The sequence below is a fragment of the Falsirhodobacter sp. 20TX0035 genome (genome assembly GCF_028307215.1).
In the GTDB taxonomy this organism is placed as follows: Bacteria; Pseudomonadota; Alphaproteobacteria; order Rhodobacterales; family Rhodobacteraceae; genus Falsirhodobacter.
This window is the reverse complement of record NZ_JAQMHV010000013.1, coordinates 1-85,127: the sequence shown is the minus strand read 5'-3', so window position 1 is coordinate 85,127 and position 85,127 is coordinate 1. Positions and strand designations below refer to the sequence as shown.

At 65.6% G+C, this 85,127-nt stretch carries 102 protein-coding genes, 2 tRNA genes and 2 pseudogenes; 22 read left to right on the top strand and 84 right to left on the bottom strand.

Features of this window, described 5'->3' with window-relative positions; all coding sequences use genetic code 11:
• The first annotated feature begins 190 nt into the window (after positions 1-190).
• A complete protein-coding gene (locus PIJ50_RS16445; protein ID WP_442900742.1) occupies positions 191-463 on the top strand; it encodes a helix-turn-helix domain-containing protein in 273 nt (90 codons plus the stop codon).
• 487 nt (positions 464-950) lie between these two features.
• Here the strand turns inward: PIJ50_RS16445 and PIJ50_RS13470 are convergent.
• Both PIJ50_RS13470 and PIJ50_RS13465 read right to left on the bottom strand, forming a co-directional pair.
• Positions 951-1,027 (bottom strand) — tRNA-Arg (locus tag PIJ50_RS13470).
• Positions 1,028-1,092: 65 nt separating this feature from the next.
• Complete coding sequence (locus tag PIJ50_RS13465) at positions 1,093-2,451, bottom strand: sensor histidine kinase (RefSeq protein WP_271975952.1); 1,359 nt, start codon at positions 2,449-2,451, stop codon at positions 1,093-1,095.
• 239 nt (positions 2,452-2,690) lie between these two features.
• Between PIJ50_RS13465 and rpmH the strand changes: the two genes are divergently transcribed.
• The 10 genes from rpmH to PIJ50_RS13415 all read left to right on the top strand — a co-directional run bounded on the left by rpmH (position 2,691) and on the right by PIJ50_RS13415 (position 10,831).
• The gene (gene rpmH / locus PIJ50_RS13460) at positions 2,691-2,825 is read left to right on the top strand and encodes a 50S ribosomal protein L34 (protein WP_271975947.1); all 135 of its coding nucleotides are present in this window, start codon (positions 2,691-2,693) and stop codon (positions 2,823-2,825) included.
• Between the two features lie 22 nt (positions 2,826-2,847).
• Positions 2,848-3,225 (top strand): ribonuclease P protein component, encoded by a 378-nt coding sequence (gene rnpA / locus PIJ50_RS13455; protein ID WP_271975946.1) that lies wholly within the window; start codon positions 2,848-2,850, stop codon positions 3,223-3,225.
• Positions 3,222-3,452 carry a membrane protein insertion efficiency factor YidD gene (gene yidD / locus PIJ50_RS13450; protein ID WP_271975945.1) on the top strand — a complete coding sequence of 77 codons (231 nt, stop codon included), beginning with the start codon at positions 3,222-3,224 and terminating at the stop codon, positions 3,450-3,452. The genes rnpA and yidD overlap by 4 nt, the downstream gene beginning before the upstream one ends.
• Entirely contained in the window at positions 3,452-4,318 is an 867-nt protein-coding gene (gene ttcA / locus PIJ50_RS13445) for a tRNA 2-thiocytidine(32) synthetase TtcA (RefSeq protein ID WP_271975944.1), read from the top strand. The genes yidD and ttcA overlap by 1 nt, the downstream gene beginning before the upstream one ends.
• A gap of 94 nt (positions 4,319-4,412) precedes the next feature.
• Complete coding sequence (yidC, locus tag PIJ50_RS13440) at positions 4,413-6,221, top strand: membrane protein insertase YidC (RefSeq protein ID WP_271975943.1); 1,809 nt, start codon at positions 4,413-4,415, stop codon at positions 6,219-6,221.
• A complete protein-coding gene (locus PIJ50_RS13435) occupies positions 6,218-6,952 on the top strand; it encodes an MOSC domain-containing protein (protein ID WP_271975942.1) in 735 nt (244 codons plus the stop codon). Before yidC ends, PIJ50_RS13435 begins: the two co-directional genes overlap by 4 nt.
• On the top strand, positions 6,946-7,593 hold the full coding sequence (yihA, locus tag PIJ50_RS13430; RefSeq protein WP_271975941.1) for a ribosome biogenesis GTP-binding protein YihA/YsxC: 648 nt from the start codon (positions 6,946-6,948) through the stop codon (positions 7,591-7,593). Before PIJ50_RS13435 ends, yihA begins: the two co-directional genes overlap by 7 nt.
• 29 nt (positions 7,594-7,622) lie before the next feature.
• Positions 7,623-9,383: an MFS transporter gene (locus PIJ50_RS13425; protein WP_271975940.1), complete on the top strand. Its 1,761-nt coding sequence runs from the start codon at positions 7,623-7,625 to the stop codon at positions 9,381-9,383.
• 75 nt (positions 9,384-9,458) lie between these two features.
• Entirely contained in the window at positions 9,459-10,337 is an 879-nt protein-coding gene (gene argB / locus PIJ50_RS13420; protein ID WP_271975951.1) for an acetylglutamate kinase, read from the top strand.
• Complete coding sequence (locus PIJ50_RS13415) at positions 10,334-10,831, top strand: SixA phosphatase family protein (RefSeq protein ID WP_271975939.1); 498 nt, start codon at positions 10,334-10,336, stop codon at positions 10,829-10,831. Before argB ends, PIJ50_RS13415 begins: the two co-directional genes overlap by 4 nt.
• A 33-nt stretch (positions 10,832-10,864) precedes the next feature.
• Here PIJ50_RS13415 and PIJ50_RS13410 read toward each other — a convergent pair whose 3' ends face one another.
• The 56 genes from PIJ50_RS13410 to parC all read right to left on the bottom strand — a co-directional run bounded on the left by PIJ50_RS13410 (position 10,865) and on the right by parC (position 57,357).
• Complete coding sequence (locus tag PIJ50_RS13410; protein ID WP_271975938.1) at positions 10,865-11,650, bottom strand: amino acid ABC transporter ATP-binding protein; 786 nt, start codon at positions 11,648-11,650, stop codon at positions 10,865-10,867.
• Between the two features lie 10 nt (positions 11,651-11,660).
• A complete protein-coding gene (locus PIJ50_RS13405; RefSeq protein WP_271975937.1) occupies positions 11,661-12,977 on the bottom strand; it encodes an amino acid ABC transporter permease in 1,317 nt (438 codons plus the stop codon).
• Position 12,978: 1 nt separating this feature from the next.
• The gene (locus PIJ50_RS13400; protein WP_271975936.1) at positions 12,979-14,226 is read right to left on the bottom strand and encodes an amino acid ABC transporter permease; all 1,248 of its coding nucleotides are present in this window, start codon (positions 14,224-14,226) and stop codon (positions 12,979-12,981) included.
• Between the two features lie 111 nt (positions 14,227-14,337).
• Complete coding sequence (locus tag PIJ50_RS13395; RefSeq protein WP_271975935.1) at positions 14,338-15,354, bottom strand: amino acid ABC transporter substrate-binding protein; 1,017 nt, start codon at positions 15,352-15,354, stop codon at positions 14,338-14,340.
• Positions 15,355-15,510: 156 nt separating this feature from the next.
• A complete protein-coding gene (locus PIJ50_RS13390) occupies positions 15,511-16,227 on the bottom strand; it encodes an ATP12 family chaperone protein (protein WP_271975934.1) in 717 nt (238 codons plus the stop codon).
• Positions 16,224-17,252, bottom strand: a complete 1,029-nt coding sequence (locus tag PIJ50_RS13385) for an RluA family pseudouridine synthase (protein WP_271975933.1) — start codon at positions 17,250-17,252, stop codon at positions 16,224-16,226. Before PIJ50_RS13385 ends, PIJ50_RS13390 begins: the two co-directional genes overlap by 4 nt.
• Positions 17,249-17,623 (bottom strand): fluoride efflux transporter CrcB, encoded by a 375-nt coding sequence (gene crcB / locus PIJ50_RS13380; RefSeq protein WP_271975932.1) that lies wholly within the window; start codon positions 17,621-17,623, stop codon positions 17,249-17,251. Before crcB ends, PIJ50_RS13385 begins: the two co-directional genes overlap by 4 nt.
• A gap of 31 nt (positions 17,624-17,654) precedes the next feature.
• The gene (locus tag PIJ50_RS13375; protein WP_271975931.1) at positions 17,655-18,971 is read right to left on the bottom strand and encodes a replication-associated recombination protein A; all 1,317 of its coding nucleotides are present in this window, start codon (positions 18,969-18,971) and stop codon (positions 17,655-17,657) included.
• Positions 18,972-19,007: 36 nt separating this feature from the next.
• Positions 19,008-19,637: an autoinducer binding domain-containing protein gene (locus tag PIJ50_RS13370; RefSeq protein WP_271975930.1), complete on the bottom strand. Its 630-nt coding sequence runs from the start codon at positions 19,635-19,637 to the stop codon at positions 19,008-19,010.
• Between the two features lie 139 nt (positions 19,638-19,776).
• Positions 19,777-20,190: a 50S ribosomal protein L17 gene (gene rplQ, locus PIJ50_RS13365; protein ID WP_271975929.1), complete on the bottom strand. Its 414-nt coding sequence runs from the start codon at positions 20,188-20,190 to the stop codon at positions 19,777-19,779.
• A 128-nt stretch (positions 20,191-20,318) separates the two neighbouring features.
• Positions 20,319-21,335 carry a DNA-directed RNA polymerase subunit alpha gene (locus PIJ50_RS13360; RefSeq protein WP_271975950.1) on the bottom strand — a complete coding sequence of 339 codons (1,017 nt, stop codon included), beginning with the start codon at positions 21,333-21,335 and terminating at the stop codon, positions 20,319-20,321.
• A gap of 118 nt (positions 21,336-21,453) precedes the next feature.
• On the bottom strand, positions 21,454-21,843 hold the full coding sequence (rpsK, locus tag PIJ50_RS13355) for a 30S ribosomal protein S11 (RefSeq protein WP_136683665.1): 390 nt from the start codon (positions 21,841-21,843) through the stop codon (positions 21,454-21,456).
• A 13-nt stretch (positions 21,844-21,856) separates the two neighbouring features.
• Positions 21,857-22,225, bottom strand: coding sequence for a 30S ribosomal protein S13 (gene rpsM / locus PIJ50_RS13350; protein WP_271975928.1), 369 nt, complete (start codon positions 22,223-22,225; stop codon positions 21,857-21,859).
• Between the two features lie 147 nt (positions 22,226-22,372).
• Positions 22,373-23,023: an adenylate kinase gene (locus PIJ50_RS13345; RefSeq protein WP_271975927.1), complete on the bottom strand. Its 651-nt coding sequence runs from the start codon at positions 23,021-23,023 to the stop codon at positions 22,373-22,375.
• Between the two features lie 9 nt (positions 23,024-23,032).
• Positions 23,033-24,391: a preprotein translocase subunit SecY gene (secY, locus tag PIJ50_RS13340; RefSeq protein ID WP_271975926.1), complete on the bottom strand. Its 1,359-nt coding sequence runs from the start codon at positions 24,389-24,391 to the stop codon at positions 23,033-23,035.
• A gap of 88 nt (positions 24,392-24,479) precedes the next feature.
• On the bottom strand, positions 24,480-24,962 hold the full coding sequence (rplO, locus tag PIJ50_RS13335; RefSeq protein WP_271975925.1) for a 50S ribosomal protein L15: 483 nt from the start codon (positions 24,960-24,962) through the stop codon (positions 24,480-24,482).
• Positions 24,963-25,108: 146 nt separating this feature from the next.
• Entirely contained in the window at positions 25,109-25,249 is a 141-nt protein-coding gene (locus PIJ50_RS13330) for a hypothetical protein (protein ID WP_271975924.1), read from the bottom strand.
• Between the two features lie 46 nt (positions 25,250-25,295).
• A complete protein-coding gene (gene rpmD, locus PIJ50_RS13325; protein WP_271975923.1) occupies positions 25,296-25,481 on the bottom strand; it encodes a 50S ribosomal protein L30 in 186 nt (61 codons plus the stop codon).
• 11 nt (positions 25,482-25,492) lie between these two features.
• Positions 25,493-26,047 (bottom strand): 30S ribosomal protein S5, encoded by a 555-nt coding sequence (gene rpsE / locus PIJ50_RS13320; RefSeq protein ID WP_271975922.1) that lies wholly within the window; start codon positions 26,045-26,047, stop codon positions 25,493-25,495.
• Positions 26,048-26,057: 10 nt separating this feature from the next.
• Positions 26,058-26,417 carry a 50S ribosomal protein L18 gene (rplR, locus tag PIJ50_RS13315; RefSeq protein ID WP_271975921.1) on the bottom strand — a complete coding sequence of 120 codons (360 nt, stop codon included), beginning with the start codon at positions 26,415-26,417 and terminating at the stop codon, positions 26,058-26,060.
• A 14-nt stretch (positions 26,418-26,431) separates the two neighbouring features.
• Positions 26,432-26,965, bottom strand: a complete 534-nt coding sequence (rplF, locus tag PIJ50_RS13310) for a 50S ribosomal protein L6 (RefSeq protein WP_271975920.1) — start codon at positions 26,963-26,965, stop codon at positions 26,432-26,434.
• Positions 26,966-26,975: 10 nt separating this feature from the next.
• Entirely contained in the window at positions 26,976-27,374 is a 399-nt protein-coding gene (gene rpsH / locus PIJ50_RS13305; protein WP_128254679.1) for a 30S ribosomal protein S8, read from the bottom strand.
• Positions 27,375-27,385: 11 nt separating this feature from the next.
• The gene (gene rpsN / locus PIJ50_RS13300) at positions 27,386-27,691 is read right to left on the bottom strand and encodes a 30S ribosomal protein S14 (protein ID WP_271975919.1); all 306 of its coding nucleotides are present in this window, start codon (positions 27,689-27,691) and stop codon (positions 27,386-27,388) included.
• 3 nt (positions 27,692-27,694) lie between these two features.
• Positions 27,695-28,270, bottom strand: coding sequence for a 50S ribosomal protein L5 (gene rplE, locus PIJ50_RS13295; protein WP_271975918.1), 576 nt, complete (start codon positions 28,268-28,270; stop codon positions 27,695-27,697).
• The gene (rplX, locus tag PIJ50_RS13290) at positions 28,270-28,575 is read right to left on the bottom strand and encodes a 50S ribosomal protein L24 (protein ID WP_271975917.1); all 306 of its coding nucleotides are present in this window, start codon (positions 28,573-28,575) and stop codon (positions 28,270-28,272) included. The genes rplE and rplX overlap by 1 nt, the downstream gene beginning before the upstream one ends.
• Positions 28,575-28,943 carry a 50S ribosomal protein L14 gene (gene rplN / locus PIJ50_RS13285; protein WP_022705624.1) on the bottom strand — a complete coding sequence of 123 codons (369 nt, stop codon included), beginning with the start codon at positions 28,941-28,943 and terminating at the stop codon, positions 28,575-28,577. Before rplN ends, rplX begins: the two co-directional genes overlap by 1 nt.
• A gap of 63 nt (positions 28,944-29,006) precedes the next feature.
• Positions 29,007-29,243, bottom strand: a complete 237-nt coding sequence (gene rpsQ / locus PIJ50_RS13280) for a 30S ribosomal protein S17 (protein WP_271975916.1) — start codon at positions 29,241-29,243, stop codon at positions 29,007-29,009.
• A 14-nt stretch (positions 29,244-29,257) separates the two neighbouring features.
• Positions 29,258-29,461: a 50S ribosomal protein L29 gene (gene rpmC, locus PIJ50_RS13275; protein ID WP_271975915.1), complete on the bottom strand. Its 204-nt coding sequence runs from the start codon at positions 29,459-29,461 to the stop codon at positions 29,258-29,260.
• A gap of 111 nt (positions 29,462-29,572) precedes the next feature.
• A complete protein-coding gene (gene rplP / locus PIJ50_RS13270) occupies positions 29,573-29,986 on the bottom strand; it encodes a 50S ribosomal protein L16 (RefSeq protein WP_271975914.1) in 414 nt (137 codons plus the stop codon).
• 12 nt (positions 29,987-29,998) lie between these two features.
• Positions 29,999-30,706 carry a 30S ribosomal protein S3 gene (gene rpsC, locus PIJ50_RS13265; RefSeq protein WP_271975913.1) on the bottom strand — a complete coding sequence of 236 codons (708 nt, stop codon included), beginning with the start codon at positions 30,704-30,706 and terminating at the stop codon, positions 29,999-30,001.
• Positions 30,706-31,086, bottom strand: coding sequence for a 50S ribosomal protein L22 (gene rplV / locus PIJ50_RS13260; protein ID WP_271975912.1), 381 nt, complete (start codon positions 31,084-31,086; stop codon positions 30,706-30,708). The genes rpsC and rplV overlap by 1 nt, the downstream gene beginning before the upstream one ends.
• A gap of 3 nt (positions 31,087-31,089) precedes the next feature.
• Positions 31,090-31,368, bottom strand: coding sequence for a 30S ribosomal protein S19 (rpsS, locus tag PIJ50_RS13255; RefSeq protein WP_244736234.1), 279 nt, complete (start codon positions 31,366-31,368; stop codon positions 31,090-31,092).
• Between the two features lie 3 nt (positions 31,369-31,371).
• Positions 31,372-32,208, bottom strand: a complete 837-nt coding sequence (gene rplB, locus PIJ50_RS13250; RefSeq protein ID WP_271975911.1) for a 50S ribosomal protein L2 — start codon at positions 32,206-32,208, stop codon at positions 31,372-31,374.
• 126 nt (positions 32,209-32,334) lie between these two features.
• Positions 32,335-32,631, bottom strand: a complete 297-nt coding sequence (locus tag PIJ50_RS13245; protein ID WP_271975910.1) for a 50S ribosomal protein L23 — start codon at positions 32,629-32,631, stop codon at positions 32,335-32,337.
• On the bottom strand, positions 32,628-33,248 hold the full coding sequence (rplD, locus tag PIJ50_RS13240; RefSeq protein WP_271975909.1) for a 50S ribosomal protein L4: 621 nt from the start codon (positions 33,246-33,248) through the stop codon (positions 32,628-32,630). Before rplD ends, PIJ50_RS13245 begins: the two co-directional genes overlap by 4 nt.
• Complete coding sequence (gene rplC / locus PIJ50_RS13235; RefSeq protein ID WP_271975908.1) at positions 33,245-34,099, bottom strand: 50S ribosomal protein L3; 855 nt, start codon at positions 34,097-34,099, stop codon at positions 33,245-33,247. The genes rplD and rplC overlap by 4 nt, the downstream gene beginning before the upstream one ends.
• 12 nt (positions 34,100-34,111) lie before the next feature.
• Positions 34,112-34,420, bottom strand: coding sequence for a 30S ribosomal protein S10 (rpsJ, locus tag PIJ50_RS13230; protein WP_244736229.1), 309 nt, complete (start codon positions 34,418-34,420; stop codon positions 34,112-34,114).
• Positions 34,421-34,492: 72 nt separating this feature from the next.
• Complete coding sequence (gene tuf / locus PIJ50_RS13225; RefSeq protein ID WP_271975894.1) at positions 34,493-35,668, bottom strand: elongation factor Tu; 1,176 nt, start codon at positions 35,666-35,668, stop codon at positions 34,493-34,495.
• A gap of 117 nt (positions 35,669-35,785) precedes the next feature.
• The gene (fusA, locus tag PIJ50_RS13220) at positions 35,786-37,909 is read right to left on the bottom strand and encodes an elongation factor G (protein WP_271975907.1); all 2,124 of its coding nucleotides are present in this window, start codon (positions 37,907-37,909) and stop codon (positions 35,786-35,788) included.
• Positions 37,910-37,933: 24 nt separating this feature from the next.
• The gene (gene rpsG / locus PIJ50_RS13215; RefSeq protein ID WP_271975906.1) at positions 37,934-38,404 is read right to left on the bottom strand and encodes a 30S ribosomal protein S7; all 471 of its coding nucleotides are present in this window, start codon (positions 38,402-38,404) and stop codon (positions 37,934-37,936) included.
• A gap of 11 nt (positions 38,405-38,415) precedes the next feature.
• Positions 38,416-38,787 carry a 30S ribosomal protein S12 gene (rpsL, locus tag PIJ50_RS13210; RefSeq protein ID WP_128254696.1) on the bottom strand — a complete coding sequence of 124 codons (372 nt, stop codon included), beginning with the start codon at positions 38,785-38,787 and terminating at the stop codon, positions 38,416-38,418.
• Positions 38,788-39,034: 247 nt separating this feature from the next.
• A complete protein-coding gene (locus PIJ50_RS13205; RefSeq protein WP_271975905.1) occupies positions 39,035-39,844 on the bottom strand; it encodes a glycosyltransferase in 810 nt (269 codons plus the stop codon).
• Between the two features lie 47 nt (positions 39,845-39,891).
• The gene (gene rpoC / locus PIJ50_RS13200; protein ID WP_271975904.1) at positions 39,892-44,085 is read right to left on the bottom strand and encodes a DNA-directed RNA polymerase subunit beta'; all 4,194 of its coding nucleotides are present in this window, start codon (positions 44,083-44,085) and stop codon (positions 39,892-39,894) included.
• A 48-nt stretch (positions 44,086-44,133) separates the two neighbouring features.
• Positions 44,134-48,267, bottom strand: coding sequence for a DNA-directed RNA polymerase subunit beta (gene rpoB, locus PIJ50_RS13195; RefSeq protein WP_271975903.1), 4,134 nt, complete (start codon positions 48,265-48,267; stop codon positions 44,134-44,136).
• A 242-nt stretch (positions 48,268-48,509) separates the two neighbouring features.
• Positions 48,510-48,887 carry a 50S ribosomal protein L7/L12 gene (gene rplL / locus PIJ50_RS13190; RefSeq protein ID WP_271975902.1) on the bottom strand — a complete coding sequence of 126 codons (378 nt, stop codon included), beginning with the start codon at positions 48,885-48,887 and terminating at the stop codon, positions 48,510-48,512.
• 66 nt (positions 48,888-48,953) lie between these two features.
• On the bottom strand, positions 48,954-49,469 hold the full coding sequence (rplJ, locus tag PIJ50_RS13185) for a 50S ribosomal protein L10 (RefSeq protein ID WP_271975901.1): 516 nt from the start codon (positions 49,467-49,469) through the stop codon (positions 48,954-48,956).
• A 324-nt stretch (positions 49,470-49,793) separates the two neighbouring features.
• Entirely contained in the window at positions 49,794-50,489 is a 696-nt protein-coding gene (rplA, locus tag PIJ50_RS13180; protein WP_271975900.1) for a 50S ribosomal protein L1, read from the bottom strand.
• Positions 50,490-50,492: 3 nt separating this feature from the next.
• Positions 50,493-50,945, bottom strand: a complete 453-nt coding sequence (rplK, locus tag PIJ50_RS13175; protein ID WP_271975899.1) for a 50S ribosomal protein L11 — start codon at positions 50,943-50,945, stop codon at positions 50,493-50,495.
• Positions 50,946-51,021: 76 nt separating this feature from the next.
• Positions 51,022-51,561, bottom strand: a complete 540-nt coding sequence (gene nusG, locus PIJ50_RS13170; RefSeq protein ID WP_271975898.1) for a transcription termination/antitermination protein NusG — start codon at positions 51,559-51,561, stop codon at positions 51,022-51,024.
• A 134-nt stretch (positions 51,562-51,695) separates the two neighbouring features.
• The gene (secE, locus tag PIJ50_RS13165) at positions 51,696-51,884 is read right to left on the bottom strand and encodes a preprotein translocase subunit SecE (protein WP_271975897.1); all 189 of its coding nucleotides are present in this window, start codon (positions 51,882-51,884) and stop codon (positions 51,696-51,698) included.
• A gap of 67 nt (positions 51,885-51,951) precedes the next feature.
• Positions 51,952-52,027, bottom strand: a tRNA-Trp gene (locus tag PIJ50_RS13160).
• Between the two features lie 93 nt (positions 52,028-52,120).
• Positions 52,121-52,360 (bottom strand): hypothetical protein, encoded by a 240-nt coding sequence (locus PIJ50_RS13155; RefSeq protein ID WP_271975896.1) that lies wholly within the window; start codon positions 52,358-52,360, stop codon positions 52,121-52,123.
• 189 nt (positions 52,361-52,549) lie between these two features.
• The gene (locus tag PIJ50_RS13150; protein ID WP_271975895.1) at positions 52,550-52,774 is read right to left on the bottom strand and encodes a hypothetical protein; all 225 of its coding nucleotides are present in this window, start codon (positions 52,772-52,774) and stop codon (positions 52,550-52,552) included.
• Between the two features lie 323 nt (positions 52,775-53,097).
• Positions 53,098-54,273: an elongation factor Tu gene (tuf, locus tag PIJ50_RS13145; protein ID WP_271975894.1), complete on the bottom strand. Its 1,176-nt coding sequence runs from the start codon at positions 54,271-54,273 to the stop codon at positions 53,098-53,100.
• A gap of 85 nt (positions 54,274-54,358) precedes the next feature.
• Positions 54,359-54,973: a hypothetical protein gene (locus PIJ50_RS13140; RefSeq protein ID WP_271975893.1), complete on the bottom strand. Its 615-nt coding sequence runs from the start codon at positions 54,971-54,973 to the stop codon at positions 54,359-54,361.
• Between the two features lie 98 nt (positions 54,974-55,071).
• The gene (parC, locus tag PIJ50_RS13135) at positions 55,072-57,357 is read right to left on the bottom strand and encodes a DNA topoisomerase IV subunit A (RefSeq protein ID WP_271975892.1); all 2,286 of its coding nucleotides are present in this window, start codon (positions 57,355-57,357) and stop codon (positions 55,072-55,074) included.
• Between the two features lie 117 nt (positions 57,358-57,474).
• Here parC and PIJ50_RS13130 point away from each other — a divergent pair, with 117 nt between their 5' ends.
• From PIJ50_RS13130 to PIJ50_RS13110, 5 genes are all read left to right on the top strand, one after another.
• Positions 57,475-57,858, top strand: coding sequence for an SH3 domain-containing protein (locus tag PIJ50_RS13130; protein ID WP_271975891.1), 384 nt, complete (start codon positions 57,475-57,477; stop codon positions 57,856-57,858).
• 39 nt (positions 57,859-57,897) lie between these two features.
• Complete coding sequence (locus PIJ50_RS13125) at positions 57,898-58,722, top strand: SDR family NAD(P)-dependent oxidoreductase (protein WP_271975890.1); 825 nt, start codon at positions 57,898-57,900, stop codon at positions 58,720-58,722.
• A complete protein-coding gene (locus tag PIJ50_RS13120; RefSeq protein WP_271975889.1) occupies positions 58,719-58,919 on the top strand; it encodes a hypothetical protein in 201 nt (66 codons plus the stop codon). The genes PIJ50_RS13125 and PIJ50_RS13120 overlap by 4 nt, the downstream gene beginning before the upstream one ends.
• Before the next feature lie 106 nt (positions 58,920-59,025).
• Positions 59,026-59,784 (top strand): electron transfer flavoprotein subunit beta/FixA family protein, encoded by a 759-nt coding sequence (locus PIJ50_RS13115; RefSeq protein ID WP_271975888.1) that lies wholly within the window; start codon positions 59,026-59,028, stop codon positions 59,782-59,784.
• Complete coding sequence (locus PIJ50_RS13110; protein WP_271975887.1) at positions 59,784-60,671, top strand: electron transfer flavoprotein subunit alpha/FixB family protein; 888 nt, start codon at positions 59,784-59,786, stop codon at positions 60,669-60,671. Before PIJ50_RS13115 ends, PIJ50_RS13110 begins: the two co-directional genes overlap by 1 nt.
• On the opposite strand, the gene PIJ50_RS13105 is transcribed toward PIJ50_RS13110, so the two are convergent.
• From PIJ50_RS13105 to PIJ50_RS13080, 6 genes are read right to left on the bottom strand one after another with little or no spacing between them, the layout of a single operon-like run.
• The gene (locus tag PIJ50_RS13105; RefSeq protein WP_271975886.1) at positions 60,668-60,937 is read right to left on the bottom strand and encodes an HPr family phosphocarrier protein; all 270 of its coding nucleotides are present in this window, start codon (positions 60,935-60,937) and stop codon (positions 60,668-60,670) included. The two genes, PIJ50_RS13110 and PIJ50_RS13105, sit on opposite strands and share 4 nt — an antisense overlap.
• Complete coding sequence (locus PIJ50_RS13100) at positions 60,934-61,329, bottom strand: PTS sugar transporter subunit IIA (protein ID WP_271975885.1); 396 nt, start codon at positions 61,327-61,329, stop codon at positions 60,934-60,936. Before PIJ50_RS13100 ends, PIJ50_RS13105 begins: the two co-directional genes overlap by 4 nt.
• 4 nt (positions 61,330-61,333) lie before the next feature.
• Positions 61,334-62,233 carry an RNase adapter RapZ gene (rapZ, locus tag PIJ50_RS13095; RefSeq protein WP_271975884.1) on the bottom strand — a complete coding sequence of 300 codons (900 nt, stop codon included), beginning with the start codon at positions 62,231-62,233 and terminating at the stop codon, positions 61,334-61,336.
• Complete coding sequence (locus PIJ50_RS13090; protein WP_271975883.1) at positions 62,230-62,628, bottom strand: HPr kinase/phosphorylase; 399 nt, start codon at positions 62,626-62,628, stop codon at positions 62,230-62,232. The genes rapZ and PIJ50_RS13090 overlap by 4 nt, the downstream gene beginning before the upstream one ends.
• On the bottom strand, positions 62,625-63,953 hold the full coding sequence (locus tag PIJ50_RS13085) for an ATP-binding protein (RefSeq protein ID WP_271975882.1): 1,329 nt from the start codon (positions 63,951-63,953) through the stop codon (positions 62,625-62,627). The genes PIJ50_RS13090 and PIJ50_RS13085 overlap by 4 nt, the downstream gene beginning before the upstream one ends.
• Positions 63,954-63,956: 3 nt before the next feature.
• The gene (locus PIJ50_RS13080) at positions 63,957-64,655 is read right to left on the bottom strand and encodes a response regulator transcription factor (protein ID WP_271975881.1); all 699 of its coding nucleotides are present in this window, start codon (positions 64,653-64,655) and stop codon (positions 63,957-63,959) included.
• Between the two features lie 320 nt (positions 64,656-64,975).
• Between PIJ50_RS13080 and PIJ50_RS13075 the strand changes: the two genes are divergently transcribed.
• The gene (locus PIJ50_RS13075) at positions 64,976-66,574 is read left to right on the top strand and encodes a phosphoenolpyruvate carboxykinase (RefSeq protein ID WP_271975880.1); all 1,599 of its coding nucleotides are present in this window, start codon (positions 64,976-64,978) and stop codon (positions 66,572-66,574) included.
• 16 nt (positions 66,575-66,590) lie between these two features.
• Here the strand turns inward: PIJ50_RS13075 and PIJ50_RS13070 are convergent, their stop codons facing one another.
• From PIJ50_RS13070 to folK, 14 genes are all read right to left on the bottom strand, one after another.
• Positions 66,591-67,160 carry an acyltransferase gene (locus PIJ50_RS13070; RefSeq protein WP_271975879.1) on the bottom strand — a complete coding sequence of 190 codons (570 nt, stop codon included), beginning with the start codon at positions 67,158-67,160 and terminating at the stop codon, positions 66,591-66,593.
• Positions 67,161-67,264: 104 nt separating this feature from the next.
• On the bottom strand, positions 67,265-68,029 hold the full coding sequence (locus PIJ50_RS13065; RefSeq protein ID WP_271975878.1) for a sulfite exporter TauE/SafE family protein: 765 nt from the start codon (positions 68,027-68,029) through the stop codon (positions 67,265-67,267).
• 23 nt (positions 68,030-68,052) lie between these two features.
• Positions 68,053-68,775: a DNA repair protein RecO gene (gene recO / locus PIJ50_RS13060; RefSeq protein WP_271975877.1), complete on the bottom strand. Its 723-nt coding sequence runs from the start codon at positions 68,773-68,775 to the stop codon at positions 68,053-68,055.
• A 6-nt stretch (positions 68,776-68,781) separates the two neighbouring features.
• Entirely contained in the window at positions 68,782-69,117 is a 336-nt protein-coding gene (locus tag PIJ50_RS13055) for a DUF1491 family protein (RefSeq protein ID WP_271975876.1), read from the bottom strand.
• Positions 69,114-70,022: a GTPase Era gene (era, locus tag PIJ50_RS13050; RefSeq protein WP_271975875.1), complete on the bottom strand. Its 909-nt coding sequence runs from the start codon at positions 70,020-70,022 to the stop codon at positions 69,114-69,116. The genes PIJ50_RS13055 and era overlap by 4 nt, the downstream gene beginning before the upstream one ends.
• A gap of 1 nt (position 70,023) precedes the next feature.
• Positions 70,024-70,704, bottom strand: a complete 681-nt coding sequence (gene rnc / locus PIJ50_RS13045) for a ribonuclease III (protein WP_271975874.1) — start codon at positions 70,702-70,704, stop codon at positions 70,024-70,026.
• Positions 70,701-71,498, bottom strand: coding sequence for a signal peptidase I (gene lepB, locus PIJ50_RS13040; protein ID WP_271975873.1), 798 nt, complete (start codon positions 71,496-71,498; stop codon positions 70,701-70,703). Before lepB ends, rnc begins: the two co-directional genes overlap by 4 nt.
• A gap of 49 nt (positions 71,499-71,547) precedes the next feature.
• Positions 71,548-71,973: a holo-ACP synthase gene (acpS, locus tag PIJ50_RS13035; RefSeq protein ID WP_271975872.1), complete on the bottom strand. Its 426-nt coding sequence runs from the start codon at positions 71,971-71,973 to the stop codon at positions 71,548-71,550.
• Between the two features lie 4 nt (positions 71,974-71,977).
• The gene (locus tag PIJ50_RS13030) at positions 71,978-72,727 is read right to left on the bottom strand and encodes a pyridoxine 5'-phosphate synthase (RefSeq protein WP_271975871.1); all 750 of its coding nucleotides are present in this window, start codon (positions 72,725-72,727) and stop codon (positions 71,978-71,980) included.
• Entirely contained in the window at positions 72,724-73,356 is a 633-nt protein-coding gene (locus tag PIJ50_RS13025) for a DUF2062 domain-containing protein (protein WP_271975870.1), read from the bottom strand. Before PIJ50_RS13025 ends, PIJ50_RS13030 begins: the two co-directional genes overlap by 4 nt.
• Positions 73,357-73,392: 36 nt before the next feature.
• Positions 73,393-74,025 carry a DUF2062 domain-containing protein gene (locus PIJ50_RS13020; RefSeq protein ID WP_271975869.1) on the bottom strand — a complete coding sequence of 211 codons (633 nt, stop codon included), beginning with the start codon at positions 74,023-74,025 and terminating at the stop codon, positions 73,393-73,395.
• Positions 74,026-74,035: 10 nt separating this feature from the next.
• A complete protein-coding gene (locus tag PIJ50_RS13015) occupies positions 74,036-76,147 on the bottom strand; it encodes a RelA/SpoT family protein (RefSeq protein ID WP_271975868.1) in 2,112 nt (703 codons plus the stop codon).
• Between the two features lie 15 nt (positions 76,148-76,162).
• A complete protein-coding gene (gene rpoZ, locus PIJ50_RS13010) occupies positions 76,163-76,516 on the bottom strand; it encodes a DNA-directed RNA polymerase subunit omega (RefSeq protein ID WP_271975867.1) in 354 nt (117 codons plus the stop codon).
• Positions 76,517-76,553: 37 nt separating this feature from the next.
• On the bottom strand, positions 76,554-77,111 hold the full coding sequence (folK, locus tag PIJ50_RS13005) for a 2-amino-4-hydroxy-6-hydroxymethyldihydropteridine diphosphokinase (protein WP_271975866.1): 558 nt from the start codon (positions 77,109-77,111) through the stop codon (positions 76,554-76,556).
• 75 nt (positions 77,112-77,186) lie between these two features.
• Here folK and ispH point away from each other — a divergent pair, with 75 nt between their 5' ends.
• Both ispH and rnhA read left to right on the top strand, forming a co-directional pair.
• Positions 77,187-78,149, top strand: a complete 963-nt coding sequence (ispH, locus tag PIJ50_RS13000; RefSeq protein WP_271975865.1) for a 4-hydroxy-3-methylbut-2-enyl diphosphate reductase — start codon at positions 77,187-77,189, stop codon at positions 78,147-78,149.
• A 192-nt stretch (positions 78,150-78,341) separates the two neighbouring features.
• The gene (rnhA, locus tag PIJ50_RS12995) at positions 78,342-78,800 is read left to right on the top strand and encodes a ribonuclease HI (protein ID WP_271975864.1); all 459 of its coding nucleotides are present in this window, start codon (positions 78,342-78,344) and stop codon (positions 78,798-78,800) included.
• Positions 78,801-78,802: 2 nt separating this feature from the next.
• Here rnhA and fmt read toward each other — a convergent pair whose 3' ends face one another.
• The 3 genes from fmt to def (PIJ50_RS12980) are packed head-to-tail and all read right to left on the bottom strand — an operon-like array spanning position 78,803 to position 80,714.
• Positions 78,803-79,693: a methionyl-tRNA formyltransferase gene (gene fmt, locus PIJ50_RS12990; RefSeq protein WP_271975863.1), complete on the bottom strand. Its 891-nt coding sequence runs from the start codon at positions 79,691-79,693 to the stop codon at positions 78,803-78,805.
• Positions 79,694-79,695: 2 nt separating this feature from the next.
• Positions 79,696-80,193 carry a peptide deformylase gene (gene def, locus PIJ50_RS12985; RefSeq protein ID WP_271975862.1) on the bottom strand — a complete coding sequence of 166 codons (498 nt, stop codon included), beginning with the start codon at positions 80,191-80,193 and terminating at the stop codon, positions 79,696-79,698.
• Positions 80,190-80,714, bottom strand: a complete 525-nt coding sequence (gene def, locus PIJ50_RS12980) for a peptide deformylase (RefSeq protein ID WP_271975949.1) — start codon at positions 80,712-80,714, stop codon at positions 80,190-80,192. The genes def (PIJ50_RS12985) and def (PIJ50_RS12980) overlap by 4 nt, the downstream gene beginning before the upstream one ends.
• Before the next feature lie 74 nt (positions 80,715-80,788).
• Here def (PIJ50_RS12980) and PIJ50_RS12975 point away from each other — a divergent pair, with 74 nt between their 5' ends.
• Positions 80,789-81,961 carry a MalY/PatB family protein gene (locus tag PIJ50_RS12975; protein ID WP_271975861.1) on the top strand — a complete coding sequence of 391 codons (1,173 nt, stop codon included), beginning with the start codon at positions 80,789-80,791 and terminating at the stop codon, positions 81,959-81,961.
• Here PIJ50_RS12975 and PIJ50_RS12970 read toward each other — a convergent pair.
• Positions 81,955-82,302: a hypothetical protein gene (locus PIJ50_RS12970; RefSeq protein WP_271975860.1), complete on the bottom strand. Its 348-nt coding sequence runs from the start codon at positions 82,300-82,302 to the stop codon at positions 81,955-81,957. The genes PIJ50_RS12975 and PIJ50_RS12970 overlap by 7 nt on opposite strands.
• Positions 82,303-82,382: 80 nt before the next feature.
• On the opposite strand from PIJ50_RS12970, the gene PIJ50_RS12965 reads away from it, so the two are divergent.
• A complete protein-coding gene (locus PIJ50_RS12965; RefSeq protein WP_271975859.1) occupies positions 82,383-83,246 on the top strand; it encodes a glycosyltransferase family protein in 864 nt (287 codons plus the stop codon).
• Positions 83,243-83,782: an MOSC domain-containing protein gene (locus PIJ50_RS12960; RefSeq protein WP_271975858.1), complete on the top strand. Its 540-nt coding sequence runs from the start codon at positions 83,243-83,245 to the stop codon at positions 83,780-83,782. Before PIJ50_RS12965 ends, PIJ50_RS12960 begins: the two co-directional genes overlap by 4 nt.
• Here the strand turns inward: PIJ50_RS12960 and PIJ50_RS12955 are convergent.
• Positions 83,779-85,056, bottom strand: a pseudogene (locus PIJ50_RS12955) (coiled-coil domain-containing protein); the annotation flags it as partial. The gene PIJ50_RS12960 and the pseudogene PIJ50_RS12955 overlap by 4 nt on opposite strands.
• A pseudogene (locus PIJ50_RS16440) lies at positions 85,052-85,127 on the bottom strand (class I tRNA ligase family protein); the annotation flags it as partial. The pseudogenes PIJ50_RS12955 and PIJ50_RS16440, both read right to left, overlap by 5 nt.

The following is an 85,127-nucleotide window of genomic DNA, read 5'->3' as shown; positions in this document are numbered from 1 at the left end:
CAGGCCCCGCGCAAACCGCATCAGGGGGGTCAATATTGGGCGCCGATAAGGGGTCAGTTTTGCGCGCCGATTGACAGGCGGGCAGGCACAATTCCTGCAACGGCCGGTGCCAGTCCAACGCGGGGGCCAGATCGCGCCGCTCCTCGACCGGCTGCGCGAAAGGCTGGACCAGGATTGGCCCGTCAAGCGCATGGCGCGAGAAAGCGGGATGAGCCTTCGCACCTTTCTCCGCCGCTTCCGCGACGCGACCGGCGTCACACCCGGCGGCTGGTTGATCGAGGAACGTGTAGAGGCAGCCAAAGTTCTGCTGTGCAGAGGGCGTCTGGGCATCGAGGAGGTTGCAGTCGCCGTGGGATTTGCGTCCGCTCATGCATTGCGTCACCACTTCCGCACCAGGACGGGCCTGTCACCCGTCGCATACCGGCAGCAATTCCTTTCGACAGAAAAGGCCTCCCCCGAATGACGGCTTTGGGCTCTTTCTTCATCCTCTACCCCTGCCCCTGCGGCCTCGGAAGCTGATGCGGAGATCGCGGTAGTGGCCGCGATCGCTGATCCGAAGGACAGCCGCGCCTCCGCTCCGCTCTGGCGCTCCTGACACCTTTCCATTTCTTAGGTCCGCCTGCCATCCGGCCGGCGCTCTGAACACGGGCTCTGGTGCCGCTGCGCGTCAGCCTCCACGGAAAAATCCGGTTCCTCCCGCGCCAGGGCGCGGGCCCCTCCTAATTTCACCGCTCCGGCCCCGTGTGTCAGATCACCGTCCGGCCGCAGGCCGGGCTGCGCCCACCCTGCTTTGCCCTTCGGATGACATGAGGTCATCCAAAGTGAAAAGCACGGATGGCTTCGCCACTTGGCGGATCAGAAGGGCGCGAACGGGAAATGTCGGACACACACGCACGAGGTAGTTTCGTGACGCAGAAGGCAGTTTTGCGCGGTGTTCACAAGAAGAGGGATGGCGGACCCGGAGCGATTCGAACGCCCGACCCTCAGATTCGTAGTCTGATGCTCTATCCAGCTGAGCTACGGGTCCGTTGAGAGGCGATTTACCGATCAGCGGGGGGGTCCGCAAGTGGAAAAACGACAAGGATGTAAAAATCACGCAGAGCCCAGCGTTTCGCCCTTCGGCAGGCGGATCAGGAACTCGGTCCCCGTCTCGCCGGAGTTGAGGAGTTCCAGCCGTCCGCCATGGCCGCGCACCAGTTCGGACGCGATGGCAAGGCCGAGGCCTGAGCCCCCCTTGCGCGCCCCGCCCTGAAAGGCGGTGAACAGATGCTCGCGCGCCTTGGGGGGCAGGCCGGGGCCGGTGTCGCCCACACGCACCCACCATTCGGCGTCCGCCTCGCCGCCGGCCACCTCGATGTTACCCGGCTCGCCCGTGGCCTCGATCGCCTGGCGGGCGTTGCGCAGAAGGTTCGACAGCACGCGATAGAGCTGCTCGCGGTCTGCACGGATCATCAGGCCCGCCGGCACGTCCAGAACGGGGGCCACCACGCCTTCCTCCGGCAGTTCGGCCTCCAGCACCTCGTCCACCAGCATGCGGAGGGAGAATCGGGTCATGGAGGGCGGCGGCTCCTCGGCCTTGCCGAAGGCCAGCGTCGTTTCGCACAGGGACACCGCGCGGGTGATCGAATTCACCAGCTTCGGCGCCGAACGCGCCACCACCGGGTCCACGCTGTTGCCGATTCGGTCGGCGAACAGCTGGGCCGAGGTCAGGATGTTGCGCAGGTCGTGGCTGATCTTGGCGACGGCCCCGCCCAGCTGGGCCAGACGCTCCTTCTGGCGAAGGTTGCCGGTCAGCTGGGTCTGCATGGACCGCAGCGCCTCCTCGGCCTCGCGGATCTCGGTGATGCGGGTGTTGGGCTGGATGGTGCGGCGCGCGTCCTCGGGCGCCTCTGCATAGACGGCCATGTAGGCGACCAGCCGGCGGATCGGCAGCACCATCAGCTTCTGCACGGCGACGAACAGGATCGCCGCCGTCACGATCGAAATCGCGGCCGAGATCACGAGGATCCGCAGGCTGTAGTCGATCATTGCGGTGCGAAGGGGGGCGGTGGACATCGCCACCTCGATCAGGTCGCCCCCCTGCTCCACCGGGTTGCCGATCACGCGGATCACCCGATTCGTCGGATCGGCGAAATCCTGAAGCGCGTCGCGGATCAGGGCGGCGTGGCTGATCATGCGCAGGTCGAACGTCTCGTCGATGGGCTGGGGGATGGGCGAGGACAGGACCAGCTGGCGCACCGCGTCGCGCCGCAGCACCACGTTGTACACGCCCGCGTTGTCCAGAAGCTCCTTCTCCAGCTGGGGGGAGATGGTGTCGTCCGTCGTCAGCAGCGCAAGGCTGGCCAGCTGCGCCTTTTCCAGCCGCATCTGCAGATAATCTTGCCGGAACCGCGCGATCGACGGCACAAGGATCAGCACCTCCGCCAGAAGGACGAAGACCACCGTCAGCATGAGGAAACGGCCCGAAAGAGAATTCAGAAAGCCCGATCGTCCGATCTTCACCCTGTCCAACCCCGATTGGCACCCTCGCGATGCCGTCACTACATAAACCGCCGTCGCGCCGTCTCAAAGGGCAGAACGACGCGGCGGTTGACTTGGACCGCCTGTCCGCTTATGAGGCGGGCTTCGAATACATGACGTCCGAATCCCACAAGCGGCACTCGGGCAAGTCCGTCTTATGGAGTTTCGCAATGAAGCGCACGTTTCAACCGTCGAACCTGGTTCGCGCCCGCCGTCACGGCTTCCGCGCCCGCATGGCCACCAAAGGTGGTCGCGCGGTTCTGAACGCCCGCCGTGCCAAGGGCCGCGCCAAGCTGTCGGCCTGATCTTTCGGGACGACGACCTGACATGCCGCCGGTTCGAAAGATGCCGGCGGCCTTGTCATGTCCGGGGGTGATCATGCAGATCCTGGCACAACGGGCGGATTTCCTGCGGGCGGCGCAGGCACGGCGGCAGGGGGCGCAGGGCTTTCTGCTGCAGGCCCGCGCGCGCGACGATGACGGCCCGATGCGGGTCGGCTTCACCTGTTCCAAGAAGCTGGGCAACGCCGTGGCCCGCAACCGCGCCAAGCGCCGCCTGCGCGAGATCGCGCGCCTTGTGCTGACCGAGGCCGGCCGGCCCGGCTGGGACTACGTGCTGGTGGGCCGTCCGGGCACCACCGCCACCCGGGATTTCGCCGCTCTGCGCGAGGATCTGCGGCTGGCCCTGCGCCAGGTCCACAAGTGAGCCCGCTGGCCCATCTGGCCGCCCTGCCGGTCCGGGCCTATCGGTTGCTGCTGTCGCCCTGGGTCGGGCATGCTTGCCGCTTCCAGCCCACCTGTTCCGTTTATGCGCTGGAGGCGCTGGAAAAGCGCGGGGCGCTTGTCGGCACATGGCTGACGCTGCGCCGTCTGGCCCGGTGCCACCCCCTTGGCGGATCCGGCTACGACCCCGTGCCCGAAAGGAAACGCTGATGCTGGACGAGGCCGACGACATCCACCCGCTGTTCCACGAAGCCCCCAAGACGACGGAGTTCCGCAAGCTGCGCAAGCGCCTTGTGCGCGAGGTGCGGGACGCGATGGGCACCTATGGCATGATCACGCCTGGGGACCGCTGGCTGGTCTGCCTGTCGGGCGGCAAGGACAGCTACACCCTTCTGGCGGTTCTGACCGAACTGAAGTGGCGCGGCCTGCTGCCCGTGGACCTGCTGGCCTGCAATCTGGACCAGGGACAGCCGAACTTCCCCGCGACCGTTCTGCCCGACTTCCTGACCCGGATGGGCGTGCCCCACCGGATTGAATACCGCGACACCTATTCGGTGGTGATGGACAAGGTCCCGCAGGGCCGGACCATGTGCGCGCTGTGTTCGCGCCTGCGCCGCGGCAACCTGTATCGCATCGCGCGCGAGGAAGGTTGTTCCGCCGTCGTGCTGGGCCATCACCGCGACGACATCCTCGAGACGTTCTTCATGAACCTGTTCCACAGGGGGCGGCTGGCCACCATGCCGCCGCGCCTTCTGAACGAGGATGGGGATCTGTTCGTGCACCGCCCCCTCGCCTTCGTGGCCGAGGCGGATTGCGAGGCCTTCGCCACCGCCATGAACTATCCCATCATCCCCTGCGACCTGTGCGGATCGCAGGACGGGCTGCAGCGCCAGCAGGTGAAGCAGCTTCTGGACGGGTGGGAGGCGCGCCATCCGGGCCGCCGCCAGATCATGTTCCGCGCCCTGATGAAGGCCCAGCCTTCGCACCTGCTGGACCCGACCCTGTTCGATTTCGCGGGGTTGATGGCCGGCACGGCCGGTTCCGACGTCCCGCCCAGCCTTCGCGCGGCCGAATGACGCCGTGCGCCCCGGGGGAAAAGGCTTGACCTTTGCCCCCCCCTTCTGTTGAACCACCGCTGACCCGCGGACTGAAAAAGGCGCTATCGGCCTCATGGAAAACACCAAGAACCTCATCCTCGCGATCGTCCTCAGCCTTCTGGTGATGCTGGGATGGTTCTGGCTGTTCCCACCGGAACAGCAGGCGAACGACCCTGCCGAACCGGACGCCGTCAGCACGATGGAAGACACGCCCGTGACGCAGCAGGCCGACGCCCCCGCGCCGGCCGATGCGCCCCGCATCTCCATCGACACGCCGGAACTGTCGGGCTCGATCTCCACCCAAGGGGGGCGGATCGACGACCTGCTGCTGAAGGGCTATCACGTCACGCTGGACGACAATTCGGACAACGTGCGCCTTCTGACCCCGGTGGGTGAGGATCACGCCTACTACACCCTGCAGGGCTGGGTGCCGGCCGGCGGTCTCGACTTCCCCGACGTGCCGGGTCCGGACACGGTCTGGTCCGTGCAGGGCCAGGGCACGCTGACGCCCGACACGCCGGTGACGCTGCAATGGCAAAGCCCGGCGGGCCTTGTCTTCACGCGCACCATCGCGGTCGATCAGCAATACATGTTCACGGTCACCGACCGCGTGCAGAACACCGGAACGGCCGAACAGCGTCTGGCCCCCTATGGCATGATCGCGCGCCACGGCACGCCGGTCGACCTGCAGGGCTTCTTCGTGCTGCATGAAGGCGTCGTCGGCCGCGTCGATGGCGAGCTGATGGAGACGAAGTACAAGGCCGTCCGCGACCTTCCGCAAGTGCCGCGCGAAGGCGCGCAGGCCGAGTTGCACGAGGCGACGGCCGATGGCTGGATCGGCTTCACCGACCACTACTGGATGACCACCCTCATCCCGCAGCAGGGCCAGGCCTTCACGGCCGTGGAGAAATACCTCGCCCAGCAGGACGTGTTCACGACCGAAACCCGCATGCCTGTCATGACGGTCGCGCCGGGCGCCACGATCGAATCCTCGCAGCGCGTCTTTGCGGGCGCCAAGGAATGGGCCACGATCCGTCACTACCAGAACGACCAAGGCGTTCCGGGCTTCATCGATTCCATCGACTGGGGCTGGTTCTTCTTCCTGACGAAGCCGATCTTCCACGTCCTGCACTGGCTGAACGCGCATATCGGCAACATGGGCGTGTCCATCATCGCGCTGACCTTCCTTCTGAAGGCGCTGGTTCTGCCGCTGGCCTACAAGTCCTACGTGTCCATGGCGCGGATGAAGGAACTCCAGCCCGAGATGGAGGCCCTGAAGGAACGTGCGGGCGACGACCGCGCGAAGCTCCAGAAGGAGATGATGACTCTCTACAAGGAAAAGAAGGTCAACCCCGCGGCGGGCTGCCTGCCGATCCTGCTGCAGATCCCGATCTTCTTCTCGCTCTACAAGGTGATCCTGGTCACGATCGAACTGCGCCACGCCCCCTTCTTCGGCTGGCTGCAGGATCTGTCGGCGCCCGATCCGTCGTCGCTGTTCAACCTGTTCGGCCTTCTGCCCTGGGCCGCGCCCGAGGCGGGGACCACGCTGGCCATGGTCTTCATCGGCGTGCTGCCCATCCTTCTGGGCATCTCCATGTGGCTGCAGCAGAAGCTGAACCCGGCGCCCCCGGATCCGACGCAGCAGATGATCTTCGCCTGGATGCCCTGGGTCTTCATGTTCATGCTGGGCCACTTCGCCAGCGGTCTCGTCCTCTACTGGATCACGAACAACCTGATCACCTTCGGCCAGCAATACCTGATCATGACCAGCCACGGATCGCGGCCGGACGTGTTCGGGAACATCCGGACCAGCTTCAAGCGGAAGAAGGCGGCCGAAGCCACCGCCGCCGCCATCGAGCAGAAGAGCAAACGCAAGAAATGATCCTGTCCTCCATCTGGCGGCACCCGATCAAGGCACACGGACGCGAGGAGATCGCGTCCGTTCTGCTTTCGGCCGGCGCCTGCCTGCCCTTCGACCGCCACTGGGCCGTCGCGCATGAGGCGGCGAAGATCACGGACGGCTGGATGCACTGCGCCAACTTCTCGCGCGGGGCGAAGGCCCCTGCCCTGATGGCCATCACGGCCCGGCTGGAGGGGGACATCGTCACCCTGTCCCACCCGGACCGCCCGGACCTTGCCTTTTGCCCGGACGAGGGCGCGGACCTGCCCCGCTTTCTGGACTGGGTGCGCCCCCTGATGCCCGCCCACCGCGCGGCGTCCGCCCGGATCATGCAAGCGGATCGCGGCATGACGGACAGCGAGTTTCCGTCGGTGTCGATCCTGTCCCTGTCCTCGCTGGCCGATCTGTCGGCGCGGATGGGCACGGACCTGTCGATCCACCGCTGGCGCGGCAACCTGTGGCTGGACGGCCTGACCCCCTGGGCCGAATTCGACATGATCGGGCAAAACATCGCCATCGGCGACACCGTCCTGCGGATCGAGGAGCGGATCACCCGCTGCAAGGCCACCACCGCCAACCCCGACACGGGCCATGTCGACGCCGACACGCTGGCGGCCCTGTTCACCCATTACGGCCATCGCGATTTCGGCGTCTATGCACGCGTGATCCGTGGCGGCGAGATCGCCAGAGGAGATACGGTGCGCCCATGCTGACCTTCACCCTTGCCCCCGAACCGGACGACTTCGCGCGCGAACGCGGCCGCCTCTTGTTCGCCGGCCCCGTGGACTTCGTCAAAGGCGTCGTCGCCATGTCGGGCCTGCCCCCCGCCGACCGGGTGGAGGTGTGTTTCGCCGGACGCTCCAACGTCGGCAAATCGAGCCTGATCAACGCGCTGACGGGGCGCAAGTCGCTGGCCCGCGCGTCCAACACCCCCGGCCGCACGCAGGAGATCAACTTCTTCACGCTTGGCGAGGAGAAATACCTCGTCGACCTTCCGGGCTACGGCTATGCCGAGGCGCCGGTCGCGATCGTGGCGAAGTGGCAGGCGCTTTTGAAAAGCTATCTGGCGGGCCGCACCACCCTGCGCCGCGCCTTTGTGCTGATCGACACCCGCCATGGCGTGAAGAAGGTCGATGACGAGATCATGAGCCTTCTGGACAAGTCCGCCGTGACCTTCCAGACCGTGCTGACCAAGGCCGATAAGGTCAGCCGGGCAGAGCGTGAGGCCACGATCGAACAGGTGAAAGGGGCGCTGCAAAAGCACCCTGCCGCCTTCCCGGAACTGGTGGTCACAAGCTCGGAAAAGGGGGACGGCATCGAAACCCTGCGCGCGATCATCGCCTCGCTGCAATGACGCACTAGGTCACGGGGCGGAGGAGACCCATGCCAGCCGACGAACGCGACACCCCCGCCCCCGACCGTTTCGAACAGCCCGCCCCCGACACGCGCACCGGCGCCGAACGCGGAGGACCGACCTCCCCCGCCTCGGCCGATCCGGGGGCCAGCGGGACCGCCACGCCGGGCAAGGCCTCCACCTCGCCCTTCGTGCCGCTGAAGCATCCGGCCTTCCGGATGATCTGGACCGCGACGCTGGTCGCCAATCTTGGGACCCTGATCCAGAACGTGGGCGCGGGCTGGCAGATGGCGCTGCTGACGCCGTCGCACGACATGGTGGCGCTGGTGCAGGCCTCCACCACCCTGCCGGTGATGATCCTGGCGGTGGCCGCGGGCGCGCTTGCCGACAACTTCCCCCGCCGCCGCGTCATGCTGGCGGCGCAAAGCTTTCTTCTGGTCATCTCGGCCCTGCTGGCGGTGGTTGCGTTCCTCGGGCTGCTGACGCCCTGGACGCTTCTGGCCTTCACCTTCCTTCTGGGCTGCGGCAACGCGATGCACCTGCCCTCATGGCAGGCTTCCATGCGCGATCTTGTCCCGCGCGAGGATCTGCCCGCGGCCATCACCCTGAATTCCATGAGCTTCAACCTCATGCGGTCGATCGGGCCGGCCGTCGGGGGTCTGATCGTGGCCAGCGCCGGGCCCGCCGCCGCCTTCGCCCTGAACGCCGTCAGCTACACCGCCGTGATCTGGGCCCTCGCCCGCTGGCAAAGCCCGCAGGAGCGGCGCATCCTGCCGCCCGAGCGGCTGGGGCACGCTATGGCCGTCGGCATCCGCTATGTCGCGCTGTCGCCGAACCTGTCGCGCGTGATCCTGCGGGGGCTGATCTTCGGCACCGGCTCTGTCGCCTCCTTGGCGCTGCTGCCCGTCATCACCCGCGACATCCTGGGGGCCGAGGCGGAAACCTTCGGCCTGATGCTGGGCGCCTTCGGGCTGGGCGCCATCGCCGGGGCGCTCGCCTCGCCCCGCCTGCGCGCCCATCTGCGGATCGAAACGCTGATCGCTGGCGCCTTTGCCGTGAATGCGGTGGGGCTGGTCATCGTCGCCTTTTCGACCGCACGGCCATTGACCATCCTGGGCCTGATGCTGGCCGGTTCGGCCTGGGTCAGCGCGCTGTCGCTGTTCAACGTGTCGGTGCAGCTGGCCACCCCCCGCTGGGTGGTGGGGCGCGCGCTGTCGATCTATCAGACGGCGACCTTCGGCGGCATGGCCATCGGCAGCTGGATCTGGGGTGCCTTGGCCGAGGACATCTCCATCCCCACCGCGCTTTTGCTGGCGGCGGCCCTGCTGCTGGGCGGCTGCCTTCTGGGGCGGGTCTGGCCCATGCCCGACTTTTCGGACATCAACCTCGATCCCGCGAACCGGTTCAGCGCCCCCGCCCTGCGGCTGGACCTGAAGGCGCAGTCGGGGCCCATCATGATCATGGTGGACTGGGACATCCCGCCCGAGAACACCGAGGCCTTCCTGAAGGCCATGGCCCAGCGCCGTCGCGTGCGCATCCGGGACGGGGCGCGGCAATGGTCGCTGCTGCGCGATCTGGAAAACCCCGACATCTGGATCGAAACCTATCACGTGCCGACTTGGGCCGAATACATCCGCCACAACATCCGACGCACGCAGGCCGATGTGGAAAGCTTCGACCAGCTTCTGAAGCTGCATCGCGGGCCCGAACGCCCCCATGTTCACCGCATGATCGAACGTCAGACGGTGCCCGTCACCGACGACATCATCATCCCCCCGAAGGTTCCGTGATCCTTGGCAGACCCGGTCAAAGCCGCTAGTCCTGAGCGCGAACCCCGAGGATTCCCGATGAAGAAGCAGCTTGCCATGATGCGCGATTCGATCACCACCGCCAAGACGTTGTCCGAAGCCCTCCCCTATCTGCAACGCTATGCGGGGGCGGTCGTTGTCGTGAAGTTCGGCGGCAACGCCATGGGGGACGAGGATGCGATGGCCGAGTTCGCGCGCGACATCGTGCTGATGCGGCAGGTGGGCCTGAACCCCGTCGTGGTGCATGGCGGGGGCCCGATGATCAACGACCTGCTGGCCCGGCTGGGGATCAAGTCGGAATTCGTGCGGGGCAAGCGCGTGACCGACAAGGCCACCGTTGAGGTGGTGGAGATGGTGCTGTGCGGCCTCGTCAACAAGCGCATCGTGCAGGCCATCAACGACCAGGGCGGCCGCGCGGTCGGCATTTCGGGCAAGGACGACGACCTGATGGTGGCCGTCGCGGACGATCCGGAGCTGGGCTTCGTCGGCAAGCCGGTGGAGATGAACGTGCAGGTGCTGCGCGACCTGTACGCTGCGGGGATGATCCCGGTCGTGGCTCCCGTCGCGACGGGGATGGAGGACAACGAGACGTTCAACGTCAACGGCGACACCGCCGCCGGCGCCATTGCCGGCGCGCTGCAGGCCGACCGCCTGCTGCTGCTGACCGACGTGTCGGGCGTCAAGAACAAGACAGGCGAGGTGGTGACCCAGCTGACCCCGGACGACGTGCGCGCCATGATCGAGGATGGGACGATCGCGGGCGGCATGATCCCGAAGACCGAAACCGCCCTGCAGGCGATCGAGGAAGGCGTGCGCGCCGTCGTCATCCTGGACGGCCGGGTGCCCAACGCCTGCCTTCTGGAACTGTTCACCGACCATGGCGCGGGTTCCATGATCCGCACGACGGAGCCGCGCGTGAAGCCGCGGATCCGTTGATGCGCCGCCTGATCCTGATCCGGCACGCCAAGTCCGACTGGGACGATCCGCTGCTGACCGATCACCAGCGCGTGCTGGCCCGCCGGGGCCGGGACGCCGCGCCCAAGATCGGGGCCTGGCTGGCCGCGCAGGGCGTCCGGCCGGACGAGGTACTGTGTTCGGACGCCACACGCACGCAGGACACTTGGGCGCTGATCGCGCCGTTCCTCGGGGACGTGGCGCCGACGCTGATCCCGGCGCTGTATCATGCGGGGCCGGACACGATCCTGTCGCAGCTGCGCCGGGCGACAGGACAGGCCGTGGCGATCATCGGCCACAATCCGGGGTTGGGAGAGTTCGCGGGCCTGATGGTGCAGACCCGTCCTGCCCATGACGGCTTCGAGCGGTTCCCCACTGCCGCCGCGTTGGTCGCGGAGCTTCCGGTGGAGGACTGGTCCGAGGCGGGCTATGCCATGGCGCGTCCCGTGGCCTTCACGGTGCCGCGGGACCTGTAAGCAAAAAGCGCCCCGCGGGGCGCTTTTCTTGTTTCAGTGGCCCAGGATCTGGCTCAGGAACATCTTCGTCCGCTCCGACTGCGGGTTGTTGAAGAACTCCCTCGGGGTGTTCTGCTCCACGATCTGGCCTTGGTCCATGAACACCACGCGGTTCGCGACGGCTTGGGCGAAGCCCATCTCGTGCGTGACGCACAGCATGGTCATCCCCTCCTCGGCGAGGGAGATCATGGTGTCCAGCACCTCCTTGATCATCTCGGGGTCGAGGGCGGAGGTCGGCTCGTCAAACAGCATGATCCGCGGCTTCATGCACAAGGACCGCGCGATGGCCACGCGCTGCTGCTGGCCGCCCGACAGCTGTCCCGGATACTTGTGCGCCTGATCCGGGATCTTCACCTTGCGCAGGAAGTGCATGGCCGTCTCCTCGGCCTCTTCCTTCGGGACCTTGCGGACCCAGATCGGCGCCAGGGTGCAGTTCTCCAGGATGGTCAGGTGCGGGAACAGGTTGAAGTGCTGGAACACCATCCCGACCTCGGACCGGACGGTGTCGATGTTCTTCAGGTCCGATGTCAGCTCGGTCCCGTCCACGACGATCTGGCCGGACTGATGCTCTTCCAGCCGGTTGATGCAGCGGATCAGGGTGGACTTGCCCGACCCCGAAGGCCCGCAGATCACGATCCGTTCGCCGCGGTGCACGGTCAGGTTGATGTCGCGCAGGACGTGGAACTGGCCGTACCACTTGTTCATCGCGCGGATCTGGATCGCGATCTCGTCGCTGATCTTCATGTGGCTTGGGTCGATGGCGCGTTCGATGGTTTCCATGACGTGCTCCTTAACGGTGATCGCGTTTCAGGCGGCGCTCCAGGTGCATGGAGTAGCGCGACATGCCGAAACAGAAGAGGAAGAAGATGGCGCCGACGAAGATGTAGGGCTCCCAGTAGATGCCCTTCCAGTCGGTGGAGGCGCGGACGGCGTCGGTGATGCCCTTCAGCGGGTCCAGAAGGCCCACGAAGATCACCAGCGTCGTGTCCTTGAACAGGCCGATGAAGGTCGACACGATCCCGGGGATGGAGATCTTCAGCGCCTGCGGCAGGATGATCAGCCGCTGCGCCTGGAAATAGTTCAGGCCCAGCGCGTTCCCCGCCTCGTACTGGCCGCGCGGCAGGGCCGCCAGACCGCCCCGGATCACCTCGGCGATGTAGGCCGCGGCGAACAGCGTCACCATGATGATGACCCGCAGGATGATGTCGAAGTTCGTCCCCGGCGGCAGGAAGTAGTTCAGCAGCAACGAAGCCGTGAACAGCAGCGTGATCAGAGGAACCCCGCGGATGAACTCGATGAAGCAGACCGACATCGTCTTGATCAGGAACATGTCCGACTGCCGACCCAGCGCAAGCATTATGCCGAGCGGCAGGGACAGCGAGATGGCCGCGACGCCGATCGTCAGCGACAGGACGAAGCCGCCGAACCGGTCGGAACGCACCATCTCCAGCCCCAGCGGAAGGGCGGAGGTCAGCGCCTCGTTCACCGGACCTGCAAGGAACAGCCACCAGACCAGCGCGGCGACGATGCCGCCCAGCAGGGCCAGCAGGGGCGAACGCCGTTGCAACACGCGCCAGACAGCGTAGCCGATCACGAAGCCCAGGATGGCGACCACCGGCAGCCAGATCGACCCGCCCCACAGCAGCCAGAAGCCGAGGAAGGGATACAGGACCGAGAACACCATCAGCCGGCGCGGCACGCCCGGGAACAGGACGGGGGCCAGGGCGACGAACAGCAGGACCAGCGCCGTCACCGGCCGCCAATACAGGTTGGACGGATAGAAGCCGAAGAGGAACTGCGGCCAGCGTTCGCGGATCATGGCCCAGCAGGCGCCCGTGGCGTCGGGGCCCCAGCGGTCCGCAACGATCTGGCGGCATTCCGTGAGGGTATTCGCGTTCCAGACGCTGTGCAGGAACCACGGCGCCATTTCCTTCACCAGCACGAACAGCGCCAGAAGGCCAAGAAGGGTCAGCACCGTGTTCACCCAGCCGGAGAACAGGTTCTCGCGCAGCCAGCGGACGGCGCCGGCCTGGCCGGCCGGGGGTGCGGCCTGCGGCAGCATCGTGTCGCGGACGAAGGGCACGGTTTGGGCGTGGGTGTCGCTCATCTCAACGCTCCTTCAGGCGAATGCGGGAGTTGTAGACGTTCATCCCGCCCGAGATGATCAGGCTGATGGCCAGATAGATCAGCATCATCAGCAGGACGCATTCCAGTTCCCGTCCGGTCTGGTTCAGGGTGATCCCGCCCAAGGTGCCGCGCAGGTCCAGATAGCCCACGGCGATGGCGAGCGAGGAGTTCTTGGTCAGGTTCAGGAACTGCGAGATCAGCGGCGGCACGATGACGCGCAGCGCCTGCGGCAGGATCACGAGGCTCATGGTGCGGCGGGGGCGCAGGCCAAGGGCAAAGGCCGCCTCGCTCTGGCCGCGCGACACGGCCAGGATGCCGGCGCGCACGATCTCGGCAATGAAGGCGCCGGTGTAGAAGGACAAGGCCAGCCACAGCGCCATGAACGAGTTCGGGACGTTGATGCCGCCCGTGAAGTTGAAGCCCGACAGCGACGGCACCAGCAGATGCGTGCCCAAGACCCACAAAAGCAGCGCGATCGGCAGGACGACGATCAGCAGCGACTTCCACCACGTGCTGGGACGGCGGCCGGTCGATTCCTGCACCGCACGGGCGCGCGCCTTCAGGCGGTGGCGGACGTAGAAGCTGGCCGCCAGCACCACGACGATGGCCGCAAAGGTCAGGTTCAGCGAGAAGAGGCCGAGGTCCAGCGTGCCGAAGCCGCGCTCGACCGCAACATCGGGGATGGCGGTGTAGCGGTTCGTGACGGCGAACAGGCCCAGCAGCATGCTCTGCCCATCCTCGCCGCGGAAGGCGGCGGGCGTGGGGGAGGCTTCGCTGAAGACGGTGTAGAACAGCAGAATCCACAAAAGGACGGGGACGTTGCGGAACATCTCCACATAGACCGTCATCAGGCGGGCCACGAGCCAGTTGGACGACAGGCGCAGCACGCCGACGATCACCCCGATCACGGTGGCCAGTGCGCAGCCCATGACGGCGATCAGCAGCGTGTTCAGAAGCCCGACCAGCATCGCCTGCGCGTGGGTGCTGTTCTGGGTGTAGGGGATCAGGTGCTGGGCGATGTCATAGCCCGCGCGCACCCCCAGAAAGCCGAAGTCGAAATCCTTGCCCAGCGCCGAAAGGTTGCGCACCGTGTTGTCGATCAGCCAGGCGGCCGCCGCGACGAAAAGGGCAAAGACCACGATCTGGATCGTGAGCGAGCGGTAGCGCGTATCGTAAAGCAACATGCTCGGCCGAAAGGAATCCTTCGGCTTCTCCACGGCATTGGCCATGAGCATCCCCCTGTTTCGGACCTTCCGCCATGTGGTGGCGATGTTACGCCGCGGAGGTCCCTGTTGGTCTGTGGGCAGGGGCGCGCGACGGCGCCCCTGCGGGTAGAGGTTTTAGCGGAAGGGGGGAGCGTAGAGCAGGCCGCCTTGCGTCCACTGGGCGTTCAGGCCGCGGGCCAGACCGATCGGGGTCGCTTCGCCGACCGTGGCTGCGAAGATCTCGCCATAGTTGCCACCCACGGCGATGGCGCGCTTGGCCCAGTCGTTGTCGAGGCCCATCATCTCGCCCAGGTTGCCCTCGACGCCCAGCAGGCGGCGCACTTCGGGGTTCTGCGAGGACGAGGCCAGCTCGTCGAGATTGGCGGAGGTGACGCCGTATTCCTCGGCGGCGATCAGCGCGTTCAGCGTCCAGCGGACGATGTCGTTCCACTGGCTGTCGCCCGAACGCGTGGCCGGCCCCAGAGGCTCCTTGGAGATGATCTCGGGCAGGATGATGTGGTCTTCGGGCGTGGCGAGCGAGGCGCGCGTGGCGGCAAGGCCCGAGGCGTCCGTCGTGTAGGTGTCGCAGGCGCCGGCCAGATACTGCTGCTCACCCTCGGCGTTCGACTGCACGGCGACGGGGGTGTAGGTCATGCCGTTGCTGGCGAAGTAGTCGGCCAGGTTCAGCTCGGTCGTGGTGCCGGTCTGGATGCAGACGGTGGCACCTTCCAGTTCCTTGGCCGAGGTCACGCCCAAATCCTTGCGGACGATGAAGCCCTGGCCGTCATAGTAGTTCACGCCCGCGAAATCGAGGCCGAGGTCGGTGTCGCGCGAATAGGTCCAAGTGGTGTTGCGGACCAGGAGGTCCACTTCGCCCGAGGACAGGGCCGTGAAGCGCGTCTCGCCGGTGGTGGGAACGAAGCGCACCTTGTTGCCATCGCCCAGAACGGCGGCGGACACCGCGCGGCACAGCGCCACGTCGAAGCCGGACCAGGTGCCGTTCGCGTCGGGCGCGGCAAAACCGGTCAGGCCCGGGTTCACGCCGCACAGAAGTTCGCCACGGGCCTTCACGTCGTCCAGCGTCGCGGCCGAAACAAAGCTGGCCGCAAGGCCCGCCATCGTCAGCGAGCCAAGAAACAGAGTCTTCTTCATGCTTACCTCTTCCTGATGAACCGCAGCGCCGGCGGCCTTCACTTACGCCCGGACCTGAGCGCGCCTCTCCACTTTCAGACGGGAGTTTTCCGCACGTCAAGCCAGCCATTCAGGTCGGTTTGCCGAATTCGTCAGCAACCCCCCGGATACGCGTATCTATTGAGCAAGATTGTCACCGACACAATAGAAAAATCGTTCTGCCTCAAGGAAGCTCTTCAGCCGCAACTCGGTTGCTTCGGCTGCATCCTCGTCATGGCCCCACACTTCCGCCTGGAAGGTTTCGTCCAAGCGGGACAGGGCAAATGCCTCGGCGCCGGTCAGATGCCCATGCGCCACGGCCAGTCCGAGGAGCAGGGATCCGGACATCGCCACCAGATCGTGCAGGGCCACAAGCTGGAACGGCGTGCAGCCCGCAACCTGTTCGCGCAGCCGTTGCAGCGATTCGGGCGGCTGGGCGCAGGGAATCACCCCCGCCGTCACGATCAAGGGCGCGTGCAGGCGGGTGGCGGCCCAGCGCAGAACCTCGTCCCAGACCTGCTGGCGGCGGACCAGTTCCGCCGGCCCTTCGGCGCGGTAGCACAGAAGATCGGTGGCGCCGTACTTCGCCACCTCCCCCACGACTGCGTCGAACTGGGGCGTCACCTTGTCGAACGCCGAGTTGGCGCGCCGGGTGGCGGGCATGAGGTCGGGCCGCACCTCCCGCTCCTGCGCCTGCCACTCGGCGGCGATCTCGCGGGCCAGCGCCTCGCTCGGCAGGATCAGGGGGGTCTTGGCGGGCGTGCGCACCGGGCGGCCGTCCAGAAGCACGGCAAAGCCCGCGCCTTCGGGCCGCACCGTCACATCGCTCCAGAACCGCTTGGGCGCCCAGCTCATCCGAACACCTCGAACGGGTCGGCAGGGACGTCATCCGGTTTCATGTCCAGCATCTTGAAGGCGCGGTCCATGTGGTCGGGCAGTTCGGCCACGAAGGTCATCTCCTTTTTCAGGATCGGATGCTCGATCGTCAGCTGGCGGGCGTGCAGGTTCAGCTTGCGGCTCATCTCGCCGCCGATGCCGCCACCCCAACCGTCGCCCTGATTCTCCTGCCCGCCGCCGCCATACTTGCCATCCCCAAGGATCGGGTGCCCGATCTCGGCCATGTGGGCGCGCAGCTGGTGGGTGCGGCCCGTCACCGGCTCCAGCGCCATCCAGGACATGCGGGTGGCCAGGAACCACAGCACGAAATAGTCCGTGTGGGCGCGCTTGGCGTCCGGGTGGTCGTTCATCTTGGCGGGATGGACGCAGACCATCTTCTCGTCCCGGCCGCCGGCCTTCATCAGGCCGTACTTGATCGAGCCCTTCTTCGGGTTGGGCACACCGGCGACCAGCGCCCAGTAGATCTTGCGGGCGTTGCGATGGCGCAGCGCCTCGGACAGCGCCCGCGCCACGCGGTCGGTGCGGGCCAGCATCAGGACGCCCGAGGTGTCCTTGTCCAGCCGGTGCACCAGCTTCGGCTTGTCCTTGTAGCCGAACTTCAGCGCTTCGGCCAAACCGTCGACATGGCGGTTCCCCTGCCCCGAACCGCCCTGGCTCGGTAGTCCCGGCGGCTTGTTCAGGACGATCAGGTGTTCGTCCTTGTAGATGACCGCGTCCTGGATCATCTGCGCGTCGGCGTTGGTGATGCGCTGCGGCAGGTCGCGCCGGTCGTCGTTGGGATCGGGCAGCGGGGGCACGCGGACGGTCTGCCCCGGCTCGATCCGGTCCGAGGCCTTGGCGCGGGCGCCATCGACACGGATCTGGCCCGTGCGGCACATCTTTTCCACGGCCCCTTGCGTCACATGCGGAAAGCGGCGCTTGAACCACTTGTCCAGCCGCTGTTCGCCTTCGTCCACCGACACGGTCAGATTCTTCACGCTCATCCGAGCACCCCTTTTGCCAAGGCCGCTCCGGCCAGCACCGCCAACAATGACAGGATCACGGATGCGCCCACATAGGCGATCGCGGCCTGCACCTGCCCCCGTTCCCACAATCTCATCGCGTCCAGCGAAAAGGCCGAAAACGTGGTGAACCCGCCCAGCACGCCGGTCAGAAGGAAAGGCGAAAACCGCTGCCCGCCCTTCATCGCCAGCGTTGTGGCCAGTCCTCCCATGATCGCACAGCCGAGGATGTTGATCACCAGCGTTCCCCAGGGAAAGCCGGGGGCGATCCGAAGGGCCGCCATGTTGACCAGATAGCGCAGCGAGGACCCGATGGCCCCGCCCGCCGCGACATATCCAACTGTCAGGAGCATCGGCGCTGTCTCCGTTCCCGCTGCCGGATTGTCAACCTTCGCCGGTCCGTTTCGCCCGCAGCTTGGCGAAATACTCGACCCGTTTCTTCAGTTCACGCTCGAACCCCCGTTCGGGCGGCAGATACCAGACCGGACGCTTCATGCCTTCGGGGAAGTAGTTCTGCCCGGAAAAGCCGTCCTGCTGGTCATGGTCGTAAGCGTAATCGGCCCCGTATCCCATGTCGCGCATCATCTTCGTGGGCGCGTTGCGGATATGCAGGGGGGGCGGTTCGCTGCCCGTCTGCTTGGCTGCGGCCTTGGCCGCCTTGAAGGCAGTGTAGACGGCGTTCGACTTTGGGGCGAGCGAGAGGTGCACCAGGGCCCCCGCCAGCGCCAGTTCCCCTTCGGGGCTGCCCAGACGTTCGTAGGTGTTCCACGCGTCCAGACAAATGCGCTGCGCGTCTGGATCGGCAAGGGCAATGTCCTCCACCGCCATGCGGGTGATGCGGCGGGCAAGGTAGCGGGGATCCTCCCCCCCTTCCAGCATCCGCGCGAACCAGTAGAGCGCTGCGTCCGGGTCCGACCCCCGCACTGATTTGTGCAGGGCAGAGATGAGGTTGTAATGCTCCTCTCCGTTCTTGTCGTATTTCGCGGCGCGGCGCATCAGGCGGGCCGACAGCGCGGGCTTGTCGAGGATGCGGTCCAGCTTCCACGCACTCACCTGCTCGATCAGGTTCAGAAGGGCGCGGCCGTCGCCATCCGCCATCTCCAGCATCGATTCGCGGGCGGGCCCGTCCAGCGGCAGGGCGTGGCCCATCTCCTGCTCGGCCCGCTGGGCGAGGCGTTCGAGGTCGGCCAGCGTCAACCGTTCCAGCACGATGACCTGCGCGCGCGACAGAACGGCGGCGTTCAGCTCGAAAGATGGGTTTTCGGTGGTGGCGCCGACCAGAAGGATGGTGCCATCCTCCATGTGTGGCAGGAAGCTGTCCTGCTGCGCCTTGTTGAAGCGGTGTATCTCATCCACGAACAGAAGGGTCCCCTGCCCGTTCCGCCGCCGCAGCTTGGCGGCTTCGAACACCTTCCGTAGTTCGGGCACGCCGGCAAAGATCGCGCTGATCTGCACGAAGGCCAGATCCGTTTCATCGGCCAGAAGGCGGGCGATGGTGGTCTTGCCCACGCCGGGCGGACCCCACAGGATGATGGAGGACAGGCTGCCGGCGGCGAGCATGGCGCCCAAGGGGCCGTCGGGCGACAGGATCTTGCCCTGCCCCACCACCTCGGACAAGGCGCGCGGGCGCAGGCGGTCGGCCAGCGGACGGCGGTTGTCCGACGGGGTGGCTTCGGGAAGGGTGTCGAACAGATCGGCCATACGCCCAAGATATGTGCGCAAGGGCCGCAGGGAAAGTCAGATCAGCCCGTAATCCTTGGCGCAGCGCACCGCCTCGGGCGTGGTGCGGGCGTTCAGCCGCTGCCGCGCGCTGTAAAGCCGCGCCTTCAGCGCGCTTTCCGAAATGCCCAGATGCGCCGCCGCCGCCGCATAGCGCTGGCCCGAGGAGATGACGCTCAGCGCCTCTTTCTGCGCCTGCGACAGGTTGCCGGGCAGCACGGCCAGCGAATGCAGGCGTTGCAGCCGGTCGAAGGCGGTCGCCATCTCGGTGTCCAGAAACTCCCGATCGTTGCGCACCAGAACCGCCACGCTCAGGGAAGCGGGCGGGCCGTAGCTGGCCACCATGCCATAGCGCAGCCCGAATCGCCGCGCCTCGGCATAAACGCCATAGGTGTCGACCAGAATGGGATCGCTCCACCGCACCGCCCCGTTGACGGCGGAGGCCCAGGCAAGGCCCGGATCCCGCAGGAGGTAGCCGCGCTGTTCGTAATGGTGCAGCCACGAGGTGTTCAGCGTGCTGTAGCGGGTGGAGGGCACGCCCTGACGGATGTGGAACCCCACGCAATAGCCGCTGTTCGCCAGCTGGGACAGGTTTTGAAGCGCGTCCTGCAGGGAGCGTTCCAGGGTTGCCGAACTTTTAAACAACATCACGTTTCCACATCAACCGACGACACACCGCCCGCGCAACCGCGGGATGCACCGAGTCTTGAAAGGGAGTGGCAGGCTTTGCAACGAAAAAGCCCGCCATGACAGCGGGCCTTTCCAGACAATCAGAGGTTTCGGGGGATCACTCCGCCTCGAAAGCCTCCAGACGTGCGCGGTCGCCCGCACCCTTGGCCGAGGTGTCGCGGTCCACGAACTCGATGATCGCCATCGGAGCCATGTCGCCGTAACGGAAGCCGGCCTTCATGATGCGGATGTAGCCGCCCTGACGGTCCTTGTAACGGGCGCCGAGGATGTCGAACAGACGCTCGAGGTGCTTGTCCTCTTTCAGCTGGGCGCGGGCCTGACGACGGGCGTGCAGGTCGCCACGCTTTGCCAGCGTGATCAGCTTCTCGACGATCGGGCGAAGTTCCTTCGCCTTGGGCAGGGTGGTCTTGATCTGCTCATGCTCGATCAGGGCACCCGACATGTTGGCGAACATCGCCTTGCGGTGTTCGTGGGTCCGGTTCAGGCGGCGGTAGCCACGTGCGTGACGCATGGGTCAACTCCTTTACTGTGCTTTGTCCGGCCGACCCTGCGTGTGGATCGGCTCACCTTGGGGCGGCATGCCCATGTTTTCCCCCGCAGACCGGGGCATTTTCGGGGGCGCGGACGCCCCCGTGGATCTTAGAACTGGTCTTCGAAACGCTTGGCCAGGTCTTCGATGTTTTCCGGCGGCCAGTCCTCGACGTCCATGCCAAGGTGCAGACCCATGCCCGACAGCACTTCTTTGATCTCATTCAGGGACTTGCGGCCGAAGTTCGGGGTGCGGAGCATCTCGGCTTCGGTTTTCTGGATCAGGTCGCCGATATAGACGATGTTGTCGTTCTTCAGGCAGTTGGCCGAACGGACCGACAGTTCCAGCTCGTCGACCTTCTTCAGCAGCAGCGGGTTGAACTCCAGCCCGTCCTCCGCGTCCGAACGCGTCGCCGCTTCCGGCTCGTCGAAGTTCACGAAGATCGACAACTGGTCCTGCAGGATGCGCGCGGCAAAGGCCACCGCGTCGTCCGGCGTCAGGGAGCCGTCGGTCTCGATCCGCATCGTCAGCTTGTCGTAGTCCAGCACCTGGCCCTCGCGGGTGGGCTGCACTTCGTAGCTGACCTTCTTGACCGGCGAGTAGATGGCGTCGATCGGGATCAAGCCGATGGGCGCATCTTCCGGACGGTTCTTGTCCGCCGCGACATAGCCCTTGCCGGTGTTGACCGTCAGCTCCATCGAGACTTCAGCGCCGTCGTCGAGGTGGCAGATCACGTGATCCTTGTTCAGGATCTCGATGCCGTTGGTCTCGGCGATGTCGCCGGCGGTGACGACGCCCGGGCCCTTGGCGTTGATCGCCACGCGCTTGGGACCTTCGACTTCCATCTTGATCGCCACGCCCTTGAGGTTCAGGACGATGTCCGTCACATCCTCGCGGACGCCTGCGACCGAGGAGAACTCGTGCAGGACGTTGTCGATCTGAACCGAGGTGATGGCCGCGCCTTGCAGCGAGGACAGCAGCACACGGCGCAGCGCGTTGCCCAGCGTCAGGCCGAAGCCACGCTCCAGCGGTTCGGCCACGACCGTGGCCATGCGTGCGGCGTCCGCGCCCGGCTTCACGCCCAGCTGCGTCGGCTTGATCAGTTCCTGCCAGTTCTTGTGGATCATGCGTGTCGCCTCCATACCAGTTCCTTGCCCATGTCCTTAAGCAGGGAACGCCCGAGGATCAGAAATGACGAAACCGGGCCGCGCTGTGAAGCACGGCCCGATCGTTTTTTTGCCGTTCTCAGACGCGGCGACGTTTCGGCGGGCGGCAGCCGTTGTGCGCCATCGGCGTCACGTCGCGGATCGAGGTGATGTTCAGCCCAACGGCGGCCAGCGCGCGCAGCGCCGATTCGCGGCCCGAACCCGGACCCTGAACTTCGACTTCGATCGTCTTCAGACCGTGTTCCTGTGCCTTCTTGGCCGCGTCTTCGGCCGCCATCTGGGCGGCATAGGGGGTCGACTTGCGCGAACCCTTGAAGCCCATCGTGCCGGCGGACGACCAGGAGATCGCGTTGCCCTGCACGTCGGAGATCAGGATCTTGGTGTTGTTGAACGAGGAGTTCACATGAGCAACGCCGGCGGCGATGTTCTTGCGTTCCTTGCGCTTCATGCGGGTCTTGTCACGAGCCATCTGTCACGCCCCCTTATTTCTTCTTGCCGGCAATGGCCTTTGCAGGGCCTTTGCGCGTGCGAGCGTTGGTGTGCGTGCGCTGGCCGCGCACCGGCAGATTGCGACGGTGACGCAGGCCGCGATAGGACCCGAGGTCCATCAGGCGCTTCACGTTCATCGACACTTCGCGACGCAGGTCGCCTTCGACGGTGTAGTTCGCGTCGATGTGCTCGCGGATGGCGAGGACTTCAGCGTCCGACAACTCGTTCACGCGGCGCGTGCGCTCGATGCCCACGGCTTCGCAGATCTGTTCGGCGATGTGGTTGCCGATGCCCGTGATGTAGGTCAGGGCGATGGGGACGCGTTTCCCCGTCGGAATGTTTACGCCAGCAATACGTGCCACGCGCGTTCCTTTCCAGGTTGCGGATCCGTAACCCCGGATCCTTTTTTCACAACTTCGCCCCGAAAGACGATCTTCGTCCCGAATGGACGAAACGACCCGCGGACGATTCCGCGGGACGCCGTGGGGTATGGGATTTCCCGGCCCTCGTCAACCCTTGTCGAGGGCGTTCGAAATCTCCGCCGCCACATCCTCGACCCGTGCCAGCGCGTCCACGCGGGTCAGGTCGCCCTTGGCATAATAGTAGCCGATCAGCGGCGAGGTCTTCTTGTAGTATTCCATCAGCCGGTGACGCAGCGATTCCTCGTTGTCGTCGGCCCGGCGCACCAGATTCGTCGACCCGCAAGAGTCGCAGACGCCCGGACGCGTCGTCGGATGCGTCTCGTCGTGATAGACGGCGCCGCAGTCGGCGCAGGTGTAGCGGCCGGTGATCCGGCGCACCAGAACCCCGTCATCGACCTCCATGGCGATCACGGCGTCCAGCTTCTGACCCATCTGGCCCAGCAGGTCGCCCAGGGCGTCCGCCTGCGCCAGTGTGCGCGGGAAGCCGTCGAAGATGTAGCCCGCGCTGCCGCCATGGGACAGCTTCTCCCGGATCAGGCCGATCACGATCTCATCCGTCACGAGCCCGCCGGCGTCCATGACCGCCGCCACGCGCAGGCCCATCTCCGATCCGCTGCTGCGCGCTTCGCGCAGCATGTCGCCGGTGGACAGCTGAACCATCCCGCGTTCCGTCACAAGCCGCTTGGCCTGGGTTCCCTTCCCCGCCCCGGGAGGGCCAAGCAAAATCACGTTCGTCATTGGTCTTCCTTAGCGACGCGTGGGGACGCGCTTGCCGGTGCGTTTGCGACCGCGCAATTGCGACTTCTCGATCAGACCCTCGTACTGATGGGCCAGAAGATGGGATTGCACCTGCTGGATCGTGTCCATCGTGACCGACACGATGATCAGCACCGACGTGCCACCGAAATAGAACGGGATCGTCAGCTGGTGGCGGATGATCTCGGGCAGGATGCAGACAAAGGCCAGATAGGCGGAACCGAGGACTAGCACGCGGTTCACGACGTAGGTCAGGTATTCCTCCGTCCGCTTGCCCGGACGGATGCCGGGGATGAAGCCGTTCTGGTTCTTCAGGTTGTCGGCCACGTCATCCGTCTTGAACGCGACGTTCGCCGTGTAGAAGTAGGCGAAGAACACGATCATCGCGACGAAGAACAGCAAATAGAGCGGCTGGCCCGGGCCGAAATAGGCCAGGATCGTCGACATCACCGGCCCGGTCTGCGCGCCGGAGAAGGTCGCGATCGTGGTCGGCAGCAGCAGGAGCGAGGAGGCGAAGATGGCCGGGATCACGCCCGCCGGGTTCACCTTGACCGGCAGGTGGCTGGAGCCGCCGTCATAGATCTTCATCCCCACCTGGCGGCGCGGATACTGGATGTGGATCTTGCGCAGCGCCCGCTCCATGAACACCACGAAGGCAATGACCGCGATGATCATCACGCCTACGCCGATGATGACGAAGGGCGACACGGCGCCGGAACGTCCCTGGCTCAGGAACTGGCCGATGTGCAGCGGGAGTTCGGCAAGGATGCCGACGAAGATGATCAGCGAGATGCCGTTGCCGATGCCGCGGGCGGTGATCTGCTCGCCCAGCCACATCAGGAACATGGTGCCGCCGACCAGCGTGATCACGCAGGACGCCTGGAAGAACAGGCCGGGATCGGTGACAAGGCCGCCTGCCTCTAGGCTGCGGGCGATGCCGTAGGCCTGGAAGGTGGCCAGAACCACGGTGAAATAGCGCGTGTACTGGTTGATCTTCTTGCGGCCCTGCTCGCCCTCTTTCTTGATCTGCTCAAGCTGGGGCACCATTGCAGCGAGAAGCTGCACGATGATCGAAGCGGAAATGTAGGGCATGATGCCAAGGGCGAAGATGCCCATGCGGCTGAGCGCGCCGCCGGTGAACATCGACAGGATCCCGCCGAGGCCCGCCGCCGCGCCATCCATGAATTGCCGCAAAGCCAGCCCGTCGATGCCCGGCACCGGGATGTAGGTGCCGATGCGATAGACGATCAGAAGGCCGATGGTGAAGAAGATGCGACGACGCAGCTCGGACGCCTTACCCAAGGCCCCCCAGCTGAGGTTCGACGCCATTTGCTCTGCAGCAGATGCCATGCCCGTTCTCTTTCAAGCAAGCGCCGCCGAACCGGGTCGGTATCGGCGGCGCGGTAACGCGATAAGGTGGACGGCGCGGGGCCGGGCCTTACTCGGCTTCGGCCGCGCGGGTCGTGGAGGTCACGGTGAGCGAGCCACCGGCCTTCTCCACCGCCTCGACGGCGGACTGCGACGCGCCCGACACGGTCAGGTTCAGCTTGGCGGTCACTTCGCCCTTGTTCAGGACGCGGATGCCGTCGCGCAGGTGCGAGGTCAGGCCGGCGGCCACCAGAGCGGCCTCGTCGATCGCGACCGACGCGTCCAGCTTGCCGGCGTCGACGAACTTCTGGATCAGGCCCAGGTTGACGACGGCGTATTCCTTGCGGTTCGGCTTGGTGAAGCCGCGCTTCGGCAGACGCCGGTAGAGCGGCATCTGGCCGCCTTCGTATCCACCCAGAGCCACGCCCGAACGCGACTTCTGGCCCTTGATACCACGGCCACCCATCTTCCCCTTGCCGGAGCCGGGACCACGCGCCACGCGTTTCTTCTTGCGGGCCGCGCCTTCATTGTCGCGCAATTCATGCAGTTTCATGTCGCTATCTCCTGTACCGGAACTGCTCCGCCAGCGACGGACAGAGCAAACACGGCGTGTAAATGATTCCGGGCCCCGAAGGGCCACCGGCTGCGTATAGCCCTTTGGCGAAAGCGCTTCAAGCGCCATGCCAAGGGCATATTGTCCTAGTGGCAGTGAACCGTTCCGGTGGCGCTGTCCATGTAGCAGCACTGGCCGGGAGGTGAGGATTTGCGGCAGCCGCCACCATGCGCCTGCGCGGCGCCGGCGAAAGCCAAGACGGTGATGATCAGCGTGAGAAGACGCATGACTCCTCCCCCAACGAAAAACGCCCCCGTTTCCGGGGGCGTCATCTCAGTTCCGCTCTTCGATGATCTGCACGAGGTGCGGGATCTTGTTGACCATGCCGCGGATGGAGGGGGTGTCCTCCAGCTCGCGGGTGCGGTTCATCTTGTTCAGCCCGAGACCCTTCAGCGTCGCCGTCTGGATCGCGGGGCGGCGGGCGGCCGAGGCCACCTGCTTCACGACGATGGTTGCCATGTCCGCTCTCCTTACGCTTCCACGACTTCGGCGTCGGGCTTCTTCAGGATGTCGGCGACTTTCTTGCCGCGACGGTTCGCCACCATGCGGGGCGACGCTTCCTGCTTCAGACCGTCCAGAGTCGCACGGATCATGTTGTAGGGGTTCTGCGAACCCAGCGATTTCGCCACGACGTCCTGGACGCCCAGCATTTCGAACACGGCGCGCATCGGGCCGCCGGCGATGATGCCGGTCCCCGCGTCAGCGGCCCGCATCACGACCTTGCCGGCGCCGTGGCGGCCGTTGGTGTCGTGGTGCAGCGTACGACCGTCGCGCAGCGGCACGCGGATCATCTGACGTTTCGCCTGTTCGGTCGCCTTGCGGATCGCCTCGGGCACTTCTTTCGCCTTGCCCTTGCCGAAGCCCACACGACCGCGCTGATCGCCGACCACCACCAGAGCGGCAAAGCCGAAGCGCTTGCCCCCTTTCACGGTTTTCGACACGCGGTTGATCGCCACGAGACGATCGGCGAATTCCGGGGTTTCCTCGCGTTCGCGACGGTCCCGGCGGTTCTCACGTTCTGCCATAATCGTCTCCTTAGAACTTCAGGCCGCCTTCACGGGCTGCCTCGGCCAAAGCCTTGATCTTGCCGTGAAAGAGGAAGCCGCCGCGGTCGAAATAGCACTCTTCGATCCCGGCCTTCTTGGCGCGTTCGGCAATTGCCTTGCCGACGGCCGTCGAAGCCTCGACGTTGTTCTTGCCGACGAAGCCCAGGTCCTTCTCCATGGAGGAGGCCGAAGCCAGCGTCACGCCGCTCACATCGTCGATCAGCTGAACGCTGATGTTCTTGGACGAACGATGGACGGACAGACGCGCACGCCCGTTCGCCATCGCCTTCAGTTTGTTCCGGACGCGCAGGCGGCGCTTCAGGAACAGCTCTCGTTTGTTCAAAGCCATTTGTCTGCGCCCCCTTACTTCTTCTTGCCTTCCTTGCGGAAGACGAACTCGCCCTTGTACCGGATGCCTTTGCCCTTGTAGGGCTCGGGACGCTTCCAGTCACGGATGTTCGCGGCGACCTGACCAACGAGCTGTTGGTCGATGCCTTCCACAACGATTTCAGTCTGCTTCGGAGCCGTGACCGTCACGCCGGCCGGGACTTCGAAGTTCACTTCGTGCGAGTAGCCGAGCGACAGCTTCAGAACGTTGCCGGCCATCGCGGCGCGGTAACCCACGCCCTGGATTTCCAGCTCTTTCTTGAAGCCCGTGGTCACGCCCGTTACCAGGTTCTCCACCTGGCTGCGGGCCATGCCCCACTGCTGACGAGCGCGCTTGGAGGTGCCGCGCGGCGTCACCTTCAGGACGTTCTCTTCCAGAGCCAGCGTGATGTCGTCCGTCGCGGTGAAGCTGCGAGTGCCTTTCGGCCCCTTCACTTCCACGGTCTGGCCGGACAGCTGCGCCGTCACGCCCTTGGGCAGCTCAACGGGTTTCTTGCCGATACGAGACATCGAACCCTCCTTAGAACACGGTGCAGAGCACTTCGCCGCCAACATTGGCGGACCGTGCAGCTGCATCGGACATGACGCCTTTCGGCGTGGAGATGATGGACACGCCCAGACCGTTGCGCACCGACGGCAGGTCTTTCGACGCCATGTACACACGACGGCCGGGTTTGGAGACCCGCTTCACTTCGCGGATCACCGGGGTGCCCTCGAAGTACTTCAGGCTGATGACCAGCTCGCCCTGACCGTTTTCGGTCTCGGCTTTCTCATAGCCGCGGATGTAGCCTTCATCCAGCAGCACATCCAGCACCCAGGCGCGCAGCTTCGAGGCGGGGGTCGACACGGTCGACTTGCCACGCAGCTGTGCGTTGCGGATGCGGGTCAGCATATCGCCGAGAGGATCGTTCACAAACATCGCGTTCCTCCTTACCAGCTGGACTTGACCATGCCCGGGATCTGGCCGAACGAGGCCAGTTCGCGCAGCATGATCCGCGAGAGTTTCAGCTTACGGTAGTAAGCGTGGGGGCGGCCCGTCAGCTGGCAGCGGTTGTGCAGCCGGGTGGCGGACGAGTTGCGGGGCAGTTGAGCCAGTTTCAGCTGCGCCTTGAAGCGCTCTTCCATCGGCAGATCTGCGTTCTTCGTGATGTCTTTGAGCGCGGCGCGTTTCGCGGCATGCTGTTTCACCAGCTTGGCGCGCTTCACTTCGCGTTCGATCATGGATTTCTTGGCCATATCTTATCCCTCGCGCGTTTCGCCGATGAAGGGCATGTTGAACTGCTTCAGCAGCGCCTTCGCTTCCGCGTCCGATTTCGCGGTGGTGCAGATGATGATGTCCATGCCCAGAACTTCGTCGACCTTGTCGAACTCGATCTCGGGGAACACGATCTGCTCTTTCAGGCCCATGGCGTAGTTGCCACGGCCGTCGAACGACGTCGCCTTCACGCCGCGGAAGTCGCGGACGCGGGGCAGCGCGATGGTGATCAGGCGGTCCAGGAATTCGTACATCCGGTCGCCGCGCAGGGTCACCTTGCAGCCCAGCGGCATCTCTTCACGGACGCGGAAGCCGGCGATCGACTTCTTGGCGTGCGTGATGACCGCCTTCTGGCCGGAGATCAGCGACAGCTCTTCCGCCGCGCCTTTCACCTTCTTGGTGTCCTTGACGGCTTCGCCGACACCCATGTTCAGGACGATCTTGTCCAGACGCGGGATCTGCATGTCGTTCTTGTAACCGAACTCCGACTTCAGGGCGCCGCGGATCGTGTCCTTGTACAGCGTCTTGTAGCGGGGCGTGTAGGTGGCTTGGTCGAGCATCAGATCGCCTCCCCGGTGGTCTTGGCAAAGCGCACTTTCTTGCCGTCTTCCATGCGGAAGCCGACGCGCGTGGCCTTGCCGGCCTTGTCCATCAGCGACAGGTTCGACAGGTCGATCGGCATCGCCTTCGGGATGCGGCCGCCTTGCGAGCCTTGCGACTGCTTGGTGTGACGGATGGCGATGTTCACGCCCTCGACGACGGCCTTGTTCGCGGACGGCGAAACGGACGTGATCGTCCCTTTCTTGCCCTTGTCCTTGCCCGTCAGGACGACGACTTCGTCGCCTTTCTTAAGCTTCGCAGCCATCAGAGCACCTCCGGAGCGAGCGAGATGATCTTCATGAAGTTCTTGGCACGCAGCTCGCGGACGACCGGCCCGAAGATACGGGTACCGACCGGCTCACCCTGGTTGTTCAGGATGACGGCGGCATTGCGGTCGAAGCGGATGGCGGTGCCGTCTTCACGGCGAACTTCCTTGGCGGTGCGAACGACGACGGCCTTGCGGACGTCGCCCTTCTTCACGCGGCCGCGCGGAATGGCTTCCTTGACCGACACCACAATGATGTCGCCAACGGAAGCGTACCGGCGGTGCGAGCCACCCAGGACCTTGATGCACTGAACTCGGCGGGCGCCGGAGTTGTCAGCGACATCCAGATTGGTCTGCATCTGGATCATAAAAGGTTCTCCCGACCTTTGGAGAGCGGCGGACCGCCCCCAGGGTTTCGTTGGGCAGAACGATCAAACCGTTTCGGTTACGACCGTCCAGCGTTTCGTCTTCGAGATGGGCGCGCACTCTTCGATACGAACCGAGTCGCCAACCTTGAATTTGTTCTCCGCGTCATGTGCGCGGTATTTCTTCGAGGACCGAACGGTCTTCTTCAGCAGCGGGTGCTTGAAGCGACGCTCCACCAGAACGGTGATCGTCTGCTCGTTCTTGTCGCTCGTGACGGTGCCTTGCAGGATACGTTTGGGCATCTGTCGGGCTCCCCTCAGTTCGCCGCCGCTTGCGCGGCTTTCTGGTTCAGAACCGTCTTGATGCGGGCAACGTCGCGACGGACGGCGCGCATGCGGGCGGTGTTCTCAAGCTGGCCGGTGGCCTGCTGGAAGCGGAGGTTGAACGCTTCCTTTTTCAGCGCCACGAGCTGCTCGCGCAGCTGGTCGGGCGTCTTGGACGTGAATTCAGTGGCGGACATGCGCCATTCCTTTCCGTCTCACCAGAAGGCCCCTTGCGGGTGACCCTTGCCCTGGTGGGTTTCATCAAAAACCCGAACCCCCGGGAGTGCCCCGGGGGTTCAGGAGAATTCTTACCAGTCTTCGCGAACGACGACCCGGCTCAGCACCGGAAGTTTCATCGCTCCGAGGCGGAGCGCTTCCCTTGCCACGGAATCAGGTACGCCGTCAATCTCAAACATGATCCGGCCGGGTTTCACCTTGGCCGCCCAGAAGTCGACGGAGCCCTTGCCCTTACCCATCCGGACTTCGGTGGGTTTGGAGGTCACCGGAACATCCGGGAAGATGCGGATCCAGACGCGACCCTGACGCTTCATGTGACGGGTGATCGCGCGGCGGGCCGCTTCGATCTGACGTGCCGTCACACGCTCGGGCTCGGTGGCTTTCAGGGCATAGGTTCCGAAGTTCAGCAGGAAGCCGCCTTTGGCTTCACCGTGAATGCGGCCCTTGTGCTGTTTGCGGAACTTGGTCCGTTTCGGTTGCAGCATCTCTCGTGCTCCTTACGCGCGCTCGCGGCGGGGACGCGGTGCGGCACCCTCCTGCGATTCCGCCTGGCGACGATCGTGCGCCTGCGGGTCATGCTCCAGGATCTCGCCTTTGAAGATCCAGACCTTCACACCGATGATCCCGTAGGGCGTCATCGCCTCTTCCGTGGCATAGTCGATGTCCGCGCGCAGCGTGTGCAGCGGAACGCGACCTTCACGGTACCATTCGGTCCGCGCGATCTCGGCGCCGCCCAGACGGCCGGCGACGTTCACGCGGATGCCCAGGGCACCGATGCGCATCGCGTTCTGCACGCCGCGCTTCATGGCGCGACGGAAGGACACCCGGCGCTCCATCTGCTGGGCGATGGACTCGGCCACCAGCTGTGCGTCCAGCTCCGGCTTGCGGACCTCGACGATGTTCAGGTGCAGTTCCGACGCGGTGAACTGGGTCAGCTTCTTGCGAAGCGTCTCAATGTCCGCGCCTTTCTTGCCGATGATGACACCGGGGCGGGCAGCGTGGATCGTGACGCGGCACTTCTTGTGCGGACGCTCGATGATGACCTTGGAGATGCCGGCCTGCTTCACTTCCTTGTGGACGAAGTCGCGGATCTTCAGGTCTTCCAGCAGCAGATCGCCGAAATCCTTGGAGTCCGCATACCAGCGGCTGTCCCAGGTACGGTTGACCTGCAGGCGCATCCCGATCGGGTTTACCTTCTGACCCATTACGCAGTCTCCCCTTTCTGACGCACCGTGATGGTCAGTTCGCTGAAGGGCTTCATGATCTTGCCGAAACGACCGCGTGCACGCGGACGGCCGCGCTTCAGCGTGATGTTCTTGCCGCAATAGGCTTCCGCCACGACCAGTTCATCCACGTCCAAGCCGTGGTTGTTCTCGGCGTTGGCGATGGCCGACTGCAGGCACTTCAGCACGTCCTGGCTGATGCGCTTCTTGGAGAAGGTCAGATCGGCAATCGCCTTGTCGACCTTCTTGCCACGGATCAGGGCCGCCACGAGGTTCAGCTTCTGCGGCGAGGTGCGCAGCATCTTGGCTTTCGCCATCGCCTCGTTTTCGGCCACGCGGCGCGGATTCTTTTCCTTGCTCATGGCTTACTTCCTCTTGGCTTTCTTGTCGGCGGCGTGACCGTAATAGGTCCGCGTCGGCGAGTATTCACCGAACTTCTGGCCGATCATCTCCTCGGTGATCGCCACCGGGATGTGTTTTTTGCCGTTGTAGACGCCGAACGTCAGACCGACGAATTGCGGCAGGATGGTGGAGCGACGCGACCAGATCTTGATCACTTCGTTCTTGCCCGACTCGCGCGACTTTTCGGCCTTTTTCAGGACGTAAGCGTCGACGAACGGGCCTTTCCAGACGGAACGCGACATGGATTAACGCCCTTTCTTCAGGTGACGCGAGCGGACGATGTACTTGTCCGTGGCCTTGTTCTTGCGGGTGCGGTTGCCCTTGGTGCCCTTGCCCCACGGCGTGACCGGGTGACGGCCGCCCGAGGTCCGGCCTTCACCACCACCGTGCGGGTGGTCGATCGGGTTCATGGCGACACCGCGGACCGTCGGACGCACGCCTTTGTGGCGCATACGACCGGCTTTACCGAAGTTCTGGTTCGAGTGGTCGGCGTTGGACACGGCACCGATGGTGGCCATGCATTCCTGGCGGACCATGCGCAGTTCGCCCGAGGACAGGCGGATCTGGGCGTAGCCACCGTCGCGACCGACGAACTGGGCGTAGGTGCCCGCAGCGCGTGCGATCTGGCCGCCCTTGCCCGGCTTCATCTCGACGTTGTGGACGATCGTGCCGATCGGCATGCCCGAGAAGGGCATCGCGTTGCCAGGCTTCACGTCCGTCTTTGCGCCGGCGATGACGGCGTCACCCACGGCAAGACGCTGCGGTGCGAGGATGTAGGCCAGTTCGCCGTCGTTGTAGCGAACTAGAGCGATGAAGGCGGTGCGGTTCGGGTCGTATTCGATACGCTCGACCACTGCGGGAACGTCGAACTTGCGACGCTTGAAATCGACAACGCGGTAGAGACGCTTCGCGCCGCCACCCTTGTGCCACATCGTGACGCGTCCGGTGTTGTTCCGGCCGCCCGTCTTGATCAAGCCCTCGGTGAGGGTTTTGACCGGGCGTCCTTTCCACAGCTCCGAACGGTCGATCAGAACCAGCCCACGCTGGCCAGGCGTCGTCGGCTTATACGACTTGAGTGCCATGTTTTCTGTCTTCCGTACAGCTGGGACCTGCGCGTGGCAGATCCGGTGAAGGGCTCCGAAGATCCCCGTCTTAAAAATCCGAAGCCCCGGGCGATCCCGGGGCTTCGCGATTCGTGTGGCCTTCTATCAGAGGCCGGTGGCCACGTCGATAGTGTTGCCCTCTTCGAGGGTGACGTAGGCCTTTTTCTTGTCGCTGCGCACGCCGGGACGGCCCTTGAAGCGCTTCGTCTTGCCTTTGAGGATCGACGTGTTGACGGCTTTCACCTTCACACCGAAGACCGCTTCCACGGCTTCCTTGATCAGCGGCTTGGACGCATCTTTCGCGACTTCGAAGACAACCGCGTTCGCCTCGGAGGCCAGGGTGGCCTTCTCGGTGATGATCGGCTTCTTGATCACGTCATAGAGTTCGGGTTTCACGCTCATTTCAGGCGAGCCTCCAGAGCTTCGACAGCCGACTTCGTGAGCACCAGCGTGTCACGCTTCAGGATGTCATACACGTTCGCGCCCATGGTCGGCAGGATATCCACGCCTTCCAGGTTGCGGGCGGCCGTTGCGAAGTTTTCGTTCACGTCGGCGCCGTCGATGATCAGCACGCGCTTCCAGCCCAGTTCCTTCACGGCCTTGGCTAGGAACGAGGTCTTGGCTTCGGCCATGACCGTGTCTTCCAGAACCACCAGGTTGCCCGTGGCGGCTTTCGAGGACAGGGCGTGCTTCAGGCCCAGAGCGCGGAATTTCTTCGGTAGCTCGTGGGCGTGGCTGCGGGGCTGCGGGCCCTTGTAGACACCACCGTGACGGAAGGTCGGAGCTTTCTTGGAACCGTGACGTGCGCCGCCGGTGCCCTTCTGCTTGTAGATCTTCTTCGTCGAATAGGACACGTCCGACTTGCCGAGCGTGGAGTGCGTGCCGGCTTGGGCCTTGGCACGCTGCCAGCGAACAACGCGGTGCAGGATGTCGGCGCGCGGTTCGAGACCGAAGATCTCGTCCGCGAGGTCGATCGAGCCCGCCTTGCCGGCGTCAAGCTTGATGACGTCGAGTTTCATTTCGCTTCTCCTTCGTCGGAGGCATCGGATGCATCGTCGGTCGATGCGGCATTGGCTTCGGCCAGCGCGGCTTCCTCTGCAGCGGCCTGTTCGGCGGCAGCGGCGGCGCGTGCGGCTTCTTCCTCGGCAGCGGCGGCAGCGGCGGCTTCTTCAGCCGCGCGGTGCGCAGCGGCAGCGGCGGAACGCAGCGCGGCGGGCAGGATCACATTGTCCGGAACCGGCTTCTTGACGGCGTCCTTCACGGTGACCCAGCCACCTTTCGATCCGGGGACAGCGCCCTTGATCATGATGATGCCGCGGTCGGAGTCGGTCTTGACGACCTGCAGGTTCTGGGTCGTCACACGGACGGCGCCAAGGTGACCGGCCATCTTCTTGCCCTTGAAGACCTTGCCGGGATCCTGGCACTGGCCCGTCGAACCGTGCGAACGGTGCGACACGGACACACCGTGCGAGGCGCGCAGACCGCCGAAGTTGTGACGCTTCATCGCACCGGCAAAACCTTTACCGATGGACACGCCCGCCACGTCTACGAACTGACCGGCGAAGTAGTGGTCGGCGATGATCTCTTCGCCCACGTCGATCAGGTTCTCGGGCGTAACGCGGAATTCCGCGATCTTGCGCTTGGGCTCCACGTTCGCTTTCGCGAAGTGGCCACGCATGCCGGCCGAGGTGCGTTTCGCCTTGGCCGTACCGGCGCCCAGCTGAACCGCTGAATAGCCGTCACGATCGGCCGTGCGCTGCGCGACGACCTGAAGCGTGTCGAGTTGGAGAACGGTCACCGGAACTTGGCGACCGTCTTCCAGGAACAGCCGGGTCATGCCCAGCTTCTTTGCAATAATTCCAGAGCGCATAGGTCCTGCCCCTTACACTTTGATTTCGACGTCAACGCCAGCCGCGAGGTCGAGCTTCATCAGCGCGTCCACGGTCTGCGGGGTCGGATCAACGATGTCGAGGAGACGCTTGTGCGTCCGGATTTCCCACTGGTCGCGCGACTTCTTGTCGATGTGCGGACCACGGAGAACCGTGAATTTCTCGATCTGGTTCGGCAGCGGGATCGGGCCGCGCACTTGTGCGCCCGTACGCTTCGCCGTCGACACGATTTCCTGGGTGCTGGCGTCCAGCACGCGGTAATCGAAGGCCTTCAGCCTGATGCGGATAGTCTGACCTTGCATTTTACATGCCCTTTGGGCCCGGCGGGAAGACGGGGGCCTGTGAGCCCCCGCCCCCTCTTCCGGTGCGGTTGATTAAGCGATGATTTTCGAGACGACGCCGGCGCCGACGGTGCGGCCACCTTCACGGATGGCAAAGCGCAGCTTCTCTTCCATGGCGATCGGCGCGATCAGTTCGACGTTGAACTTCAGGTTGTCGCCCGGCATCACCATCTCGGTGCCTTCCGGCAGCTGGACGGTGCCCGTCACGTCCGTCGTGCGGAAGTAGAACTGCGGACGGTAGTTCGCGAAGAACGGCGTGTGGCGGCCGCCTTCCTCTTTGGTGAGGATGTAGGCTTCGGCTTCGAACTTCGTGTGCGGCTTCACCGAACCCGGCTTGCACAGCACCTGGCCGCGCTCGATGCCTTCACGGTCCACACCGCGCAGCAGAAGGCCGACGTTGTCGCCCGCTTCGCCCTGGTCCAGCAGCTTGCGGAACATCTCGACGCCCGTGCAGACGGTCTTCTTGGTGTCGCGGATGCCGACGATCTCGACTTCCTCGCCCACCTTCACCACGCCACGCTCCACGCGGCCCGTGGCCACCGTGCCGCGGCCGGAGATCGAGAACACGTCCTCGACCGGCATCAGGAAGGGCTGGTCCACGGCGCGTGCCGGGGTCGGGATGTATTCGTCCACGGCCGCGATCAGCGCGCGGATGGAGTTCTCGCCGATCTCGGGATCGCGGCCTTCCATGGCGGCCAGGGCCGAGCCCTTGATGATCGGAATGTCGTCGCCCGGGTAGTCGTAGGACGACAGAAGCTCGCGCACTTCCATCTCGACCAGTTCCAGCAGCTCTTCGTCATCCACCTGGTCGACCTTGTTCAGGTAGACGACCATGTAGGGGATGCCGACCTGACGGCCCAGCAGGATGTGCTCGCGCGTCTGGGGCATCGGGCCGTCGGCCGCGTTCACCACCAGGATCGCGCCGTCCATCTGCGCCGCACCCGTGATCATGTTCTTCACGTAGTCGGCGTGGCCGGGGCAGTCCACGTGCGCGTAGTGGCGGTTCGCCGACTCGTACTCCACGTGCGCCGTCGAGATCGTGATCCCGCGGGCCTTCTCTTCCGGGGCGCCGTCGATCTGGTCGTACGCGCGGAACTCGCCGAAGTACTTCGTGATCGCCGCCGTCAGCGTCGTCTTGCCGTGGTCAACGTGACCGATCGTGCCAATGTTGACGTGCGGTTTCGTCCGTTCAAACTTTGCCTTTGCCATCGTGGCTTCCTCTTGATTCGATTCCGCAGCGGCGGGGAAGGCCCCGCACTACAGGATAGGCGTTGCGACTGCAACACCGGACATAGCGGAAGGGCGGGGTTTCCCCCGCCGCTCCCTTTACGCGTATTTCTTCTGGATCTCGTCCGAGATGTTCTGAGGCACAGCCTCGTAATGGTCGAACGTCATCGAGAACACCGCGCGACCCGAAGACATGGAGCGCAGGTTGTTGATGTAGCCGAACATGTTGGCCAGCGGGACCATCGCCGAGATGACGTTGGCGTTGCCGCGGCTGTCCTGACCCTGCACCATGCCCCGACGCGAAGTCAGGTCGCCGATGATGGAACCGGTGTATTCTTCCGGCGTCACCACTTCGACCTTCATGATTGGCTCGAGCAGCTTGGCGCCCGCCTTCTTCATGCCTTCGCGCATCCCTGCACGAGCGGCGATCTCGAAGGCCAGAACCGAGGAGTCGACGTCGTGGAAAGCACCGTCGATCAGCGCGACCTTGAAGTCGATCACCGGGAAGCCTGCCAGCGGACCGGAGTCCATGACCGACTTGATGCCCTTTTCGACACCCGGGATGTATTCCTTCGGAACCGTGCCGCCGACGATCTTGGATTCGAACGAGTAGCCTTCGCCCGGCTCCGTCGGGGTGATTACGAGCTTCACGCGCGCGAACTGGCCGGTACCGCCGGTCTGTTTCTTGTGCGTGTAGTCGATCTCGGCTTCGCGCGAGATCGTCTCGCGGTAGGCCACCTGCGGAGCGCCGATGTTCGCCTCGACCTTGAACTCGCGACGCATGCGGTCGACGAGGATGTCGAGGTGAAGTTCGCCCATGCCCTTCATGATCGTCTGGCCCGACTCGAAGTCGGTTTCGACGCGGAAGGACGGATCCTCGGCCGACAGACGTGCCAGTGCCAGACCCATCTTCTCCTGGTCGGCCTTGGACTTCGGCTCGACGGCGATCTCGATCACCGGCTCGGGGAAGGTCATGGTTTCCAGGACGACCGGGTTGGCCGGATCGCACAGGGTGTCGCCCGTGGTCGTGTCCTTCAGGCCCGCGAGCGCGATGATGTCGCCGGCAAAGGCTTCATCGATCTCTTCGCGGTTGATGGCGTGCATCATCATCATCCGCCCGACGCGTTCCTTGCGGTTCTTCGTCGAGTTGATCATCTGGTCGCCCTTCTTCAGCACGCCCGAGTAGAGACGCGTGAAGGTCAGCGAACCGACGAAGGGGTCGTTCATGATCTTGAACGCCAGACCCGAGAAGGGCTGCGCGTCATCGGCCGAACGCTCGATGTTCCGAGTTTCCGTCTCGTCGCCCGGGGCGAAGCCGAGATAGGCCGGTACGTCTAGGGGGGACGGCAGGAAGTCGATGACCGAGTTCAGGAGGGGCTGGACGCCCTTGTTCTTGAACGCGGAACCGGCGGTGACCGGAACGAAGGTCAGCGACAGCGTGCCCTTGCGGATCAGCGCGCGCAGGGTCGCCTCGTCGGGCTCGGTGCCCTCCAGGTAGGCTTCCATGGCGGCGTCGTCCATGTCGACGGCCAGCTCGACCATGTTCGCACGCCATTCGGCGGCGAGCTCTTTCAGCTCGGCGCGGATCGGCTTGCGGACCCAGGATGCGCCAAGGTCTTCACCTTCCCACACCCATTCTTCCATCTTGATCAGGTCGACGATGCCTTCCAGCTTGTCCTCGGCGCCGATCGGCAGGGCGATCGGGCACGGGGTCGCGCCAGTGCGGTCCTTGATCATCTTCACGCAGTTGAAGAAGTCGGCGCCGATCTTGTCCATCTTGTTGACGAACACGATCCGCGGAACCTTGTAGCGGTCGGCCTGACGCCAGACGGTCTCGGTCTGCGGCTCGACGCCGGCGTTGGCGTCCAGAAGGCAGATCGCACCGTCAAGCACGGCCAGCGAGCGTTCGACTTCGATGGTGAAGTCGACGTGGCCGGGCGTGTCGATGATGTTGAAGCGGAACTTCGTGTCCGAAGTGCCTTCAGCCGTCGGATCCTCCTGGCGCTGCCAGAAGGTGGTGGTGGCAGCCGAGGTGATCGTAATGCCACGCTCCTGCTCCTGCTCCATCCAGTCCATCGTCGCGGCGCCGTCATGCACCTCGCCGATTTTGTGGCTCTTGCCGGTGTAGTACAGGATCCGCTCAGTCGTCGTCGTTTTACCGGCGTCGATGTGAGCCATGATCCCGAAGTTGCGGTAGCGTTGCAGCGGGTAGTCGCGTGCCATTGGTTCGGTCCTCAGGCTGATGGGTTACCAGCGGTAATGGCTGAACGCCTTGTTGGCGTCGGCCATCTTGTGCGTGTCTTCGCGCTTCTTGACGGCGGTTCCACGGTTGTTCACGGCATCCGAAAGCTCGGCGGCCAGACGCTCTTCCATGGTGTTCTCGTTGCGCTTGCGGGCGGCGGTGATCAGCCAGCGGATCGCCAGCGCCTCGCGGCGCTCCGTGCGGACTTCGACCGGAACCTGGTACGTCGCACCACCGACGCGGCGCGAACGCACTTCGACGGACGGCTTCACGTTTTCCAGCGCCTCGTGGAACGCTTCGATCGGCTCGCGCTTCAGGCGGCCCTGAACGCGGTCAAGCGCGTTGTAGACGATCGATTCGGCAATGGATTTCTTGCCATCGATCATCAGGTTGTTCATGAACTTGGTCAGAACCCGATCGCCGAACTTGGCATCGGGCAGGATTTCGCGCTTCTCGGCGGCGTGACGACGGGACATCTCTCAGAACCTCACTTCGGACGTTTCGCGCCGTATTTCGAACGGCGTTGGCGACGGTCTTTGACGCCTTGCGTATCGAGCACACCGCGCAGGATGTGGTAACGAACGCCCGGAAGGTCTTTTACCCGGCCGCCGCGGATCAGGACAACGGAGTGTTCCTGAAGGTTGTGCTTTTCACCCGGAATGTACGAAATCACCTCGAACCCGTTGGTGAGGCGAACCTTCGCCACTTTCCGCATGGCGGAGTTCGGTTTCTTCGGAGTCGTCGTGTAAACGCGCGTGCACACGCCACGTTTCTGCGGGCAGGATTCCAAGTGCTGGGACTTGGAGCGGTTCTTCTTCGGCTCCCGCGGTTTGCGGATAAGCTGCTGGATCGTCGGCATTCGGTTCCCCGTGCTTCCTGTTGCGTTCACGCCTGCCCGGATCCTGTCGGGGGGCGCCAGTTCAGGGCGTTCGTGAAAACGCCAAAACCGCATCCACCCCGAAAAGGGATGGCGCGGCAGAATTTCAGAGGATCGGGCAGGACGCCCGGATCATGACCACTTCCGAACCCGAAGGTCGTCGTGGCGGGTCGAACCCGCAATTCGGTATCGCGCGTATATGGGGAGTCGCGCGTGATGTCAACAAACCCTAACGGCGCAAGGCCATCTGGAAGGCCGGCAGGTCGATGCCGAAGCGGTCGGCCAGAACGGCGGGCGTCGTTTCGGGCTTGAAGAAGAACGGGCTGCCCCCGCGCGAGGGCGGTCGGCTGTCGTTCGTCTCGTGCTTGCCGCGCAGATACATCTGCGGCCCCGAGAGGCACAGGCCCGGCATGAAGGTCGACAGGCGGTGATGGGGATAGTCCAGCGCGCCGCGATCATGCCCCGACGGGACCACGATGTTCAGCGCCACGCCCAGGGTGTGCGTTATCTGCGGGTTCAGGTGCACCTCCCCTTCCGCGTATTCCAGCGTGAACCCGCGGGCGTAGTCCATGAAGAACAAGGGATGATCCTCGGCCATCGCGCGCATGCGCAGAAGGTCGCGGCGCGACATCTCCACATAGTCCACGGCCACGGCGTCGTCGTCGTCATGACGGAACAGCACCAGACGTTCGGCACCCGGGTCCGCGTGCCGCAGCATGGCGTGGCGGCAGACGTCTCGGTGATGGCCCTGCGGGCACAGCTCAAGGATGATCTGCGGGATCCGGGCCGTCAGGTCGCGCAGGCGGTCCAGCCAGGGCTGGGGGAAGTCCTCTGCTACCGCGATCACCAGCGTGAAGTCGGAATCCGTCTGCCGCGCCCAGGCGGGCAAGGCGACATGCTCGAACCAGACGAAGCGCTGCTCCAGCCGCGCCGGGTCGTAAAGGTGGCGGCGCCGTTCCTCCAGCGTGTCGTGGACGACCTTGAACCCGCCTTCGGACAGAAGGGAAAAACGGCACAGGCCGAGCATCTGGATCTTCATGGCACCCCCAAAAGAAAAGGCCCCCCTTTTTCGGGGGGCCCTTCGGATCAGTCGTTTCCGGCGTCCGGCGCGGCCAGCGGCACCGCCGCTTCGGCCTCGCTGCGGCGCGCGTCGATCACGACGGCGTCGCGTTTCGCCGCGACCTGCTTCACGCGGCTGGTCGCCCCGCCGGTGCCGGCCGGGATCAGGCGGCCCACGATCACGTTCTCCTTCAGGCCGACCAGCTTGTCGCGCTTGCCCTGAACCGAAGCCTCGGTCAGCACGCGGGTCGTCTCTTGGAAGGACGCGGCCGAGATGAAGCTGCGGGTCTGCAGCGACGCCTTGGTGATCCCCAGAAGGATCGGTTCGGCCGAGGCCGGACGCATGTTGTGCGCCACGGCCTTCTCGTTGACCTCGTCAAGCTCGGACTTGTCGACATGCTCGCCCTTGAGCAGCGTCGTCTCGCCCGAATCCAGGATCTCGTACTTCTGCAGCATCTGCCGCACGATCACCTCGATGTGCTTGTCGTTGATCTTCACGCCCTGCAGTCGGTAAACCTCCTGCACCTCGTCGATCATGTAGTTGGCCAGGGCCTCGATCCCCATGATCCGCAGGATGTCGTGCGGAGCCGGGTTGCCGTCCATGATGTAGTCGCCCTTCTGCACGAAGTCGCCTTCCTGCACCGGGATGTGCTTGCCTTTCGGCACCATGTACTCGACCGCCGTCAGGCTTTCGTCCACCGGCTCGATCGTGATGCGGCGCTTGTTCTTGTAGTCCTTGCCGAAGCGCACGTAGCCATCGCTTTCCACGATGATCGCGTGATCTTTCGGACGACGGGCCTCGAACAGTTCCGCCACGCGCGGCAGACCCCCGGTGATGTCCTTCGTCCGCGCGCCTTCGCGCGGGATCCGGGCCACCACGTCGCCGGCCTTGATCTCCTGGCCGTCTTCGACCGAAAGGATCGCGTCCACCGACATCGGGTACGAGATGGGATTGCCCCCTTCCCCACGCATCGGCTCGCCAGTTTCCGGGTCCATGATGATGATCTCGGGCTTCAGCTCGTTCCCCTTGGGGGCCGCGCGCCAGTCCGAAACGATCTTCTGGCTCATGCCGGTCGCCTCGTCGGTGTCCTCGCGGACCGAAAGGCCCGTGATAAGGTCGACGAACCGGGCCACACCCGTGCGTTCCGCGATGATCGGAAGGGTGTAGGGGTCCCATTCGATCAGCTTGGTGCCGCGCTTGATGGTGTCGCCTTCGCGCACGTGCACCTTGGTCCCGTAGGTGACCTTGTGCGTCGCACGCTCCTGCCCCGCCTCGTCGATGATGACGAGCTGCATGTTGCGGCCCATCGCCACCTGTTCGCCCGCGGCGTTTTCCAGAAGCTGCGCGTTGCGGAACTCCACCCGACCCTCTTGCGAGGCGTCGAGGAAGGACTGCTGGCCGCCCTGGGCCACGCCGCCGATGTGGAACGTCCGCATCGTCAGCTGGGTGCCCGGTTCACCAATGGACTGCGCCGCGATGATGCCGACCGCTTCGCCCTGGTTGACCAGGGTGCCGCGTGCCAGGTCGCGACCGTAGCACATGGCGCAGACGCCTTCCTCGGCCTCGCAGGTCAGCGGGCTGCGGATGCGCACCGAAGCCACGTTCGCCTGGTCGATCGCGTCGGCCCGGCGTTCGTCGATCAGTTCGCCCTTGGCCACCAGCACCTCGTCCGTGCCCGGAACGAAGATGTCGTCCGCCGCGACCCGGCCCAGCACACGCTCGGCCAGCGGGGCGACGACCTCGCCCTCATTCACCGCGGCCGAGGCCGTGATGCCCTGTTCGGTGCCGCAGTCGTGCGAGCGCACGATGCAGTCCTGCGCCACGTCCACCAGACGACGCGTCAGGTAGCCCGAGTTCGCCGTCTTCAGCGCCGTGTCCGACAGGCCCTTCCGGGCGCCGTGGGTGGAGTTGAAATATTCAAGAACGGTCAGACCTTCCTTGAAGTTCGAGATGATCGGCGTCTCGATGATCTCGCCGTTCGGCTTGGCCATCAGGCCGCGCATCCCGCCCAGCTGCTTCATCTGCGTGACCGAACCCCGGGCACCGGAGTGGGCCATCATGTAGACCGAGTTGGGCTCCATCTCGGCGCCGCTCTCGTCCCGGCGGGTGGCCGAGATGGTCGACATCATGGCCTCGGTGACCTTGTCGTTGCACTTCGACCAGGCGTCCACGACCTTGTTGTACTTTTCGCCCTGGGTGATCAGGCCGTCCATGTACTGCTGCTCGAAGTCCTTCACCTGCTCCTGGACCTCGTTCACGATGGTCCACTTGGTGTCGGGGATCAGCATGTCGTCCTTGCCAAACGAGATGCCGGCCTTGAACGCCTCGCGGAAGCCCATGCCCATGATCTGGTCGCAGAAGATGACCGACTCCTTCTGGCCGCAATAGCGGTAGACGGTGTCGATGACGTTCTGGACGTCCTTCTTGCGCAGCAGGCGGTTCACCAACTCGAACGGCGCTTTCGCGTTCAGCGGCAGCAGGTTGCCCAGACGCAGACGGCCCGGCGTCGTCTCGAAACGCTTGACGACCTCGTTGCCCTCGTTGTCGATCTGCTTGATCCGCGCCTGGATCTTGGCGTGCAGGTGCACCTCGCCGGCGGCAAGGGCATGCTCCACTTCCTCGACCGAGGCGAAGGCCATGCCTTCACCCTTCATGCCGTCGCGCTGCATGGTGGTGTAGTAGAGACCAAGCACCATGTCCTGCGACGGAACGATGATCGGCGCGCCGTTGGCGGGCGACAGCACGTTGTTCGTCGACATCATCAGGACGCGCGCTTCCAGCTGCGCTTCCAGCGACAGCGGGACGTGCACGGCCATCTGGTCACCGTCGAAGTCGGCGTTGAACGCCGAGCAGACGAGCGGGTGCAGCTGGATCGCCTTGCCTTCGATCAGGATCGGCTCGAACGCCTGGATGCCCAGACGGTGCAGCGTGGGCGCGCGGTTCAGCAGAACCGGGTGTTCACGGATGACCTCGTCCAGAATGTCCCAGACCTCGGGACGCTCTTTCTCGACCAGCTTCTTCGCCTGCTTCACGGTGCTGGACAGGCCCTTGGCCTCCAGACGCGAGTAGATGAAGGGCTTGAACAGCTCCAAGGCCATCTTCTTCGGCAGGCCGCACTGGTGCAGCTTCAGCTCCGGACCCGTCACGATGACGGACCGGCCCGAGAAGTCGACCCGCTTGCCGAGAAGGTTCTGGCGGAAGCGGCCCTGTTTGCCCTTCAGCATGTCCGACAGCGATTTCAGCGGGCGCTTGTTGGTGCCCGTGATCACGCGGCCGCGGCGGCCGTTGTCGAACAGCGCGTCGACGGCTTCCTGAAGCATCCGCTTTTCGTTGCGCACGATGATGTCCGGCGCGCGAAGCTCGATCAGGCGCTTCAGGCGGTTGTTCCGGTTGATCACGCGGCGGTACAGGTCGTTCAGGTCGGACGTGGCGAACCGGCCGCCGTCCAGCGGGACCAGCGGGCGCAGTTCCGGCGGGATCACCGGCAGGACGGTCAGGATCATCCATTCGGGACGGTTGCCCGATTCCAGGAACGACTCGACGATCTTCAGGCGCTTGATGATCTTCTTCGGCTTCAGCTCGCCCGTGGCTTCCTTCAGCTCCTCGCGCAGCTGGTCGGCCGTGGCCTGCAGGTCGATCGCGGCCAGCATCTCGCGGATGGCTTCCGCGCCAATGTTCGCCGTGAACGCGTCGGCGCCGTACTGGTCCTGCGCGTCAAGGAACTCGTCCTCGGTCATCAGCTGGCCGTAGGTCAGGTCGGTCAGACCCGGCTCGATCACGACGTAGTTCTCGAAATACAGGATGCGTTCCAGATCGCGCAGCGTCATGTCCAGCATGAGGCCGATGCGGGACGGCAGCGACTTCAGGAACCAGATGTGCGCGACGGGCGCGGCCAGTTCGATATGGCCCATGCGCTCGCGACGGACCTTCTGGAGCGTGACCTCGACGCCGCACTTCTCGCAGACGACGCCGCGATACTTCATGCGCTTGTACTTGCCGCACAGGCACTCGTAGTCCTTGATCGGCCCGAAGATGCGCGCGCAGAACAGACCGTCCCGTTCCGGCTTGAACGTGCGGTAGTTGATGGTTTCCGGCTTCTTGATCTCGCCGTAGGACCACGAGAGGATCCGCTCGGGCGAGGCCAGAGAGATCTTGATCTCGTCGAAGGTCCGCACCGGGGCGACCGGGTTGAACGGATTGGTGCTCAGTTCCTGGTTCATTTCATGTCCTTGCAGAAGGGATGCGGGTTGGTGAGGGCGCGAACGCCCTCACTCCTCCTCCGAATCCAGGAGTTCCATGTTGAGGCCCAGACCGCGGACCTCCTTGACGAGAACGTTGAACGATTCCGGCACGCCGGCCTCGAAGTTGTCCTCGCCCTTGACGATCGACTCGTACATCTTCGTCCGTCCGGCAACGTCGTCCGACTTCACCGTCAGCATTTCCTGCAGGGTGTAGGCGGCGCCATAGGCTTCCAGCGCCCAGACCTCCATCTCCCCCAGACGCTGGCCACCGAACTGCGCCTTACCACCCAGCGGCTGCTGCGTGACAAGCGAGTACGGACCGGTCGAACGCGCGTGCAGCTTGTCGTCCACCAAGTGGTGGAGTTTCAGCATGTACTTCACGCCCACCGTGACGGGACGCGCGAACTGTTCGCCCGAACGGCCATCGAAGACGATCGACTGACCCGACTCGTTGAAGCCCGCGCGGCGAAGCGCGTCGTTCACGTCCGGCTCCTTCGCGCCGTCGAAGACGGGAGTCGCGATCGGCACGCCCTTGGTGACGTTGCCCGCCATTTCCAGGATGTCGTCGTCGTTGCGCTCGCCGAAGGCCGCGTCATATGTCTCGTCGCCATAGGCCAGACGCATCGCTTCCTTCACCGGGGTCATGTCGCCCTTGCGGCGATACTCCTGCAGCGCCTCGTCGATCTTGATCCCCAGACCGCGCGCGGCCCAGCCCATGTGGGTTTCCAGGATCTGACCGACGTTCATCCGCGACGGCACGCCCAGCGGGTTCAGCACGAGGTCGACCACGGTCCCGTCGGCGAGGAACGGCATGTCCTCCACCGGCACGACCTTGGAGATGACGCCCTTGTTGCCGTGACGACCGGCCATCTTGTCGCCCGGTTGCAGCTTGCGCTTCACCGCGACGAACACCTTGACCATCTTCATCACGCCCGGGGGCAGATCGTCGCCGCGACGGACTTTCTCGACCTTGTCCTCGAACCGGTGATCAAGCTGACGCTTCTGGGCCTCGTACTGCTCGTGCAGCGCCTCGACCTCCTTCGCGTCGGCTTCCTCGCCCAGGGCAAGCTGCCACCACTGGCCCTTGGACAGGGTGCCCAGCAGTTCGGCGTCGATGGTCGATCCGGACTTGATGCCCTTCGGACCCTTCACGGCCGTCTTGCCCAGAACCAGCGTCCGCAGGCGCGAGTAGATGTTGCGATCAAGGATCGCCAGCTCGTCGTCGCGGTCGCGGGACAGGCGTTCGACTTCCTCACGCTCGATCTGCAGCGCACGTTCGTCCTTGTCGACGCCATGACGGTTGAAGACCCGCACCTCCACGATCGTGCCATAGGCCCCCGGCGGCAGGCGCAGCGACGTGTCGCGCACGTCCGAGGCCTTTTCACCGAAGATGGCGCGGAGAAGCTTCTCCTCCGGCGTCATCGGGGATTCACCCTTCGGGGTGATCTTGCCGACCAGGATGTCGCCCGGCTGAACCTCGGCCCCGATATAGACGATGCCGGCTTCATCCAGGTTGCGCAGGGCTTCCTCGCCCACGTTCGGGATGTCGCGCGTGATCTCTTCCGGGCCCAGCTTCGTGTCGCGGGCGGCGACCTCGTATTCCTCGATGTGGATCGAGGTGAAGACGTCATCCTTCAGGATGCGCTCCGAGATCAGGATCGAGTCCTCGTAGTTGTAGCCGTTCCACGGCATGAACGCCACGATGACGTTCCGGCCCAGGGCCAGTTCGCCCATGTCGGTGTTCGGGCCGTCGGCCACCACCTCGCCGCGCGTCACCTGATCGCCCACCTTCACCAGCGGACGCTGGTTGATGCAGGACGACTGGTTCGACCGCTTGAATTTGCGCAAACGGTAGATGTCCACGCCCGGCTCGCCCGGCTCCAGCATCTCGGTCGCGCGGACCACGATCCGGGTGGCATCCACTTGGTCGATGACCCCGGCCCGGCGCGCCATGATCGCGGCGCCCGAGTCGCGGGCCACGACCGCCTCGATCCCCGTGCCCACGAAGGGCGCGTCGGATTTCAGCAGCGGAACCGCCTGACGCTGCATGTTCGAGCCCATCAGGGCGCGGTTGGCGTCGTCGTTTTCCAGGAACGGGATCAGCGAGGCCGCGACCGACACCAGCTGCTTCGGCGACACGTCGATCAGGTCGACGGCTTCCGGCGGGTTCAGCATGAACTCGCCCGCCTTGCGGGTGGAGATCAGGTCGCTGGTGAAGCGGCCGTTCTCGTCGATCGTGGCGTTCGCCTGGGCGACCGTGTGGCGCATCTCCTCGGTGGCGGAGATGTAGACCACGTCGTCCGTGACCTGACCATCCACGACCTTGCGGTAGGGCGTCTCGATGAAGCCGTACTTGTTCACGCGCGCGAAGGTGGCGAGGCTGTTGATCAGACCGATGTTCTGACCTTCCGGCGTCTCAATCGGGCACATCCGGCCGTAGTGGGTCGGGTGAACGTCGCGAACCTCGAAACCGGCACGCTCGCGCGTCAGACCGCCCGGCCCGAGAGCCGAGAGACGACGCTTGTGCGTCACTTCCGACAGCGGGTTCGTCTGGTCCATGAACTGCGACAGCTGCGATGAGCCGAAGAATTCACGCACCGCGGCCGCCGCGGGTTTGGCGTTGATCAGGTCCTGCGGCATGATCGTGTCGATCTCGACCGAGGACATGCGTTCCTTGATCGCGCGCTCCATGCGCAGCAGGCCGACGCGGTACTGGTTCTCCATCAGCTCGCCGACCGAACGCACCCGGCGGTTGCCGAGGTGGTCGATGTCGTCGATCTCGCCCTTGCCGTCGCGCAGTTCCGTCAGCGCCTTGATGCAGGCGATGATGTCGTCGCGGTCCAGCGTGCGCTGCGTGTCCGGCTTGTCCAGATCCAGACGCATGTTCATCTTCACGCGGCCCACGGCGGACAGGTCGTAACGCTCCGAATCCGCGAACAGCGTGTCGAACAGGTTCGACGCGGCTTCGACGGTCGGCGGCTCGCCCGGACGCATGACGCGGTAGATGTCCATGAGCGCGCCTTCGCGGCCCATGTTCTTGTCGGCGGCCATCGTGTTGCGGATATACGCGCCCACGTTGATGCCGTCGATGTCCAGGATCGGAAGCTCCGTGATGCCCTGGTCCAGCAGCACCTTCAGGGTGCCGCCCTTCACCTCGCCGTCACGGTCGTATTCCATGGTCAGCTCGTCGCCGGCTTCGACCCAGATCTCGCCCGTTTCTTCGTTGATGATGTCCTGCGCCACGAAGCGACCGATGATCTGGTCAAACGGCAGCAGCAGTTCGGTGACCTCGCCATCGTCGATCAGCTTCTTGACCATGCGCGGCGTCATCTTCTCGCCGGCTTTGCAGATCACCTCACCGGTGGCGGCGTCGACCAGATCGTAGGTCGGACGGGTGCCGCGCACGCGCTCGGGGAAGAACCGGGTCACCCAGCCCTTGTTCTTCTCGTAGCGGTAGGAGACCGTGTCGTAATAGGCCGACATGATCGCTTCCTGGTCCAGGCCCAGGGCATAAAGAAGCGTCGTCACCGGCAGCTTGCGGCGACGGTCGATGCGCGCGAAGACAATGTCCTTGGCGTCGAACTCGAAGTCCAGCCACGACCCGCGGTAAGGAATGATGCGGCAGGCAAACAGCAGTTTCCCCGAGGAATGCGTCTTGCCCTTGTCATGGTCGAAGAACACGCCGGGCGACCGGTGCATCTGGGACACGATCACCCGTTCGGTGCCGTTCACGATGAACGTGCCGTTGGACGTCATCAGGGGCATGTCGCCCATGTAGACATCCTGTTCCTTGATGTCCTTGACCGAACGGTTGCCCGTCGTCTCGTCGACATCGAACACGATCAGACGCAGGGTGACCTTCAGCGGCGCGGCATAGGTCATGTCGCGCTGCTGGCACTCGTCCACGTCGTATTTCGGCTTTTCCAGCTCGTATTTCACGAACTCCAGAACGGCCGTCTCGTTGAAGTCCTTGATGGGGAACACGGACTGGAAGACACCCTTGATCCCTTCGCCATCCGCCGGCGTCTGGCCTTCGCCCGACTTCAGGAACAGGTCGTAGGACGACTTCTGAACCTCGATGAGGTTCGGCATTTCCAGAACTTCACGGATTTTTCCGAAGTAACGGCGGATGCGCTTCTGGCCAACGTAGCTCTGAGCCATGCTCAAGGTCACCTTTCGTGTCTCGCGGGCGTGCGTCCGTCGGGGACCGGATGCGCGCCGCTTGCGAAGCAGGGGGTCAGGTTCCATTCATGCCCGCCGTCCCACCGGCAGGCTCCCGAACCTTGAACCGCGCCTTGGGCGGGGCTTTCGGAAAAGCCCCCTCCAAGACAGGTTCGGCTGGGCCCGAATTTCTCGGACCCAGCCCTCGTGTCGTGATCAGCGCCCGAAGGCACCGGTCCAGCTTAGCGCAGCTCGGCTTTCGCGCCAGCGGCTTCCAGCTTTTTCTTCATGTCTTCGGCTTCGGCCTTGGCAACGGCTTCCTTGATCTTGCCACCGGCTTCGACCAGGTCCTTGGCTTCTTTCAGGCCCAGACCGGTGATCGCACGCACTTCTTTGATGACGTTGATCTTGTTCGCGCCAGCGTCCGTCAGGACGACGTCGAACTCGGTCTTTTCTTCTTCGGCCGGTGCGCCTGCACCAGCGGCCGGGCCGGCCATCATGACGGCGCCACCGGCTGCCGGCTCGATGCCGTACTCATCTTTCAGGATGGTTTTCAGTTCTTGCGCTTGCAGCAGCGTGAGGTTCACGATTTGCTCGGCGAGTGCTTTCAGATCAGCCATGTTCTGTTCCGTTCATTAAGATGGGTTCCGACGTGGGTGTATTCAACCACGCAGGTCAAGGATTGCTCAGGCGGCTTCCCGCTCCTCCAGGGTGGAGAGGATGCCGGCGATGTTCGAAGCAGGCGCGCCAATGGCACCGGCGATGTTCGACGCGGGCGCACCGATGCAGCCGACGATCGAAGCGATGAGCTCCTCACGTGACGGCATGGCGGCCACGGCTTTCACACCGGCCTGGTCCAGGATCGTCTCGCCCATGGCTCCGCCCAGGATGACGAACTTGTCCGTCGACTTGGCGAAATCCTCCGCGACCTTCGCAGCAGCGACAGGATCTTCGGAGTAGGTGAGAACGGTCATGCCCGTGAGCAGGTCACCCATCGCAGCGGCGGGTTTCCCTTCAAGGGCGATCTTGGCGAGCTTGTTCTTGGCAACGCGTACGGATCCGCCAACGACACGCATGCGCGCGCGCAGATCCTGCATCTGTGCAACCGTCAGACCTGCATAGTGGGCAACGACCACCACGCCAGAGCTTTCGAAGATCTGGCCGAGTTCCTCGACCACTTGCTCTTTCTGGGCTCTATCCACAGGTTCACTCCAAGTATGGGGGTTTCCCCCCGGCTCAGTTGTGCCTTCACCCTGAAAGGATGAAGACGTCGGGTCCCAAAGGGTCCCGAGGCCATGATCGCCCGAGGAAAACGCCCCGGAAAAACAGTCTCGACAACCCATCTCAGGCAGGAAATTAAGCGGATCGCTCCGCACCCACCGTCTAGGACGAATACAGCACCCCGCGACGAATCGCGCGGACGCTGTAGAGGCCTCCTATAGACCGAGACCGCGCCCCCGGCAAGGGGCCAACGAAAAAGGCCGCCGGCCCTTACGGGCGGCGGCCTTTCATGGATGTCGTCAGGCTCAGTTGCCGGCGGCCGAAGCCAGGTCCAGCGCCACGCCCGGGCCCATGGTGGAGGATACGGAGACCTTCTTCACATAGGTGCCCTTGGCGCCCGCGGGACGCGCACGCGACACGGCTTCCACGAAGGCGCGGATGTTCTCGGCCAGCTTGTTCTCCTCGAAGGAGACCTTGCCGATGCCCGCGTGGATCACGCCGGCCTTTTCGACCTTGAACTGGACCTCACCGCCCTTGGCGTTGCCGACGGCGCCGGCCACGTCCATGGTCACGGTGCCGACCTTGGGGTTCGGCATCAGGTTGCGCGGGCCCAGAATCTTGCCCAGACGGCCGACCAGCGGCATCATGTCCGGTGTCGCGATGCAGCGATCGAACTCGATCTTGCCCGCCTGGATCGATTCCATCAGGTCCTCGGCACCGACGATGTCGGCACCGGCGGCCTTGGCCTCGTCCGCTTTCGCACCACGTGCGAACACGGCGACGCGGACGGTCTTGCCCGTGCCGTTCGGCAGGGTGACCACGCCGCGGACCATCTGGTCGGCGTGACGCGGATCGACGCCCAGGTTCATCGCGATTTCCAGCGTCTCGTCGAACTTGGCCGTGGCCGAGTCCTTGATCAGCTTGACCGCATCCTCGACCGTGATCAGGTTCTTGCCTTCAAAGGCGGCGCGGGCGGCTTTCGTACGTTTACCAATGGCCATGACTTACCCCTTGACCTCGATGCCGCAGGATTTTGCCGAACCCAGGATGATCTGCATCGCAGCTTCCACGGAGTTGGCGTTCAGGTCCTTCATCTTCGCTTCGGCGATCGAACGGATCTGCGCGACGGTGACGGTGCCCGCGACTTCGCGGCCCGGTTTCACCGAACCCTTGGCGCGGTTGCGCTTGCCCACGGGGGGCAGGCCTGCGGCCTTCTTCAGCAGGAACGAGGCCGGAGCCGTCTTCAGCTCGAGGCTGAACGACTTGTCCTGGTAGTAGGTGATGATGGTCGGCGTGGGCGTGCCCGGCTCGATATCGGCGGTCTTCGCGTTGAATTCCTTCACGAAGGCCATGATGTTCAGGCCGCGCTGACCCAGTGCCGGGCCGACGGGCGGGGACGGGTTGGCTTGCCCCGCTTTGACTTGCAGCTTCAGCTGCCCGATGATCTTCTTGGCCATGTGGCCTCTCCTTTGTCACGATGCCCGAAGGCATGGTTTAGTGGTCCGGCCCCGACGGGACCTCCCACGAGCTTCCTCAGTTGCCTTTCGACACCTGAGTGAATTCCAGTTCGACCGGGGTCGCGCGGCCGAAGATCGACACGGTGACCTTCAGGCGCGAGTTGTCCTCGTCCACGTCCTCCACCTGGCCGGTGAAGCCCTCGAAGGGACCGTCCGTCACGCTCACCGTCTCGCCGACCTCGTAGCGGATCAGGTTGCGCGGTGCCGCGACCTCGCCCGTCACGTCGGTGCGGTTCAGGATGTCGTTCACTTCGGCGTCGCGCATCGCCATGGGGCGACCTTGCGGGCCAAGGAACCCTGTCACGCGGTTGATCGAGGTGATCAGGTGATACCCGCGGCTCGTCATCTCCATGCGCACCAGCACGTAGCCGGGCATGAAGCGGCGCTCGCTCGTCACCTTCTTTCCGCGACGGATCTCGATCACGTCCTCGGTCGGAACGACCACTTCCTCGATCTCGTCCTCAAGACCGGCTTCGATCACGGCTTGCTTGATCTGCTCGGCAATCTTCTTCTCGAAGTTCGAGAGGACGCTTACCGAATACCAACGCTTCGCCATGCCAGCCACCTATCTTCATCTGCTTCGAGGCCAGGCCCCGTAATGTAAAACAGCGCGCAACCGAATCGCTGCGCGCCCGTTCCAGGATCACAGGAAGGGGCAATAAAGCCACCCTCCCCCGATGACAAGGATTATCAGAACGCCTTGAGGATCTGGGCCAGGCCCGTGCGGATGCCTACATCCACTAGCGAGAAGAAGATCGCCGTCAGCGCCGCCAGCACCAGCACCATGATTGTCGTCAGAACCACCTCGCGACGCGTGGGCCAGACGACCTTGCCGACCTCGGTGCGCACCTGCTGGAAGAACTGGATCGGATTGGTCATGGCGTCATCCTTTGTCGCATCCGCGCGCTGATACACGCTTCGCGCCGGCGGATCAAGGCGGGGAAAATGGCAGGAGTTGGGGGACTCGAACCCACGACCCTCGGTTTTGGAGACCGATGCTCTACCAACTGAGCTAAACTCCTACTCGCCTGCCAGATAAAGAAGGACGGAGGCCTTGGCAAGGCCGAAATGCAAAAGGCCGCCCCGAAGGGCGGCCCCGTGTCCGAAGACGATGCTTACATCGTTTCCAGGATCGTTTCGAGTTCGCTTTCGGTCAGGCCGTCGCCTTCGACTTCCTCGTTGATCTCATTGATCTGGATCGGCGTCAGCGTCGTGACGTCGAGGTTCGGGTCCAGCGTGCGGAGCTGCTCGATGGCGCCGGAGTCCAGCTGCGTGTCGCCCGGTGCAGCGGTCTGCGCGAAGGCGGCGCCCGACAGGGCAACCAGGGCGGCAGTGGTCAGTGCGAGAACTTTCATAGGGTATCCTTCCGTCTTCTGTGAAGCGGCTGGGCCGCGTAGGGCATCCGCTCGAAGGCGGCTACGGTGAAGGAACGTGGGAATTCGGGGAAAAGTTCAACTTTCGCACGACATTTTTTAACGGAACCAAACAGCAAAGCCGCCCGTTGGGGCGGCCCTGCATGCAGAGGCTGCATCAGCCTTGAAAGCTTATTGCGCCAGAATGGTGCGCAGTTGCGGTTGGGTAAGACCTTCATCCGACGACACCGAGTTGTTGATCTCACGCACCTGAATCGGGGTCAGCGTGTCCACTTGAACGTCCGGTGCTAGGGTCGAGATCGTCACTTCCGAAGCCGAGGACAGGTTCGACGAAGCCGCCGAAGCCACGCCGGCAAAAGCCAGAAGAGCGGCGGATGCGAGAGCGATACGTGTCATGATATGTTCCATTTTGCTTTTTATAGGCGACTTTCTTCGTCGTCCCTTCCCATATGCACACGCGCATCATCGTTGAAAAGACCCATGCAGGCAGGATTTTTAGCTACGTTCTACGATTTAAACATTGCTTCAGCAAAGCCCCGTTACAAAACTGTTTCATATCATTTACTTATGATCCTATCTATATGGCTCCAATGTGACATGCGGAATCTGCATGGCCGTCATGCAACCGCCTCTTCTCACCCCAGAAACAGCTCAGGCGTCGCAAAACGCAAAAAGCCGCCCCTAAGGGCGGCTTTCCTGCAGATCCTAAAGGTTTCGGATCAGGCGATGATTTTCGAGACGACGCCGGCGCCGACGGTGCGGCCACCTTCACGGATGGCAAAGCGCAGCTTCTCTTCCATGGCGATCGGCGCGATCAGTTCGACGTTGAACTTCAGGTTGTCGCCCGGCATCACCATCTCGGTGCCTTCCGGCAGCTGGACGGTGCCCGTCACGTCCGTCGTGCGGAAGTAGAACTGCGGACGGTAGTTCGCGAAGAACGGCGTGTGGCGGCCGCCTTCCTCTTTGGTGAGGATGTAGGCTTCGGCTTCGAACTTCGTGTGCGGCTTCACCGAACCCGGCTTGCACAGCACCTGGCCGCGCTCGATGCCTTCACGGTCCACACCGCGCAGCAGAAGGCCGACGTTGTCGCCCGCTTCGCCCTGGTCCAGCAGCTTGCGGAACATCTCGACGCCCGTGCAGACGGTCTTCTTGGTGTCGCGGATGCCGACGATCTCGACTTCCTCGCCCACCTTCACCACGCCACGCTCCACGCGGCCCGTGGCCACCGTGCCGCGGCCGGAGATCGAGAACACGTCCTCGACCGGCATCAGGAAGGGCTGGTCCACGGCGCGTGCCGGGGTCGGGATGTATTCGTCCACGGCCGCGATCAGCGCGCGGATGGAGTTCTCGCCGATCTCGGGATCGCGGCCTTCCATGGCGGCCAGGGCCGAGCCCTTGATGATCGGAATGTCGTCGCCCGGGTAGTCGTAGGACGACAGAAGCTCGCGCACTTCCATCTCGACCAGTTCCAGCAGCTCTTCGTCATCCACCTGGTCGACCTTGTTCAGGTAGACGACCATGTAGGGGATGCCGACCTGACGGCCCAGCAGGATGTGCTCGCGCGTCTGGGGCATCGGGCCGTCGGCCGCGTTCACCACCAGGATCGCGCCGTCCATCTGCGCCGCACCCGTGATCATGTTCTTCACGTAGTCGGCGTGGCCGGGGCAGTCCACGTGCGCGTAGTGGCGGTTCGCCGACTCGTACTCCACGTGCGCCGTCGAGATCGTGATCCCGCGGGCCTTCTCTTCCGGGGCGCCGTCGATCTGGTCGTACGCGCGGAACTCGCCGAAGTACTTCGTGATCGCCGCCGTCAGCGTCGTCTTGCCGTGGTCAACGTGACCGATCGTGCCAATGTTGACGTGCGGTTTCGTCCGTTCAAACTTTGCCTTTGCCATCGTGGGCGCCTCGAAGTTTCGGGGGCCCACCGGGCCCGGTTCATACCGCGCGGCAAATACTCACCAACGCGCGGAAAATCAAGTGTCAGTTGACAGATGTCCCCAGCGGGGCTGCGGTTGGCGCGGCCACCACCACGGGGGCGGTGCCCGTTTCCGGAACGGGGGCCGGCGACTGGATGTCGAACCATTCCGGGTTCTCCTGGAACCACTGCTCGACCCGCTTGGCCGCGTTGTAGGCCAGCGATTCCATCTGCCGGTCGCGCCCGCGGATCAGGCCGGAGCCGAGGATGTTCGCGCCCGCATCCTCCCAAAGGGTGATCTGCTTGCCCTCGGCGTTCAGCTTCTTCTGCGCCGCGTCGTCCCAGACGTTCGCGGTGATGACCAGCACGGATTTCGGCGCGGCCACCACCGGGATGCCGGGGGGCGCCAGCGCATAGCCGTCCACGCTGATCCCGATGTTGTAGAGCTTCGAGCCGTTGTAGCGGCCGAACCGCTGGTCCACCGCCTCGGTGATCGCGGCCTCCCATTCATCCGCCGTGGCGGTGCGTGAGATCGGCACCTTCTCGGCGTTGTCGGCCACGGCGATGTTCAGGCCCAGCCGGAAGTTGCCCATGTCCACCGGCGGTTCTTCCAGGTCGCTGCGCCCGCAGGCGGAAACGGCGGCTAGACCGGCGCAAAGGGCAAGAAGGCGGATCAGCATGCATCACTCCCATGGGGGTCGGCGCCACAGTAGGGGGAACGCGGGAGGCCGCAAGCCCCAAACGCGCGCCCGTCGGAAACGCTCATCGGAAACGCCCCCTAGAAGCGGTTGTCGCGGGGAAAGCCGCGCGGCGCCATGCGGCCTGCGGTCGCGCGGGCGGCCAGCCATTCGGTCAGGTCCGTTTCGCGCCGGTTGCGCCCGCCTTCCAGCTGCCAGGCGATGCCGTCGGACAGGTTGAAGGTGATCGCGTCGGACAGGCCCCCGTCCTTGTAGCGCTGAAGGCGCACGCCCTTGCCCTTGCCCATCTCGGGCAGTTCCGCGATCGGGAACACCAGCATCTTGCGGTTGTCGCCCACCACCGCGACGTAATCCCCGCTCACCGGCTTCACCAGCGCCGTCTTCGCGCCGTCCTTCACCGTCAACACGGCCTTGCCGGCGCGGGTCTGGGCCACGGCCTCCTCGGCCGGCAGGATGAACCCGTCCCCGGCGGTGGAGGCGATGAGCCACTTCATCCCCGGCTTCCAGATCACGAGGTCGGTGACCTCCGCCTCGTTCGGCAGGTCCACCATCAGGCGCACAGGTTCGCCCATGCCCCGCCCGCCGGGCAGGTTCGCCCCAATCAGCGTGTAAAAGCGCCCGTTCGACCCGACCAGAAGGATCTTGTCGGTGGTTTCGGCGTGGAAGATGAAGCGCGGCCCGTCGCCATCCTTGAACTTCACCTCCTGATCCAGCGCGACATGGCCCTTCATCGCGCGGATCCAGCCCATCTGCGAACAGATGACGGTGATCGGCTCCCGCTCGATCATGGCCTCGAAGGGAACGTCCTCGATCACGCCGGCCTCGGCGAAGGCCGAACGGCGGGCGCCCAGGGGGGTGGCCTTGCCGAAGGACTTCTGGATCGCCCCCAGCTCCTTGCCGATGGCCTTCCACTGCCGCGCCTCGCTTTCCAGCAGGGCGTGCAGGTTGGCGCGTTCGGCCACCAGCGCGTCGCGCTCGGCCAGAAGCTCCATCTCCTCCAGCCGCCGCAAGGAACGCAGGCGCAGGTTCAGGATTGCCTCGGCCTGCACGTCCGACAGCGTTCCCGTCCCGGTGGGGGAAATGTAGTCCGCCTCCGACAGTGCCTTTGGACGGGTCAGCGTCCAGTCCTCGGCCATCAGGGCGCGCTTTGGGTTGTCGTCATAGCGGATGATGTCGATGACACGGTCCAGATGCAGGAAGGCGGTGATCAGGCCCTCCAGCACCTCCAGCTGATGGTCGATCTTGTCCAGCCGGTGCTGGCTGCGCCGCACCAGAACCTCGCGCCGGTGATCAAGGAAGGCGCGCAGCACCTCCTTCAGCGAGCACACCTTAGGGGTGCGCCCGTCGATCAGCACGTTCATGTTCAGGCTGAAGCGCGTTTCCAGGTCCGAGTTCTTGAAGAGCATCCCCATCAGCATCTCGGGCTCCACCGTCCGCGCGCGCGGCTCCAGCACGATGCGGATGTCGTCGGCCGATTCGTCGCGCACATCGGCCAGAAGCGGCACCTTGCGGGTCTGGATCAGCTCAGCCAACCGCTCGATCAGCTTGGACTTCTGGACCTGATACGGAATCTCCGTGACCACGATCTGCCAGTTGCCGCGGCCCAGATCCTCCTTCTCCCACTTGGCACGCGTGCGGAACGACCCGCGGCCCGTGCGATAGGCCTCCAGGATGACCGGGCGCGGCTCCACGATGATGCCGCCGGTGGGGAAGTCGGGGCCGGGCACCAGATCCACCAGCGCCTCGTCCGACAAGTCGGGCGTGCGGATCATCGCCTGACAGGCGTCGATCAGTTCGTGCAGGTTGTGGGGCGGAATGTTCGTGGCCATCCCCACCGCGATGCCCGACGCGCCGTTGGCCAGCAGGTTCGGGAAGGCCGCCGGCATGACCACCGGCTCTTCCAGCGTGCCGTCGTAGTTGGGGCGGAAATCGACCGAATTCTCGGCCAGCCCCTCCATCAGCGTTTCCGCGATCGGGGTCAGCCGCGCCTCGGTGTAGCGGCTCGCGGCGGGGTTGTCGCCGTCGATGTTGCCGAAGTTGCCCTGCCCGTCCACCAGCGGATAGCGGACGTTGAAATCCTGCGCCAGCCGCGCCATCGCGTCATAGATCGCGGCGTCACCGTGCGGGTGGTAGTTGCCCATCACGTCGCCCGAGATCTTGGCCGATTTCCGGAAGCCCCCGGTGGGCGACAGCCGCAACTCGCGCATGGCGTAAAGGATGCGCCGGTGCACCGGCTTCAACCCGTCCCGCGCGTCCGGCAACGCACGGTTCATGATCGTCGACAGAGCATAGGTCAGGTACCGCTCGCCAATGGCGCGCGACAAGGGTTCGAAGGTCAGTGCGGGTTCGTTCGGGGCATCGGTCATGCCCCTTCCTCTAGTCCCCCGCGCGACGCCGGTCCAGAGGCCGGAACCTTTTCACGTCTGCGAGATTGTGCCTGCAACCAGCAAGATCCTGCCGAGCGAGGACGCCAAATGATCCGCATGACCCTGATTCTGAGCGCTGCCGTTTATGTCACCATGGTCGTGGCGGGCACGGACGGCAAGGTGCGCGCCGGTCTGGCACAGGCCGAGGCCCGACCGGCCGTGGAAACCTACCGCTACATCCCCGTGCCCCAACAGGTCGCCGCCGTTCAGGCCCCCGCCACCGTTCTTCCGACCGCCGTCGTGACCGCGGCCGCCCTGAACCTGCGCGCCGGCCCGTCCACCGGCAGCGAAGCGCTGGACAAGCTGAGCCATGGGGAGGAGGTCACCGTGGTGTCGACCAAGGGCCAGTGGACGCAGATCCGCCTGGAAGGCAGCGGCGGCGAAGGCTGGGTCGCGTCCGAATACCTCGCAGAGATGCCCGTGCGGATGGCCGGCAACTGAACGCTGGCCTTTGCCCCGCGCGCGTTCCATAACGGCCGCATGACAAGGTCCATCCTCATCACCGGCTGCTCCTCCGGGATCGGTTACGACGCGGCCAAGGGGCTGCACGCGCGCGGCTGGCGCGTCTTCGCCACCTGCCGCTCGGCCGAGGATTGCGAGCGTCTGGCGGCCGAGGGGCTGGAAAGCTTCCCCTTGGATCTCGACAGCCCGGCCTCGATCCAGGGGGCGCTGGATCAGGTTCTGGCCCGTACGGGCGGCACGCTGGACGCGCTTTACAACAACGGCGCCTTCGCCTGCCCCGGCGCAGTGGAGGACATTCCCCGCGACGCCCTGCGCGCGATCTTCGAGACGAACCTGTTCGGCACCCACGACCTGACCCGCCGCGTGATCCCGGTCATGCGCAAGCAGGGGCACGGGCGCATCCTCAACTGCTCCTCGGTGCTGGGCTTCGTCGGCGCGAAATGGCGCGGGGCCTATGCCTCCACCAAGTTCGCGATGGAAGGGCTGACCGACATCCTGCGGATGGAGATGGAGGGCACGGGCATCCACGTGGTCCTGATCCAGCCCGGTCCGATCACCTCGGACCTGCGGCGCAAGGCCATTCCGCATTTCGAGCGTTGGATCGACTGGAAGGCCGCCGCCCGCGCCGACGAGTATCGCGGCCTGCTGCACCGCCTTTATGAGGAAAAGACCCCCGACCGCTGGGAACTGCCGGCCCGCGCCGTGACCGACGTGATCGCCCGCGCGCTGGAGGCCGAGCGCCCCCGCGCCCGCTACCGCATCACGACGCCCACAAAGGCCATGGCCGTGGCCAAACGCCTCCTCCCCACCTCCACCCTTGACCGTTTGCTGAGCCGCGCATGACTCCCCTGACCGACCAGGCCGTCTTCATCCTTGCGGGCATCGGCGCTATTGCCGTGCTGGGGATCGCTATGATCCTCCTCAGCTGGACGACCGAGGACGAAAAGCGCAACCGCCGGATGCGCGCGGCGCGGGCCGGCGCGCTGGGCCTGATCTTTCTGGTGATCCTTCTGATCGCGTGGCGCGTGAAGAACGGATGACGGGGGCGGTTGTCTTCCGGACGCTTTCGGTTTGTATTCGACCGACGCCGGCCCCCGGGCCGACAAATGACGAACGGCCTTTGGCCATGATGATGTGGAGAAGCGGATGAAGGTCCTGGTGCCGGTCAAACGCGTGATCGACTACAACGTGAAGGTTCGCGTGAAGGCGGACGGATCGGGTGTCGATCTGGCGAATGTGAAGATGTCGATGAACCCCTTCGACGAGATCGCGGTGGAGGAGGCGATCCGCCTGAAGGAAAAGGGCGTCGCGACCGAGGTGGTGGTGGTGTCCATCGGCGTGAAGCAGGCGGGCGACACGCTGCGCACGGCCATGGCCATGGGCGCCGACCGCGCGATCCTTGTGACGGCGGCCGAGGATGCGGCGACCGACATCGAGCCCTTGGCCGTGGCGAAGATCCTCGCCGGGGTTGTGAAGGCCGAGGAACCCGCGCTGGTGATCGCCGGCAAGCAGGCGATCGACAACGACATGAACGCCACGGGGCAGATGCTGTCGGCCCTGCTGGGCTGGGGCCAGGCGACCTTTGCATCGAAGCTGGAGGTCGAGGGCGGCGCGGCCCTCGTCACGCGCGAGATCGACGGCGGGATGCAGACGATCCGCGTGGCGCTGCCCGCGATCGTCACGGCCGACCTGCGTTTGAACGAGCCGCGCTATGCCAGCCTTCCCAACATCATGAAGGCCAAGAAGAAGCCGCTGGAGGAGAAGACACCCGCCGATTACGGCGTGGACGTCTCCCCCCGCCTGACGGTCCTGAAGACCGAGGAGCCGGCGCTGCGGCAGGCCGGGATCAAGGTCAGCTCGGTGGACGAGCTGGTGGTGAAACTGAAAGAGGCGGGGGTGCTCTGATGGCCGTTCTTCTTCTGGCCGAGGCGGGCAGCCTCGATGCGACGGCGCGGGCGCTGACGGCGGCGAAAACCCTGGGCGAGGTGACGGCGCTGGTGGTCGGGCCCGACGCCTCGGGTGTGGCGGCGCTGGACGGGATCGCAAAGGTTCTACACGCCGCGGCCGACCATGTCCTGGCCGAACCCGTGGCCACGCTGATCGCGGGGATGTCGGGGTTCAGCCACGTGGTGGCGCCTTCCACCTCGGACACGCGCAACATCCTGCCGCGGGTGGCGGCCCTTCTGGACGTGATGATCATCCCCGACGTGCTGGCGGTGGTGGACGAGGCGACCTTCACCCGCACGGCCTATGCCGGCAACGCGGTGCAGACGGTGCGTTCGGCCGATCCCGTGAAGGTGCTGACGGTGCGCACCACAGCCTTCGCCCCCGCCGGCACCGGCGCCCCCGCCCCGGTGGAGGCGGTGACGCTGGCCGATGCGGGCCTGTCCTCTTGGGTCGCCGACCACATCGCCGCCACCGACCGGCCGGACCTGGGGTCGGCGAAGATCGTCGTGTCGGGCGGCCGCGGCGTGGGGTCGGAGGAGAACTTCGCGATCGTCACCGCGCTGGCCGACAAGCTGGGCGCGGCCGTGGGCGCCTCGCGCGCGGCGGTGGACGCGGGCTACGCCCCCAACGACTGGCAGGTGGGGCAGACGGGCACGGTGGTGGCGCCGGACCTTTACATCGCCTGCGGCATCTCGGGCGCGATCCAGCATCTGGCGGGCATGAAGGACAGCAAGGTCATCGTCGCCCTCAACAAGGACGAGGACGCGCCGATCTTCCAAGTCGCCGACTACGGCCTCGTCGGCGACATCTTCGAACTCGTCCCGGAACTGACCAGAAAGGTCTAATGCTCCTCGCCGAAGCGGTTGGCCACCAGCGTTTCCAGCGCGTCGGCCAGCGCTTCGGCCTCCGGCCCCGTGGTGACGACCCCGATGCTGGTCCCGCGCGAAGCGGCCAGCATCAGAAGCCCCATGATCGAATCGCCCGACACATCCATTCCGTCCTTGGACACGGTGGCGGCGGCGTTGAACTCCTCCACCACCTCCACGAAGCGGGCCGAGGCGCGCGCGTGCAGGCCCTTTTCGTTGACGATGCGCAAGTCGCGACGGATCACTGTGCTTCACCCAGATCAAGGCTGTTGATGTACTTGCGCCCCGCGTCCAGGGCCAGCGCCACCGCGTCCTGCACCGGCAGTTCGCGCGATTTTGCCAGCTTGATCAGCATGGGCAGGTTCGCGCCATAGATGATGCGCCGGTTGCGCCCCGCGCAGGCCGGAAGCGACAGGTTCGACGGCGATCCTCCGAACATGTCCGTCACCACCACCACGCCGCCCCCGCTGTCCACGGCCTGCGCGGCGGCGCTGATCTCGGCCTGCTTGGCGATGCGGTCGTGCTCGTCCTCGATCGTGATGGCCGCCATCGCGGGCTGTTTGCCCACGACATGCTCCACCGCCGAGAGGTATTCCCTCGCCAATCCGCCATGCGCCACGATGACGATACCGATCACGCGTTCATCCTGCCTGCGTCGGGAGCGTCACGGCCACCCTGCGTTCGAGTTCACGATGCCGTTTTGACACCGGCCAGCCTTGCTGTGCAAGCACATAGGCCAACATTTCCACAAGCGCGACTGAACGGTGCTGCCCGCCCGTGCAGCCGAAGCCGATCGTCAGGTGCGCCTTCCCTTCTTTCTGCTGCGCGGGCATCAGGAACAGGACCAGATCGCGGACGCGGGTGAAGAACTCCTCGAAGTTCGGATCCTGACGGATGTGCTCCACCACCGCCGCATCCCGCCCGTCCAGTTCGCGCAGCGCCGGCACCCAGTGCGGGTTCGACAAAAAGCGGCAGTCGAAGATCATGTCGACGCCGCGCGGCACCCCGCGCTTGTAGGAAAAGGACTGCACCGCCACCGACATGCGGGACGCGTCGTCCCGGTCGTACCAGCGGGCAATCTCGGCCTTCAGGTCGTGGGGGGACATGTCGGTCGTGTCGATCAGGTTGTCGGCGCGCACGCGCACGGGCGCCAGAAGGTCAACCTCGCGCGCGATGGCCTCGGCCGGTTCCAGCCCCAGGGGGTGACGCCGCCGGGTCTGGTTGTAGCGGCGGATCAGCTCGTCCGCCGAACAGTCCAGATACAGCACGTCGAGCGAGACTTCGGGCCGGCGGGTCAGCCGGTCGATCAGCTCGATCAGGGCGGTGGCCGCGAAATCGCGGTTGCGCACGTCCAGCCCCAGCGCGATCGGCCCCACGGGCGCGCCGTCCACCAGCCGCGGCACGAGGCTGAGGGGGAGGTTGTCGATGACCTCGTAGCCCAGATCCTCCAGCGCGTTGATGGCCGTCGACCGCCCGGCGCCCGAAGGGCCGGTGACCAGAACCAGCTGGTGTCCTTCCGTGATCGACGCCCGATCGCTCACGCCTGTCGCCCACCCTTCAGATATTGCAAGATCGCATAAGCAAGGTGACCGCGCCCCTGCCCCAACACAAGGGGCAGTCGCATGTCGTGCACAAGACTGTGACGCATTTGCGGCAACCGATCGGGCTCCGGCTGCCCCAGATCCACCGCCAACACCAGCCGTGCGGGGGCATGGTCGGCGCGCAGCAGGCCCACGCCCCGCGCCTCGATCAGCCCTGCGAGGGCGGCGGGGGCGCGGGCGGTCAGGTCGGGGCCGACCTCTGTCCGGTCGTCGGCGATCAGAACGGCACCATGGGCCATCAGCTCCAGCGCCAATGTCGACTTGCCGCTGCCCGACGGGCCGAGGATCAGCACCCCCCGCCCCTGCCAGGCGACCGACGACGCGTGCAGGATCACGCGGGAAGCCCGATCACGAAACGCGCGCCCCCGCCGGGGATGTTCTCGGCCCAGATCACGCCGTGATGCGCCTCGACGATCTGGCGCGAGATGGAAAGGCCCAGCCCCGAATGTTCGCCGAACTGACGTTCGGGCCGTTCGGAATAGAAGCGCCGGAAGATCTGAGTCAGCGCCTCCTCGGGGATGCCGGGGCCCTGATCCTCCACCACCACCAGCGCGCGGCCGGCGCGGTGATGGGCCCAGACGCGCACGGTGTCGCCGGGGGCCGAAAAGGACAGCGCGTTGGAGATCACGTTGACGAAGACCTGCGCCAGCCGCGCCTCCAGCCCCTGAAGGGCGATGGTGGTGTCGGGCAGGTCGGCGACCAGCGCCACCCCCTGCTCGGACGCCTGATGGCGCATGTGGTCGGTCAGCCCGCGCAGCATGGCTGTCAGGTCGACGGGCTCCTCCTCCTCCTTCACCAGCTCGCTGTCCAGGCGCGAGGCGTTGGAGATGTCAGTCACCAGACGGTCCAGCCGCCGCACGTCGTGGTCGATGATGTCCATCAGCCGCGCGCGCTGATCCTCGCGCGCCACGCGCAGCGTGTCGACGGCGGAGCGGAGGGAGGCGAGCGGGTTCTTGATCTCGTGCGCCACATCGGCGGCGAACTGTTCGTTCGTGTCGATGCGGTCGTACAGCGCGTCCACCATGCCGCGCAGCGCTTCGGACAGGCGGCCGATCTCGTCCGGGCGGGCGGTCATGTCCGGCAGGGCCACCCGCCCTTCCTCGCGGCGGCCGGCGGCGGCGGTCAGGTCGCGCAGGGGCCGCGCGATGCGCGACGCCAGCGTCAGGCTGAGACCCACCGACACCAGAAGCGCCGCGGCGAAGATGGTCAGCATCCGGCGGTAATCCTGCTGCACCACCCCGTTCACCATGGCCAGCGATTCGCGCAGGACCACGCGGCCACCCCCCGCAACCGGCGCCTCGGCGCTGAGCCAGGGGTTCCCGTCCTGCAGCGAAAGGCGTGTCCAGAGGCCGGGCGGCTGTGGCGCGGGCCCACGCAGGGTGGACAGGACCGAGCCGCCCGCCGACAGAAGCGTGACCTCCTGCCCCGTGGTGGGCGGCACCGCTTCCAGCCCGTCGCCTTCGGCCACCTCGGCCGCGATCAGGCGGGTCTGAAGGGCCAGCACCTCCTCGCGCTGCTGCACCATCATCTCGCGCGTGGGGCTGAGGACCAGCATCGCCGCCAGCATCATCCCGAGCGAGACAAGATTAAAGCCCACCATCCGGCGCCAGAGCCGGGAGCCGACGAAACGCTGCAGCCTGTTCCCCCGCACCGTGCTCATCACTCACACTTCGTTGTAGCGATAGCCGATGCCGTAAAGTGTCTCGATCGCCGAGAAGGAGGGATCGACGATCCGCAGCTTCTTGCGCAGCCGCTTGATGTGGCTGTCGATGGTGCGGTCGTCCACGTGCACCTCGTTGGGATAGGCGTCCTGCATCAGCTGGTCGCGGGTCTTCACGAAGCCGGGGCGGCCGGCCAGCGATTGCAGCAGCAGGAACTCCGTCACGGTCAGGTTGATCTCTTGCCCGCGCCAGTTCACGGCGTGGCGCAGCGCGTCCATCTGAAGGTGCCCCCGGTCCAGAAGGTGTCGGGCATCGTCGGGGCTCGCGCGTTCGGTGCGCGCGGCGTGGCGGCGCAGCACCGCGCGGATCCGTTCCACCAGAAGCCGCTGCGAGAAGGGCTTCTTCATGTAATCGTCCGCGCCCATCCGCAGGCCCAGGATCTCGTCGATCTCGTCATCCTTGGAGGTGAGGAAGATCACCGGCAGCGCGCTGATCTGGCGCAGGCGCTGCAACAGGTCCATGCCGTCCATGCGGGGCATCTTGATGTCCAGCACGGCCATGTCCGGCAGGCGGCGGGCGAATCCGTCCAGCGCGCTCTGGCCGTCGCTGAAGGTTTCCACGTCGAAGCCTTCCGCCTCCAGCGCCATCGACACCGATGTCAGAATGTTGCGGTCATCATCCACAAGCGCGATACGCGACATCGGCGGCCAAGTCTTTCAAAGGTGTTAACGTTTGCTCTCGCCTTCTTCCATTACCCAGAATCACTTACAACCGGCAATCGTGATCCTGCCCTTTTCGCGGCGGGGCGCCGCCGCACTGGGCGAAGGACCGCCCGCCGTCCGCCATGGTTGCGCTAAACAGGCTCTGGTTGCGCTAACGCACTGATTCCGGCCTATTCTTTTCAAAATTCCCCATGCTATACGAAAAATCGTCACATGGCGGCAGCATGGGACCGGTCCCGGATTTTGGGGCCGAAACCGGGGTTAAGATGCCGCGTGCCGCGGCATTGGGGAGCTTGCAAATGACGATTGGACGCGTGAATCCGGCGAAGACACTGGACGATCAGGGCATCACCGGACTGGGCAAGGTCCACTACAACCTGACCGAACCGGGGCTGATGGAAGCCGCCGTCGCGCGCGGCGAAGGCCGCATCGGCCAAGGCGGCACGTTCCTCGTCTCCACCGGGGCCTATACGGGCCGTTCGCCCAAGGACAAGCACGTCGTGCGCACGCCGGGCGTGGAAGACACCATCTGGTGGGACAACAACGCCGCGATGGAGCCTGAGGCCTTCGACCGCCTGTATGACGACATGCTGGCCCACATGAAGGGCAAGGACTATTTCGTCCAGGACCTGTATGCCGGCGCCGACGCGCTGCACCGGCTGGACGTGCGCGTGGTCACCGAACTGGCTTGGCACGGCCTGTTCATCCGCCACCTGCTGCGCCGCCCCGACCGTTCGGAACTGGACGCCTTCGCCCCCGACTTCACGATCATCAACTGCCCCAGCTTCAAGGCCGACCCCGCCCGCCACGGCTGCCGCTCCGACACGGTCATCGCGCTGAACTTCGAACGCAAGCTGATCCTGATCGGCAACACCGAATACGCGGGCGAAAACAAGAAGTCCGTCTTCACGCTGCTGAACTACATCCTGCCGGAAAAGGGCGTGATGCCGATGCACTGCTCGGCCAACCACGCGGTCGGCAACCCGGTCGACACGGCCGTGTTCTTCGGCCTGTCGGGCACCGGCAAGACGACGCTGTCGGCCGATCCGTCGCGCGTTCTGATCGGCGATGACGAACACGGCTGGTCGGACCGCGGCACCTTCAACTTCGAAGGCGGCTGCTATGCCAAGACTATCTCCCTTTCGGCCGAGGCGGAGCCGGAGATCTATGCCACCACCCAGAAGTTCGGCACCGTGATCGAGAACATGGTCTTCGATCCCGAAACGCTGGATCTGGATTTCGAGGATGCGAGCCTGACGCAGAACATGCGCTGCGCTTATCCGCTGGACTACATCTCCAACGCCTCCGACACGGGTCTGGGCGGGCACCCGAAGAACGTGATCCTGCTGACCTGCGACGCTTATGGCGTGCTGCCGCCCATCGCGCGGCTGACGCCGGCGCAGGCGATGTACCACTTCCTGTCGGGCTTCACGTCGAAGACGCCGGGCACGGAACGTGGCGTGGTCGAACCCATCCCCACCTTCTCCACCTGCTTCGGGGCGCCCTTCATGCCGCGCCGTCCGGAAGTCTATGGCAAGCTCTTGCAGGAAAAGATCGCCAAGCACGGCGCGTCCTGCTGGCTGGTGAACACCGGCTGGACCGGCGGTGCCTATGGCACGGGCAAGCGGATGCCGATCAAGGCCACCCGCGCCCTGCTGACGGCCGCGCTGGACGGCAGCCTGGACAGCGTGCAGTTCCGCAAGGACCCGAACTTCGGGTTTGAGGTTCCCGTCGATGTGCCGGGCGTGGATGCGAAGCTGCTGGACCCGCGTTCGACCTGGGCCGATGCGGCCGCCTATGACGCGCAGGCCAAGAAGCTGGTGACGATGTTCGCCGACAACTTCGCCCAATACGTGCCCTACATCGACGCGGACGTGAAGGCCGCCGCGATCGGCTGACCCTTCCGCCGGGGGTTCACCCGGCGGCAAACTCGCGCCGGCCCACCACGCGGGCCGGCACCCCCACGGCGATGGACATGGCGGGAATGTCCGATGTCACCACGGCCCCGGCCCCCACGATCGCGCCATCGCCGATCGTCACGCCCGGCAGCACCAGAACCCGCGTTCCCAGCCAGACATCGTTGCCGATGATGACGTCCCCCTCGCTCATCGGCTGGTCGTTGACGGGGTGCCCTTCGTTGAAGCGGTAGTTCGCGGCGGTGACCATCACCTCCGGCCCGAACAGCACGTCGTTCCCCAGCACGATCCGCCCACGCCCCGGACCCGCCCATAGCTTGCAATAGGCGCCCAGACGCAGCCTTGCCCCCGCCTCGATCCGTTCGGGATGGCTGAAGGACACGTTGGGGCTGATGGCGGCGCCCGGCCCCATCCGCACCGCGCGCAGCGGCGCCACATGGGTGTAGTTGTAGTAGTTCACCACCTTGAACACGTGCAGCCAAGCCCGTGGATCCACGACGGAGCCGAGCAGGCGGACAAGCTTGCGCATCTTCGACAGGCGCGTCTTCTGAACGGGAAGATCGGTCACCGGAAGCTTCCTTCATCGGGGCCGTGCAGGCGCACAAAGCCGGTCATGCCTTTGCGTCAGGTGACCTCATGCCGGCACATCCGTCCAGTGGCAAAAGCAGGTCGTCACATCAGCGCCTGCCGGATCAGGTTGAGGCCGGTCGCGATCAGGAAGATCTGCGTCCAGCGGCGGAACACCTTCTGGTCGAACCGGTCCTGCACCTTCTGCCCCAGCAGCATGCCGGCGAAGGCCGGAACGGACAGCGCGGCCGAGAACAGAAGCCGGTCCCCCGTCAGCAGCCCCGTGGTCAGATGGGCGCAGAGCAGGGCAAAGGCCCCCACCATGAAGACGATCCCCTGCATCCGGATGTTCAGCGCCTTCGGATGATCCACCCCCAGCAGGAAGATGATCAGCGGCGGTCCCCAGATGCCTGACACGCCGCCATAAAGCCCTGCCAGCGCGCCCAGACCCCATTCGGCCGGAACCTGATGTTCGGGCCGGATCGCGAGGCTCCGCCCCGACAGCTGCAGCAGGGCGTAAAGCGTGATGGGCACGCCCAAGAGCAGCAGGAACGCCACATGCGGGATTGAATCGGCAAAGGGCGCCGACACGAAGATGAAGACGATCGTCGCGATCACGAAGCGGCGGATGCCCCAAGCGGCCTCCCCCGCCGGGCGCAGGCCGTTGCGGAAGGACTGGTGGATGTTTGTCGTCAGCGTGGGCAGGATCAGCCCCGCCAGCGCGTATTCCGGCGACAGGAAGGTGGAAAAGAGTGCCACCATGACGATGGGCATGGCAAAGCCGATCGCCCCCTTCACGACACCCGCGATCAGCGTCACCCCCATGGCGGCCCAGAAGGCGGCCTCTGGCAATCCTGCGATCTGGTCCATCCCGCGCCTCCCCCGTCCCCCGGCTATTCCTCGGCCTTCGGGCCGCCGGATGCAACCCGCAGCAGAAGATCGACCAGCCGGGACCGCGCCTCGGGCAGGTCGCGGTCCAGCGCGCGGGCCAGGAAATGGGCCGTCAGGGCGAACCCCTCGCGCCAGCCTTCGGCCCCGCCGCCCTGGCCCAGAAGAACGGCGGGAAGGGGCAGCAACCGGTCCGCCCAGTCGCCCGCCCCTGCGCGCGACACGGCCCGCCCGGTGCGCGGGCTGACGAAGACCAGATCGTCCGCCTGTCCCGTCACGGCGCAGCGGGTCAGGTCCAGCCCGAAGCCCACCTCCTCCATCAGGCGCAGTTCCCAGCGAAGGTAGTCGGTGCCCCAGTCGGCAGTCCCAAGATCGTCAAGAAGGCGCATGGTCACGGCGAACAGGGCTGGATGGGCCTCACGCTCGGGCAGCAGAAGGCGCAGCATGGCACAGACGGCGTTCAGGCCCGCCAGCGCCAGGCGATCCTGAAGCACGCTTCGACTGCGCAGGGGTTCGACGTGAAAGGTGCCCAGCTGGTCGTCCAGCCGCGCGCGCCATGTCACGTCCAGCTGGTTGCCGGGCTGCAGCATGGCCGCCATCCGGCGCGAGGCGCCGCCATGCACCAGCCCCGCATGGCGCCCATGCGCCGCGGTGAACACCTCGATGATCGCGGCGCTTTCCCCGTGCCGACGCACGGACAGAAGCGCACCTTCGTCCCGCCATTCCATGACGTATCAAGTATCGGAAAGACCCGGTTCGTCCAGTAGAGTTCGCCCCTTGCGATCCTCCACCTCGATCACCCAGAGGTCGCGGTCGAAGCCGCGCTGCCGGGTGATGGCCGCGTCCACCTCCGCCTCGGCCCCTTCGGCCAGCACGACCCAGGCGCGATCGCCCGTCATCAGGTCGAAGCTGCGCTGGAAGGCCTTCGCCTGCCCGTCCAGCGTCGCCAGCTTCACCAGCACCGCGCCCGCGGTGGGATCGCCCTTGGCGGTGACAAAGGCGGGGATGTCGGCCAGCCGCAACCGGGCCAGATAGGCGCGGACCCAGAAGTCCGCGGTCAGTCGGCTCAAGCGTTGCCGTCCTTGAAGTCGAGGCCCATCTCCGTGTAGCGCTCCGGCTCTTCCAGCCAGTTCGGGCGGACCTTCACCTGCAGGAACAGGTGCGCGGGGCGGCCGATGAATTCGGTGATGTCGATGCGGGCGGCCTGCCCCACCTGCTTGATCGTCTCGCCCTTGTTGCCCAGCACGATGCCCTTGTGGCCGTCGCGGGCGACATAGACGATCTGGTCGATGCGGGTGGATCCATCGGGGCGGTCCTCCCACTTCTCCGTTTCCACCGTCAACTGGTAGGGCAGTTCCTCGTGCAGGCGCAGGGTCAGCTTCTCGCGCGTGATCTCGGCGGCGATGACGCGCATCGGCAGGTCGGCGATCTGGTCCTCGGGATAGAACCACTCCCCTTCCGGCATCTGCGAGGCCAGCCACTGCTTCAGCCGGTCCACGCCATGCCCCTTCTCGGCCGAGATCATGAAGGTCTCGATGAAGGGAAAGGCCTCGTTCATGTCCTTGGCAAGGCCCAGAAGCGCCTCGGCCTTCACGCGGTCGATCTTGTTGATGGCCAGCGCCACGCGCACGCCCTGCGGCACCCGGTCCTTCAGCGAATCGATGATCGAGGCGGCACCCTCGGTCAGGCCGCGATGCGCCTCGATCAGAAGGACGATCAGGTCGGCATCGGCGGCCCCGCCCCAGGCGGCGGCGACCATCGCGCGGTCCAGACGGCGGCGCGGGCGGAACAGGCCGGGCGTGTCCACGAAGACGATCTGCGCGTCGCCTTCCATGGCGACGCCGCGGATGCGGGCGCGGGTGGTCTGCACCTTGTGGGTGACAATGGACACCTTCGCGCCCACCATGCGGTTCAGCAGGGTGGATTTGCCGGCGTTCGGCTCTCCGATCAGGGCGACGAAGCCTGCGCGTGTCATCTCAATTCTCCATCCGCGCCAGAAGCGCCTTGGCGGCCGCCTGTTCGGCGGCGCGTTTCGTGCGGGCGGTGGCCCGCTCGGTCTCGCCCGAATCCAGCCGGACCTCGACCGTGAACACAGGTTCATGATCGGGGCCCGAACGGTCAAGCGCCGTGTAGCTTGGCGGCTGCTGCCCGCGCGCCTGCGCCCATTCCTGAAGCGCGGTCTTGGGGTCGCGCGCGTCCACGTCGGCCGAGGCGATGCGTTCGCCCCACAGGCGCAGGATCATGTCGCGCGCGGCCTCGAACCCGGCGTCCAGATAGACGGCGGCGATCACCGCCTCCATCGCGTCGCCCAGCAGCGCTTCCTTGCGGCGGCCACCCGACATCATCTCGGATCGGCCCAGCTTCAACGCCTCACCGACGCCGCATTCCTTTGCGACAGCGGCGCAGGTTTCCTTGCGCACCAGCGCGTTCAGGCGCGGGGCCAGCTGCCCCTCGGCGGCGGCGCGGTCGGCCCGGACCAGCGCATCGGCGATCGACAGGCCCAGCACGCGGTCGCCCAGAAACTCCATCCGTTCGTTGGACGGGCGCGTGGCCGAAGCGATGGACGAATGCGTCAACGCCCGAACCAGAAGTTCGGGACGCTGGAAATCATGCCCCAGACGGGTCTGAAGCGCGCGGAGATCGGCGGAGAGTTTCAATCCACCGCCTTGAAGAAGCGGTCGGCGCGCCACGTCCAGAAGTACAGCAGCGATCGCCCGGCGGAGGAGAACATGATCCGGTCGGCGCGGCCGATCAGGTATTCGGCGGGCACCATGCCCACGCCGCCCACGGCCTGGCTGAAGCGGCTGTCCTCGGAATTGTCGCGGTTGTCGCCCATGAAGAAGTAGTGGCCCCCCGGAACCGTGTAGACGTCCGTGTTGTCGGCAAAGCCGGTCGGGTCGATGTCCAGGACGTCATGCGCCACGCCGTTCGGCAGCGTTTCGGTGAAGCGCGGCTTTTCGCAGGTGCCGCCCTGGCCCACGGGCGCGTTGGCGCAGCGCGGCAGGTTTCCCATCGGGCCCTGCGGCTCGTACGTCTCGGCGAAGGTGCCGTTCGGGGTCTGGGGCACTTCCTGACCGTTGATCCACAGCACGCCGTTCCGCATCTGCACCGTGTCGCCCGGCAGGCCGATCAGGCGCTTGATGAAGTCGGCGCCGCTGACAGGATGGCGGAACACCACCACGTCGCCGCGCTCCGGCTCCGACGCGAAGATGCGGCCCGAGATGGGGCACAGCGCGAAGGGGCAGGAGAATTTGGAATAGCCGTAGGCCATCTTGTTCACGAACAGGAAATCGCCAATCAGCAGCGTGTCCTTCATCGATCCCGAGGGGATCCAGAAGGGCTGGAAGAACAGCGTGCGGAACACCGCCGCGATCAGCAGCGCGTAGACGACCGTCTTGATCGTCTCTACGACGCCGCCCTTTTCCTCGGTCTTCTTCCTGCGTGCGAACATGGATGGCCCCTTGTGATCCGGCGCTTCATGCGCGGGGGCCGCGCATAAGTCAAGTTTCGCCGACGTGATCCGCGCGGACCAGCGGCCGCGCCTCGATCACCACGAAGGCCTGCGCCCAAGGGTGATCGTCCGTCAGGGTCACGTGCACCACCGCCTCGTGCCCCGGCGGGGTCATGGAGGCGAGGCGCTCGGCCGCCCAGCCCGTCAGGTGCATCACCGGCTGGCCCGTGGGCAGGTTCGTCACCGCCATGTCCTTCCAGGCGATGCCCATGCGCAGCCCGGTGCCCAGCGCCTTGGAACAGGCCTCCTTCGCGGCCCAGCGCTTGGCGTAGGTGCCCGCCACGTCGCGGCGGCGTTCGGCCTTGGCCTGCTCGATCGCGGTGAAGCAGCGGTTGCGGAACCGGTCGCCGAAGCGGGCCAGCGTCCGTTCTACCCGCTCGATATTGGCCAGATCGGTCCCGATGCCCAGGATCATCGGGTCAGCCGCCCAAGGTGGCGCGCGCCGCGTCCATGCGGTGGCGCATCTCCTCGATCGCGGGGCCCAGCCCGCGGAAGATCGACTCGCCGATCAGGAAATGCCCGATGTTCAGCTCCACCACCTGCGGAAAGGCCGCAAAGGCCGCCACGGTGTCATAGCTGATGCCGTGGCCCGCATGCACCTCCAGCCCCAGATCGTGGGCGTGGGCGGCGCCGCGGCGCAGGGCGGCCAGTTCAACCTCGGCCTCCGCCTCCCGTCCCTCGGTGATCAGTTCGCAGTAATGGCCGGTGTGCAGCTCCACCACCGCCGCCCCGATCCGGGCCGAAGATTCGATCTGCGACGGTTCATGCCCGATGAACATGGACACGCGCGATCCGGCCTCGCGCAGCGGGGCGATGAAAGCGGCCAGCCGCGCCTCGTCGCCCGCCACGTCCAGACCACCCTCGGTCGTCCTCTCCTCGCGCTTTTCCGGCACGATGCAGACGGCGTGCGGCGTGTGGCGCAGGGCGATGGCCTGCATCTCGGCCGTGGCGGCCATCTCGAAGTTCAGGGGGATGGAGATGCCGGCCATCAGCGCCTCGATGTCGGCGTCGCGGATGTGGCGGCGATCCTCGCGCAGATGGGCGGTGATGCCATGGGCGCCCGCCGCCTCGGCCAGCAGTGCGGCGCGAAGGGGGTCGGGCCAAGAACCGCCGCGCGCGTTGCGGACCGTGGCCACATGGTCGATGTTCACACCCAGACGCAGCGTCATGATCCTTCGCCCCCGTTCTTGCGCAATGCCTCGTTTCTGGCGCGAAGCCGCGCGGTGCGCAACCCGCGATAGGCCCGCACCAGCGACAGCACGGCGGCCGAGGCCGCAAGCCCCGCCGGAATCCCGATCAGCGTGCCCCCCAGCAGATAGGGCAGGTAGATGGTCTGGAAGAACAGCTTCAGACCCAGCCAGTTCATGTCCGCGTCCGACACCAGCGCCCAAAGGTTGTGGCCGATGTCCGACAGGGCGCCCGCAAAGAAGCCGACGATCTGCCAGGACGGCAGCCCCTCCCCCACCCCCAGGATGTGCTGGCCCAGGCTGACGGACATGACGGCGAAGAACGGCAGGGTCAGCGGATTGTTCACGCAGGACGCCACCAGCGCCGCGAAGACGTTGCCCCGCAGCACCCAGGCCAGCCCGATCGCGATCACGTAGTCGTGGAACAGGTAGGGGCCGAAGCAGGCGAAGATGCCGGCGAACACGCCGCGCGCCACGCGTCGAGGGTCGTCGGGCAGGCGGACGATGCGGTGCCACAAATACTGGCCCGCACGTTTCCAGCCGCTGCGCGGCCAGATCGTCCGGCGCACCTTTTCCCAGAACGTCTGCTCGTTGCGTCGCCGGAAGACCATGGGACGGGGATAGGGGCAGCCGCCGCGGCGCGCAAGCTATTCGCGCGGCGGGCGGCAGGCCAGACGCCGGGCCGCCCGTTCGGCCGCCTGATTGGCGCGCATCCGTTGATAGGCGCGCACCAGCGGCACCGTCAGCCAGTAGAAGATCAGCGACACCGCGATCCCGGGAAGGATGCCCCCGATCATGTAGGGCAGATAGATTTCGCGGAAGAAGTCGATCAGCCGGTCCCAGTGCATCACCTTGTCGGTGAAGATCGCCGACGCATTGGCCCAAAGCTGGGTGCCCGCCTGCGCGAAGGCCCGCCCGATCTGCGGCAGTTCCAAGACGCCGGGAATGCCCAGCATCCACTGCCCCAGCCCGACCGAGGTGATGGCGATGATCGGCGTCGTCACCGGATTGCCCACGAACGTGCCCAAAAGCGCCGCCAGGATGTTGCCCCGCAAGGCCCAGGCGATCGCCACCGATCCTAGGAAGTGGAACCCGAAGAACGGGGTGAAGCTGATGAACACGCCTGCGGCGAAACCGCGCGCCACCCGCTCCGGCTGGTCGGGCAGCCGACGCATCCGGTGCATCACATATTGCGTGGCCCGGCGGAAACCGCCCTTGGGATACACCATTTCCCGCGCCCATTCGGGCAGGCTGCGCGGGGTGCGCCGCTTGAAGACCATGGTCGACCTTTCATGGCTTGCGCCCCGGATCCCGGGCACGGGCGATCTGGGCCACCTGGCTTTCCGCTTCCAGCGCCGTCATCACCAGATGCAGATGCTCCACGTTCCGCACCTCGATATCGACGAGCACCCGGTAGAAGTCGGGCTTGCGGTCCGTGATGGCGAGATCGGAGATATTGGCCTTCTGCTCTCCGATCAAGGTGCAGACGCGGCCCAGGACGCCGGCGTCATTGGCCATCGTCACATCAAGGCCGACGTCGTGGATGGGCGCGTGGCGGCCGGGCTGCCAGTGCAGGTCCACCCAGCGTTCGGGCTGGCCTTCCAGGCTTTCCAGCGCGGGGCAGTCGATGGCGTGCAGCACGATCCCCTGCCCGCGATAGGTGATGCCCACGATCCGTTCGCCCGGCAGGGGGCGGCAGCAGGGCGCGCGGGTGTAGGTCTGGCCGGGCGGCAGGCCCACAACGGGACGCAGGACCACCTCATCAGTGCCCTGCGCCACCTCGGGATAAAGAACCTCCACCACGCGGCGGGCGGCGAGTTCGGCGGCCCCAATGCGGGCCATCAGTTCGACGTCGTCTGGAACGGCCAGCATCTTGGCGGCCGTGCGCAGGGCCTTGTCGGTCATCTTGCGCCCGACCTGGTCAAAGGCGGCGCGGGTCAGTTCCTGCCCCAGGCGTACGAAGCGGCTGCGGTCATCCTCGCGCAGGGCCCGGCGGATCGCGGCCTTGGCGCGGCCCGTGGTGACGATGTCGATCCAGCTGGACTGGGGGCGCTGCCCCTCGGCCGTGATGATCTCCACCGACTGGCCGTTGCGCAGGCGCGTCCACAGCGGCACGCGGATGCCGTCCACCTTGGCCGACACGCAGGCCGACCCGATGCGCGTGTGGATGGCAAAGGCGAAGTCCAGCGGCGTCGCCCCCTTGGGCAACTGGAACACGTCCCCCTTGGGCGTGAAGCAGAACACCTGATCGGTGTACATCTCCAGCTTCACCGTTTCCATGAAGGCGACGTGATCCTCGTCGTCCAGACGTTCGGTCAGGCTGGCGATCCAGCGCTGGGGATCGACGGCGAAGGGGTTCTTGACCCGCTGCCCTTCGCGGTAGGCCCAGTGGGCGGCCACCCCGGCCTCGTTGACCTCGTGCATCTGGCGGGTGCGGATCTGCACTTCCACCCGCTTGCCGTCGCGCCCCTGCACCGTGGTGTGGAGCGAGCGGTAGCCGTTCTGCTTGGGCTGGCTGATGTAGTCCTTGAACCGCCCGGGCACCGCTTTCCAGCGGTGGTGGATCACGCCCAGGATGCGATAGCAGTCGGCTTCATGCTCGCAGATCACGCGGAAGCCGTAGATGTCCGACAGCCGGGAAAAGGCCAAGTCCTTTTCCTGCATCTTGCGCCAGATCGAATAGGGCTTCTTCGCGCGGCCATAGACGGCGGCATCGATGCCGGTCTTGTCCAGCTCGTTGCGGATGTCGGCGGTGATGTCGTGCACCATGTCGCCGGTTTCGCGCTGCAGCGTGATGAAGCGGCGGATGATCGAATTGCGCGCCTCGGGGTTCAGGACGCGGAAAGCCAGATCCTCCAGCTCCTCGCGCATCCACTGCATGCCCATGCGACCGGCCAGCGGGGCGAAGATCTCCATCGTCTCGCGCGCCTTCTGGGCCTGCTTTTCCGGGCGCATCGACTTGATCGTGCGCATGTTGTGCAGACGGTCGGCCAGCTTCACCAGGATCACGCGCAGGTCGCGCGACATGGCCATGAATAGCTTGCGGAAGTTGTCCGCCTGCTTGGACTGGGTGGAGGACAGTTCGAGGTTGGTCAGCTTCGTCACACCGTCGACGAGTTCCGCGACGTCGGTGCCGAACAGCCGCTCCACCTCGGCATAGGTGGACTTCGTGTCCTCAATCGTGTCGTGCAGAAGGGCTGTGACAATGGTCGCATCGTCCAGCTGCTGTTCCGTCAGGATGGCGGCCACGGCGATGGGATGCGTGAAATAGGGCTCTCCGGACTGGCGGAACTGCCCTTCATGCATACGCGCGCCGTATTCATAGGCGCGCGTGATCAGGTCGGTGTCGGTGCGCGGATTGTAATTGCGGACAAGGGTGATCAGGTCGTCGAGGTCGATCATCCTTGCCGCATCCGCTCAGTTCTGGCCTTGCGCTTCCATGAGGGCGCGCAGCAGTTTTTCCTCGGACATATCGTCCTGGGCCGGACGGTCCGCCTCGCCGCCCATCAGGGTGGCCATCCGATCCTCTTCGGGCTCGTCCACCTCGATCTGGGTCTGGTGGCTTTCGATCAGGCGTTCGCGCAGCGCGTCGGCGGGCTGCGTCTCGTCCGCGATCTCGCGCAGTGACACGACGGGGTTCTTGTCGTTGTCGCGGTCCACCGTGATGGGGGAGCCGGTGGCGATCTCGCGCGCACGATGCGCGGCCAGCATCACCAGTTCGAACCGGTTCGGAACCTTGTCAACGCAATCTTCGACCGTCACGCGGGCCATCGGTCTCTCCAGGAATGAGGGGCACAGAACGGGTGTCTTACGCGAAATCAAGCCTCTTGACAAGGTCCGCATCGGGAAGGACCGCCAGAAGCTCGCGCACCGTCGGTCCCAGCACCGGATGGCGCCAGCCGGGGGCGATGTCGGCCCAAGGAACCAGCACGAAGGTTCGGTCCTGAAGCCGCGGGTGCGGAAGGATCAGGCGGTCTGGAGCCTCCTCCTGCTGGCGATCCGGGGACAGGTCGTGCCAGCGTTGCCACTGTGCCACGTCCGGCCGCACCTCGTCCCCAAGGGCCAGCAGATCCAGATCCAGGGTGCGCGGCCCCCAGCGCAAGGCCCGTTCCCGCCCCGCCCCAGATTCGATGCGGTGCAGCGCGGCCAGCAGATCCTCGGGCGTGCCGGGCCACTCCACCTCGGCCACGGCGTTCACGTAATCGGGACCGGAGCCTGCAGGAAAGGCGGGCGTCGCATAGAGGGGGCTGACAGCGCGCAGGGTGATTCCCTCGGCCGCGAAGGCGTCCAGCGCCAGCCGCAGCAAGTCTGCCGGCAGGTGTTCAAGGTGCGGGCGGTTGCCGCCCAAGGCCACGAAGCCCTGCATGTTTCCCCCTTCGGGGCTGGACGGGGGCCGCCCCGCATCATACCTCTGACAGCGGATCAACGAAGGCAAGCCCGCATGTCCCTGCCCCCCCTGATGCTTTATCTGGCTGCGCCGCGCGGTTTCTGCGCCGGCGTGGACCGCGCGATCAAGATCGTGGAGCTGGCGCTGCAGAAATGGGGCGCGCCCGTCTATGTCCGGCACGAGATCGTGCACAACAAGTTCGTGGTGGACACGCTGCGCGACCAGGGCGCCATCTTCGTGGAGGAGCTGGACGAGGTTCCAGGCGACCGCCCCGTGATCTTTTCCGCCCATGGCGTTCCCAAGGCCGTCCCGGCCGAGGCGGCACGCCGCGAGATGGTCTATGTCGACGCTACCTGCCCCCTGGTGTCCAAGGTGCACATCGAGGCCGAACGCCATCATCAGGACGGCCTTCAGATGGTGATGATCGGCCATGCGGGCCATCCCGAAACCATCGGCACCATGGGCCAGCTTCCGCCCGGAGAGGTGCTGCTGGTCGAAACGGCCGAGGATGTGGCAGGCCTGACCGTGCGCGATCCCGAACGGCTGGCCTTCATCACCCAGACCACCCTGTCGGTGGACGACACGGCGGGCATCGTGGACGCGCTGCGCGCCCGCTTCCCGGCCATCGTCGGGCCGCACAAGGAAGACATCTGCTATGCAACCACCAACCGGCAGATGTCGGTGAAGGCCATCGCGAACAAGATCGACGCGCTGCTGGTGATCGGGGCGCCGAACTCCTCCAACTCCCGCCGTCTGGTGGAGGTGGGGAGCGCTGCGGGCTGCGCCTATGCCCAGCTGGTGCAGCGCGCCGCCGACATCGACTGGCGCGCGCTGGAGGGCATCCGCAGCGTGGGAATCACCGCCGGGGCCAGCGCCCCCGAACTTCTGGTGAACGAGGTGATCGACGCTTTCCGCGCCCGCTTCGACACCACGGTGGAACTGGTGGAAACCGCCAAGGAACGGGTGGAATTCAAGGTTCCCCGCGTCTTGCGCGAACCCGTGGCAGACACCATTTGACATTCCCGGCGCAGGGTGGAACGCTGCGGGGATACGGAGGAGTTTCTACGCATGATCGCTCTCTTTGCCACCATGTCGGCCCTTGCCCTTGTCGCCCTCGTGACGCGCCCCGAACCGGCCTGCGTCCGCGTCACGGCCAACACGCGGCGCTGAGCGCTTGCGCGGGCCGCGCCCTTGCGATAGCCCGCCCCCATGCCTGACCTTTACGCATACACCGATGGCGCTTGCAGCGGAAACCCCGGCCCCGGCGGCTGGGGCGTCCTCATGCTTGCCAAGGACGGCGACACCGTCCTGAAGGAACGCACGCTGAACGGCGGCGAAGCCATGACCACCAACAACCGCATGGAACTTCTGGCCGCCATTTCGGCGCTAGAGGCGCTGACGCGCGACACGACGCTGATCGTCGTCACCGACTCGGCCTATGTGAAGAACGGGGTCACGGGCTGGATCCACGGCTGGAAGCGGAACGGCTGGAAGACGGCCGACCGCAAGCCCGTGAAGAACGACGACCTGTGGAAGCGCCTGGATGAGGCGCAGGCCCGCCACAAGGTCGAATGGCGCTGGATCAAGGGCCATGCCGGTCACGCCGAGAACGAACGCGCGGACGAACTGGCGCGGCAGGGCATGGCGCCCTTCAAGAAGAAGCCCTGACCTCAGCCCAGACGCTCCGGCAGGGTTAGACCCCGCAGCAGTTCCTCGGGCCCCATGGGGCGCTTGCCTTCGCGCTGGGCCTGCGTGATCGCCACCGCGCCCGCGCCGCAGGCGATCGTCAGCCCGTCCAGAACCTTCCCCGGTTCGCCCTGCCCTTCGGTCAGGCGGCTGGACAGCAGCTTCAGCCGCTCCCCCTCCACCAGACACCAGGCGCCGGGGAACGGCGACAGGCCGCGGATCTGGCGGTCCACCTCGACGGCCGGGCGGGACCAGTCGATGCGCGCTTCGGCCTTGTCGATCTTGGCGGCGTAGGTCACGCCTTCCTCGGGCTGCGGGTCGGACACCAGATCGCCTTCCAGCGCCCGAAGGATGCCCTGCGCGCCCATGGCCGACAGGCGGTCGTGCAGGGTGGCGGTGGTGTCCTCGGACCCGATGGGCGTCGCCTCGCGCAGGATCACGGGGCCGGTGTCCAGCCCCGCCTCCATCTGCATGATGCAGATGCCGGTCTCCGCGTCGCCGGCCAAGATCGCGCGGTGGATCGGGGCCGCCCCCCGCCAGCGCGGCAGAAGCGAGGCGTGGATGTTCAGGCAGCCCAGCCGCGGCGCATCGAGGATCGCCTGCGGCAGGATCAGCCCGTACGCGACCACCACGGCGATGTCCGCGCCCAGCGCGGCGAAATCGGCCTGATCCTCGGCCGATTTCAGGCGGGCGGGATGGCGGACGGGCAGGCCCAGTTCCAGGGCGCGGGCATGGACGGGGGTGGGACGGTCCTTCTTGCCGCGGCCGGCGGGGCGGGGCGGCTGGGTGTAGACGCAGATCACCTCATGTGCCGCGTGCAGCGCCTCCAGCGCGGGCACCGAAAAATCGGGCGTGCCCATGAAGATGACCTTCATCCTTACCTCCGCGTCTGTTTCCGGGCCTTCGCGATCAGCATCTTGCGCTTCAGCGGCGACAGATGGTCGAAATACATCCGGCCGTTCAGATGATCGATCTGGTGCTGGACGGAGGTCGCCCAGAGGCCGACGAAATCACGATCCTCCATTTCCCCGTCGGCGTTCAGGAAGCGCACGGTCACGGCGCGGGGGCGCGTAATGGCGGCGTGCACGCCCGGCAGGTTGGGGCTCGCCTCCTCATGCTCGCGCGGCTGCACAGAGGCGTGGAGCACTTCGGGATTGGCCAGAAGGATCGCCTTGCCGCGTTCGGCCGAACAGTCCACCACCGCCAGCCGCCGCATCACGCCGATCTGCGGCGCGGCAAGGCCGTAGCCGGGCATGGCGTCCATCGTCTCCACCATGTCGGCCCAAAGGGTGCGGATCTCGTCGGTGATCGCCTCCACCGGCGCGGCGGGGGTGCGCAGGCGCGCGTCAGGCCAAAGGATGAAGGGGCGGATCATGCGGGATCACGCGCGCGGTCGCGCTTCAGCTTCTGCATCTTGCGCGTGATCATCTGGCGCTTCAGCGGGCCGATGTGGTCGATGAACAGCTTGCCGTTCAGGTGGTCGATCTCGTGCTGGACGCAGGTCGCCCACAGGCCGTCGAACTCCTGCTCGCGCTCCTGCCCTTCAAGGTCGGTCCAGCGGACGCGGACGCGGGCGGGGCGTTCCACCTCGGCGTACTGGTCGGGGATGGACAGGCAGCCCTCCTCGTAGGTGCTCCCCTCGTCCGAGGACCACGTGATCTCGGGATTGACCAGAACCATGGGCTGGGGCGCCGCTTCGGGGTCCTTGGTGCAGTCCATCGTGATGATCCGCTTCATGACGCCGATCTGCGGACCGGCCAGCCCCACGCCCGGCGCGTCGTACATCGTGTCCAGCATGTCGCGGCCCAGCGCGCGGATCTCGTCCGTGATGGATTCGACCGGCGGGCAGACCTTTTTCAGGCGTGGATCGGGATGGATCAGGATGGGGCGTATCATGCCGACGATGTAGGACAAGCGCGTTGCCGCTGCAATCCTTCCGCTTTACGCTTCCCCGCAAACAGGAGAGCGCGATGAGCTTTGACGATCCGATCGACCGTTTCGGCACCCATTCGGTGAAATGGGACATGATGGAAACCTTGTACGACGTGCCGAAGGGTCAGGGTCTGGCCATGTGGGTGGCGGATATGGAGTTCCGGCCCCCCGCCTGCGTCCAGAAGGCCCTGACCGACATGACCGATCACGGCGTCTACGGCTATTACGGCGACGATCGCGCCTATCTGGACGCGATCTGCTGGTGGATGCGCGAACGCCACGGATGGGAGGTGGAGCGGGAGGCCATCTTCACCACCCACGGCCTTGTCAACGGCACGGCCCTGTGCGTGGACGCCTTCACGGCACCGGGGGACGGGGTGGTGCTGCTGACGCCCGTGTATCACGCCTTTGCCCGCGTCATCGCCGCCGCGGGGCGCACGGTCGTGTCCTGCCCGCTGGCGCAGGTGGACGGCCTCTATGCCATGGACTTCGACGCATGGGACGCGCAGATGACCGGGTCCGAGAAGATGCTGATCCTGTGTTCGCCGCACAACCCCGGCGGCCGCGTCTGGACGGCGGAGGAGTTGCGCGGCGTGGCTGGGTTCTGCCGCCGTCACGACCTGATCCTGGTGTCCGACGAGATTCACCACGACTTGGTCTTCCCCGGCCACAAGCACATCCCCATGCCCGTGGCCGCGCCGGACATCGCGGACCGTCTGGTGATGATGACGGCCTCCACCAAGACGTTCAACATCGCGGGCAGCCACACCGGCAACGTGATCATTCCCGATCCGGGCTTGCGCGAACGCTTCGGGGCCCGTCTGGCGGCGCTGGGCATCTCCCCCAACAGCTTTGGGCTGCGGATGGCCGAGGCCGCCTATTCCCCCGAGGGCGCGGAATGGGTGGACCGGCTGATGGCCTATCTGAACGAAAACCGCCGGATGTTCGACGAAACGGTGAACGCGATCCCCGGCCTGCGGTCCATGCCGATGGAGGCGACGTATCTTGCGTGGGTCGATTTCGCGGGCACCGGCATGCCGGCCGAGGAGATCATCACGCGGGTGGAAAAGCAGGGCGGCATCGCCACGAATTACGGCCCCAGCTTCGGCCCGGGGGGCGAGACGTTCCTGCGCTTCAACATCGCCATGCCGCGCGCCATGATCGAGGACGCCTGCGCGCGGCTGACCGACGTGTTCGCCGACCTTCAATAGGCGGGCAGGTAGCCCGCCACCGGTTCGCCCGTCCGTTCGAAGTCGACGGGCGGGCCGTCGCTGATCGGCTGGAAGGACTTGAACTCGCACACCAGCTCCTCCCCCTCCAGGACGGAGGCGACGATCAGGCAGTGGCCGATGTGGCGGGGACCGTCGTAAAGGTCCACCAGCCCGCGCAGATGCGTCAGCCGGTCGGCGCCGACGGCAAGGCCTGTAGCCCACATCCGCGTCACGGGGAACACCGCCTCGCCCAGCTGCACGTGCAGCCGCGACCGGCGTCGGGTTCGGGCGGCCGCCTGCCGCAATCCGTCGCGCAGATCCTCGGTCAGATATTCCAGCATGACAGCCTCCTCCGGTCATGATTAAGATCTTGCCCGCCGGGGCGGAAATTCAAGTGGGCGGACGGCCCGGAAGGACGAATATGGACTGGGGAATCTGCATCACCGCCCGCGCGCCCGAAGATCAGCTGCGTGCCTTTCTGGCCCACCATCTGGGCTTGGGCGCGGCGCATGTCTGGCTGCATCTGGACGACCCCGACGATCCGGCCGCCGACCGTCTGCGCGGGCTGGACCGCGTGACCGTGATCCGCTGCGACGACGCATGGTGGGGCAAGCGGCGGCCCGACCGGCACCAGAACCGCCAGTCCCGCAACATCCGCCGCCTGTACGACGCGGCCCCCCTGCCCTGGATCGCGCATCTGGACGTGGACGAGTTCATGCGGCCGGAGCGTCCCGTGGCGGAGGTTCTGGCCGGCACCGACGCGATCATGGTGCGGATGCGCCCGTGGGAAGCGTTGCACGATCCCGACCTTTCCCCCGACATCTTCACCGCCCGCAGCTTCCGCGCCCCGTTGCGCGATCTGGAACAGCGCATCGCGGCCTTCGGCGATTTCGCCCCGGCCATGGCCAGTGGCGCCCTCAGCCACATCGTGGGCAAGGCCATCTTCCGCACGGGGGTGCCGGGGCTGGAACCGCGCCTGCATGGCGGCTTTCTGAACAAGGAACGGATCACCGGCATCGGCTTCACCGACGACCTGCCGCTGCTGCACTTCCACGCGCAGGACCGGGAGGCCTGGCTGGAGCGCCTGCCCTTCCGGCTGGAACGCGGGGCCTACACCAACAACGCGCCGCTGAACGACTTCCTGTCCACTGCCGGTCCCGACCGCGTCCGCGCCTTCTACGACGCGGTCATGGCACCGCCCGCGCATATACTTGACCGGCTGCGCGAGGACGGGCTGCTTATCGACGCCGATCTTGACCTGCCCCGAAAGGCCGCCGCACTGTGATCGCGTTCGATGACTTGCAGGCCGCCCTGCCCCATGTGCAGGCCGCGCCCAAGGATCATGCCCCCGTCACCGGCCTGTGCTTCCGCCCCGGCGTGGGCGAACGCGTCTTCCCCGACCGCCTGCGCCTTACCGTGGCCGAGGGCGTCCCGGGCGACCGTTGGCTGTCCCGCCCTTGGCTGCGCCTGCCCGACGGGCGGCCCCATCCGGCGATCCAAGTGTCGATCCTGCCGCAACGGGTGCTGGACCTCGTCTGGCGGGACCGCGCGCAGCCGCATCCGGGCGATCCAGTGATCGCCGACATGGACCTGTCCGAGGCGAATGTGCCTGTCGACTCCCTATTGCAGGTGGGCACGGCCGTGGTGCGGGTGTCGGACGTCTTCAACGACGGCTGCGTGAAGTGGAAGGTCCGCTATGGAAACGCCGCGAAGGACTGGATCACCGCGCCCGGCCACCCCGAACTGCGCCTGCGCGGCATCCTGTGTTCGGTGGAACGGGACGGGGAGGTGCGGGTCGGCGACCGCATCATGAAGCTTTAGCCGACCAGCGCCTCCGCCTTCTTCAGGTCCACGCTGACCAGCTGGCTGACGCCCTGTTCCACCATGGTCACCCCGAACAGCCGGTCCATGCGCGCCATGGTCACGGCGTGGTGGGTGATGATCAGGAACCGCGTTTCGGTCCGGCGGGTCATCTCGTCCAGAAGATCGCAGAAGCGGGTGACGTTGGCGTCGTCCAGAGGCGCATCCACCTCGTCCAGCACGCAGATCGGCGCGGGGTTGGCCAGGAACACGGCAAAGATCAGCGCCATCGCCGTCAGGGTCTGTTCGCCCCCCGACAGAAGCGACAGGGTGGAGAGCTTCTTGCCCGGCGGCTGGCACATGATCTCCAGCCCCGCATCCAGCGGATCGTCGGATTCGATCATCACCAGCCGCGCCTCCCCCCCGCCGAACAAATGGGTAAAAAGGGTGGCGAAGCTGGCATTCACCTGCTCGAACGCGGCCAGAAGGCGTTCGCGCCCTTCGCGGTTCAGGCCCGCGATGCCGGCCCGCAGGCGCTTCACGGCTTCGGCCAGATCGGCGGCCTCGGCGGCCAGCGTGCCGTGCTCCTCGGCGATGGCGCGGGCGTCTTCCTCGGCGCGCAGGTTCACGGCGCCAAGGCCGTCGCGCGCGCGGCGCAGGCGGAAGATCTCCTCCTCCAGCGCCGAGGCGTCGGGAAGCCCGGCAAGGTCCAGCTTCAGACTGGCCAGCAGTTCGGCGGGGGTGCGTTCGGTGTCCTCGTGGATGCGCTCGGCGGCGGCCTGAACGGCGGTGGCGGCGGCGTCGCGCAGGGCCTCGGCGCGGGCGCGGGCCTCGCGCGCCTCTCCGGCGGCGCGCTCGGTGTCGCGCTCGGCGGTCTGGGCGGCGCGGGCGGCCTCCTCGGCGGCGTCCAGGGCGGTGCGGGCGGCGTCCCGACGCGCCTCCGCCTCTTCGATCCGGTCGACCAGTTCTTCACGGGCGACGGCCAGTTCCTCGGGCAGCAGGGTGGCCTCTTCGCGTTCCGCCTCCGCCTCGGCCCGGCGATCGGCGAGTTCGGCGGCGCGGCGTTCGGCATTGTCCAGCCGGCCGCGCCACGTGCCCATCTCCCGCGCGATCTCGGCCCGGCGGCGGGCGCGGGCGACACCGTCGCGCTTCAGCTCGTCATGGGCGCTGCGGCGGGTCAGCATGGCGATGCGCGCGGCCTCCAGCGCGACGCGCACCTCCTCCACCCCGGCGCGGGCCGCGTCCAGATCGGGCAGGCCGGCGGCGGTCGCTTCCGCCTCGGCCAGACGGGTCCGTGGGGTCCAGCTGCTTGGTGCAGTTTTCGCACTGGTCGCCGCGCGCCTTGTCATAGCCGCAGTTGGGGCAG

What these genes read in the sequence shown, in the direction of transcription:
- PIJ50_RS16445 (WP_442900742.1), top strand. Translation starts at nt 191, where the DNA reads ATGGCGCGAGAAAGCGGGATGAGCCTTCGCACCTTTCTCCGCCGCTTC.
- PIJ50_RS13465 (WP_271975952.1), bottom strand. Translation starts at nt 2,451, where the DNA reads ATGCTGACGGTGGTCTTCGTCCTTCTGGCGGAGGTGCTGATCCTTGTG.
- rpmH (WP_271975947.1), top strand. Translation starts at nt 2,691, where the DNA reads ATGAAGCGCACGTTTCAACCGTCGAACCTGGTTCGCGCCCGCCGTCAC.
- rnpA (WP_271975946.1), top strand. Translation starts at nt 2,848, where the DNA reads ATGCCGCCGGTTCGAAAGATGCCGGCGGCCTTGTCATGTCCGGGGGTG.
- ttcA (WP_271975944.1), top strand. Translation starts at nt 3,452, where the DNA reads ATGCTGGACGAGGCCGACGACATCCACCCGCTGTTCCACGAAGCCCCC.
- yidC (WP_271975943.1), top strand. Translation starts at nt 4,413, where the DNA reads ATGGAAAACACCAAGAACCTCATCCTCGCGATCGTCCTCAGCCTTCTG.
- PIJ50_RS13435 (WP_271975942.1), top strand. Translation starts at nt 6,218, where the DNA reads ATGATCCTGTCCTCCATCTGGCGGCACCCGATCAAGGCACACGGACGC.
- yihA (WP_271975941.1), top strand. Translation starts at nt 6,946, where the DNA reads ATGCTGACCTTCACCCTTGCCCCCGAACCGGACGACTTCGCGCGCGAA.
- PIJ50_RS13425 (WP_271975940.1), top strand. Translation starts at nt 7,623, where the DNA reads ATGCCAGCCGACGAACGCGACACCCCCGCCCCCGACCGTTTCGAACAG.
- argB (WP_271975951.1), top strand. Translation starts at nt 9,459, where the DNA reads ATGATGCGCGATTCGATCACCACCGCCAAGACGTTGTCCGAAGCCCTC.
- PIJ50_RS13410 (WP_271975938.1), bottom strand. Translation starts at nt 11,650, where the DNA reads ATGGAAACCATCGAACGCGCCATCGACCCAAGCCACATGAAGATCAGC.
- PIJ50_RS13405 (WP_271975937.1), bottom strand. Translation starts at nt 12,977, where the DNA reads ATGAGCGACACCCACGCCCAAACCGTGCCCTTCGTCCGCGACACGATG.
- PIJ50_RS13400 (WP_271975936.1), bottom strand. Translation starts at nt 14,226, where the DNA reads ATGGCCAATGCCGTGGAGAAGCCGAAGGATTCCTTTCGGCCGAGCATG.
- PIJ50_RS13395 (WP_271975935.1), bottom strand. Translation starts at nt 15,354, where the DNA reads ATGAAGAAGACTCTGTTTCTTGGCTCGCTGACGATGGCGGGCCTTGCG.
- PIJ50_RS13390 (WP_271975934.1), bottom strand. Translation starts at nt 16,227, where the DNA reads ATGAGCTGGGCGCCCAAGCGGTTCTGGAGCGATGTGACGGTGCGGCCC.
- PIJ50_RS13385 (WP_271975933.1), bottom strand. Translation starts at nt 17,252, where the DNA reads ATGAGCGTGAAGAATCTGACCGTGTCGGTGGACGAAGGCGAACAGCGG.
- crcB (WP_271975932.1), bottom strand. Translation starts at nt 17,623, where the DNA reads ATGCTCCTGACAGTTGGATATGTCGCGGCGGGCGGGGCCATCGGGTCC.
- PIJ50_RS13375 (WP_271975931.1), bottom strand. Translation starts at nt 18,971, where the DNA reads ATGGCCGATCTGTTCGACACCCTTCCCGAAGCCACCCCGTCGGACAAC.
- PIJ50_RS13370 (WP_271975930.1), bottom strand. Translation starts at nt 19,637, where the DNA reads ATGTTGTTTAAAAGTTCGGCAACCCTGGAACGCTCCCTGCAGGACGCG.
- rplQ (WP_271975929.1), bottom strand. Translation starts at nt 20,190, where the DNA reads ATGCGTCACGCACGTGGCTACCGCCGCCTGAACCGGACCCACGAACAC.
- PIJ50_RS13360 (WP_271975950.1), bottom strand. Translation starts at nt 21,335, where the DNA reads ATGATCCACAAGAACTGGCAGGAACTGATCAAGCCGACGCAGCTGGGC.
- rpsK (WP_136683665.1), bottom strand. Translation starts at nt 21,843, where the DNA reads ATGGCTCGTGACAAGACCCGCATGAAGCGCAAGGAACGCAAGAACATC.
- PIJ50_RS13345 (WP_271975927.1), bottom strand. Translation starts at nt 23,023, where the DNA reads ATGACGAACGTGATTTTGCTTGGCCCTCCCGGGGCGGGGAAGGGAACC.
- secY (WP_271975926.1), bottom strand. Translation starts at nt 24,391, where the DNA reads ATGGCATCTGCTGCAGAGCAAATGGCGTCGAACCTCAGCTGGGGGGCC.
- rplO (WP_271975925.1), bottom strand. Translation starts at nt 24,962, where the DNA reads ATGAAACTGCATGAATTGCGCGACAATGAAGGCGCGGCCCGCAAGAAG.
- PIJ50_RS13330 (WP_271975924.1), bottom strand. Translation starts at nt 25,249, where the DNA reads ATGCGTCTTCTCACGCTGATCATCACCGTCTTGGCTTTCGCCGGCGCC.
- rpmD (WP_271975923.1), bottom strand. Translation starts at nt 25,481, where the DNA reads ATGGCAACCATCGTCGTGAAGCAGGTGGCCTCGGCCGCCCGCCGCCCC.
- rpsE (WP_271975922.1), bottom strand. Translation starts at nt 26,047, where the DNA reads ATGGCAGAACGTGAGAACCGCCGGGACCGTCGCGAACGCGAGGAAACC.
- rplR (WP_271975921.1), bottom strand. Translation starts at nt 26,417, where the DNA reads ATGGCTTTGAACAAACGAGAGCTGTTCCTGAAGCGCCGCCTGCGCGTC.
- rplF (WP_271975920.1), bottom strand. Translation starts at nt 26,965, where the DNA reads ATGTCTCGTATCGGCAAGAAACCCGTTGAGCTGCCCAAGGGCGTGACG.
- rpsH (WP_128254679.1), bottom strand. Translation starts at nt 27,374, where the DNA reads ATGTTTGTGAACGATCCTCTCGGCGATATGCTGACCCGCATCCGCAAC.
- rpsN (WP_271975919.1), bottom strand. Translation starts at nt 27,691, where the DNA reads ATGGCCAAGAAATCCATGATCGAACGCGAAGTGAAGCGCGCCAAGCTG.
- rplE (WP_271975918.1), bottom strand. Translation starts at nt 28,270, where the DNA reads ATGCTCGACCAAGCCACCTACACGCCCCGCTACAAGACGCTGTACAAG.
- rplX (WP_271975917.1), bottom strand. Translation starts at nt 28,575, where the DNA reads ATGGCTGCGAAGCTTAAGAAAGGCGACGAAGTCGTCGTCCTGACGGGC.
- rplN (WP_022705624.1), bottom strand. Translation starts at nt 28,943, where the DNA reads ATGATCCAGATGCAGACCAATCTGGATGTCGCTGACAACTCCGGCGCC.
- rpsQ (WP_271975916.1), bottom strand. Translation starts at nt 29,243, where the DNA reads ATGCCCAAACGTATCCTGCAAGGCACCGTCACGAGCGACAAGAACGAG.
- rpmC (WP_271975915.1), bottom strand. Translation starts at nt 29,461, where the DNA reads ATGTCCGCCACTGAATTCACGTCCAAGACGCCCGACCAGCTGCGCGAG.
- rplP (WP_271975914.1), bottom strand. Translation starts at nt 29,986, where the DNA reads ATGCTGCAACCGAAACGGACCAAGTTCCGCAAACAGCACAAGGGCCGC.
- rpsC (WP_271975913.1), bottom strand. Translation starts at nt 30,706, where the DNA reads ATGGGTCAGAAGGTAAACCCGATCGGGATGCGCCTGCAGGTCAACCGT.
- rplV (WP_271975912.1), bottom strand. Translation starts at nt 31,086, where the DNA reads ATGAGCAAGGAAAAGAATCCGCGCCGCGTGGCCGAAAACGAGGCGATG.
- rpsS (WP_244736234.1), bottom strand. Translation starts at nt 31,368, where the DNA reads ATGTCGCGTTCCGTCTGGAAAGGCCCGTTCGTCGACGCTTACGTCCTG.
- rplB (WP_271975911.1), bottom strand. Translation starts at nt 32,208, where the DNA reads ATGGCACTCAAGTCGTATAAGCCGACGACGCCTGGCCAGCGTGGGCTG.
- PIJ50_RS13245 (WP_271975910.1), bottom strand. Translation starts at nt 32,631, where the DNA reads ATGAGCGTGAAACCCGAACTCTATGACGTGATCAAGAAGCCGATCATC.
- rplD (WP_271975909.1), bottom strand. Translation starts at nt 33,248, where the DNA reads ATGAAACTCGACGTCATCAAGCTTGACGCCGGCAAGGCGGGCTCGATC.
- rplC (WP_271975908.1), bottom strand. Translation starts at nt 34,099, where the DNA reads ATGCGCTCTGGAATTATTGCAAAGAAGCTGGGCATGACCCGGCTGTTC.
- rpsJ (WP_244736229.1), bottom strand. Translation starts at nt 34,420, where the DNA reads ATGCAAGGTCAGACTATCCGCATCAGGCTGAAGGCCTTCGATTACCGC.
- tuf (WP_271975894.1), bottom strand. Translation starts at nt 35,668, where the DNA reads ATGGCAAAGGCAAAGTTTGAACGGACGAAACCGCACGTCAACATTGGC.
- fusA (WP_271975907.1), bottom strand. Translation starts at nt 37,909, where the DNA reads ATGGCACGCGACTACCCGCTGCAACGCTACCGCAACTTCGGGATCATG.
- rpsG (WP_271975906.1), bottom strand. Translation starts at nt 38,404, where the DNA reads ATGTCCCGTCGTCACGCCGCCGAGAAGCGCGAAATCCTGCCCGATGCC.
- rpsL (WP_128254696.1), bottom strand. Translation starts at nt 38,787, where the DNA reads ATGCCGACGATCCAGCAGCTTATCCGCAAACCGCGGGAGCCGAAGAAG.
- PIJ50_RS13205 (WP_271975905.1), bottom strand. Translation starts at nt 39,844, where the DNA reads ATGAAGATCCAGATGCTCGGCCTGTGCCGTTTTTCCCTTCTGTCCGAA.
- rpoC (WP_271975904.1), bottom strand. Translation starts at nt 44,085, where the DNA reads ATGAACCAGGAACTGAGCACCAATCCGTTCAACCCGGTCGCCCCGGTG.
- rpoB (WP_271975903.1), bottom strand. Translation starts at nt 48,267, where the DNA reads ATGGCTCAGAGCTACGTTGGCCAGAAGCGCATCCGCCGTTACTTCGGA.
- rplL (WP_271975902.1), bottom strand. Translation starts at nt 48,887, where the DNA reads ATGGCTGATCTGAAAGCACTCGCCGAGCAAATCGTGAACCTCACGCTG.
- rplA (WP_271975900.1), bottom strand. Translation starts at nt 50,489, where the DNA reads ATGGCCATTGGTAAACGTACGAAAGCCGCCCGCGCCGCCTTTGAAGGC.
- rplK (WP_271975899.1), bottom strand. Translation starts at nt 50,945, where the DNA reads ATGGCCAAGAAGATCATCGGGCAGCTGAAGCTGCAAGTCAAAGCGGGG.
- nusG (WP_271975898.1), bottom strand. Translation starts at nt 51,561, where the DNA reads ATGGCGAAGCGTTGGTATTCGGTAAGCGTCCTCTCGAACTTCGAGAAG.
- secE (WP_271975897.1), bottom strand. Translation starts at nt 51,884, where the DNA reads ATGACCAATCCGATCCAGTTCTTCCAGCAGGTGCGCACCGAGGTCGGC.
- PIJ50_RS13155 (WP_271975896.1), bottom strand. Translation starts at nt 52,360, where the DNA reads ATGAAAGTTCTCGCACTGACCACTGCCGCCCTGGTTGCCCTGTCGGGC.
- PIJ50_RS13150 (WP_271975895.1), bottom strand. Translation starts at nt 52,774, where the DNA reads ATGACACGTATCGCTCTCGCATCCGCCGCTCTTCTGGCTTTTGCCGGC.
- tuf (WP_271975894.1), bottom strand. Translation starts at nt 54,273, where the DNA reads ATGGCAAAGGCAAAGTTTGAACGGACGAAACCGCACGTCAACATTGGC.
- PIJ50_RS13140 (WP_271975893.1), bottom strand. Translation starts at nt 54,973, where the DNA reads ATGCTGATCCGCCTTCTTGCCCTTTGCGCCGGTCTAGCCGCCGTTTCC.
- parC (WP_271975892.1), bottom strand. Translation starts at nt 57,357, where the DNA reads ATGACCGATGCCCCGAACGAACCCGCACTGACCTTCGAACCCTTGTCG.
- PIJ50_RS13130 (WP_271975891.1), top strand. Translation starts at nt 57,475, where the DNA reads ATGACCCTGATTCTGAGCGCTGCCGTTTATGTCACCATGGTCGTGGCG.
- PIJ50_RS13125 (WP_271975890.1), top strand. Translation starts at nt 57,898, where the DNA reads ATGACAAGGTCCATCCTCATCACCGGCTGCTCCTCCGGGATCGGTTAC.
- PIJ50_RS13120 (WP_271975889.1), top strand. Translation starts at nt 58,719, where the DNA reads ATGACTCCCCTGACCGACCAGGCCGTCTTCATCCTTGCGGGCATCGGC.
- PIJ50_RS13115 (WP_271975888.1), top strand. Translation starts at nt 59,026, where the DNA reads ATGAAGGTCCTGGTGCCGGTCAAACGCGTGATCGACTACAACGTGAAG.
- PIJ50_RS13110 (WP_271975887.1), top strand. Translation starts at nt 59,784, where the DNA reads ATGGCCGTTCTTCTTCTGGCCGAGGCGGGCAGCCTCGATGCGACGGCG.
- PIJ50_RS13085 (WP_271975882.1), bottom strand. Translation starts at nt 63,953, where the DNA reads ATGAGCACGGTGCGGGGGAACAGGCTGCAGCGTTTCGTCGGCTCCCGG.
- PIJ50_RS13080 (WP_271975881.1), bottom strand. Translation starts at nt 64,655, where the DNA reads ATGTCGCGTATCGCGCTTGTGGATGATGACCGCAACATTCTGACATCG.
- PIJ50_RS13075 (WP_271975880.1), top strand. Translation starts at nt 64,976, where the DNA reads ATGACGATTGGACGCGTGAATCCGGCGAAGACACTGGACGATCAGGGC.
- PIJ50_RS13065 (WP_271975878.1), bottom strand. Translation starts at nt 68,029, where the DNA reads ATGGACCAGATCGCAGGATTGCCAGAGGCCGCCTTCTGGGCCGCCATG.
- recO (WP_271975877.1), bottom strand. Translation starts at nt 68,775, where the DNA reads ATGGAATGGCGGGACGAAGGTGCGCTTCTGTCCGTGCGTCGGCACGGG.
- era (WP_271975875.1), bottom strand. Translation starts at nt 70,022, where the DNA reads ATGACACGCGCAGGCTTCGTCGCCCTGATCGGAGAGCCGAACGCCGGC.
- lepB (WP_271975873.1), bottom strand. Translation starts at nt 71,498, where the DNA reads ATGTTCGCACGCAGGAAGAAGACCGAGGAAAAGGGCGGCGTCGTAGAG.
- acpS (WP_271975872.1), bottom strand. Translation starts at nt 71,973, where the DNA reads ATGATCCTGGGCATCGGGACCGATCTGGCCAATATCGAGCGGGTAGAA.
- PIJ50_RS13030 (WP_271975871.1), bottom strand. Translation starts at nt 72,727, where the DNA reads ATGACGCTGCGTCTGGGTGTGAACATCGACCATGTGGCCACGGTCCGC.
- PIJ50_RS13025 (WP_271975870.1), bottom strand. Translation starts at nt 73,356, where the DNA reads ATGGTCTTCCGGCGACGCAACGAGCAGACGTTCTGGGAAAAGGTGCGC.
- PIJ50_RS13020 (WP_271975869.1), bottom strand. Translation starts at nt 74,025, where the DNA reads ATGGTCTTCAAGCGGCGCACCCCGCGCAGCCTGCCCGAATGGGCGCGG.
- PIJ50_RS13015 (WP_271975868.1), bottom strand. Translation starts at nt 76,147, where the DNA reads ATGATCGACCTCGACGACCTGATCACCCTTGTCCGCAATTACAATCCG.
- rpoZ (WP_271975867.1), bottom strand. Translation starts at nt 76,516, where the DNA reads ATGGCCCGCGTGACGGTCGAAGATTGCGTTGACAAGGTTCCGAACCGG.
- folK (WP_271975866.1), bottom strand. Translation starts at nt 77,111, where the DNA reads ATGCAGGGCTTCGTGGCCTTGGGCGGCAACCGCCCGCACCTTGAACAC.
- ispH (WP_271975865.1), top strand. Translation starts at nt 77,187, where the DNA reads ATGTCCCTGCCCCCCCTGATGCTTTATCTGGCTGCGCCGCGCGGTTTC.
- rnhA (WP_271975864.1), top strand. Translation starts at nt 78,342, where the DNA reads ATGCCTGACCTTTACGCATACACCGATGGCGCTTGCAGCGGAAACCCC.
- fmt (WP_271975863.1), bottom strand. Translation starts at nt 79,693, where the DNA reads ATGAAGGTCATCTTCATGGGCACGCCCGATTTTTCGGTGCCCGCGCTG.
- def (WP_271975862.1), bottom strand. Translation starts at nt 80,193, where the DNA reads ATGATCCGCCCCTTCATCCTTTGGCCTGACGCGCGCCTGCGCACCCCC.
- def (WP_271975949.1), bottom strand. Translation starts at nt 80,714, where the DNA reads ATGATACGCCCCATCCTGATCCATCCCGATCCACGCCTGAAAAAGGTC.
- PIJ50_RS12975 (WP_271975861.1), top strand. Translation starts at nt 80,789, where the DNA reads ATGAGCTTTGACGATCCGATCGACCGTTTCGGCACCCATTCGGTGAAA.
- PIJ50_RS12970 (WP_271975860.1), bottom strand. Translation starts at nt 82,302, where the DNA reads ATGCTGGAATATCTGACCGAGGATCTGCGCGACGGATTGCGGCAGGCG.
- PIJ50_RS12965 (WP_271975859.1), top strand. Translation starts at nt 82,383, where the DNA reads ATGGACTGGGGAATCTGCATCACCGCCCGCGCGCCCGAAGATCAGCTG.